Genomic DNA, 115,343 nt, shown 5'->3' with positions numbered 1-115,343 from the left:
CGGAGCCCATTCTAGCCCTAGTTCGCCATTCCGTTATATGATCGAAGAAAGGTCTGACCTTAGCATAAAGCTCCTCGTGCTCGGGACTAGGTTGCCGTTTACAGAAAGCCATTAAAGCCTCGTAAAAAGTTCCTTTTTTATCCGCAATACGAATAACAGCTAGTTCTTCTTCATTCAAACCGACAATAGGCGAACGCAGGACAGCTGCAAGTGGAATGTCCTGGAACGGATTATCGATTACCTTTAACAAAGAAAGCATGATGGCTACTTCCGTTGCTTCAAAATATCCTGTTGAGAGATTGGCATAAATAGGAATTCCCTGTTGCTTAAATTCTTCCATAAACTGGGGAGCCCAAGTCATTGAACGGAGAAGAATGACCATATCACGGTACTTTGCTGGACTTTCCGTTTTCGTCTTCGGGTTATAGACCCCTTTACGATTCTCTATCAGTTCTTTGATTTGCTTTGCAATCAATCTTGCTTCAAGCTGCGATTGTTCAAGGTCCACAAGGTCATATCCCTCAGACGCTGAATCTTCATTGTTAGCCTCTTCTGAAGATGATTCTTCTGAATCGACCAGTAAAAGCTCCACAGGATACGGGATTTCCTCCGGATAAGCCGCACCTTTTTTCAGCTCCGCACTTTCATCGTAATGGATTTCTCCAACCTGGACGCCCATAATTTGTTTAAATAGAAAATTCGTCCCGTCGAGTACTTCTGCTCTGCTCCGGAAATTCCTCGCAAGGTCAATCTTCAATCCCGTCGTATCACCGTCTGTCGTAAACCGATTATATTTACTTAAAAATAAATTTGGTTCCGCTAGGCGAAAACGATAAATTGATTGTTTCACATCTCCTACCATGAACAAGTTCCCCATGTTCTCACCATCGGCTGTAACAAGATGAAGAATCGCTTCTTGAACCATATTTGTATCCTGGTATTCATCGACTAGTACTTCTTTAAACCTTTTTCTATATGCGTTCCCTGCGTCAGAAGGGATTAGACGTTGGTCCGCTTCACTGCCCATAGACAGAATATCGAGCGTATAATGCTCTAAGTCCGAGAAGTCTACAAGCCCTTTTTCCTGTTTTACTTTTGCAAACCGTTCGTTAAATTCTTTAACAAGCTCCGTTAATGTAAGGATGACTGTCTTCATCTCGAGCATGTCATTTAGGAAACTCTCAGGTCTACGTGAAAACAGCTCCGCTCGCAAATCAAGCACCACTTTCTTCGCCTTATCACGAAGCTTACTCGCTTTATCAATTAAATCTTTATCATATTGTTTTGGGCTACATGGCTTTGCCCGTTTAAAATCAACCAGTTGGATGGCCTCATAAAGAGAATTCCATGAATCTTTTTGTGCAGCCATTAGCGTTTCGACCAAATGAATATCTTGAATGAAATTTTCCGCTCTAGGAGCAGGACCAGCTGGTTGCTTCGTAATCTCTAACCCCTGTTCAAGCATTCTTTTTGCCCCTTGCAGTTGCAACTCGACGTCAAACATTAGGGAACGAGTAAATGGTAATTCTTCAATCGCCATGTCATGCTGAATATCATACATGTCTACAATCGAGTCTAAATACTCTTCGGGAGAAGGATTTGACTTGGCAAAATCATATAGGTCAAGAATGATATCCTTTAATGCCTCATCACTACGATCATTCGTAAACGTATCGACTAACTTAAAAAACGGATGGTTATTAGGTTTACCGTATTCCTCTTCAAATAATTCATCAATGACTTCGTCTTTTAATAACTGGCCCTCTGTTTGATCAGCAATCCGAAAGCCAGGATCTACATCAATCAAATAATAGTACTTTCGAATGACTTCAAGACAAAACGAATGGAGGGTTGAGATTGAGGCCCTGTTTAATAAACTTAATTGTTTTCGTAAATGCGAAGAATTCGCATCTTCATCAATCGCTTTTTCTAGTGCCTCTCCGATTCGATGCCTCATTTCAGCAGCTGAAGCATTCGTAAATGTAACAACTAGTAATTCATCAACGTCTATCGGGTTAGAGCTCGATGTAATCTTTTTTATAATACGCTCAACTAGTACTGCCGTCTTTCCGGAACCTGCAGCCGCTGCAACGAGGATGTCTTGACCTGATGCCATAATCGCTTTCCATTGATCGTCTGTCCATGTTGCCCCTTCTGGTTTTGGTGGAATACTCACTTTAGCCAAGATTCATCCCCTCCCTTTTTATGACCTCTAAGATATCTTCTTTGGTTTTCGGAACTAGCTTTCTAAATTCATTTGAATCTAACGAACGATCAAACTGGCAGACTGATTTAAAGGAACAAAATGTACACGGCAATCGGTCCTTTAACTTAAATGGATCAATATCAACAACACCACTGGTGATGTCATTGCCTGTTTCAATATACTTATTACGGATAAACTGTCTAAGATTTTCAAAGTCTTCCTGGCTAGCTACTTTGGATGCCTTTGTTAAACTTCCATCCTTTTTAAGACCCGCGGAGATAATTTGCGAATTGACTCCGCCCTCGATTGACTGATCCATTAATTGAATAACATTTTCATCTGATAACAATAAGCCGTTCATTTTAAATTGCTTCATAATCTCTTCTTCTATTTCCTCAAGTGAAAGTACTTTTGAAGCATTAATCATTGGATTGTGAACATGAAAATACAATACCCCCGCAGGATTTGCTTGCTTTCCAACAAGTTGCTGCGAGTGGGTAATGATGATATCTAAATACGTAAGCATTTGCAGGGCTAGACCGTAATACACTTCTGTTAGATTAAGGTCCTTTTCACTCGATTTGTAATCAAGCACCCTTAGGTATAAGCCACTAGAATCCTCGGCTTTGTCAACCCTATCAATTCTCCCCATCAGTTCCATCTTAGTTCCGTTCTTTAGCGTAAAACCAAGCGGCGGGAGTGTCCCTTTTTTGCCAAAACCTAATTCGAGTCCAATTGGAGCAAACCCGCTAACCTTTGCATGTTCACTCATAATCAATGAAGCTCTACTGATGATATACTGCAGCTTTTGCTTTATATACTGATGCCTGTTGGAGCTGAGCAGAATCTCGTTCTGCAACCTAGGTGCAAGCATATCTACAGCTTCCTTAGCTAGTTGTTGAGTTTGAGCATGAGTAAGACTTGCCCATGAGATGTTTTCCTTCATAATTGTTTCGGCAATATGCTTTAATGCAGCATGAAATAAGTCACCAATGTCTGGGGCCTCAAGACGGAAAACTTGTCGGTCACGAAGCTTTAAACCATGTTGCACAAAATGGGAAAAGGCACAGCTATTAAAGAGCTCCATCCTAGAAACACTTGCCTCGATCTCCTCGCCGTACAGTTCCTTACTAATATCTTCAGACAGCTGCTTAGTTCGGTTTTCATAAAAGAGGCTAGATAGGACCTTTCGAGCAATTCCCCGCCATTGTGGGCTTTCCATGTAATAATCATAAACATCCCACCAAAAATCATAGACAGGGTAATTTCTTTGTTTTAACTGTAGTTGTCCTGTTAAATAACTAAGGGCTGTGTATTCCCCTGAAGCGAACGATAACTGCTCCATTTCGGTTAGTTCAGATGGATCAGCTGAAAAGTTATGTTTAAGATGATAAGGGAAAAGATCGGTTAATCGTTTTATATAGGTCGATGCAATCAGTGCTTTCCCTTCTTCATTGGCAATCGGGTAGCTTACATAAAGTAACTCTGAGGGAGTTGTAAACGCCTTATACGCAAAGAAATTCTCATCCAAAAGGCGCTGTCTACTTGGTGGAGCAAGTTTCATTCCCTCCTGTAATAGTGCATCCCGGTCGTCGTCTCCAAAAATCCCCTCATCGGTCAATTTCGCAGGAAAGACTCCTTCGTTTGCACCAATAACAAATGTTGCCTTTATATCTGCAAGCCGCGATTTTTCGAGATTAGCAACGACCACTTGATCAATTGCAGGTGGAATCAAGGAAAATTGTAACGACTCAAAGCCAGAATCAAGAATCGCGATAAATTGCTTGGGAGTCACTTCTTGTTCTCCAAGGATTTCAACGAATTGATCAAATAGGTCAATCACAGCATTCCAAGCCTGATCATGTTCCCTCGCCTCAACAAGGCGCCCTTTTCCTTCCGCATCAAGGCGCCATTCCTCTAATTTCGTCGGAATATTAAGCTCTTCAATATATAAATAGACTGCTTCACATAGCTTTCTACCACTATCGGCCCTTTTTAAGCGTCTCGCTAACCGCTGAAGTGGAGTAACTACCATCACCTTTAAATCATTTAAAAGTTGCTCTGTTTCTTTTTCTGCATCAGTCTGAACCGCTGATGAAAATTCCAAACCTCGAATCCGACGGTAACTCCAACGGTCTTTTCTTGTCCATTTATCCCCCTGGATTCCATAGGCCAGCACATAGTTTTCCAGTAAATCCATTTGTTCTCGAGCCTTGTTTAGATTCACTCCCGTTGGAAATAACAAGTCTGTTTTTATTGCTCTAAAAATTGGTTCATAACGCCAGTTACCTAGAACCGTTTCAAGGCTAGAACGAATGAATTCAATCAGTGGATGATTAAGCATTGTCCTTTTCTGATCTATAAAGAACGGGATCCTATAATCTGTAAACACCGTCTCTAAAATATCCCGGTAATCATTTTCGTTTCGCATTAAAACAGCAATATCCCGGTACCTCAACCCCTTGTCCCTAGCGAGGCTACGAATTTCCCTAGCCACTCCCTCAACTTCAGCCCTACGGTTCGCTGCTTCGGCAATATGGATCTCAGTAGTTCCCAAGAACTTCTTAGTTGGTCTAGAGTCAAATTCAGCTTCTAGATGCTTTAACGAGTCATTTGTCCAGCGGTGCTGGTCAGTAAGGATGATTTCCTCTTCGAGTTCAATTCCTGAATTCTGAATGATTTCATAAAGGCTGCGACTTGTTTCTCCTGTAAGCCTAAATAAGTCGAGTTCATCTGGAACTGTATGTTTATAAGATTGGTTTAATGGCAAGCTAATGGTAACTCGTTTGCAAGTTTTCATCAGTTGCTCAATGATTAACAATTCAAGAGGCGTAAAGGAATAAAATCCATCAATATAAACCTCTGCATTTTTCAAATCATTTGATAGCGCAATTTTCTCGGCAAGCAACCGGAAATAATCTTCAGAATCAATATATTTACCAAATAACTCATCTTCAAACTGTTGATACACAATTTCAAGATCATGAAGTTTTTCTTGAAGAGCCTTCTCCCCCATTGCCTCTTCTTGCTTCAAGGCTAAATCCTCTGGTTTTACCATATATCTTTTAAATTCAATCAGCATTTGTTCCAACTGTTGAACGAAACCGTTTTTATCGGCTGTTCGCCGAAAGATTTTCAACTGATCTTTCTTGTCTTCAATGATTTTCCGAATCATCATGCTAATTCCAACACTAGTAAGGTGGTAGCGGGTAAACCCTCCGGTTTCTTGGAGTACTCTCCATGCAAGGCGAGGAAAGCTATATACCTGGGCCCTTATCATTCCCCCTAAGCCCGGTGTCGTAGAAAGACGATATTCCGATAAAAATGACATTTGCTCAGGAACTAAATATAGAATTGGATTTCCATCAGGGTCATCCATCAGTCTATTCCTTATTTCGCTCATGCAGAGTTCTGTTTTGCCGCTTCCCGACCGTCCTAGTACTAAACGAACAGACATCGATACTCCCCCCATCAAAAACCTAAGTTATCTTTATTTGATGATAACATAATGACTTCTATTTATTGCTGAATAATTATTGGCAATACAACTTTCAAAACTTCATGTAAGTGCATAAAGTGTTTTAGGTGATTTCATGAACTCATTCTTACTGATTAGGACTGTCGCTACCCTACTTACTGTGATATCAATTCTTGTAGCCAGTAATATTTATACGTTAATTCCTATTTATGATGTGGTTGCTAAAGGGCTTGGGATATCATCAGCTGATGTTGTCATAGCTGGTAGCTTATTTACACTATTCTATGCAGTTGGCCTTCTTTCCTTTGGGCCAATTTCCGATTACACCGGACGGAAGAAGATACTTGTCTTTGGTCTACTAGCATCCTCCTTCACAACTTTAGCCGTCGGATTTGCAACGGACACTTTCAGCCTATGGCTTACTCGCTCAATCCAAGGATTTACACTTGCCTCTTTCGCTTCGGTCGTATTTTCTTATTCCTTTGAATTGTTTCCAACTAAACAACGAACACTATTAGTTGTCCTAATTAATACGGGATTTTTAATCGCGGGTATCTTTGGTCAGTTAATAAGTTCCATTCTTTCACATCTAGTTTCTTGGAACAGCGTATTTATCTTTTTTTCAATATGCTATTTACTCTTATTTGGTGTAGCCTTTTTTCTTCTCGCGGATTCACCTGCTCAAAAAACTGACCGAGAGCCGATTTGGATCTCCTTCCTCATTCTGCTTAAAGATTCAAGATTAGTTACATGCTACTTAATTGCATTCACCTTGTTATTCTCAGTAATTGCGTTTTATGACACTCTCGGCAGATTTTTTTCTGGTACGGACGGGGATTTATTTAAAATCCGATCAGCTGGATTAATCGGGGCTACCGTGTCACTATTCACCGGAAAACTTATCGACCTGATGGGTGAAATAAAAATATTATCAGCAGGCTTACTGTTAGGCGTATTTGGACTGTTATCAATGGTTGTGTTTTACTCGACAGTAGGACTGATTACTTTTTCTACTCTATTCATAGCATCGATTTCAATCGTTATTCCAACAGTTATTACTCTGGTTGGTTCATACAGTGGACAAAAACGGTCAAAAGCGCTTTCTCTTTATTCGTTTATCCTTTTAACAGGCGCGAGCCTTGCCCCATCAGTTGCAACAGTCTTTTCCTTTTTCGAGATGCTGATATTACTAGCCTCGCTTTTCATCATTAATATTGGATTATGTTATCAACTAAAAAAGGGCTCTGTTAAACAAGGCTGTTGATTTCTGCTCTAGACAGACGCTCAGAGAACAGCTAGTCGGGAGGATAGCGAGGCTCTATGTGCCCAGGGTGAGTGGAAGTTTGGTCGGACGGGAAGAGATAGAGAGGCTGTTAACACTTCAACAGTGTTAAAAAAAGTGGGAAACAGCTTCTATAGCCGCTTCCCACTTATTGGTCTAATAATTTTTAGTTTAAAATGTAACTTCCATTTCGTCTAAAGGCCAGTAGCGTAAATTCACTTTTCCAACTACTTGTTCAATGGAAATCAGACCAAAATGTCGGCTATCCCAGCTTCCTCGACGGTTGTCACCCAATACAAATAATTGGCCTTCAGGGATTTGTCCCTTCCCTGTTATTTCCTCAAGGGTAAAGTCACCTGTTAATGCTCCCCCAAACACTTTTGCCCGATATTTCTCTAAAAAGGGCTCCACTATTTTCTTTCCATTAATATAAAGTTCATCATCGCGGTAATCGATTTCGTCTCCAGGGAGTCCAATAATTCTTTTCACGTAATCTTCTTTTTCATTTGCATGAAAGACAATGACATCAAACCGCTGTAAATCGGTTGCCTCAAAACCTACTTTATTTACAACCAGTTTATTTCCCTCTTCGAGAGTTGGAAGCATCGATTCCCCTTCGACTACATAATTCGAAAAAAAGAACGTACGGACAAAAACAAAGATAATAATTCCGATGGCTATTGCCTTAATCCATTCAAACCCCTCATTTTTCCATTCCACTTTCATTAGAATCTCCCACCACTTTCCCCAGAGCTTTTCCGTTCAGGAGACATGCCCGACATGTCATTGTTATCCAGTATGTTCGTTTTTTGTGCTCATATTCATTCTTACTTCAATAATCTTACCGACATACCAGAGAATAAAAATAACCACTAAAACAATGGCAGTCCTTAACGGCTGTGTAAAAAGAGAACGAATGTCGTGGCCAACAAAGCTTATGATAAAGATCATCACCATTTTCCCCGCCATTACAGCTAGCATATATTGAGCAAAACTAATTTTTGATAGTCCAGCAACAATATTGACAATTGCTGACGGTGTAAATGGAAAACACAGTAATAAGAAAAGTGGACCAAATCCATGCCTTTCGACCCAACTCATTCCTTTTCTTACTTGTTTATGCTTTTGCAAGAAGCGTAATATTCTTTTTTGACCATATTTCCGAATAAGGATAAAAACAAGCAAAGCTCCAGCACATGCTCCTATCCAAGAATAAAGGAAACCCAGCCAAAGCCCGAAAGCATTTGCGTTAGCCATGACGAATAATACTAGCGGCAGAAATGGAAGGAAAGCCTCAATCATTGGCAGGAGTATACCCGGAATCGGTCCAAGTGCACGATACTCGCCAATTAACTCCATGATTTTATCTAATGTGAACCATTCCTTTATAATTTCAAACTCCATTTAATTCTCCTTTATCTCTGACTAACTAACATGTTTTTTGAGTTACCTTATCAACTAATCTTTATCCCCATTTTACACCTTTGGGGTTTTAATTGAAAAACAAACAAGCTTATTTTACTAAAAATTCATTCAATGCTTGTCTGTTAGTTTCTACATCAATTGCAAGTACTGCACCTACCCCACTAATTCGTTGATTTTGAAAGCTGTTTTCGACTGGAATTCTAAGGGTTTGTACACTTCTACCTTCTTCAGAAATAAATCCTCTTGCCATATATAAAATATCTCCTGTATCCATATTCGTATTGACAAAAGGAGTAACCACTCCTATCAATTTGGGTAGCTTCGGCAAAGTCTGGACACTGGCTAGTTGTTTCCCGAGCTCTTTCATTACTTTTTGCTGTCGTTCAACCCTTCCAAAGTCCCCGACCGCATCTTGCCGAAACCTAACATAACCAAGTAAATGCTCCCCATCTAGTTTCTGAATACCCGGTTCTAGTTTGACCCCAATGTTTTTGGACATACTTTTTTCAACGTCCACTTCGACCCCGTGAGGAAAGGCAGTATCAATTAATCGAACAAACCCTTGAAAGTCAACGATCCCATAATATTGAAGGTCAACATCAAAGTTCTCTTTAATTGTTTGTCTGAGTAGATCTGGCCCACCAAATGCTAGAGCTGTGTTAATTTTATTTTCCCCATGACCCGGGATACTAACATACGTGTCTCTCATAATCGAGGCTAGCTTATAAGTCCCTTTACCTGGGTTATAGCTAGCGATCATTATCGTGTCTGCTCGGGAATTTTCTTCCCCTCTTGCGTCACTCCCTAAAAGAAGAATATTCGTGTGTCCATTCTTATCCCGGTCCCCATTGAAAGTATACTCAACCTTTGGCTGTCCAGACTCTTCTTGGGAATCTTTGAGCCCTGCCTGATACTGAAAATAACTATAAAGTGATAATGCTCCAATCAGAAGGAATAACATGATTAAACCGACGGACCAGAGCCGCCTTCTATGCTTCTTTTTTATATGACGATCAGACCTCATCAAATCCCCCTGACATTAATTAATCTTACAAAACGACTGTACTCGCAAGCTATTTTCTACGTAGGAAAGTGAACAGTGGATTCTCTTCATCAAGTTTCTCGCTTCTTTCCGTGGAGTTCCTATGCAATGAACATTCTTATATAACAGAAACGCGAAAAAACACAGCTTACAAAATCATTCGCTTCTTTAATTAATATTCCTGCTTTCTATAATCTCTTCGTTATATATCTGTTTAGTTTTTTACAAATCATATAAAAAAATCCGCAAAGAATCCTACTTTGCGGTTAATGTTTAAATTAATCTATTTTAAATACTCTTCAAACCATGCCATTATGTGTTCTAGACGTTGTATGCGAAACTTTGGCTTTCCACTTCTAGATAATTCATGATTTGAATCCGGAAACCGTATCATTCTTGTTTCTTTTCCTTGGCGCTTAAGAGTAATATACAATTGCTCCGCTTGTTCGATCGGACAACGATAATCCTTCTCGCTATGTAGAATTAATAGTGGTGTCGTCACATTCTTAGAATAGGCTAACGGGGAATGTTTCCACAATGTGTTAACATCATTCATATCCGCTTTTATTTGCCACTCTGTAAAGTAGTAACCAATGTCACTAACTCCATAAAAACTAACCCAGTTTGAGATAGATCTCTGTGTAACTGCTGCCTTAAAACGATCTGTATGGCCAACAATCCAATTCGTCATGAAACCACCGTAGCTACCTCCAGTGACTCCTAATTTTTCATCATCAATAAAATCAAAGGTAGTTACGGCAAAGTTGACGGCAGCCATAATATCCTCGTAGTCTCCTTGACCATAGTCGCCTCGAACCATATTGACAAATTCCTGTCCATATCCATGGCTTCCCCTTGGGTTCACATACAAAACAACATACCCTTTAGCTGCAAGAGTCTGAAATTCATGTAAGTATGTGTTTGCATACATCGCATGCGGTCCCCCATGAATTTCTAGTATAAGGGGATATTTTTCATCCTCCTGAAATCCCGCCGGCTTCATCAACCATCCATTAACAGATAATCCATCACTTGATGGGAATTGGATCATTTCAGGTTTAGAGAGAGGTACTTGTTTCAATAATGATTCATTTGTTCTTGTGAGTTGAACTAGTTTTCCAGTAGTTACTTCTAACAGAAATAATTCACCGGGAAGTGTAGGTCTACTGATTGCAACAACAATCTGTTGGCTTAGAGGGTGAAGCGACATTCCATATATGTGCTGTTGGTCGAGAAGAGCTGGATAGATCTCGCCATGTACAGTTCCATAGTATAGAACCGTATTTCCATTTTCCGAAGCCAGGAAATAATAGCTCTCACTATCTGCCCCCCAGAGAATCCCTGGAACATGTGCTCCCTGCTGAAAGTCTCCAACAACAGCATCACCAACCATCATATCTAACTCATCTGTCATACAAGTGAGTGCCTTCGTTTCCAAATGATAAACCCATAGTTTGCTAAGCGTTGCATTTTGATATTCACGTTTATGCCCAACAAACCCAAGGTATTTACCATCTGGCGAAAAAATAGCCTCATTAAAATAACCTTCTTGATTTGTGATATTATGGACTTCCCTAGTCTCGATATTTAAGAGTAATATGTCGCTAATAAAAGAAAAGTCCTGCTCCTCCACAGGGTTCCCTGAGATAACTAGCCATTTTCCATCAGGGGACCAACTCTCCAAACGATAATCTGTTTCACCTGATGTAACAATTCTCACTTTACTCGTTTCAAGTTCAAAAATAGCTACCTGTTCATACCTTCCATCCCAAAAACCACGGTTATCGGATTTATATTTCATCTTATCTACAACAATCGGCTCAGGTTCTTTTTCTTCCTTATCATCAGCGATTATAGATTCACTTGGTTTAAGAGATACTGAAAATGCAATAGACTTACTATCCGGGGACCAAATAGGTCGTTTGGCACCATTAGGACAAGAAGTAATTCTTCGGGCCTCTCCACCTGAGGTATCCAATACATAGATTTGTTCTTTCTCTTCTCGATTTGAAACGAAGGCTATTTTCGTTCCATCTGGTGACCACCTGGGTGAATGGTTACGAGTGTCACCAAAGGTCCACTGATGCGCCTGTTTGTTCTCATTTAACTCTAAATAATGTAAATGGGAGAAGTATTCATTCTTTTCCTCGTTCATTTCCGTTTGAACAAAGACACAACGTTCTCCTTCAGGTGAAACTTGAGGGTCCGTTACTGATTTTAATTCAAATAAATCCTCCGCCTTTAAAAACCTTACCTCTTCCATCTCGATTCATCCTTCCACAATAGGTATTAGTCAATTATATCCAAAATAATTCTCATACCTTTCCATTTCAATTTATTTGCTTCAGTTTTTTTGCTAAGGCTGTTTTCGCAAACTTTGGTGCTATTGAACAGGAGAGGTTTTCAACAGCCACGTTTACAAACCCAAAAGTGAAGCAAAAGATTAAAATACTAAAATCTAATCTAAAACCACTTGAAAACATACTTGTCCATCGGGTAACATATAAACAGGAACAAACGTTCTGTATAAAAGGAGCGATAAGATCATGACTAGAATCCCCGAGAAGGATCGCGATATCCTCGAGCAAGCTATTTACCTTCCTATGATTTTGACTGTTTTAGAGCGTGATATGCAAGTAATTGAAAAAAGCCTGCTTAAACTGAAGAAACCCTATCTAGAACTTGTTGAAGAAACGATAAAGGTGGTTCAACGTGAGTTTTCAGAGGTGAAGCGTTATATGAATCAAAATAATCTTAAGGTGGAGAAACTCAAGCAGGATGATGCCTTTACTATGTATTTATTTTTATACAAAGGGTATGAGGAACAACATAATTATTTCAACCCCCGCATAAGGAACAAGGTTCAAGAGTTAATGACCTATTATTTATTCAAAAGACATTTAAATCGGAACTAGTACAAATGGAAAGACCCTGAATATTCAGGGCCTCGGAAAAAATTTAACCATCAAATCGATACCTTTCACTGACCATCGAAGGCATTCTTTCTTCTGAGAACCTTCGACCATAAATAATATATTCAGCTTTTCGTTCATTCTCTCTCATTCTTTGGAGTATTTTCGTTCTAAGTTCCGCTGTTCTTAATAATTGCTTATCAAATGATATATAGGAGAGCGGGAGAATATAAGTTTGTTTATTTCTTAAAGTAACTTTAGTACTAAAAGCATCGTTGCGCTTATGGTCAAGGACATGTTCATGGGAAACCCAAATACAGCTCGACTTGTTTGGCGACTTGGTAGGTAGCAGAAACACCGAGTTTGAGGGGTCTATGGCGATGGGGGCTTTATGTGTGACTCTAGTTAGTCTGCGTGTTACCTTTTTGCTTGCATTATAGTCTGAAAGATTATATTCACATCCTCTCTTAACTAATTCAGTAGGCTTTAAACTCGAGTAATATTCGTTTTCATATTCAACAATCTTCGAATAAATCTTATTTCCTTTTTCAACCGGGAAAATAATCATTGTGAAGGGATTAATTTCATAATCATCTACAAGTGCTTTCTCATCAATAACCATGCTATATCATCTCCTATTCTGGGCAGTTTACCCAAGATAAATCATATCATTGTTTTTTTCTAATAAAATAGCAAACTTACAAAGTTCTAAATTTATACATAATTACGGGTATAAAATTTTCTAAAAATTTAAACAATTTAGTTGATTATCTCTTTAGAAATCCATATAATAAAAAAAAGGTCAAAGAGGTGAAATCAGTGAAGGAGAAATCGTATTCTGAAATCATGAAGGCCAGTGTAATGAAACGCATAAAGGCAAAGGAATCATTTGTACAGGATTTATATGTTGAGATGCTCATTTCTGAAATTCAGCTCAAGAACCAAAAAGAAAAGTTACTCATAAGAATCGACAAAGCGATTGATGATCGCAATCGCACTTTATTTTTTTCATTAACCGAAGAATTAAAAGCTTTGGATAAACAATTTGGAACTTAAATCTAACACAGAAAAAATCCCCCACCGCCTGTGGGGGATTCTTCTTTTATAAAGCTCGTTTCTCAAAGCTTGTTACTTTCGAAGCCTAAACGGAACTTCTTTCATTGAACAGCTTTATTCTTTGAAAGAAAAGCTTGAGAACTTAATGAAATCGCACCAAACCACTTTTCTCGTTAAAATCGACTTTAGGATTTTAACAACTATCTTATGATAAAACAGACTTTAGTAAAGGCAAATCCCTTACTAAGGGCTCATCCCTTCTTCATTTCGCTTTTGTATTTCATAGTCCTCAATCCGCGAAATTCTCTCGAGCATTGTTGGGTGACCATACCTGAATAGTTTCACAAGCAAAGGAGGATTTACCTGACTTAATCCAGCTTTTGTTAACTCCTGAAAAGCCGTAATGGCTGCCTCCGGATTATCAGTCATCTCAATCGCATAGCTGTCTGCTCTTGCTTCTTGGTATCTAGAAACAAAATTAGAAAATGGACTTGCGGCAAAGGCTAACATTGATAATAATATGAAAAACAATGGCAGGGAGCGAATATCACCCATACCACTGACCTTGAACTCTTTTCCCCAGCGGCTAATTGCCCAGTTCATTATTTTATGGATTAAATACAATCCTATAAGCGATAACAGCAAGTAACCTGCTATCCCGATATATAAATGCTTTTCCACGTAATGTGCCATTTCGTGAGCCATAATGAATAAGATTTGATTATCATTCAACCTGTTAAGGGTTGTATCCCACAAAACAATTCTAGAATTAGAGCCAATTCCTGTAACATAAGCATTCAATGCATTGGTTTTTTCAGCCATATCAACTTCAAACACATGCTCAGCAGGGATTTCTGCTTGAGCAGCAAGATCTAATATTTTTGCTTCCAATTCCTTATTCTTTAGTGGATAAAAGTCATTATACAAAGGGTCAATGACAACAGGTTGTACGAACATGATAAACAAGGTAAAAGGTATGGAAAGCATCCAGGCGAAAAGCCACCAGAATCTCCTACTCCTATTGATTAGCCAGTACAGAACACCAACAATTACAACCATCATTCCAAAGTTAACCCAAAAATCAATTAGTTCATCTTTCATCCAGGAAGCAAAGGTCTGCGTTGAGATATTATATGTTTTCGATAAATGATAGCTTATATAGCTAAGCGGAAAGGTAGCCATATAGGCAAATAATGATAGCCAGAAAACATAAATGCCAACCCGACCATATTTATTTTTAGTCGTTTCATCGGACCAGTTTTTAAAAGCTTTAGACAAACCGGTAAGTAAAATCAAGAAATAAATTAGCCACTCTAACGGAGTTGCTAGGAAGAACAATAAATTCCGGATTTGTGAATATTCTTCACTTAACATGAGTTCCCTACTATTTAAGAAGGTAGCCGGATCTGCACTCGAACCTTGAAATTCAAACGGCAGGGTCGAATCAGCTATATAAAATAAATACCAATATACAAGAAATCCAAATAAAACGTAGGCAAGTATTGCAAAAAAGCCCATTTTTCTTGCCACAGTCATCCCTCCTTTTCGTACAACCTCTACATAACTAGTTTAGTCTTTTAGGGATAAAATAGAACAAGCTTTTGTTAGTTAATATTAACACAACCTATAAACTCCGTTTTTGAAGGAGTTTTGATTACATCAGGTTTTAGTATTGAAAGGTATCATAGATGTACACTCTTGTAAGATTCGTATTTAGCATGCAAAACTTAACCCTTATAGGGTGAGAGGATCTCTTCAATGACCATACTCATGTACAAAAAAGAGACACCTAGAATAAATTCTAGATGCCTTTTCAACTATTACCAATTCATTACTTACTTGCTGTCTTTTGGCTATTAATAAATTGCTTATCAATTAAGTTAGTGAAGTCTGGCTGTTCTTTTAAAAACTTTAACGCGTAGGACGAATCTGCGAAGGCTTGAACGGCATCTTGGTCGACTTCATAAGTAAAGCCAATTCGCTCCCAAGCAAGATCGACTACTTTCTTTTCTAGCCCCTGACCTGTCGTCTCTTCAATATCTTTAAGCGTGATTGCTTTTGCTTCCTCTGGATTGTCTTCTATGAATTGTACAGCCTCTTTATGAGCATCAATGATTTTTTGAACCAATTCAGGATTTTCGCTTGCTAGCTTCCCAGAAGTAACCATTACGGAAGCCGGTAAAGTTTCACCAAAGCTAACCTCGTTCCAAGGAATGACGACTTCTGCACCTGTTTCATATTCAATAACAGCCGCCCAAGGCTCTGGTGCTACAGCGATATCGATTTTACCTGATTGTAACAACGCAGAATAGGTAGCTGGATTTCCTGGCAAGTGCTTCATCGTACCCCCGATTCGCTCAGAAGTAATACCACTTTCTTGAAGGTAGGTTTCATATTGAACATCATGTGTGCAGCCAACTGCTGGTGTAGCAAACACTTTCCCAGCAAAATCCTCTGGCGAGTTAATTTCAACACCTTCTCTAGCCAAAACAACCGTTCCACCAGTAGATGCACCAGCAATAATTTTAACATCCGCTCCAGTTGTGTAGTTATTCATAGCCGGTCCTGGACCAACTAAGCCCGCATCAACGTCACCTGTCTTCAAAGCTGTCATAAAGGCCCCGCCATCCGCAAATGTACGATATTCAACTGTTGTTCCATCACCAAGTTGTTCTTCGTATAGCGCTTGATCTTTCGCTACCATTGCCGGAACATGGTTGATATTAGGAAAATAACCTATTACAATCTTTTCTTTGTTACCAGTTGCACTTTCATCGTTTGCGGCTCCACATCCAGCAAGTAATCCGGCGAATAATATCAGGAAAGCGAAGCTTAATAATCCTTTTTTCATGTTTTTTCTCTCCCTTTTAAGAAAAATTTAAGATTCTAATCCCCAGCGTTTCAATACGGTCTTTTCTACTCGCTGGAAGATAAGCTGATCAACAATATAACCGATGACCCCAATGATAATCATGACACCAATAACAAGGGCCATATCTCCAAAGTCAGAAGCAAACCGAAGAGTATAACCAAGTCCTGGACCGGTGCTCAATAATTCCCCGGCCATTAACGCCCGCCAACAGAAAGCCCAAGCGAGTCTTGCCCCCGTCACAACGTGGGGAATTGACGCTGGGAAAATGACACGAACAAATAAATCCCAACCTTTGGAGCCCATTGTCTGTGCTGCTTTAATATAAAGAGGATGAACATTCTTTATTCCTGAGCGCATATTGAGCGTCATCACAAAGGTTCCCCCTAAAACGACCACGAAGATAACCGATGTTTCATTCATTCCGAACCACATAATAGCAAGCGGGAGCCAAACAATGCTCGGTACAGCCTGCAATGCAAGAATAACCGTTCCAATCGTCTCATCAGCACTTTTCGATTTTGCTAATAGAACACCTAAAGCGGACCCAATCAACAAAGATAAAGCGAGACCTATTGCAAGCCTTTTAAAACTGGCTACTAAATCATAAATCAATGTTTTGTCTTCAAATCCTGTTACTAAAGCATTCAGAACCATCGTTGGTGAAGGAAGTATAATCGGCATCCAAAGTTCTAGCCGTGAACCAATTTCCCAAAAGGCGATAATTGAAGTGAAAAATATAATTCTTTTAAGTGTTGGATGCATTAGCCAATTCCTCGCTTACAACTTTATCGATTTCTTTCTTCAAATAGCCCATGATGTGCTCTTCAATTTCGAGCATTTCCTTTTTGTACTGCTCCCTTGGGCGAGGAAGATCGACCTTAATATCCTGAAGAATCGTACCTGGTTTGGTACCCATGACGATAATCCGATCCGATAGTTTAATGGATTCTGAGATACTATGGGTAACAAACAAGATGGTTTTCTTAGTTTCAGTCCAAATTGTCTCAAGCTGGCCATGGAGTCGTGACCGTGTTTGTTCATCGAGTGCCCCAAAGGGTTCATCCATCAACAATGTATCTGGGTTCATTGCCAGTGCCCTTGCTATGGCAACACGCTGTTGCATTCCACCTGAGAGCTCATGCGGATAATGATGTAAATAATTGCTTAGTTGCACCATCTGTAAGTACTTTTTCGCTTGATTTTCTGCTTCTTTTTTGGACATCTCTTTTTTTAGGGGAAAAGTAACATTCTCCAATACATTCAGCCATGGAAATAAAGCTGCCTGTTGAAAAACCATGCCTCTGTCTTTTCCAGGTTTGGTTACCTTTGATTGGTTAACAATGATTTCTCCACTAGTTGCCTTTGTAAGACCTGCTACAATGGAGAGTAACGTTGATTTCCCACAACCTGAAGGACCTAGGATTGAAACAAATTCTCCTTTTTCAACTTTTAAGTCAATATTAGTTAAGACATTAATGGCTTTGTTATCTTTATCTAAAAATTGTTTTTGGATATCATTAATTTCTATAAACATATCGAATCCATCCTATCCTTATAAATCATATTAGATTACTCGGAAATATACTCTCAATTATACTGTATTCTTCTTGCTTGTCAACATTTCTATTTTTTATTTTCTATAATTATAGGGATTAAAAAAACAGGTCCCTTATTAGGAAGCCTGCGATTAAAAAAATAATGAATATGCACTTAAGACGGCAATTGAACCCATAACGACGACTATGACATTTGCCCCTAGAAAAGCGACGACAAACGCTGCTAATGCCCCAATAACTCCGTACCAAATATCCTCTTGTATGTATAACACAGCTGGGAATATCAAAGCTCCTAGGGTAGCGTAGGGCACGTTTTTAAGTACTCCTTGGAGGAACGGTGGAAGTTCTTTCCCTCTAAACATGATAAAGGGCAACATCCTAGGAATAAAGGTGACAATCCCCATGCCTATAATCATAATCACAATCTCCTTACTCAACACCGGACACCTTCCCTTTCTTCTTCATTATTTCAATCAACTCCACCAATACAGCTGATAGAAGCGTCGCTGCCACTATGGCCCATCCAGTCGATAACCATTCTGTCATTGTAAAAACTGAATTAAAGCAAGCTGCTAACGCAGCAAGGAAGATAACTTTAACCCCCTGTTTCATTGAAGGAACTAACAAACCAATAAACATTGCATAGAGAGCAATTGACATACTTTGTTGCAATGTTGCAGGGAGACCAGCTCCTATTGCAAAGCCAATTCCCGAGCCCATCACCCAGCTAGCGTAGGCAATCAAGTTCAATCCAAACATATAACCAGTAGAGAGCTTCCCAGGTTGAGTAGCAGCTACTGAAAAAGTTTCATCTGTAATCCCAAAAGAGTAGACAATCCGATTAATCACCCGATCGAATTCCACCTTTTCATTTAAAGAAGCAGCCATTAGGAAATGACGAATGTTTACAATAAAGGTGGTGAGGATAATTTCAACGATTCCGGTCCCTAACGCAATTAGACTTAATGACATATACTGAGAAGCCCCAGCAAACACAATCATGCTCATCATTACAGTCTCACCGATACTCAACCCCGTGGTTTTTGCCAGTAATCCAAATGTTAGCGCAACAGGAACATAACCAATTGCAATGCTTATTCCGGCATGAAGCCCTTTCTTAAACTCGCTCCCTTGATTAATAGACATTACATTTTCCAACTAGATCCCACCTTCCTAAAAAAAATCCATTATCTATTATACAAAGAATTACAAGTTTTATATATTAAAAATTTGCAAGGATCTAACTTAACACCATAAATAGGCAAAACAAAAGTACATGGGCACCCCATGTACTTTGTTAAATCAAAACTGCCCGGTCATTGTTCATCTTTTCGCCGCGAATTCTTTGGAACTCATTTAAAAGCTTTTCGACCGTTAACTCCTGTTTGGCTTCTTGGTCAGCTTCAAAGATGATTTGTCCCTTATCCATCATGATAAGTCTATTCCCTAATTCTAATGCCTGCTGCATATTATGGGTAACCATAAGTGTCGTTAAACCGTACTGACTAACAATTTCCTTTGTCAGTTGGGTAACAAGTTCTGCTCTTGACGGATCCAGTGCTGCTGTATGCTCATCAAGAAGCAGGATTTTCGGTTCAGTAAAGGTTGCCATCAAGAGAGATAGTGCCTGCCTTTCACCACCAGAAAGGAGACCAACCTTCGCTTGTAAACGATTCTCAAGGCCAAGATGAAGACTCTCCAGTTTTTCCTTAAAGAAATCTCTTCGTTTCCGATTTACACCTAATCCAAATCCTCTATTCTTTACTCGAGAATAGGCAATGGCTAAATTTTCTTCAATCGTCATTGAAGGGGCCGTTCCAGCCATAGGGTCTTGAAATACTCTTCCTATAAAGGAAGAGCGTTTATGCTCTGACATTTCAGTCAGATTCTTACCATCAATGTTAACACTTCCTAAATCAGGAGATAACTTACCGGAGATCACACTCATCACCGTTGATTTCCCAGCACCATTACTCCCAATCACAGTAACAAAATCACCGGGGGCCATATGGAGATTTATATGGTTAATGGCGACTTTTTCATCAGGTGTTCCTTCATTAAAAACCTTATAAATCTGATTTAACTGCAGCAAGGTTCTGCCCCCTTCCTTCAGATTCGGCTTGTTTCATCGCTTTAAGCCGTTTCCGTTTTCTCTGCTTTTCTTTTTGGCGGTCAATCACTTTTGGCAGAACCAATGCACAAATAACAATTAAAGCAGTGATCAGCTTCATATCTCCGGTTTCAAGGAATTCAACTCTCAGGGCCATCGTCACAATAATCCGGTATAGAATCGCGCCACCAATTACCGCTGCTGTTGCACGGATAATATTTTTTGCCCCAAATATCGCTTCACCAATAATGACGGATGCAAGACCAATGACAATCATCCCAATTCCCATTCCGACATCACTGAAGCCGTTATATTGGGCGACCAGTGCTCCAGAAAAGGCAACAAGTGCATTCGACAAACCTAAACCAAAGATTTTATAAAAATCTGTGTCTACGGAAAAGCTGCGCACCATTGTTTCATTATCTCCAGTCGCACGTAAAGCAAGACCTAATTCAGTTTTTAAGAACCAGTCCATTCCAGCCTTCACAATAAAAGCTAGGATAACCATGAGAAATAAAATCGCCCATGTTTTAGGAACGAAACCGCTAATACCGATTGCGGATAATCCTCCTTGGATTGCATCATCAATCTTTAATCCCTTCCAGAACTCTGTAAGTTTCGTAATCACCGTCTCTTCAGACAGCATGGAAATATTTGATTTCCCCATAATTCGTAGATTAATTGAATATAAGGCGATCATCATCAGGATACCGGATAATAGCGCGTTAATTTTCCCCTTTGTATGGAGAAGTCCTGTAAAACACCCGGCTAAGAATCCCGCTATTATAGCAGCGATTGTTGCAATAAAAGGATTAAAGCCGTTGACAATCATGATTGCAGCTACGGCACCACCTGTTACAAAACTCCCGTCAACAGTTAAGTCTGGAAAATCAAGGATCCGAAAAGACAAGTATACGCCCAATGCCATAAGGGCGTATAATGCACCAGCCTCTAAAGACCCAAAAATAGCAATAGGCATAGTCAACTTCCTTTCTTAGATGCTTAAAAACGGTCCGGTTATATATGTTCTTCCTGGCTGTAAACCGGACTGTTCAGATTGGCATCACTCTTAGTCAAGGTATTCAGCCAGGCTATCCCACTCTTCTTTCAATTCAATGTTCATTTCTTCTGCTGCTTTTTTGTTGATTACTAACTTCAAGTTTTGTGGATATTGAACTGGGAGTTCGGAAGGTTGTTTTTCACCTTTCAATATTTGCGCAGCCATAACCCCTGCCTCATAACCAATATCAGCATAATCAAAGCCATAAGCCGCAAATCCACCCTTAGCAACTGAATCTAGTTCTCCAACAAACAACGGAATATCATTTTCGTTTGCTACCATAATGACAGCGTCAAGACCTGAAACCACAGTATTATCGGTGATAATATAGATCACATCTGCTTTGCCTACTAGAGATTCTGTCGCTTGCTTTACTTCAGCAGTAGTTGAAACAGTCGCCTCGACAAATTCAAGGTCCGTTTCTTTCCCTGCTTCTTTTACCATCTCAATTTGGGCAATGGAGTTCTGTTCGCCAGAGTTGTAAACTAAACCAACTGTCTTTCCTTCAAATTGCTCGTCGATAAACTTCACCGTGTTCGGGATCCCTTCGGGGTGATTATCAAGTGTTCCTGTTACATTTCCTTCTGTATTTTCCATTGAGTTAACTAGTTCAGCTCCAACTGCATCGGTAACAGAAGTAAACACAATTGGAATATCCTTTGTAGCATTTAATGCGCTTTGAGCACTAGGAGTTGAATTTGCAAAGATTAAATCGACACCATCTCCTACAAAGTTTTGAGCGATGGATGTGTTATTGTTTGCATCCCCTTGCGCAATTTGCAAATCATAATCTACTTCAAGTCCCTCATCCGCTAAGGCCTTTTTAAAACCGTCATAAGCGGCATCAAGAGAAGGGTGTTCAGCAATTTGAGTTACACCTACTTTATAAGTAGTAGCTCCTTGTTCTTTCTCCCCGCCATTAGACGAATCCGAGCCCGCTTCATCACTACCACAGGCTGCAAGCAACAAAGCACTGGTCATACCTACTGCAGCCATCCATTTCATTTTCTTTAACATTTTATTTCCCCCTATTATTAATATTCTCTTTACCGCTTTTATGCTTTTATTTGTTAAATTATAATATTATCTTAATCTAGTTTTCAAGTAATTTTCAATAATTTTAGAAAATTTAAAAATCCAGATAACACAAACAGGCAGACTTTCTAAGTCTGCCTGCATCATAACTGTTTATTTTGTTTGAAGAACTTGATCTTTTAATGATCTACGCAAAATTTTACCAGTTGTGTTCTTTGGTAGTTCTTCGAGGAATCCAATTGAACTAGGAACTTTGTATTTTGCCAAATGCTCCCTGCAATACTCAAGTAACTGATCTTCGGTTAGCTCAGGATTTTTACTAACAACGAACGCTCGAACGGCCTCTCCAAAGTTTGGGTCGGGTACACCTAGAACAGCAACCTCAACGACTTCAGGGTGAGCATATAGCACTTCTTCTACTTCACGTGGATAGACATTATAGCCTCCAACGATAACAAGGTCTTTCTTACGATCGACAATATAGAAATAGCCATCCTCATCCATTCTCGCAAGGTCGCCAGTATACAACCAGCCATCCTTAATGGTTGCCGCTGTTTCTTCTGGCATCTTATAATAGCCTTTCATTACATTCGGTCCTTTAACAGCAAGCTCTCCAACTTCGCCCGGACGAACTTCTTCTCCCAGTTCGTTAACTACCTTGTTCTCGACATTAACAATTGACTGGCCAATCGAACCTGCCTTACGCGGGCGGTCTAATGGATTAAAGCAAGTAACAGGGGATGCTTCGGATAAACCATAGCCTTCAGATACAGCCACATTAAACTTTCTTTCAAAGTTTTCAAGCAGAGCTACTGGCATAGCTGCCCCACCTGAAATGCACAAACGTAATGATTTCATATCTTCCGGATTTCCTTCAGGGTACTGTAGCAAGAAGTTATACATTGTTGGTACGCCTGCGAACACAGTTGCATCATACTTCTTAGAAACTTCGAAAATCTCCCCAGGTGAGAACCTTGGTACGATTAATAAAGTTGCCCCATTCATCAACGGTGCATTTAAGGCGACTGTTAAACAAAACACATGGAACATTGGTAATGTTGTAATTACTTTATCATCTTCGTTAATCTTCAAATAATCGCTTACATCAGTTGCGTTGCTGTACAGGTTGCGATGGGTAAGCATAGCACCTTTTGGCTTACCTGTTGTTCCAGAAGTATATAGTATAAGTGCAACTTCATCGTCAGAAAGTTGAGGACCCTCAAAATCAAGCAAACCCGCTCCCAAGACTTCAGTAAACGGTTTCAATTTTGGGTAAACAGAAAGCTGGGATACATCAAGATTGGCTGCATCACTTTGCCCAGATTCGCAAGTAATGTAATGTTCAACCGTTGGCAACTGCTCATGCATTTTTTCTGCCAAAGGTATCATTAGATCAAGACCTACGACTGTTTTAACGTCACCATTCCGAAGTATGTAACCAATTTCATCAGCGGTATAAATTGGATTAACTGGAATAACCGTTGCCCCTAAACGAAGAGCTCCATATAAGCCAATCACAAAATGTGGTGAATTTCCTAATAGTAGTGCAACATGATCCCCTTTTTTTACCCCTAACTGCGAAAGACCTGATGCAAATTTTGTAACAGCAGCATCTAATTCAGCGTATGAAGTTCCTTTATCCATAAAGTAATACGCAGATTTTCCCCCAAGTCGTTTCGCCGTTTGATGAAGTTGTGTAGATAAGTTCATTTTTCCATCCCCTTTTTTAGAAAATAAAAACAGAAAGCGCTATCAATTTTCTAAATATATTATATTGAAAGAAAATTACACATTCAAGAGAAAACTCTTAAAATTCACTAAAATAAATAAAAAAACACGATGCAACCTAGGCATCGTGCTTTTTTCATTAGTAAATTAATTGAAGGAAATCCTCTTTGGAAATATTTCCAAAATAATGTTCAATCTTAACTTCTGCAAGTGCTGACTCTAATGCCGCTCTTTCATACTTCACACCTGTTAACAGGTTTTCAATGTCAGTTACATCACCAACACCGAAAAAGTCACCATATATTTTACAATTTCCGACGATTCCTTTGTCGACTTCAAGTCTCACATCAACTTGTCCGACTGAGAAACGATGAGAGTGCTGAATATTGAAACGTGGGGAGCGACCGTAATTCCATTCCCAAGCTTGATATTTTTCCTTAGACAGTTGGTGGATCTTTTCCCAATCCTCCTCTGTCAATTGATACTGAGGAATTTTATCTTCGCCAGAGAAAATATTTTTTAACAGCAGATTTCTAAACTCATCAATCGTAATTTTCTCAGATATGAACTCTGAAATATTCGCTACGCGACTTCGAATTGACTTTATGCCCTTTGACTCAATTTTATCTTTTCTTACTTTAAGTGCGGACACAACGTGATCAATCTCTGAATCAAACATCAGCGTCCCATGACTGAACATTCTTCCTTTAGTAGAGTATTGTGCATTACCTGATATCTTTTTTCCTTCTGCGATTAAATCATTTCGACCACTAAGTTCTGCATTAACCCCTATCTTCCTTAAGGCATCAACCACTGGTTCAGTAAACTTTTTAAAATTATGGAAGCTATCTCCATCATCTTTCGTGATAAAACTGAAATTCAAATTTCCCAAGTCATGGTATACAGCGCCCCCGCCAGATACCCTTCTTACAACATGTATGCCATTATTTTCTACATACTCTGTATTAATTTCCTCAATTGTATTTTGGTTTTTACCGATAATAATAGACGGCTCATTTATATAAAATAGTAAATAGGTTTCATTAATGTCCAAATTCTTAACTGCATATTCCTCGATAGCCAGATTAATATGAGGATCAGTAATCCCCTTATTGTCAATAAATAACATCTTCAAGTCTCCTTTTTAAAGCGATATTGATAAACCTTCCTCTGCTAATTGAGTCGGGCCACTATAGTTTTGTCTTGCTTCCTTTACTAACTGATCGATTTCCCCATAATGAGGCAAATGAGTCAGTACAAGCTGTTGAACCTTTGCTGATTGTGCCAATTGTCCAGTTTCAAAACTAGTCATATGGCCCGCACCCTTCCCGTTTTGATGACCATAAAAATTACATTCACATAGTAGGACATCTGCTTCTCTAGAAAAATATACAAACTCTTCTTTATAAGCGGAATCCGCTGTATAGACAATTGCCTTTCCTCCTGCCTCAATCCTCATTGCAAAGCATGGAACAGGGTGTACTGTTCTCAGGAACGTAATCGTGAATGGACCAATTTCAATTGACTGTTCAGGGTCGTAAGCCACTCCCTTGGTCACATTTTTATATGTAAGCTTAGAAAACTCATGTTGATCTAAATTATGACCATAAATCGGAAGAACTGGAGGCTTCGTGCCTAGGAATCCCTTGATAAGACGGGCATGATAAAGCACACCAATATCAGCATTATGGTCGGGGTGGTAGTGAGAGAGCAAAACCGCATCTAATTGTTCAGGCTGAATATAATTTTGCATTCGAGAGAGTACACCACTCCCACAATCAATTAGTAAATTAAACCCATTATGTTCAACAAGATATCCTGAACTTGCTTCATTTTTATTTGGATAGCCACCCCAGCACCCAATAACAGTTAACTTCATTTCATCCCTCCTAGGTATTTGTCCATATTAATTATCCCCTCGTTAGCCTATTTTACTTTGTTATAAAACAACCATTGACAATTGAGCATCTGTTATAATACAATGAAGTCAATTAAATATAACTGCAAGAAAATTTAAACAAATGGGGGTAACAACATGCTTGAGAATGTCGTTGAATTTTTTCGGAATCTACCTGCAAAGAATTGTACAGAATGTGGTGAAACCATAAACGAACAACATGAGTGCTATGGCAGCAAGTGTGATAGTTGTATGGACCCAGCAAAACACTAAGAATAGTATACAAAAGAGCCTTTTATGAATGAGTATTATATAACAGATGATTCTATATATCTGAAGCCAGCCGTACAGAACGGCTGGCTTCTTTTTGTTGAAAAAATGTGGTTAAGTTGTGCCTTTTCCAGAAAGGCTAAACTGTTTATTTGATTACCCTTAGTCCTTAGCTAGCACTAATTTAATTTCTTTAAAACAATTGCAGCAAGCGCATCTATAAATTCTGGTTGGGCATTTGGCATTTCCGGCCTATAGTAGGTGGCACCTACTTCATCTGTAACCACTTTACACTCATAGTCATTGTCGTATAGCACCTCTAGATGCTCGGCAACAAAGCCAGCCGGTACATAAACAAATGCCTTATAGCCGTGCTCATTGTATAGATCTCTTGTTAAATCTTGTACATCAGGTCCAAGCCAAGGCTCTGGTGTATTTCCAGCACTTTGCCATCCTACAGCGAAATTCTTAATTCCTGCTCCACTTGCAATAAGCTCAGCAGTTTGTTGTAGTTGATCTGGGTATGGATCACCAGACTGAAGGATTTTCTCTGGCAAGCTGTGAGCCGAGACAATTAGTACGGAGTTTTCTTGCTCATCTGCAGGCATACCTGCAAATGTTTCCTTCACTCTATCTACCCAATATTGGATAAACTTAGGTTCATCGTACCAGCTTTCCACAGATGTAATAGATGGTCCACCGAGTCTTTCTGCCTCAGCAAGCGCCCGTCCATTATAGGACTTAACACTAAACGTGGAGAAATGAGGAGCGAGAACAATGCTAACAGCCTGTTCAATTCCATCTTCATGCATTTGTTTAACAGCATCCTCGACAAATGGCTCGATATGCTTTAATCCAAGATACATCTTAAACTCATATTTATCTTGAATTTGATTAAGATGTTGCTCAAGCTTTTCAGCTTGATCTTGCGTAATCTGTGCAAGTGGAGAAATACCGCCAATCGCTTCATACCTCATCTTTAAATCTTCAAGTAACTCTTCAGACGGCTTGCGTCCATGCCGAATATGAGTGTAATATCTTTCAATATCCTCTTCTTTATATGGGGTTCCGTAAGCCATTACAAGTAAACCCATTTTCTTTTTTGCCATGATTGCACCTCTTTTTACAGTCGATATACTAAAAAGCATAAGCACCTGGAGAAGAATATAATAAGACTGTGACCTACATAACATCCTTAGGTAGTTGTCTTATTTTGTCGAATCCAGGTGCTACATTAGTTCAAATCTATTTTGCCAAAATATCGGCTAATTTACCAATATCCTAACTCGGAGGTCGAAAAAGATGTTATCTTCCTAATTTCTCAGCGGAGTATTCATGGATAAAACTTGTCAATCTCTTTAATGTGGCTGGGTCAACGGATGGGAATACTCCATGTCCAAGATTAAAGATATATCCAGGTTGCTCCATGCCTTGATCAAGAATGGCTTTAGCTCTTTCCTCAATTACCTCCCAAGGTGATAGAAGAATAGCTGGATCTAGGTTCCCCTGAACGGGTTTTTGAATACCCATATCACGTGCCTCTTTAATTTGAAGACGCCAGTCAAGGCCGACTACATCTAGCGGCAAATCATGCCACTCCATTGCTAGGTGACTTGCGCCAACACCAAACATAATTAATGGTACATTTTCCTCTTTTAGCTCTGAGAAGATCCGATGCATGATTGGCTTGATATAATAACGGTAATCTTGAACATTCAAGGCACCTACCCATGAGTCAAAAATCTGAATTGCTTTTGCCCCTGCCTTGATTTGTGATTTAACATAGGTGATAACGACTTCTGCTAGCTTGTCCATTAACGCAAACCAAGCTTTAGGCTCAGAATACATGAAGGCTTTCGTTTTGTTGTAGTTTTTCGAAGGGCCACCTTCAATCATGTAGCTAGCGAGTGTAAATGGTGCACCTGAGAACCCAATCAATGGCACTGATAGCTGCTCTTGGGTGAGCAGTTTAATCGTTTCCATTACATAGGGAACATCTTCTTCAGGGTGAATTTCTCCAAGCCTTTCGACATCCGCTAGGGATGTAATTGGATTCGAGATAACCGGCCCAATTCCAGACTTAATTTCAACATCCACACCAATTGCCGGTAGGGGAGTCATGATATCTTTATAAAGAATCGCTGCATCCACATTGTATTGCTCTACAGGTAATCTAGTTACGTACGCACAGAGTTCTGGCTGATGTGTGATTTCAAATAAAGAATATTTTTCCTTAATTGCTCTGTATTCAGGTTGGGAACGACCTGCTTGGCGCATGTACCATACAGGGACATGATCCGTTTTTTCTCCTCTAGCTGCTCTTAAAAATGTGTCGTTGATTGTTCTCGTCATTAAAGTGATCCACCTTTCACGTAACTCTATATACTTAGTTTTTAACATATTAAAATTTATAAACACTCATTTATGGCTATATACACTATATCGTTTTTGACTAGGAGATGGATAGTTTTAAGCCAAATGTCATAAAACTGACGCTTTTGTACCCTCTTTCGATTTCATTTGGGGTCAAACCAAACAACGGTATATAATATAAAGTAACAAAAGAATCAATTGAGGTGATCTCTTGAACATTTTTATTACATCCGGGACCACGGATTATTTGCAAAAAGTAAAAAAGAAGTATTCAAATGAGAACATGATACTAATGGGGGATGATGAAACATCCGTTATTCTCCACGAGACAAACGGGAAAACCCTCTTCAATCACCCACGGAAATATGAAGTCATTGACTCTTTTGGAACCTTTGAACAAGCCAAGTATGTAGTAATGAACAATATCCCTGTCACAGATGAAGGTAGACCTCTTTTTGAGTATCGCTTCAAAAATCGCAAACGAAATATTGAAAACCAAGATGGTTTTGTCGCCATTCGTGTCTTGCGTCCGCTTTTATCCAACACCTATGTTATTTTGACCCTTTGGGAGAGTCAAAGTGCTTTTAATAAATGGAAGGAATCTGAATCCTTTCAAAAGGCTCATAATAAGCCTAATGCAAGCACTGGCGCTCCACCATCGGACATTTTCTCCGGGCCATCATATATCACCACGTATAGTATAGCTGAAGAAGAATAGTCTTTCAAAGAGAAGGCCACTTGCCTTCTTTTTTTGTGACTGATATTGTATCCTTCCTTAACCAATTGAAGCATATTCACAAATACCTCAGTAGCCTGGAGGCACGTTTTATGAAGATGGGTTCTCGTCGGATTCCTCCTTGTGTTCATCTTCATCCTATGCCAAGAAGGTCCCCGGCAGGCCTGATGTTCGCTGAGTGCTATAGTCAATCAACATAGTGCTTTAATAAAGCCATTGAAAAAAGCTTGCCCACGGCAAGCCTTTTTATATTTTCTTTGCCTTCCTCGAGAATAGTTCATAAATATGGATCCAGATCATCACCCAAGCCACCCCAATACCATAACCGGCAGCAATGTCTGATGGGTAATGGACGTTTAAAGCCACCCTGCTTAAACCATAAATAAAAATAATCCCGATGGTAACAGCAAACGTTAGTAGCCTCTTTTGCTTAGACTTTAATCCTTTCAAGATAAAATAAGCTGTAAGTGAATACAAAATCAACCCAATCATTGCATTTCCACTTGGGAAGCTTAACGAACTAACTTCTACAAGATGATCTGAAGCTGGCCTCGGTCGACCATGCCAATTTTTTAAGACGGTATTCAGAAGATATCCTGACAATAATGCGAAAATCAATACACCTAATGCCAAAAAGTCTTTCTTGCGGAGTCCAAGCCAAAGAATGACAACCATTGCAATGATGACAAAACCTTCTGTTGCGCCTACAGCAGAAAATACTCCTAGCAATAGATCTTGTGAATTTGCCAGTATCCTTCCTAGTCCAACACTGATCTTTTCATCAAACTGAATTGTGTTCCCACTAGAAATGGCAATAGCAAAGTAGATATAAGTCAATAAGCCCAATAATCCAAATGATAGCCTTTTTATATGTAATGCCTCCATGTCAACCTCCTACATTCCTAAGAAACTATTTAATATTACTAGCCTATATTACTTAATTCTTCAAAATTATTAAAGTTGAATGATATAATTATTTCAATTGACAGACAACTCGAAAGGAGAGGTTCATTTTTGAAAGAGATCTTATTCAGCAAAATAGATAATTACTATGATGAAATGGTTGAAATTAGAAGATATTTACATCAACACCCAGAGTTGTCTTTTCAGGAAATTCAAACTGCTCATTATATAAAATCCTACTATGAAAAATTAGGGATTGAAGTGAGGGGAAATGTTGGTGGAAACGGTGTAGTCGCCAAAATTTATGGAACAAAGCCAGGAAAAACAATCGCTCTCCGCGCTGACTTTGATGCCCTTCCGATTCAGGAGGAGAATGATGTCTCATATAAATCGCTCGTTCCAGGAGTTATGCACGCTTGCGGCCATGATGGTCATACGGCTACACTTCTTGTTTTAGCGAAGATCCTCCATGAAATGAGAGAAAGTCTCTCTGGTACATTTGTGATGATTCACCAACATGCTGAAGAGTACGCCCCCGGGGGAGCACTTGCGATGGTTGAAGACGGGTGTCTTGAGGGTGTCGAGGTTATTTATGGCACTCATTTATGGGCTACAGTTCCTACGGGAACAGTCCAATATCGTCCAGGAGCTTTTATGGCTGCCGCTGATCGGTTTGAAGTAACCATCCAAGGGAAAGGCGGTCACGGTGCACAGCCTCATAACACAAAGGATGCCATTGTTGCGGCTTCCCAGCTTGTTATCAATCTACAGCAAATTGTCAGCCGGAGGGTTAAACCAGTGGACCCCGCCGTCGTAAGTGTTGGTTCTTTTGTTGCGGAGAATGCCTTTAATGTCATCGCCGATAAAGTAAAGCTCGTCGGTACGGCTAGAACTTTTACTGAGGAAAGCCGGGATTTAATTGAAGCAGAGCTAGAGAAGGTAATCAAAGGTACATGCTATGCAAATGATTGTACTTATGACTATACGTTTTTCCGTGGATATCCGGCAGTGTGGAACCACCCTGCCGAAACAGAGCTGCTGATGGAAAGCGCGGCTAAAGTTGCTGAAGTAACAAACGTGGAAGAGGCCGAACCTGATATGGCTGGCGAAGACTTCGCCTATTATCTAAAGCATGTAAAAGGAAGCTTCTTCTTCACAGGCGCATGCCCAGAAGGGATAACCACCCCTTATCCACACCATCATCCAAAGTTTAATATCAATGAAAGTGCAATGCTGATTGCTGCCAAAACCCTCGGCATGATTGCTCTAGATTCCGTAGCAGAATAAACTCAACCAAGTTTTGTTGGGTGTTGGAACCGAACCAAAAAGCCCCTAGCCATTATGAAATAGCTGGGGGTGTTTTTAAAATTCTTAATCGATAGGCATTCATCGCCGTTTCACCTAACTGATCCAGAAGATTATAATTTGCATAAGCACCGACAATTGCCCCGACTCCCGGAATAAGCTGTGCCATTTTTATCAAATCAATATAATCCCTATATTCTTGCTGGAAATCCTTCCAATTCATATTTAATAGTTCCTGTTTTCGACTGTCCCAATTGTCGATAATCGCTAGAGTGTCTTGCCGTTTGTGGTCACTTGAAAACGCAAGCTGAAAAACTTGAAGAATAAAAAGCCTCTCTTCATAGTCGGACGGATCATAACCATAAATCGAAGCGGCTTCAAAAAGGAATTTCATCTTAATGGATAGTAGTAAGGGGAAATCTGCAAGCCCCAAAAATATACCTCCTGCCCCGGTTCCTGCGCCCTCAACCATTGCGGTCTTTCGATAAGCAGCAAGTTTCTCCTTGAGCAATTTATCCCTTTCCAGTAAGCTTAACCCGGCCCCCTGATGCCTTTTTGTTGTATAATCTGATCCGGTTAACGTGGCGTTGACCATGTTCTTTATCCCATCCGTTATTACCTGATGCACCTTCTCAGGAATCATATCATTCACTCTTGCCTGTACCTTCTTAGATGCCCTTGTCAGCATATTAGAGCGTTTCTTCATCTTTCGTTTCCAATCTGTGATTTCATCAAATACCTGAAGTTCATACTCATTCATGTTTTTCCCTCCATATATATCCATACGTTCTTACGTTTTATTTCGTTTCAAAAAAAATCCCCTTCAGCGACTACAAGGAGTGCTAAAAAGGGATTCGTTTATGCTTGTCTTCTTTTTTTACTATAAAAATGGACAAAAAACAGAGTAAAGAGAACACCCAGGAGAATGGTCAAAGCCGCCGTTATCCAATCCTGCTTGACTAATATAACCATTCCAAACAGAGCCGTCTGAATAAACAAAATCATGGATAGCAACTTCGTAAAAGCTTTTTCCTTCACCTTTTCACCAAGTGGATATAAATCCAACCACAATTTATTCTGATGATGATTCCACAATGGGAGCAATTGAAAACCTGTTAAATACATGAACAAAAGGGCAAGTATGATTTGACCCGTTCCATAAGTAAGGAAATATAATCCTAATGACCCAATGACCGTGAGTCTAAGAAAGAGACCAAAATAATCTCCGGAACGGAAAAACGTTCTAGTGTAAATGTGAGAGTATGTATGGTCTTGACCATATGCCATTCCCCTCAAGAATCCATCAAGCCACTTTCTCCGTTTCACTTGATCCTTCAGCTTGGGTACATCCGTGAATAGGTTAGCAATCCGATAAAAAGCCCCCATCCTTTTCTCTTCTTGCTCAATTAAATATTCCCACTTCAATCCCTTTTCTTTCGTTTGAGATTGATAATAAATAAATAACAACACCAATACAATGGCTAAGATGGCGATGAAAATTAAATTTGCTCCATCAAACAGTAAATACAAGAGGACTGCGTTGGCAAAAAAACGAACTATGGAGTCAACTTTATGAGTATTCTTTTCAATATAGTATTGTACTTTCCATCTTATGAGTAAATTAAAGCCTTTAAGGACCAGAAGAATCAGTAGAAATGGAATGAAAGTACGGAAGCTTGTCTCCGTTACTTTCACATACATTGGCATAACCAATGCCAAGAGAATCAGCAACACGTATGACTGCAGAAACAAACTTAACAAAATGCCTCGTTTAAAATAGACCTCAAGTTTCGTTTCTAGTGGCAATAAAAAGACTTTATCGGCCTCGGAAAGAAAGGTTAAAATCGGACTATATGTAAGAGCAAATGCTATCAATAAAGACATAAGGAGAGCAGCTGGAAAATTAGCGTCAAGTGTCTTAATCCACTCTTGGTAATAAAAACCGGCTGTACCAATTAGAAAAAGAAAGACAATGACAAGATGGCCATTAAAAATGTAACGAAGGTAACGGCTTGTCTCTTTTACAAATAATCCAAACCTCTCGTTCCACAGAGTCTGTGCATTAAACATAATCTTCTTCCTTTGTTAGCTGGATATATAAATCATCGAGAGTCGCTCCTGGCATTCCAAATTGCGACTGCAATTCCTTTAATGTCCCTTTTGCACGGACAGCCCCCTCATGAAGAATAACGAATCGATCACAATACCGCTCCGCAGTTGCAAGGATATGGGTGGACATGAGAATTCCCGCACCGTTATCCTTCATTTTATCCATTAAGTCAAGCAAGGATTGGATACCAAGTGGATCTAATCCGACAAATGGTTCATCCACTATATAAAGGGAAGGCTGCACTAAAAAGGCACACATAATCATGACCTTTTGTCTCATCCCTTTGGAGAAGTGAGCTGGGAACCACTTTAGTCTTTTTTCCATCCGAAACTCTTTAAGTAGCTCGCCAATTCGGGCTTTATATACAGTTTCTTCAATTCCATAAGCCATCGCCGTTATATTCAGATGTTCCTCTAGAGTTAATTCGTCATAAAGAATTGGTGTTTCCGGAATAAAAGTAAATTGTCTTCGGTATTCTTCTCGGCCTTCATTTATGGTATGCCCGTTGATTTGGATTTCTCCCTTATGAGGCTCCATTAGACCAATAACATGCTTGATGGTGGTACTCTTTCCTGCTCCATTCAAGCCAATCAACCCTACAATCTCATTAGCCCCTACCTCAAAGCTTACATCCTTTAGCACAGGATTCCTCGTATACCCACCAGTAACATTTTTTATCTCTAATAAAGCCATCGGCAACGTCCTTTCACTCATTCCTTTATCACATTTTAACAAATCCAAGGTCATAAAAACAGAAGCAGCCCTCTCTTCGGCATGATTTAAAAATTTTTTTAGAAAATGATTATATTTTTATCAAAACCGGGCATCATAATATTTGTAGGGGAAAACAGTTAATCATTCGAAATGAGGTGTCTGTTAAAGACAATTTATTCGATGTTTAAAACGCTTCATAAAATCCTTCAAGGGGCTGGTAGCATTGGACAAAGTTCTTGCTTAGCCTAGCTAAAAACACACTTTAAAATGAGGTGTTTGCCGAAGACACAGATCCGCTTTATACGTTGTAAATCAACTATAAAGAACAGGGGATGGTTCGATTGAACACAGATCGATTGAACACAGGGCCGTTTTATTGACACATCACATTAAAAATGAGGTGTTTATCAAAGGCATTCCTGCTGAAGGCATATAATTTTGAAGGCATAATGTAAGAAGCAAGATTTCCCCTACAGGGACAGGATTCCTCGGAATCCTGTCCTTTTTTATGACAATTACCCCTATCTTTATATTTATTAGATTATTGTGATAAAATGACTAAAAAGCACAAATTAGAAAGGTTGGTTTAAATGTCAGATTGTATTTTTTGTAAAATTATCAATGGGGAGATTCCTAGCGCAAAGGTATTTGAAAATGAGCATGTATACGCCTTTTTGGATATTGGCCAAGTAACGAAAGGTCATACCTTAGTTATCCCAAAAGTACATAAAGAGAATGTGTATGAATTAACGGAAGAAATTTCTACAACCCTCTTTAAAGAAGTCCCTAAAATTGCAAATGCAATTAAAGAGGCCTATGACCCTATTGGTTTAAATGTATTAAACAATAATGGTGAGCTTGCAGGACAGTCGGTCTTTCACTTTCATATGCACCTCATTCCAAGATACGGCGAGGGCGATGGATTTGGAGCGGTGTGGAAGACCCATAATAGTGAATATAATCAGGAAGAATTACAAACCATCGCTTCGGATATCAATAAGAAACTCTAACTTCTGCTATTGCGGAAGTTTTTTTAGTTTTTTTATTCCGAAAAATAGAAATTTTTATGGATTTCTGGTAGCATTGACTTAAAATTTTACCTCTTTACTGTATTAAAATAAATTTCCCGGGGGGATTATGATGAAGCGTGCCTTAAATTTTAATGCTGGACCCACTGCCTTACCAGAAGCTGTTCTAAAAATAGCAGAGAAAGAATGGCTTAACTATAAAGGTACAGGTATGAATGTGATGGAAATGAGTCATCGAAGCAAGCCTTACGAAGAAATCAACACTCAAGCTCAAGCCTTGTTGCGTAAGCTCCTTAACATATCTGACGATTATGAAATCCTCTTCTTACAAGGAGGAGCAAGCCTGCAATTTACGATGTTGCCAATGAATCTCCTTGAAGAAGGAAAAAAAGGATACTATGCCTTAACGGGATCGTGGTCAGAAAAAGCACTGAAGGAAGCAAAAAAAATTGGTGATGCTGAAGTAGTGGCTTCTGGTAAAGACAACAACTATACAACGATTCCTAAATTAACCGATTTAGATTCCCTTGAAAATGGCTCCTACCTCCATATCACTTCTAACAATACGATTTATGGGACCCAATGGAATGACATTCCAAGCAACCTCAATCTACCACTTGTTGCCGACATGTCTAGTGACATTTTATGCAGGCCAATTGATGTCAATTCTTACGGGTTAATTTATGCCGGCGCTCAGAAGAACCTTGGTCCGTCTGGTGTAACTGTGGTCATCTTAAAGAAGGACCTACTAGAACGATCTAAAGATTCCTTGCCAAGTATGTTGGATTACCGAACGCATGCTAAGAATGATTCACTTTATAATACGCCGCCGACCCTTGCAGTGTATTTGCTGAAGCTTGTCCTAGAATGGGCTGACTCAATTGGTGGCGCTGAAGCCTTAGAAACGATGAACAAGCAAAAAGCCGCACTTCTCTACAATGAAATTGATGAAAGTAACGGTTTCTACAGCGGACATGCTGAAGTAAGTAGCCGTTCTTTAATGAATGTAACCTTTACACTAAACAGTAAGGAGCTAACAGATGCGTTCCTTTCTGAGGCAAAAGAACTTGGGTTTACAGGCTTAAATGGTCATCGTTCTGTAGGAGGTTGCCGTGCCTCTATTTATAACGCTGTCCCACTTGAACATGTTGAAAAACTAGCACAATTCATGAAGGACTTCAGAACTCGTTAACTGAAAATTAACACTTTACCCTTGAAATTTATATGATATAATGGTAGCAAGCTTTTCGCTGTAGGCTATAGAGCACTATAGGAGAAGCAATAGTTAGCTAGAATAGCAGAGGAGAGTTGAGAAATGAATACAAAGAATCTTGTTGCACTTGCACTTTTGATGGGAATGGGTGTCGTTCTGCATGCGGCTGTACCTGGTTTTATCCTAGGAATGAAACCAGACATGATGCTGACAATGATGTTTTTAGGAATTATCCTCTTTCCGGATAAAAAAAGCGTCTTACTCGTAGGCCTAGTCACAGGAATTTTATCAGCGTTGACAACGGGCTTTCCTGGAGGACAAATCCCAAATATCATTGATAAACTTTTAACAGCCTTCATCTTTTATGGATTAGTGTTGGCCTTTAAAAAGTTTCATGGATCTGTCATCAATGCGGCTGTTTTAACAGCAGTTGGTACAATTGTTTCCGGAACCATCTTCTTAACCTCAGCCTACTTTATTGTAGGACTGCCAGGTGCATTTGTCGGCATGTTTGCAGGAGCCGTTCTACCGGCTGTTGCATTTAACACTGTATTTATGGCCATCATTCTGCCAGTAGCTTTGAATATTGTTAAAAGAACAAAGCTCGCAGTAGCAAATTAATAGGCCCATGTAGAACCCGCTATTTACGGGTTCTTTTTTTGTCTTCCGATTGTCGAGTTACCTTGTTCAAGGCTATTTTTTCAAACAATGCCGCTTTTCTATATAAGCTCTGTTTCACTACAAAGTCATTAATGATAAGAAGTGGAAGCGAATTTTGAATTAGCTACAAAACATCTTACCCTGCGTTAAAATCTGCTTTAGGATGATAACAAAGGTTTATTCGAAAACAGCTTTTTATAATGACGATTAAAATAAGGATAAAACCACCCCAAACAGTAAAAGCACCGCTCCCGATGTAGCGAAGAAACCGGCTCTTTTCTTTAACAACTTCTTGGGTGGATAGATGCCTGGCCTTTGCATGGCAAATAAATTTTGGAACATGGCTAGGAAGGATGCTAAACTACAAGTGTATAGGACAAAGGTTATCATTTGCATTTACTCCTCCTTCTATCGATGCGATCCTTTTTTAATCAGCATCTATGAACTCCCGTTATAACATGTATATTGAAGAACTAATTAAGGTATACAGGTCTATTTATTCAATCGGGAAGGAATTTCTCTCAACCCTATTGAATTGATTATTATATTGAAAATAGAGGTGTTAACTATGGTACCAAAATCATTGTTACTGGGATTTCTAACCGGTGGAACAGTCGTCGGGTTAATTACCCTGCTCTGGGCCCCAACTTCCGGGAAAGAAACACGTAAGAAGCTGCTTGAGAACAAAAACCTTGTAGTAGAAGAACTGAATGAATTAAAACAAAACTTACTGGAAATCAAGGATTCTGCCACAATTGTCTCCACTGAAGGGAAGAGTGCGGTTATTGAGTTCGTACAAGATGTAAAGGTAGCCCTTCAGGGGTGGAAAGCAGATACTAGCGAAATTAAAGATGAGCTTGCAAAGGAACTTAAAGAGTTAGGGCAAACTATTGAAGACTTAGAAAAGCAACTTTCACCTTCTCTAGAAAAATAATGAAAATGGTGGTCCTTCTCATAATTGAGAAGGATTTTTAAGTTAGGAAGAAGAATTATAGATTTAAGTGAAGTTTGTCACTGACAACAAAACGACTATATAAGAGACCTTAGTAAAAAAATATTGCAAAAATTTAGAAATTTATCTTTATTATTTATTGTTTTATTGGCATAATGTTAATAGAATCATTTAAAGTAGGTGAGTATTGGGATGACAGAGAAAACGTATTCAATGAAAGAAGCTTTAATTTTCAGCCAACGGATCGCACAACTCAGTAAAGCCCTTTGGAAGTCAATTGAGAAGGATTGGCAACAATGGATTAAACCTTATGATTTGAACATCAACGAACATCATATTTTATGGATTGCCTATCATCTGAATGGTGCTTCAATTTCAGATGTAGCCAAGTTTGGTGTAATGCACGTATCAACAGCGTTCAATTTCTCTAAGAAGCTAGAAGAAAGAGGCTTATTACAATTTTCTAAGAAAGAGAATGACAAAAGAAATACTTATGTCCAGCTTACGGAGGAGGGAGAAAGTATATTACTAAGCTTAATGGATAGTTTTGAGCCTGATAATAATGTCGTTTTTTCCGGAACTCTTCCCTTAAAAGAGCTTTACGGTAAGTTTCCTGACATTATAGAAATCATGGCAATTGTTCGGAATATTTACGGCGATGATTTTATGGAAATATTCGAGAAATCCTTTTCGAATATAGAAACGCAATTTGTTGAAGAGGAAGGGAAACTTCGTAAAAAAGAAGGGAAAAACGAAAAAGAATTCGTTTAAAGTTTCGTGTACTTCTTAAGTTCCTGCATTAAGGGGACAAAAAGACCTTGTTCCAAACAGGCAAAAATGACTTCCTCAGCATCCATTTTAGGCTGCAAGAACAATTGAAATTCATCGAAAAGCGGATGAAAATAAACAAACCCTTCCGCTTTCTGTTTTTTAAATTCCACGGTCAGGTTCTCACAATATTGCAGAAATTCCGTTACTTCTACCTCAGTAAGTGATCGATCAATGATTAGATAATAAAATTTCAAGCTGGAGCCTTCGACCATTTTTAGTAGCAATTTTTGGTGGAACTCCAGCATTTTTATTTTTTCTGCTATCTCTTCGTTTTTCATTTCTTCCTTTTCCCCTTTTAACATATACTTTACTGTACATATGTTACCATTTAATTCTCCTTAAAGGGCAGTAAAAACTCTTTATCTCCATTTTCTTTCAGTATAAAAAACTATCTTTTTTAAAAAAGATTTGATATTGTAATTAACATACTAAGAATGAAAAAAGGAGGGATTCTTGGATGATCTCCGTTTTTATTGTGTTCCCTATATTTGCTGGCTTTATCCTATTTTTCATTAACAAATTAACTGATTCCCTCTGTACCCAGAAAGAAATTCCAGAAGAACGACAAGGTAATGTCTTCCAAACCATTAATATTCTTGTGACGATTCTTTTGATTTCGTCATATGTGGATATTCTATTCACTTAAAAAAAGCGATGAGGAAACTTCCTCATCGCTTTTTACGCTCTTTTCTGTTAGCTCATAGGTTGCTTATATTATAGCCAAGCAGCACCTACAATGATCAACAGAATGAATAGTACTACGATTAACGCAAAACCTGCACCGTATCCTGCACCCATACTGACACCTCCTTCCAGTGTGTTCTGAGATATCCTATTCAGCTCATCCTTCGTTCGCATGGGCCTTTATCCTGATAAAACCCAATTTCTATTCAATTAGACGAATGCGGAGCCTACAATAATCAATAAGATAAACAGCACTACAATCAACGCGAAACCTGAATTATAGTGACCCATTTAACATTACCTCCTTTATCTCTTTACACGATTATCCTATGTCGCCATCCTCCTTATGGTTGGACATATGCCTAATTAACGAATGGTAAATTTTAAAAATAAATTTTTTGTCACACTAGCACTTTGTGGTATAGTAAAACTTGTGGATTGGAAAAGCCCATTAGAATTTTCTTAGGAGATGTTTAAATTGAAAAAGTGGATCTTACCTTTAACCCTTGCAGCTGGGGTTTTAACATTATCAGCTTGCAACGGCAGTGATAACTCCGAGGTTATCGTCGAATCAAGTGCCGGAAATATTACAAAAGATGAGCTTTACGAGGAAATGAAGGCACAAGTAGGAGAAACTGCACTTCAACAGCTTCTGTACAGAAAAGTTTTATCAGAAAAGTATGAAGTAACTGATGCAGAGCTTGATAAAGCAGTTAATGAAATGAAAGAAGAATATGGGGACAACTTCGAATTAGTTCTTCAACAAAATCAACTAGCAGATGAAGAGGCATTAAGAGACCTCTTAAGAGACCAGCTTCTTATCGAAAAGGCTGCTTTAAGTGATGTTGAAGCGACGGAAGAGGAAGTTCAAGAAAAATACGAAGCCTACAAGCCAGAAATCAGGGCTAGCCATATCCTTGTTGCAGATGAAGAAACAGCAAAGGAAGTACAGACTAAACTAGCGGCTGGTGATGATTTTGCAGAGCTTGCAAAAGAATACTCAACAGACCCGGGATCCGCTGAAAAAGGCGGCGACCTCGATTTCTTTGGTACCGGACAGATGGTACCAGAATTTGAAGAAGCTGCTTATGCGCTTGACGTGAATGAAGTAAGTGAACCAGTTCAATCCCAACATGGTTGGCATATCATTAAGGTAACAGAAAAACAGGAAAAACCAGCTTTTGAAGAAATGAAAGAAGATCTTGAGCATGAAGTGAAGTTAACGAAGATTGATGCAGCAGCCTTACAAGAAAAGCTCCAACAAGAGCTAAAAGATGCTAAAGTCGATATTAAAGACGAAGATCTTAAGGGAGTCATTCCTGCTCAATCCTAAAGAACAAAAGCGCAAGCGCCTTGATCAGCCCCGACAGGCATAAGACGAGCCGTCAAGAAGGTTGTTTTTTTAACCTTCTTGACGGATTGGCTTATGACCCGAGGGGCTAGGCGCTGGAGCTGGATACAAATAACAGCACAATTATCCACACCCTTAAACTTTTATAAATGCCTTAACAATTTGAAGAAGGGTTCCGCTATGGAACCCTTTTTTTATACTCCTAATGAACCTTGTCGTTTTTCCTTCTCCTTTTCTAGCCGATCCATATATACTTCCCCTTCCCGCTCAATGATGTCCATTTCTTGCTTCCGTTCCTCTTTACCACTTTTAATAGCCATATAAGCACTAATAATAATTCCGAATGCTACTGCGAATACCCAGATTGGAACAGTCATATTTTCTCCTCCTGCCATAATGGTTGTCCTAGTTTGTATTATGTCTATGAAGCTCTCTGACAAAGTATGCGCAAAAAAAAGAAGGCCATTCAAAAATCGGCCTTCCTTGAAACTTTATAGTTAACTATTATTGCATAATTTGTGGATATTGAGCTAATTGTACCTCTTATTTATGGAAACTCGGTTTATAAAATGAGCGGTTATCAAGGGCGAATATCCTTTCGGTATACTCCCCAGGTTCCACTCGGTTTAAGGCCCGATCAAGCATGTTCATTTTAGCATCCAAATTATCAATATAATGAAGAATTTCAGCTTCCTTCACCATCGGTGGCTTAGGACTTCCCCATTCTGCTTTTCCATGATGACTCAATACCAAGTGCTGAAGAATCATAACTTCTTCACCGGATATCCCTAATTCATTGGCGGCTTTCCCAATCTCATTAACCATTATGGAAATATGCCCAAGAAGGTTTCCTTCGATTGTGTAGGAAGCAGCTACAGAACCTGATAGCTCATAAACCTTGCCGAGATCATGAAGAATTACCCCTGCATAAAGCAAATCCTTATCTAAGCTTGGGTAAAGGCTAGAAATATTTTTTGCAAGGTCAAGCATTGATACTACGTGGTAGGCCAGACCTGAGACAAATTCATGGTGGTTTTTCGTCGCCGCTGGAAAATCGAAAAATTCATTTTGATGTTTTTTTAATAAATGCCTTGTAATCCTTTGAATATTTGGATTCGTCATTTCAAAAATATATTGAGTAATTTTCGATGACATCTCATCTTTGCCAATAGGAGCTGTTTCCAAAAAATCACTTACTTTAACGGAATCCGTTTCTAATGCAACACGTATTTGCCTGATCTTAAGTTGCATTCTACCCCTGTAATTATGAATATCACCTAACACTTTGAAAATACTTCCAGGACTATAATTGCTTTCATCCGAATCGGAAACATCCCAAAGTTTTGCCTCAATCTCTCCACTTTGATCTTGAAAAATTAAAGTTAAAAAAGGCTTTCCATTACTGGCTATTCCTTTTGTTGAATTTTTTATTAACAGGAATTTATCCACCTGTTCACCGACACCATAATCAAGAATTCCTTTGCTCATAAATTACTCCCCCTTTCCCTTTGAAAATTATATCATACCAATCTATCTCCAGAATTCAACCCTATTAAAGAGGCCCTACGCTAACTATTAACTCACCTGTTGAGGAATGTTATCCTTAAGCATAAGGATTTCTTCAGTCTGAAATTCATTAAGGATATACTGATGGCAAGTGAAAAATAATATTTGATTCTCGGAAAATGTCCGAAGCAAGGATATCATACGTTGTGCTCTATTTTTATCAAAATTAACAAAGCTATCATCGATGATGATTGGAAACGGAAACCGGGAAAATAATGTAACCGTTAAGGCAAGCCTTAATGAGACATACACCTGCTCAGCTGTAGCTTGACTAAGTTCTTCGGCTACAAACAGGGTATGGTCCTTCCGTTCAAGTATAAAACCAGTTCCTGTTCCTTGCGGAAGGATGCGGATATATTCATCATCCGTTAATAGTTTGAAAAACTCCCCTGCTTTATCCAGGAGTTTAGGTAGCCGCTCTGTCTTATAGCTTTCCACCGTATTAGATAGAATTTCCTTAGCAACTGCATATCTAGCCCATTCTTTCGATTCTTCCTCAAATTCATACTTCATTTGGCGATACCTATGTAATAAATCAGCATACAATCCACCTTCCTCAAGCAAGCCCATTCTATGCTTGATTTCTGCGAAAGCATCATGTAGGCGGCTTTGCTCACTTTTACACTCCTCTATGAATTTCAATTGCATCTGAAGTTCCTCGTCTGGCTTTTTCCCTTGGGCTATAGCTTCACGATCTTCCCTCGTAATACCTGCTGTTTCTAACTGCAATAAAACAGCAGCGAGCCTATTTTCCAATTCTTTGAGCTGATCTGCTCGATATCCCATTTGTCTGAATGTTTCTTCGTCATCGACATGAGCAAGCTCGTATAGCCCTTCTTCTTCAACTTGAAATTGCAAAAGTTCTTGCTTTAGCTGGGAAGACTCTTCGCTCATTTCTTGTAGCTTTAAAGAGATTTCTCGAAACTTTCCTTGTTTATCAATTTCCTCACGAAGTTTCTTTCTTAGTAAAACAGCTACTTCTTGAATATTTGCTGTACGATTAAGTAGAAACCTTTCACTTAGTTCCTGAAAATTCTCGGTAATCGCTTGCTTCTTTTTCTCTAGATCTAGAAGCTGTTTTTCTAGCCGAGCTTTTTCTCTGAATCGTTGTTTCAGTCCCTCTACTAGCAAAAAGGCATCGTAAACCTTTCCCCTCGCTAACTCTTTCGGTATCATCAGGTTTTGCGCTAGCTCCTCTTGCCTATCGTATAATTGTCTCGTTTCCTTTTCCCACTTTTCAAAAGCTTGAATAATACGCTCATAACGATTATTTTGCTGGTCAATCCTTGCGGCTAATTCAGCCAATTTCCTGCGATTTGCCTCATCTTTTTCAATCGCCAGTCTAATAGATGTCCCATTTAAGCCACCTGCATCTTTTAGCTGTTCCTTTAACTCCTTTGCGCGCTTGTTCAGAGATGCTATTCCTTCATCATCAAGATCAACGTTATAACTCGATACCGATGCTTTAGAGCGAAAATACATGACAATAAGGATAACAAGCCCAGCAACCCCTGAAGTAGTCAATACCCACTGATTATTCAAGAAACCACTTATTACAAGGGTTAGAAAGATAAAACTAAGCATCAGTACAAAAGCACCCTGTCTTTTTTGCTCAGTTCTTTTCCGCTCTTGTTCAGATGTCTGTTTTGACTGAAAACCCTTGACCCGTTCTTCGATTGTACGGAGATCTGCTTCCAACCTCTCCTGATGTTCGATGGTATCGAGCTGTTGGTTAAGCCTTGCCCTTGTATGCTTATCAAGAATCTCTCGTTTTTTTGCTTCAGAAGCCTGTTCAAGCTCCTCCATAGCCGTTTTTTCTTCAAGAAAGCTGACATCAAGAGAGTGTTTCCGTTCCTTTAACTGTTGTTGCTTTAGTTGAATGTCCTCAGCGTTATCCTTCATTAAAACGCTAGTATTAACCATTGAGATGCTTTCCTGTGTATACCGGGTATCTAGCTGATCATTGATTTGATTGATTTCTTCGTTTATTTCATCAACCCTACGATTCAATTTCTCTTGTTCTTGCACGATTTGATTATATAGAGGAATCTTCTCTAATTCATTGCTAACTTCAGACTCATGTTTAAGCAAGTCCAAATCAGGTTTAAACTTTTCCGCCTCCCCTTTTAATGACTCGCTTTTTTCAGCAAGCCAAGAAAGTCGGGCTTGAATAGGCTTTTTCTGTTCAATCAACCGGTCGAGTCGAGAAATCCCATCTGTTGGAAACGAAAGTTTTTCATATTCAGTTAATTGGGTCTTTAGTTGTTTTTCCTCAATCATTAACGGCCAGACTCGTTCTAATTCTTTTAGTTTATAAACTTGGCTCTCGCTATTTGCTAACTGAACAGAAAGATCTTTCAGCTTTCTTTCTGTTTCTTCTCTATCGGTATTTAGTTGTTGGTAATCTTTATTTTCGCTTTCAGCTTTTTTTAAAGCCTCATAGACTTCTCTAAGTTCTTTAAGCTTCTCATTTAGATGGGGCCTTTTTCCCCCTGGCTTAAATCGCTGCTCCATTTCCTTCTGTAACAGCTTTTCAGCATTTAGCAGCCTTTCTGTGCCAAGGGCCCCTGCCGAAAATAAATACCTCCCGAGGTCTTCTCCTTTTAACTGATGAATATTTTGCAGGCCCTGAAGATTAAAGGAAAAAATCGATTGAAACGTACCTTTATCCATTCCATTTAGTAAATCATGCAAAAGCCCTTCTCCACCAACCGTGCCATCCTCTAATGTTACTGATACATCCCCCGTTGCCTTTCCTGCAACCCTTTCAATCACCGCTATTCCTTTTCCGGTAAACTTCGCCTTAATCAGGCCTCCATATTTAGAATGCCTCTTCGGTTCGTAACGGAGCTCTGCCTGTTGCTTTGTAGGGAAACCAAATAAGATACTATGAATAAATGACATGATTGTTGATTTGCCTGCTTCATTTTCACCATAGAAAACTTGAATGTTATTTAGGTTGGTTAGTTTTACATTTTCAAGCTTGCCATAGCCATAAATATGTATCTCAATTAAATGCATAATCTGCTAGCTCCCTCCCTCATTCTTGGCGCTAAGAAGTTGGAGTAATTTATTTTCTGCATCTTCTAGAATATCTTTTTTCTCCACTTCCGTTAGCTCAGTAAGATGCTTTCTAGCAATATGATGACTATATAATGGGGATAACGTTTCTTCCCAGGTTTTAAATCGGTCAACAGACGTAAAAAGCTCTTTGAAAAACTCGCCCTGTATCGCTAATTGGGAGCGATTATAACTATTGGTTACTGAAACCTCTATGTTACGTATCCAGACAAAGTCTTCCGTCTCCCCTTCATCCTCCCGAAGGGTATCCATTATCTCTTCAAGAGCCTCCGAATCATAGCGGTCTTCTTCTGTTTGTTTGAGATTCGCGATTATAAGGTTCAGGATAACTCCCTTACCTCCAAGGCGGCTATCATGAATTGCTTTACGGCATAAATCAAATAAGCTCCCCAAATTAGTGACGAGCGACCCATCCAAGGTTCTCTCCATCCACACGACATCACTTGTTTCTTGAAAATTCAGGTGTGTGCTATGTTCAGTTAATGAAACAACATAACAACCCTTAACACCAGTTTCCTTACGGTTTCTCCCTTGAGGATTGCCAGGGTATACGATAGGCGGCTCAGTCGCTAATACTTCCCGTTTATGGATATGACCAAGAGCCCAATAATCAAATTGCTTTTGAAGCAAGTCCGTAAGACGAAAAGGAGCATATTTAGCATGATCACTCGAACCTTCAAAATGGCCGTGCAACATACCAATATGAAAATCAGCGCCGCTAGATTTAACATATCTATTAATCCAGGGTTCGGAAACATGCCTTTCTGGATAACTGAACCCATATAAATGCACAGCTGTTCCATTCTGCTTAATAAATCGTTTCACTTCGACTTTATCTCCAAAAACATGGACATTTTCCGGCCAGGTTAGTTGTGTCCAAGTTCCACCTAGATGATCATGATTTCCATGAATCACATAGACATTGATCCCTTTTTCATGAAGTCTTGTCATCTCTTTGCGAAACCCTGCCTGTGCTCGAAGACTACGGTCCTCTCCATCAAAGATATCACCTGATATCACAACAAAATCAACCTCATGAAACAGGGCTAATTCAGTTATCTTAGATAATGCCTTAAATGTGCTTTTTTGAAGTCTATTAAAAATTCCTTCAGGCAGGTATTTTAACCCACTCATTGGACTATCCAAATGAAGATCTGCACAGTGTAAAAATTTTACGGTTTTCATTATGAATCCTTTCCTATCCTTTTTTTCTATTTTACCACTCCACAAATACGAATGCACGTTCTGATAGGATTTTAAAAATAGCGATGCTTCTTTCGAGTAACACAGAAAAGAGTCAGGCCCCAAAGCCTGACTCTTTTTGAATAAATTTTCTACTTTTTTGTTAATTGTAATGCCTTTTTTATATCCTTAAAGGAATTTGATTTGCCATACATTAAGACGCCGCCTCTATATACACGGCCACCGAAAATCGCAAGAATAGTAATCGTTCCAACGAGGATGGCAATCGATAAGCTTATTTCCCATAAAGGGATATTCAGCATTCCGACTCTTAGAAACATGATCATTGGAGTAAAAAATGGAATAAAAGACGTAACGGTTATAAATCCAGCTTCTGGTTGACTTAACCCAACCATCGCAATCATAAAGCCTGCCACGACTAATAGTGTCATCGGAGTAATCATTTGCTGAACGTCCTCAATTCTACTAACTAGGGAACCGAGGAAAGCCGCAAGTGTTGCATATAAGAAATAACCTAGGATAAAAAAGGTTACACCATAAACAATGGTTGCAACAGGGACATTTCCAAATCCGAAGAAATCAAAAAATCCACCCTCCATAGAATCAAGGTTTTGTTTAACCGAGATATATCCAACAATTAAGAACACAGCTAGCTGTGTAAGTGATAATAAGCCAACCCCGATAATCTTCGCAAACATTTGCTTGACAGGCGAGACACTGGAGATAAGTATTTCCATTACTCTTGATGATTTTTCAGTTGCCACTTCTGTCGCAATCATACTTGCATACATAATTACAGCAAAATAAATGATAAAGAGGAGAACATAAACAAGACCTCTTGCTTGGTTTAATTCTTCCTCTGTTTTCGCATCTTCCTCTAACGCCAATCTTTCAAAAGGTACTGGTTCATACAATTGAGCCAGTTGTTCCTGAGTCAGGTTTAACTGTGACGAAGCCATCACAGTTTTGATCTGCTGAAGGGCCGTTTGTAGCTCTGTAACTACGACCGAATCAGCCATGCTCATTGACTTATAATTGGCAGCGGGTAATTGTTCCGAAGTCATCGTTAACTGAAGGACTCCGGTATATTCTCCTTCCTCCACCTTATTCTCAACAGCTTTAATACTTTCTGAAACAAGGATGAGTTCAAAGTCTTGGTCAGTTATTTTCACCTGTTCCTCTAATGGTTGAAAAAGCTGACCACTAGTATCAATAACGGCTACCTTCTCAACATCCCCATCTCTTTCAAAGAACTCAATAATCCTTGGGATATTAGTCAAGGTAATAAGAATGACCGCGGTTAGTATGGTGGTTACTAAGAAGGACTTCGTCTTTAATTTTGAAAGATATGTATGAAATAAGATGATAAAGAAATTATTCATAAGAAGCACCCGCCTTTTCAATAAAGATATCGTTTAGAGAAGGTTCTTCAAGGACAAATTTCCGAATAAAACCTTTTCCAACAATGTCCTGTAGGATATTTCCCGCAATTTCCTCTCCTGTAATCTGCAAGTGTATTCCCTCAGGTGTCTGCTTCGATTTTGTTACCCCGCGATATTCTTGAAGAAAACGTAGGTCAAAATCAGCATGAATCACCAAATTCTTTTTCCCAAATGATCGTTTAATATCCTTCAATGATCCATGTACGACTGGTTTGCCATTTTGCATAATGCATAGATGTTCGCACATTTCCTCCACATGCTCCATCCTATGACTAGAAAAGACAATCGTAGTTCCTGCTTCCTTTAGATCAAGAACAGCCTTCTTTAACAGCTCAACGTTTACAGGGTCGAGACCACTAAATGGCTCATCGAGAATCAAAAGCTTTGGCCGATGAATAACAGCCGCTAGAAATTGAATTTTTTGCTGATTTCCTTTTGACAGCTCTTCTACTTTTTTATCTAGATACTCTGGTACTTTGAACCGCTCTAGCCAATAATCAAGTTCTTTTAGTGCATCTTGCTTTTTCATCCCTCTTAATCTAGCTAGATAGACAATCTGGTCCTTCACCTTTAATTTAGGATACAACCCCCTCTCTTCAGGTAAATATCCGATAATCGGACTAGTAGAATAATCGACTCTTTTTCCATCAAGAGTAATTCGGCCTTCGGTAGGGTCTAGTAACCCGAGGATCATTCTGAAAGTCGTTGTCTTTCCCGCTCCATTCGCTCCTAAAAAACCGAAGATTTCCCCTTCTGGTATGGCGAGTGAAAGATGATCTACGGCTGTAAATTTCCCGAATTTCTTTGTTACCTTTTCTAATTGAAGTGCCATATGTTTCTCCTCCTTTTCGTCATCTATTACGATTATCACGGAAAAAAGTTCCATTTAACAGTTTTTTTATCTTTGCACTTTTTTAAAAATTATGTAAAAATAACACTAACAAACTACTACTTATAAAGGGGATTCAATATGGAAACGTATAAACTAACAGCGTTTAAACCTGATGGAGAGAAATTATTAGATGAGTCCTTCCAAGCTGGCAGTGAGGAAGAAGCGAAAACAATGGGTGAGAAAATCCTTTCAGAAAAAAACCTACAAGATAACACCTATCGTTGCATTTCTCCTCAAGGCAAATTGATCCTTTTCCACCCTTAAAACAGAGTTGGATTGTCTACGCATTTGGAATGCGTACATGAAAAAAGCAAAGAGTCGCTACTCTTTGCTTTTCCTTGTTGTATGGACTATACCTTATTTCCCAATAAAATTAGGCTTTCTTTTCTCAAGAAAGGCTTGAATGCCCTCTTTATGGTCTTCTGTCTGTCTCATTTTGGTTTGGGCAATTTTTTCAAGTTCAAGGAATTTTAACAAGGACACACGGTTTTCTTCTGCATAGATTTTCTTTGTTTTAATCATTGCTTGTAGCGGTTTTTGTTCCCATTCTTTTACTTTGTTATCTATACTTTCATTAAGATTATTCTGTGCAACCTCGTCAATCAGTCCAAGCTCAAGTGCCTGAGCTGCTGACATCGGCTTCCCTTCCCAAATTAAATGCTTAGCCTTTGTCTCACCAACCCTTGTTTTCATGAAGAAATGGCCACCCCCATCAGGGATTAAGCCAATTCCAATAAAGTTCATTGCTAGCTTACTAGCTGGATCAGCTATGATATAGTCTGTTGCCAATGCCAGACTGAACCCTAGTCCTGCCGCGGCACCTGTAATGGCGCTGATTGTTACCTTAGGCATACTATACAGCGTGATAATCAGCTCACTAATACTATCCATAATCCCAAGGAAATCGCTTTCATTCCCCTCCGCAAGCATCGTCTTAATGTCTCCTCCAGCGGAAAATGCTCGTCCTGACCCCTTCAAAACGACAATTTCAACGTCATCTGAATTACATAATTCCTTTAAATTCCAAGCTAGACCTCTAATCATTTCCAAGTCTAATGCATTCATTGATTCAGGCCTATTTAATTCGACCGTAGCTACTCTTCCTTCTATGTTGACCTTTACTGTGTCCGTTTTAAAATCAAGATTAAAATCGGTTGTCAAACGTAATCCCCCCTTTGGCTTCATCTACATTATAAATGGAAAAGACCTTTTTAAAAACCATTTATCAGAATTTTTATGCACTTATTATGGTTCAGGCTATTTCAATGATACATAGTAACCAAGCAACCTGCACTAAGAAGCGAAGAAAGCCCTCCTAATTATAGTGGAGGGCTTTCTTTTTGGAATAATTCATTTAATATCTCAATCTTTTGTTTGGTGTATTCGGTAAAGCTTTCATTATAAGTTTTCGGGTCTTTCGGATTAGCGAACTGAGTAATCTTTCCTGTAACAGGATGAATGAACTTACTAGCTGCTCCGCACCCGAGACCAATGATGGTTTGCTGCTCTTCCATAATGATAATATTATAAAGACTTTCCTGACCTGGGACCGAGTAGCCTACATTTTCGAGATTACCAAGAATATTCTTTTGTCTGTAAAGGTAGTATGGAACATATCCGTTAGCTTCTGTCCATTCCTCGGCTAGTCCCATCATTGCTTCTATCTCATCCCTGCCGGCAACTTTGTATTTCTCTTTGTTTTTCGTCATTTCAGATGCACGTTTAAAGGATAGTGTATGAACAGTCAATGACTCTGGCATCAGCTTTTCTGTCTCGCTAAGTGTATGGGTGAATTCTTTTGTCCCCTCTCCAGGAAGGCCAATAATCAAATCCATATTTATATTGTTCATACCCATTTCTTTGGCTAACTTATATTTCTCAATTGTCTCTTCAACTGTATGGTGACGCCCGATTGCCTTAAGAGTTTCTTGAATATACGATTGTGGATTGATTGAGATACGATCAATATTCCATTTGTTTAAGACATCTAGCTTTTCTGGTGTAATCGTATCAGGCCGTCCTGCTTCAACCGTAATTTCACGGATATCCTTAACATTAGGGAATGAAGTGTACATCTCTTCATAAAGCATGTCCATTTCTTCTGCCGTGATGGATGTTGGAGTCCCACCTCCATAGTATACAGTCGTAATGTTGATCCCCTGGTCTTTTAACCATTGACCAATTTCTCTCATCTCATAATGAAGACCGCCGAGAAAGCTGTTGACTGAGCCTTGTCGCCCATTTATTGCGTAGGCTGGGAAGGTACAATAGGCACATTTCGTCGGACAGAATGGAATTCCGATATAAATGCTTACTTCTTTTCTCAAGTCATATAAGTCAGGGATGACAGTGAGTTGCCGATCAACAATATGTTGCATCAGATTAATTTTTTCTGGTGTAATCATATATTCTTCAGCCAATTCACGATGGGCCGTTTCTCGATTTGTTCCCTCATGTAGTTTTTTATGAAGAAGCTTAGTCGGACGAACCCCTGTCAAGAATCCCCAGTTTTGGACCATTCCAGTCCAATCTTGAAGGATAGATAAGTAAGCATGGGACACTGTATTTTTTATCAGACGAAAACTTTCTTTTTCTGTTAGCGTATTGGGTATTTGCCTCTCATATGAGGCTGAAAAACGTTCTCCATTTTCATCTATCAATTGAAGATTAGCCTTAACTGATGATGCCGTTTCTAAATCAAAAATAAGCGTAGCATCGACTTTTTGATTTGATTCAGAAAATAGAATTTCTGGCTCCTCAGAAAACAAGTTTGCAATCAACTGTAGAGGCCGATGGAACCGTTCATCAGTTAAACCTTTTATATGAATGTACAATACAATCACCTTTCCAAATTTGCTTTCTTTAGTTTACTGGTTCCCCTAAGTAAGGTCAATAAGAGAAGAGCCTGCTAAATGTTAGCAGGCTCTTTTCGTCATCACTTCTTTATAATGTTCATTTTCCGTAAAAACTCAATTGGTTGTTGCTTACGGAAGTGTTCCTTAACCATATAGGCTACACCATGTTGATTATTCGACCTCGTTACCCAGTCTGAGGCTTTTTTTAGTTCATTTGAGGAATTCCCCATGGCGACCCCTAATCCTGCCGCTTTAATTATATCCATATCGTCCATACCATCACCGATTGCAACCATTTCCTTTAACGCAATCCCTAGATGATCTCCTAGGGCAACTAGGCCATTTAGTTTAGAAACACCATGTGGCAAGATATCTAATCGGAAATCATTTAATTTTGTCATGTTGGTCTCTGTATAAATAGAGGAAAGAGCTTCTTGCGCATCCTTTAAGTCTTCCTCATATTCAAAATACACCTCAATTTTAGGCGCTTTTATCGGATCATCACTTAATGTATCACTAATTGAATCAACGAATTGCTGAGAATAGAACATTGGATCCCCTGTAGTAAATACTGTTTTAGCTAACAAGTTATGATTTAATTTGTATTTATTCGCCAGGGAAAACTCATCCTGGACAATTCGAATTTGGCATGGAAATCCTTCTAGGAATCGAATAATTTCATAAGTAATCTCTTCAGGAATATTCTTCTGTACAATTGGATTTCCCTGTTCAGAGGCAATATAGGCTCCCTGATGAGTAACAAGGTGTGAATTTATTTTAAGTGCTTTTGCAATTTTTTTAGCAGCAGGGAAACTTCTTGAAGTGACAAGTGTGACATAGATGCCTTTTTGTTGAACATAGGCAATTGCTTCTTTCGTTGATTTATGAATTCTTCCATTTGGTTGGAGAATCGTTCCATCCACATTTAAGGCTAAAAGACGATAAATCATAAATTATGCCCCCATTTCTGTGATGTTCATGTCTTCACTGATTTTTATGAAATGAAAGGACAAATTAGAACATAACGTATTTTATAAAAACGCTGTGTTAAAGGTCCGAACGAATTTTCATCCACCACGGGCACATAGAGCCTTTCTATGTTAAATTATTCAATTAGTCTCCGCTTCAATCACGGTATGTAATTAAAAATATACTTAAAACCCAAACAAAACAAAAAAACTCCCGAATCTAGTTTCCGGGAGCAAGTTGCTTATTGATTTTCTTGTACACCATATAAATCTTCAAGAGGCTTCATAATAATTTTGTTGATTTCTGTGATGACCGTGCTCATTTGTTGTTCAGCTTGCATTAATTGCGAAATTTTCTCGTGTTGCTGAACAATTGCAACCGTCTTTTGAGCTTGTTCAACTTCCTCTTGAGAAATCTCCTCACCCATCATTTGCTTTTGCTGAAGCTGCATTTGGATGTTGCGGAAGTTTTCAAACATTGTTCTTGCGGAATCATCCTGGTTCACATCATCATACAACTTTTTTAAATTCGCGTATTCCTGACTCCCGCGAATTGCCTTTTCCATTTCATATGCAGAATCATAAATATTAACTGCCAAATGTATCCACTCCTTTTCCTTTTCGGAATCCCCTACACTATAACAAACTATGACTTCAAATGCGAGAAGTTCACCTGATGACCTCTTAAAGTGCTTCACTTCGCACAATGTTACCGGTTGTTTCATACGATACTTTATCAGCTATCGCCTATACCATTGTTCCATCCATATAAAAGGAACAAATGAGGTGAATGAATGGAACACTCAATGATGATATCAAACAAAAGAATTATTGCCGTTTTAACAGAAATATCGGAGGGTGAAGGAGTTGAACCATCCTTCAGGACAATCCACTCCTTTTGCGAGGAACTTAATCAGCTTGTAACGGAAAGTGGTGGATTCTTCTATGTCTTCTCACTAAAAGACATTTCCGAAGAAACCATTTCAGGTTTTTACTTTAATGGAGAAAGATGGCGTAAAGCCAAACTCCCCTTTCCCGACATGATCTATAATCGCATTCATTCCCGTTGGGCCGAAAGTAGTAAAAACTTTAAAGCTCTTATGGAAAAAGCCGAAGAGGCTAACATACAAGTTTGTAACCACCGCTTCCTATCTAAGTGGGAAGTCCATAGCTGGCTAATACAGCGGAAAAATCTCCACACATTTTTACCAGCGACCGAACTATTTACAAAAACCACTTTCTTAAAATTACTTGAAGTCTATGATGATTTGTATATAAAACCACTAGCTGGAAGTCAAGGACGCGGCATTTACTGGCTAACAAATGAAGGGGATCGTTTCAAACTTTCCTTCTCTGATAAGGAAGGGATGAATCAACTCCTTTTCCCATCCAGCAAAGAAATCCTAACAAAACTGACAGGGAAACTTGGCAGTAAGGCCCATTTAATTCAACAAGGTATTCCGCTTCTTCAATGGGAAGGCAAAAGACTTGATTTTAGAGTCCTTTGCCATCGAACAGGATTAGATAAGTGGGACGTAACATCTGTAGTAGCGAGATTATCGGCAGAAAATCAATTCGCATCAAATCTTGCTCTTGGCGGGGAGCAATTACGCCCTCAGAAAATTCTATCCCTTATCTTCGGGAAGGACACGGCACGTTCTAAGCTATCTCTAATGAAGGAACTTGCCCTCGAAGCAGCTGATTGTATTAGCGAAAATATGAACGGCTTAATGGTGGAGTTAGGCGTTGATATTGGAATTGATTCTGAAGGGAATTTGTGGATCATTGAAGTAAACTCAAAACCTTCAAAAAACCTTGGAGAACCAACGCGTGGTATCCGCCCGTCAGCAAAGGCTATCATTGCATATTTTAATACCTCGTTAGATGAACGCTCGGAGGGAGATTTCTAATGTATCGATTTGGTTTTATCACCTTAAACCCTGAGTTAGAACACAACTATTTTACAAAGATTGCAGAGCGTGCACAAAAGTATAAGATCGAGTGTTTCCGGTTTGCACCAACAAATATAAATCCTATTACTCACCACGTCTCCGGAGAGAAGTATCTCGCTACAGAGAAAAAATGGCATAAAGCAGAGTTTCCAATGCCCGAGATTCTCTATGATCGTTGTTTCTATGGAGAGCAACCTATAGCTAAAACTTCCCTTGCCATTATGAAGTGGCTAAAAAAACGAGAAGATTTATTGTTTCTAGGTTCAGGTCTCCCAAATAAATGGAGCATATATGAAACTTTATCGAATTCTTCTCTATCACCATACATTGTTAGAACAACAAAGGCTGCGGACCCCAAACAAATCCTTGCATTATTAAATGAAGAAAGGAAGATTATCTTAAAACCAGCTTTTGGCTCTGGTGGTATGGGGATTGTAAAGATGGAAATTGAAAATGAGAAGATATCCATATGTATTGATAAGTCGCAAGAGGTAATCCATTCAACCTTCCCAAATACACATAGCGCCCACATTTGGTTAGAAAGGTTACTAAACCAAAAGGATTATCTCATCCAGCCTTTTCTTCAGCTAGTTGATCGCCAAGAGTGCCCATTTGACCTTAGAGTCTTGATGCAAAAAGATGAGGATGGTTATTGGGTTGAAAGAGGGAGAGGGATTCGGACAGGAAAAAGAAAGGGAATTTTATCCAATCTTAGTGCAGGAGCTATCACAAAACCATTTCGAGATTGGATTGACACATTTGACCGTTCAACAAGTGAATTTCTCAACAATGAGCTAAGTGAAGTTCTAACACAGCTTCCGAAAATCATTGAACAAGAATACCCTCCCTTATTCGAACTAGGTATTGACATTGGGATTTCAAAGGACCTTGGGATATGGATTCTCGATGTGAACTCTAAACCTGGACGTAAAGTAGTCCTAGAAACAAATCCCACAGCTGAAGATTCCCTGTATGAAGCACCCCTTGTATACGGGAGGAAACTAGTCTTGAATCACGAGAAAGTGAGGCAGAGCAATGAAAAAACGTTATCGAATCGAAATAAATAAAAAAAGTCATGATTATAAGGTTTATTTACCAAAAGAACTAATTGAATATCCGATTACAAGAATTGCATTTGGCAATAAGATTGTCGTTGTCCAATGTCTCCCCCATAATAAGGGGAAAATTATAATCAGTCATTCTTTACGCAAAGAACTACATTTACCAGAGCTCGAAATCTCTCTCCATGTATTTGTAGATAAAGATACAATGTTTGTTGGGCCATTAATTGGAATTTTGACATCAGGATTTACCTCTTACCCCTTAAGGCCACTTGGTAAAAGAACTAGTTTTTTTTCCAAGCTACTATCTGTAAATAAAATGGTCGGTGCACTCCCTTTCCTTTTTGGCGAAGAACATATTAATTGGGAACAAGGTCTAATCAAAGGATATTTCTATGAAGATTCTTCCTGGAAAGTCATTGAGGTCCCCTTTCCAAATGTAGTGTATGATCGCTTACCTAATCGTAGGACAGAAAAAAGGGCAGCAAACAAACATTTAAAGGAGCGACTTCAGTCGGATTATCTGATTCCTTGGTATAACCCAGGTTTTTTTAGCAAAATGGATATTTTCGAGAGGTTACAGCAGGATGATCAGGCAAATGATTATTTACCTGAAACTCATTCATTCACCTCTTTCTCTATAATTGAAAGAATGTTATCAGACTATGGACATATATACCTTAAACCAGAAAATGGCAGTCTCGGATTAGGTATACATCAGATCCTATTTGACCGTCTTGACGGGAAATATTATTGTCGATATCGGGATGTAGAAGGGCATAAAAAACTAACAAAATTTAATAGCCTAGAAACCTTATTTAAGAAGGTGTTTTTTAAGCGAAACCTTTCGAGGATGATTGTCCAACAAGGTATTAATTTGCTGAGGGTTGACGGGCGTATTATTGATTTTCGAGTCCATACAAATAAAGATGATCAGGGCGAATGGCAATTAGCCGCGATTGCCGCAAAAGTGGGTGGTCAGGGTAGTGCCACAACTCATATAAATAACGGTGGCGAAGTAATGACTGTGGAAGAAATTTTCCCCACAACTGAGGAACAGCAAATGTATAAAGATAAATTAACCAGTGCCGCCCTATATTTAAGCAAAGTTCTTGAAACGCAAATTGAAGGGATTATCGGGGAAATTGGTTTTGACCTTGGAATTGATAGAAATGGGAAGGTTTGGTTGTTTGAGGCTAACTCAAAACCCGGACGTTCGATATTCAAACATCCTCAACTAAAAGATTTTGAACTTTTAAGCAGGAAGCTTTCAATTGAATTTGGAATTTTCCTAGCCGAAAAGGCCATCACAAAGCCAGAGGAACTATTTAAATGAAGCTTAGTTACGATTATTGGCACGAATTATGGTATCAAAAGGGAACTTCGAAAAGAATCTATTTCGGTGCAAATAAGGTCCCTATCCCTTCATTCGAAGGAAAAGATTTGCTCACCTTTGACTTGACTATAAAGGATGATCATGTTGGGCCATTAATTGGCATAATGGCCTCCTTATCAAAAGATGGGACTGTACTTGGAAATATACCCCTATTTAAGGCAATTCAGCGGGAGGCCATTAATAATGGAGGTTTTTCCATTGTTTTTACTCCGGAAGATTTAAATCATAAAAATGTTTCTGGGTTTATTTTCAACCCTGAAAAAGACTCCTGGCACCAAGCAGTCACTCCGTTGCCCCAGGTTGTCTACAACAGGGTCCCTTTAAGAAAAACCGAAGATTCTCCTGCATTCTTGCAGGCAACCCGTTTGTTCGAAGAATGGAATATCCCCTTTTTTAATCCTTCGTTTATTGATAAAGCAACATTATACGAACTAGTAAGGGACCATCCATTCTTCAACCCCCTTATGCCGAAGACTATTTTGGTGACTACTAAGGATGAATTGGAAGAGTTCTTAAAAGAACATAAAGGGATCTATTTAAAACCCTCACTTTCCTCACGAGGCCACGGGATCTTTTCCGTCAAATATCACGATGATGGGAGCATTGAATTTAAGAGCCATCACCAAGTGAAAGTCTACCCGAGCTTTGTAGATTTTTGGAGAGAAAAATCCCGTATATTAGAAAAACGCCGTTATATAGCCCAAGTAGAGGTTATTCCTGCCCAGCTTGATGGGAGACGGTTTGATTTTCGAGTTCATGCACATGATAGTCAAGAAGGATATAAAATCACAGGCATTGGGGTTCGTCAATCTCAAAAACAGAGCTTGACTACTCACCTACCAAATGGTGGAATTCTAATTCCTTATGAACGGGTTCAGACAAAGCAACATGACAAGTTTTTTTCTACCCTTGTCAAACAGGTTGGTGAACTATTGACCAAAGAGCTCGGTTACTTTGGAGAATTTTCAATAGATGCTGGGATTACGATTGCTGGTGATTACGTCTTGTATGAAGTAAACTCAAAGCCAATGGCTTTCGATGAAAAGAAAATTGAGAATGAACGAATCCGTCGTATTGTCGAGCTTCTTTATCATAAAGCAGGATTTTAAATAGGATTGCCGTCCTCTCTAAAAAAAAGTTACAATAGAATTAGGGGGGAACGGACATGTTAACACATTTTCAATATAAACCTTTATACGAGAACACAGAGATTCCAGGTTGGCATATCTCTTTTTACTACCTAAAGAAGAGGTATAATGGCATTTATCAACAGAGCGGAAAAATTGAATGGAAAGATAACAAACCTGACCCGGAAGTTCAGCAAAAGCTCGAGAGCCAAATTCATGAACTGATGTTGTATCATGTATACGATAAATAGGTAGACGGAATAAACAAAGCTTTCTTTTCATTTTTCACAGCTTCATACCAGAACTCAGACACCATAACAAAGTTGGTGTCTGAGTTGTTTTCACCGTATACTCCATCCTTCCCCAGCCATACTTAGAGCTAGATTCACACTATAATTCTAAATTAGAGGTTATTTAACAATGCTAAATAAACTACAAACACACTTTCCAACTTCCATTTTAATCAATACCCCTCCCCAATCATCTTTCAATGAGTTTGTTTGGGTCAAGGATAACTCTGAAGACCCCAGTTGGCTCGGTATTCCTAAGGAAGTAATAACCGAAGACCAACTTACCCTTCTTGGAACCTTATTTGAAATTGTCGACACTGAAGAATCTCACCGTTTATCTGGGATTGAAAAGAAGTGGCACGATTACCTTTTTCATGAAGGAAGCATCCCACCGCTATCTGATCGCGGTGTTCGGATAGTTCAATTTCACGTAAAGAATACCGATACCGACATAGCTGACTGGGATAAAGCATTAAAGGAATTTTTCACTGATGCATCCTTTATCTGGTTAAATGAACAAAAAGGACTAATAATCCAGGATCAGTCGGCTGAGCTTAGCTATGATGAAAATGACTTTTCCTCCATTAGCACCACTCTGGAAAATGACTTTTTTATCAAAACATACTTCTATATTGGGAAAACACGAATGAATCAAGGGAACATTCGTGAGGCTTTCTTATTAGAAAGGAAGGTGTTTACTGAAGGTATGGCCCTTCTCACAAAGGAGCGAATTTTTACCTATGAAAAGGTTTTCCCTGCACTAACTTCAATCAGTCTTGCCTCCCCTTTAAAAGGCCTGCTTGAAACAGATATCGTTGATTTACTCCGTGGTGATGAGGAGTTACTCGAAACAATGAAGGTCTTTCTTGAGAACGGTTCGAATGCTACTCTCGCTGCGAAAAAACTTTATATTCACCGGAATACTCTGCAATATCGCCTTGACAAGTTTACAGAACAATCAAGTATTAATGTCAAGGTCTTTAGCAATGCTTTAACTGTATATCTTGCCTGCCTGATTGCCGAGTTAACGGATTGATACTTTGCACATTGCATAAAAGGAGTTGGACAATTTTGTGCACTCCGCCGATGATAAAAGCGCTTTCAGTTGGTAGAATTACGTTGTAATCACATCAACGAGGAGGCTCCATAATGGCCGAGTTAAAATTAGATAATATATATAAAATTTATGATAATAACGTAACTGCCGTAAGCGATTTTAATCTTCACATCCAAGACAAAGAGTTCATCGTTTTCGTTGGACCATCTGGATGTGGAAAATCAACGACCCTACGGATGATTGCTGGACTTGAAGATATTTCAAAAGGTGACTTTTATATTGATGGAAAGCTTGTAAACGATGTTCCTCCTAAAGATCGTGATATTGCGATGGTATTCCAAAACTATGCCCTTTACCCACATATGACTGTTTATGATAATATGGCATTTGGCTTAAAATTACGTAAGTTCTCTAAAGAAGAAATCGATCGCCGTGTAACCGAGGCGGCAAAAATTCTCGGACTTGAAGTTTACTTAAAGCGTAAGCCTGCGGCACTTTCTGGTGGTCAAAGACAGCGTGTTGCATTGGGACGAGCGATTGTTCGTGATGCGAAAGTTTTCTTGATGGACGAGCCTTTATCGAATCTAGATGCAAAGCTACGTGTCCAAATGCGTGCAGAAATCGCTAAGCTACACCGCCGTCTAGAAACGACAACTATTTATGTAACCCATGACCAAACAGAGGCAATGACGATGGCTACGCGTTTAGTAGTTATGAAGGATGGTATCATCCAACAGGTTGGTGCACCAAAAGATGTATACGAAAAACCAGAAAATGTCTTTGTAGGCGGCTTTATCGGGTCTCCATCCATGAACTTCTTTAACGGAAAAATTGAAGATGGTAAGTTTGTAACTGGTAAAACTGCTGTCTCTATTCCGGAAGGAAAAATGAAGGTCCTACGTGACCAAGGTTATGTAGGAAAAGACATTATCCTTGGTATCAGACCAGAAGATCTTCATGATGAGCAATTATTCATTGATGCTGCTCAAGGTGCAACTATTAAGGCTAATGTTGAGGTTTCAGAATTACATGGGGCAGAAACAATGATTTATTCTAACTTAGAAGGTCAAGACTTTGTAGCCCGAGTTGATTCACGCACAGATATAAAAGCTGGCGAAACACTTGAACTTGCATTTGATATGAACAAAGTCCATTTCTTTGATAAAGAAAGTGAATTAAGAATTCGTTAACTCTTAAGCACAAAAAATCCCCCCAGAAGCTGGAGGGATTTTTTGCTATTCTTCTACCTGAATGACTTGTTCAATCCCACAATTAGGACAGACGAAGAGATGTGGGCATTCTCCATTTTTGAAGTCTGTCGGGTAACCATCTTCAAGCTTCATCATATCAATCGGCATGTATGGACTATAATCATCATAATACTCGGCTTCGCGTCCCTTGTTCTCCAACTGGCTACCACAATTTTGGCATTGGGCACGAACCTGATCAAAGCCATTACATAGTGGGCACATCCCCATATTTCTTCCTCCTACTCTTTGTACATATCTTTAGTTTGCAACTTTGAATATAGACTTATGTAAAGGTAGTGACTTCGCGGCCGCTGAATCTGATTTTAGTTTGGCTGATTCGTTCTAGTGATTTAATATGATTAAACCGGTAACCTCAACAAGTTTAAATGCGAAAAAAAACTTTTAAAAAAAGTTGAATAAAGATGTGTTAAACGACTCATAATACAATTAACAACATAAACAAAACAAAATAAACAACACACACAACAAGGCGCAACAACGATTATCGAACAAAGCAAGTTTCGAAAAAAGAAAACAAAAAAAAATAAAAAAAAGTGAATAAAAAAATAAAAGCTGGTTAAGCTACAAGAACAAACGGTTTACTCCAAAATTCTCATCGAGGGTTAGGCAGGTTGCTATGACGAACAAGTCATCATTGGTTCAAATCCAAACTAACCCAAATACAACTAGTGAAAACACAAAGGAGGAAACATTAATGGCAAGTAACAATTCTAATCAATTATTGGTTCCTGGTGTTGAACAAGCTCTTGATCAAATGAAGTATGAGATTGCTTCTGAATTTGGTGTAAACCTTGGAGCAGAAACTACTTCTCGCGCTAACGGATCTGTTGGTGGCGAAATTACAAAGCGCCTTGTAAGCATGGCTCAACAACAAATGAGCGGTACACAGCGCTAATCAAGCAAGATTAAGTAAAAATTAAATTATAATATGGCTAGCCCCCTTCATCCAATGAAGGGGGCTTTTCATATGTTATACCATCTTTTCCGGCTTAACCCATTGATCATATTGACTTTCGGTTAAGTAACCAGTTTTAATTGCAGCCTCTTTTAGAGTTAAATTTTCCTTAAAGGCGAGCTTTGCAATCTCAGCTGCTTTTTCGTAACCAATATGGGGATTAAGTGCGGTAACAAGCATTAAGGAATTTTCTACATTTGCCTTGATGGTTTCTATATTGGCTTCAATGCCTACGGCACATTTTTCATCAAAGCTCTTCATCCCATCACTTAAAAGCCTAGTGCTTTGGAGAAAATTATAAATAATCACCGGTTTAAATACATTTAACTCAAAATTGCCTTGACTTGCGGCGAATCCTATCGAGGCATCATTTCCAAATACTTGCGTTGATATCATCGTTAAAGCTTCACTTTGTGTAGGGTTCACTTTCCCAGGCATAATCGAACTCCCCGGCTCATTTGCAGGAATGGATAATTCACCAATTCCACTCCTTGGACCACTTGCTAACCATCTCACATCATTCGCGATTTTCATTAAATCAGCAGCTAAAGCTTTTAGTGCTCCATGCATATAAACAAGTTCATCATGGGATGTAAGGGCTTGAAATTTATTTTCAGACGATCGAAAAGTTCTATTCGTTTGCTTAGAAATTTCAATAGCCATTAAATCCCCGAACGTCTTATCCGCGTTAATTCCTGTTCCTACAGCCGTCCCTCCAATTGCCAAATCATATATATAGTCAAGAGCTGCCTCAATCATCTTTTGACACTTTTCGAGCATGGCACGCCAACCACTAATTTCTTGCCCTAAGGTTAGCGGCGTTGCATCTTGAAGATGAGTTCTTCCAATTTTAATAATTTCTGCAAATTGACTCTCCTTCCTGCTTAGCGTTGTTTTCAACTGATTTAGGGCGGGAAGTAAGTCATTTGTGATTGAAAGTACGGCAGCAATATGCATTGCAGTTGGAAAGGTGTCATTTGAACTTTGCGACATATTCACATCATCATTCGGATGAATTCGTTCTTCAGATCCGAGTTCTTCTAATAGCTCATTTCCTCTCCTTGCAACAACTTCATTAACATTCATATTGGTTTGAGTCCCACTTCCTGTCTGCCAAACAACAAGTGGAAAATGATCGTCAAACTTACCATTAAGAATTTCAGTACACGCACTTACTATTGCTTCCTTTTTCGTCTCTGTCATGTTTCCAAGCGAGCAGTTTACTTTAGCTGCAGCTTTCTTAATATGAGCGAAGGAATAAATCAACTCTAGCGGCATGGTTTCTGAACCTATCTTAAAGTTTTGCCTGCTCCTTTGTGTCTGGGCACCCCAATACTTTTCTGCCGGCACCTCGATTTCACCGAGTGTATCCTTTTCAATCCTGAACTCTGCCAAACTGAAGTCCCCCTCTATTAATTATTCACATTAATAAGCATAACCAGTTTTTTCAGAAAATTACAGTGAGACGAATTCAAAGTATATAAACAACTCGTTTTTGAGTCCAAAAAATCCAAAGAAAAAAGCTGAAACCAGATTTGGCTTCAACTTAATGGAATTCAGGCTTTATTCGCAACAGCACATCCAATAAAATAAATAAGGACCATGATGCTGGCAATGCTAAGAGTGATAGAAAATATCTCCATTTTTACGAAGCCCCCCTATTTCATTATTTTCTTGCCTTAAAATTAACATATTTAGGTTGATTCTAATGGAAAAAATAGGTCGATTTTGTGACAGTTAAATCACTAGAAGTGACTATTCTCATTTTTTTCTCCAATCCTAATCCTAACCTTTGGTGTTAGTTTTCAAATGTCCCTTTAACAATTGCCTCCCCATTTTCCACCATCATTTGGCCTTTAGCGATTACATTCTTAATTTCTAAAGTTTCCTTGTCCAACAAGACTAGATCTGCATCCTTCATGGGTTCGATAGTACCTTTTTGGCTGAGTTTCAAAATTTTAGCCGGATTTTGAGTAACAACGGGCAAGGCCTGTTCAATAGGGATTTTCTCCTTCAAAATACTATCTTTAACCTCTTGATATAAGGAGGAAATTTGACCAATTTTTAAACCAACTAACTCTCCAGATGAATCAAAGTCCGGCAGACTTCCTTGGGCATCAGAAGTAAAGGTGATTCGGGAGATATCAACCCCCTCTTTAAGCATTTCCCGCAATGCTCTGCTCGCCTTAACTTCTCCGTCCATTAAAAATTTAGGGATTGAGCTCGTCGTAAAGTCTACAAACCCTCCTTTTTTCGCATATTTAATTCCAGCTTGAAAGAGATGTGAATTTCGATTGATATGTGTTGGGTAAAACTGGGTAATTGGTATATCTGTCTCGTCTACCACTTTTTCAATTAACTTCAAATGATTCAAACTATCACCTACATGTATGTTTACCACTCCAGACTTCCCAGATAGTATTCCACCAATCCTAGCCGCTGAAGCTATTTTGGCTAATTCCTCATATGTAGGTTGTGATGAACGATGATCGGCAATTGCAATCTCACCCACACCAATAATCTTATCAATTAATATTAAATCATCTTCAATTTTCCCTGTTAAAGTCTTAACTGGAACCTGATAAGACCCAGTTTGGACATAACAGGTTATCCCTTCCTCCTCAAGTCCTCTCGCTTTGGCAATAAGGGAAGCCATCGTTCGGGTGGTTCCGTCCGTTCCAATGACTCCAATAATGGTCGTAACACCCGCCAACGTTGCACTTGTTAATTGGAGCTCAGGGGTTCTGGTTTTATAGCTGCCTTCACCACCTCCACCAATAATATGGACATGGGAATCAATAAAGCCTGGGACCACCAAACTTCCAGTTGCATCAATTACTTTAACGTCCACAAATCCCGAGGGTTTATCAATTTTATCTTCTAGAAATCCTATTTTAGTATCTACAATCAAGAGGTCTTTTCTTCCTAAATATTCGGGTGCATATACCTCACCATTTTTTATAATTGTTAACATTTCCTCACTCCTTTGTAGCATTTTTTTATGTTGGCTTTCATTCTAAACCCTTTGCACATGTTAGTGCGGCGACTAGAGTTCCGCGCCTTCCAATTAAATTAACAAAGAAGATATTAACCATAAACTTTGCTGCCTATCTTAAGGTTGGTTAAAGGGTATCGCAACTATTCCTCACTCACAAAAAACAAAATAATGACCATAGGCCTAGTTTGTTTTTTAATAATTCGGGTAAATAAAAATACATTGATATAAAAGGAGCTAAAGATTATGAATGGGATTATCTCATCCAGTGTAGTTGTCCGTAATCGGTTTTCATTCAGAAAAATGCTTGAAATTCACCAAGCCGTGAAAAAATATAACGGAACACTATATTTATCTAGTCAGCAGAAGGTCGTTGATGCCTCTTCTCTAACAAAGCTCGTTTCATTTTTACTAACAGTAGAACAACAGACTTCATTAAAGATAATACTTGAAGGAAATGATACAGAAACTCACCTCGAGCAATTCAGAAGGATGTTAGCAAACGAAACGTCTATAGTGAACCGTAACCTGATCGAATCATCCGACTCCTTCCAAATGTAAGTATTTCCTAATTTTCTATTGATTAAGGCATGATTTTAATAAACACCGAGAAGGCAGCTGAGCCTTCTTTTTTTGTGTTAATGTTGAACGTTAGTAGATAAATCATATAAAAAGACTATTAAGGGTATTAATAAAAGTTATAGGGTGAAAAATAAACCCAATTCTCAAAATAAATGCACCGTAAAGGGGCTTCACCATCAAGACTGCTTCCACCCTTTAGCGATGTTTCTATAGAACTATTTGACCATGAACTCATCGATATAATGTACACGAAAGATGGAGGAATTCGCCATGGACAGGAATGAACAAATAAAGTTTGGTGAAAGAGGCGCTTGGGTCAGTATTTTTGCCTATCTTATTCTTGCTGCCGTTAAACTCACCGCAGGCACCATTTGGCATTCAGATGGACTTTTGGCAGATGGACTCAACAACAGTACAGATATTATTGCCTCGATAGCTGTTTTAATTGGACTTAGAATTTCTCGAAAACCAGCTGATCAAAATCATCTTTATGGGCATTACCGTGCCGAATCTATCGCATCCCTTGTTGCCTCCTTTATCATGGTTACAGTTGGTATTCAAGTCATCATTGATGGCATTCAATCCATTTTCAATCGACAAACCGAAACTCCAGATCTTGTAGCTGCCTGGGTTGCTATTGCCTGTGCGGGAGCCATGTTTGGGATATACCGATATAACTTAAACTTAAGCAGGAAAATCAACAGCTCTAGTATAAAAGCAATTGCTTATGATAATCGATCAGACGCACTCGTAAGCGTCGGTGCTTTTATTGGAATTATGGGTTCGCAGTTCGGCGTCCCTTTTATTGATACTGTTGCCGGAATCCTAGTTGGTGTCATTATATGTAGAACAGCTTGGTCTATTTTTTTCGAAGCGACTCATACGTTAACAGATGGATTCGATGTTCACTCACTAGATACAATTAAACACACCATCCTCACAACCCAAGGTGTGAACGAGGTGACCGATATTAAAGCCAGGATGCATGGAAATCAGGTTTTAGTCGAGGCAACCATAGTAGTCAATCCGGAATTAAATGTAATTGAAAGCCACACTATTACAGAAAATGTTGAGAAGAAATTAGAAACGGAATGCAATGTACAAAGTGCAACCATTCATATTGAACCATTTTCAGCAAACAATTCCTGAGATACCGCCAAACTACTGGCGGTATTATTTTTTTTCATCGATATATTTTTTGAATTTTCCAAAGGGTTTTTCATACTTAGAAAGAAATTAATAAAATACGCACCAACATAGTGTTTATTTAGGCTGTTGTCACGGTCTATGTTGTTATTAAGTAAAGCGAGGGAAGATGCCATGCATACAGTCACTCAGAAAAAGCTAACAGATTTTCTTGAGATAAAAAAAGAGGCCTTAATTAATGAGTGGAATCATAAAATGATTGTCGCTGAAGATGACCTATATAGAGATAACGCAAAAGAGATGATTCGAATATTGTTAGAGATGTTTTCAAAAAGTGATGAAGAGCTCGAACCGTATATTGAACATCTTGCGATTGAAATCGGGAGCGCTCGGTTAAAATCAAACAACAATATTGGCGATTTCGTTTACAATGTAAACTTAGGTCGGTCTCTTATATATTCCTACTTAACTAAGATTCCCCTCGAGGGGACAGAACTGCAGGACTCCATAAACAGGATAAACTACTGCTTTGACCATTTCCTTTATCGAGCAGTTAGCTATTATTCAGAGCATAAAAATAAAATAATTGAGGAAAAAACAGAGTTTATCAACTCGACTCATAAAGATCGTTTGACGCTATTGGGTCAAATGACATCTAGCTTTATCCATGAATTCCGCAATCCACTCACTTCTATTCAAGGCTTTGTTCAATTACTGAGGGCGGATTATCCCGAAATGAAGTATTTGGATATCATCAAAAGTGAGTTAGACCAATTAAACTTTAGAATTTCGCAATTTCTTCTTTTATCCAAAAAGGAATTAATCGGGAAGGAGAAAACAACTTTTTCAATCAACCAGATGATTGAAGAGGTATTAGCCTTCTTATATCCTAGTATCCTCGATTCAAAGGTAAAGATTGTAAAAGAAACCCCCGAGGAAATGGAGCTAAATGGGTATGCAGATGAAATTCGACAAGTTTTAATTAACATTGTGTTTAATGCCATAGATGTGTTAAGTCAATATCGTGATGATCCAAAGATTGAAATTAGAGCCTACACCATTAATAACTCTCATATAAAGTTAGAAATAGCTAATAATGGACCAGCCATACCTGGGAACATGCTCAAATCAATATTTGAGCCCTTTGTGACAACGAAAAAGCTTGGAACAGGTTTGGGCTTATTTGTCTCAAGGGAAATTATTGAGAAACATAAAGGTTTTCTGGCTTGCTCTTCCGTACAAGATCGAACAGAGTTTATTATTCTTCTCCCCCTCGCAAGGGATAAAGAGCGTATTTTTTTAGCAGATAGGAATTAACTAGAGAAACCAGTGATGATTATGTTTTCTATAACAAAATGGATATTGGAGGACCTTAGTGATGTTTACCTTGAAAGTGGATAACGAAATTGAACTCCAACTTTTTGAGCTCCATCATGCTGTTGAGTTGTATTGGCTTGTTGATACAAACCGGTTATATTTACGGGAATGGCTCCCTTGGGTTGACAGCATGACCTCCCCTTCTTCCTACCATGCCATTATTCCGATGTGGTTAAAACAATTCGCAGAAAATAATGGTTTTAATGCCGGTATCCGTTACAAGGGGCAACTGGTTGGAAGCATCGGTTTACATCAGATTGATTGGCTGAATTCGCAAACCAGCTTCGGTTATTATTTGGCACACCACGCTCAAGGAAAAGGAATTATAACACGGGCGGTAAAGGGGCTACTTGATTATTGTTTCTTTCAGCTAGGGTTAAACCGCGTAGAAATTAGGTGCGGAGTCGGAAACTACAGAAGCCGTGCGATTCCAGAACGACTTAGTTTTACCCAAGAGGGGGTTATTCGTGACGGTGAAAACCTCTACGGCAAATTCCATGATTTAGTCATATATAGCATGCTTTCTAAGGATTGGGCCAACCGATATAAACAAACGTAATTTTATGTTATGAAAATTTTTCCATACAATTCATCTAGAGACTTCATATCCCATCCCCTCACTACATACAATATTATAATTAAGCGGGGTTACTCGCTATATGATATAATAATAGGTAAAATGAAAAGCTGAGGTGATAGGATGGGGTATTCTGTCATATCGTTGTCCTAAGGAATAAAGCTTCGGTATTGGGACGGAACGAACCAAACACATTATCTGCCGAAGATGATATTAGGCACAATGGCTAGAGTTATATTGCAAACTAACACTCTATAAGAATTTCATTTGCATGGATTACAGGCGTTAATTTTAGTTTATTGGGAGGTGACTCCTTACCTGTAAATCCTTACAGGCTAAGGGATCTATTTGGACATATTTAACTTGGTTTGGATAGCCATTTTAATTGCTTTTACAGCATTTTTTGTTGTATCAGAATTTGCGATTGTGAAAGTGAGAAGTTCCAGGATTGATCAGTTAATTGAAGAGGGAAAGAGGAGTGCAGTAACAGCTAAAAAGGTGATTTCTAATTTGGATGAATACTTGTTAGCATGCCAGCTCGGAATTACAGTTACAACATTAGCCATTGGTTGGCTTGGGGAAACGACAGTTTCTCGGATTTTAGAGAACGTCTTTCGTAATGTTGAGGTTCTATCTGGTGCTAGCCATGTCCTATCTATTGGAGGCGCTTTTTTATTAATTACCTTCGTACATGTTGTAGTAGGTGAACTTGCGCCAAAAACATTGGCCGTTCAAAAGGCAGAGAAGGTAACTCTTGTTACAGCCCGCCCCCTTACATGGTTCTATAAAATCATGTACCCATTTATTTGGATCTTAAAACGTTCCGCGAAAATTTTAACTCGTTCACTAGGGTTGAAAAATGCTTCGGAACAAGAACTTGCTCACTCTGAAGAGGAACTTCGCATTATTCTGTCTGAAAGCTTTAAAAGTGGAGAGATAAACCAATCAGAGTTTAAGTATGTAAATAAAATATTTGAATTTGATAATCGGATTGCCAAGGAAATCATGGTTCCGAGAACCGAGATTGTTTCAATGGAGCAGAACGCTACATTAGAGAACTTTCTTAATGTCATTAAAGAAGAAAAATTTACCCGTTACCCCGTTGTCGATGGGGATAAAGACCATGTGATAGGATTAGTAAACAGCAAAGAAGTAATGACCGATTTAATTGCTAACCCTGATACTCGTCGTAGAACAGTTGCAGAGTATAGCCGCCCAGTTATTTGTGTGATTGATACTATTCCAATCCATGATTTGCTGGTTAAGATGCAAAGGGACCGAATTCATATGGCCATTCTAATGGATGAATATGGGGGTACTTCTGGGCTAGTAACTGTTGAGGATATTCTTGAGGAAATCGTCGGGGAAATCCAAGATGAGTTCGATATGGATGAAATTCCAATGGTCCAAAAGGTTAACGAGAATCAATTTATTCTTGATGCAAAATTATTAGTATCAGAGCTTAATGAACTACTCGGAATTGAGATCGAAGAAGGAGATTTCGATACAGTGGGCGGCTGGATGCTAACGGAGAACTTTAACGTAAAGCAAGGCGATTCGTTACGTTTTGGTCCATATGCATTCAAAATCCTTGAAATGGAAGAGCATCATATAAAATATATTGAAGCTACCAAACAAGAGCAGCTGTTACAGACTGAATCAACCCAAAAATCGATTGATGTTGAAAGCAGAGACCCTTTCCATATTTCAAATTCTGAAGTTCTATCATAATAACAAATACAAACAGTTTTTAAACTGTTTGTATTTGTGTCACATAGGTAAAAAAAAATCGCCAGTTGGCGATTTTTTTTTATGTTCTACTTGTCTTCTCTTTTAAGCCAACTAACCATTGAACAGATTCCTTATAGCGTTGTTTGAGATTGATCACTTTGTCCGCAATAAGTAATTCCAATCCTATAACAGTCAAGGAAAAAACATTCGCATAATTCTTTTTCACTTCCCACTTCAGTTCATGCTTCCCGCAGATACTGTACTCATTTACATCTTCCATTTCTTGTTTTAGCTTGGCCAGTTCAATTTCTTTCTCTGCTTCTGGCAACTCCATGATATCATCAATTTTTTTGATATAAACGAGTGATTTTGCCATATTTTCATTTACCTCAAGATAGGTTTTCTGATCAATGAGATTATATTTAAGTTTAAAGTCATTTAACAACTTAGCAGAGTCATAGGTGGAGCGAACGATTTCATCCCTCGTCATATAATCAGTTTCAAAGCTTAACATATATTTCCATGATGGCTGAGTAATTTGCTTCCGATGATCCTCTATCGTGTGGCAGAATTTCTTATAGCCAAACTTCTCCGGATTTTCAAATGCTGGACTTGCCGGATCTAAAAACGGCGCAAGTGGTGCAACAAAGTAAGAAAGTCGTTTATCTTCCCCACAGGCCAGATGAATTTGTTCACAGAAATCAACATTCTTCAGTACACTGTTGTAGTCTTGATGGGGAATTCCTGACATAAAGAAGATATCGATTTTTGCGCATTTATGTTTTAAAGCCGATTTAAGTGTTTGGACAACTTTTTCATTTGTACAGCTGAATTTCCCATTATACCGACGAATCTTTTCATCATGAGTCTCGAGTGTCAACTCAACACTGTATTTAGGTACTACTTTTGCGATTTTCTCGAAGTATTCCTCGTTGGCATATTGAAACAATTCAAATACTAGTTCATTTTTAAGCTTGATCTGGCTGAGCCGCTCAAAAAATTCATCTACGTATTCTTTGCCTGCTTGTCGAATATCATGAAGAATAAAAATCGGTGCACGGCTGAACCTTTGTATAAATTGTATGTCTTCAATCAGTTTTTTGGGAGATCTTTTTGCAAGTACTTTTCTATTGCAATTATCCTTATAAGATTGTTTGGATCCCCCACAGATTAAACATGCCTGGGTGCAACCTTTAGCAGTCAGAATAGCTGTGTTTGGATACTGAAGCCACCCATTATATGGAAGGGGGTCTAGAAAATTTCTGTATTTAAAAACAGATTTTATCGCATATCGGTAGCCAGGAATGTCAAATTCATCTAAGTCCTCAGGTACATGCGTCAGTGGATTATAGATTGATTTACCTTCTTCATTCTTCCAGGTCAGATTAGGAATACCGCCAAACTGGTGCACTCCAGCCTTGATATGATTCATTAACTGCAGCATTAACTTTTCGGTGGCATCTCCCCTCATAACAAAGTCAATTTCTGGATACTCTATTAATTCTTCGTGATAATAGGTCGCTGATAATCCTCCAAACACCATTGGAGTTTCCGGGTGCAATTTCTTTACTATCCTTGCAAGTTCGATGCTACCATGAGCATGAGGAAGCCAATGAAGGTCAATTCCAAATGCTTTTGTTTTGATTTTCTTCAGCTTCTTTTCAACATCAAATTTTTCATCCATCAACATTCGATTTGCAATATTAATTATTTTCACACGCAACCCATTGCGCTCAAGATATTCCGCAATGCTTGTTAGTCCAATGGGATACATTTCAAAAACTGGTGAAGACGGAACCACGTCGCTAATCGGTCCGGCTAAGAGGGCATTTTTACGGAAGTCATAAACACTAGGAGCATGTAAAAGCACTAAGTCGAATTTCATATCGGTATCACCTCTAAAAAGTTTCTAAGCAAAGACTAATAATAACTAATATTTGTAAGTTAGTTCACTATAAATATACCTTTTTTTACAAATCATTTATCCCTACATTGGCAACGATTTTGTGAACTACTTCATAGACATAGAACATAATGGTAGCAAATCCTATGAAATCAAGGCTAATCCGCCCTGTGAAAACTTTGTGAAATGCGGCCCGCTCTACTTTGACGAATTCTCCAATCATTGCTTTCCAAAATAAATATTATTATAAACTGCTGCTAGGTAGGCTCATGGAGTAGTAGTTTGAGCGTGATAATAAAAAAAACTGCGCCAAGAAAGCCTCTTGGCGCAGTTTTTAGTAGATGAAACCTATATTACTGCGCCAAGGAAAGCTCTTGGTGCAGTTTTTAGTAGATAAAACCTATATTACTGCGCCAAGGAAAGCTCTTGGTGCAGTTATTAGTAGATGAGACCTATATTACTGCGTCAAGGAAAGCTCTTGGTGAAGTAACTAGTAGATGAAACCTATATTACTGCGCCAAGGAAAGCTCTTGGTGCAGTAACTAGTGGATAAAACCTATATTACTGCACCAAGGAAAGCTCTTGGTGCAAGAATATGAGAATAATATAAAAAAACTACAGATTAACCAGAAAAACAACAGACCAAATCATATGCGATTTGGTCTGCTAATTAGTATGCTATTTCGTATATTTCTTCACCGAAACGGAACTACTTAAGGTTAACCGCAGTCTTTTCTAAAATATTTAGCCTCTATCTTCCTTAAGCATGAGGATATCCTCTTCCACTCTACCTAATTTCAAAAGATGAGAATCCAGTCGTTTATGAATGGTACTGAACTCTCTAGAATTCTTTTGACTAAAGCTTTGAATAACCTCTTTTAACATTGCCTCAACTTTTTCACTTTGAATTTCTTCCATCCGTTCAAGCGCCTCTTTAATATCGGTTATATCAATCTGATTTGATGTTACTCTATGTTCAATGCTGTCCACTTTCCCTAATCCGTTAAGTCGAGTTTCTAAGGTTTCTACCTTATTCGCTAATAGATCAATCTTCCCTTTTACCTCTACGAGTGTTTCAATTAGTTGATCAAGTTTTTTCTCCATAGTTAACACCCCATTTGTAAGTTAGCCTTATTTTAACATCATTGATTGTTTCCTTATGTTACAAATCAAGTAATTTTGCTTCATACATAGCTCTATATAACTAAGTGTCATCAATCTTTCAAAAAATATAAGAAAACTTTTTATTAAATGGGGCAATAACGATTAACGGTAAAAAGTAATAATCACTATTATATTGAGAATAATTGACACCTATCTAAAAAAAATCATTATAATATAGGTAAGGAATACGCTAATTCAACCTTCCCCCATTCCAGTTATTCTGTTTAATTTAATTTAAAAGGGGGAATTACTATGCATAACAATCAAATTTCTAACCTAATGGGTTGCCTCTCCTATTGTCTTCATTCCTCCATATAGCTTACCTCTCTTTTACATCATGTTTATTTGTACTAAAAATCACAGAAAAACACCTAGAATGACTCATGAGGTTGGTTGAAAACACCCATCATTATTAGACATAGAGCAAAGAAAGACATTTTAATTTGTAAGAAAACTAATGGTCGTAACTCTAGCTATACATCTATAGCCTAAAAGGGGGGAGCATATTGGAGCAACTACTTGGAGTCTATCCTGCATCCACGGTTATAGGAGTTTTGCTTGCTTTAGTAATTGTGGGAGTAATCAGTTTTTTAATCTTGTATAAGGATAAACCTTCACCTAACGTGAAGAAAAGTGGAAAAAAGGATAACGCTGAATGGCCGATTATTGATGTAACGCTTGAGGAAGTGATAAAAGCAGTCAGAAGCTTCTCTGAGGGTCTTCCTAAAGGAGTCTATCGGACAATTCTGGTTAAAGATGACTTTAGTATTGACTTTAATCAGCTCACTTCCATTTTGCATGGCATTCCTTCAAAACCGTTTTATATGTCCAAGGAAACATATGACATTTTTGAAGAGCGTGAAAAAGACATCCCCCCGATTATTGATCGGGTTCAAAAAGCAGTAGACCAATATGTAAAGGATCAGAATAAATATCCTATGCTACCGTACGATCCTCTTAGGCGAGTAAATTATTACCTGTTGATTCAGGAACATTACCTTGATACTATGCCGGAAGTTGAGTTGTATATCACTGACTACGATGGGTTAATCAGTCATCATAAACCAAAGAAAAAACAAGCTGGTGATTAAACCACCTGAAAAAATCATGGGCAACCATGATTTTTTTCATTCCCAATTTTATGAATGTATATTTTTGTCCTTTTTTGGCATCCTAACCATGAAAAAGCTGGAAAAAGGATGATTACATGATAAAGAAAGTGATAATTGCGGGGACTTTGCTTTTTACATTAACAGGTTGTTCTGTGAGTACGGAGGAAGAAGTTGATCCAAAAACATTGGATTTCACAGGTAGAGAATCAGTTGGACAAGATACTGCGTTTGACCATACTAACGGTGTTGAAATTAACAGTGACCAAACAGGTGACCGCCTAGATGACAAAAGAATGCAAATAACTAGTACAGAACAGGATCAGAAGGTAAGAAATAGTCGAACAAATATATCGATTGAAGAGGTTACAGCTGATCAAGTTGCCCTAATTGAGGATGTTTCAGAAGCCATTATTCTCGAAACAGATAATAATGCTTTTGTGGCAGTTAAATTAAAGCCGGGATCAGATTCGATATCCCTTGACCTCCGAAATAAAATCAAGCAAGTTGTTACATCTAACGTTGAACATGCAGACGCTGTGCACACCTCAAATAATCCTGCATTCTATCAACGGATGGAAAGGTACGCAAGTTATGTAAAGAACCAAAAGCCCACAGACGAATACATTCACGAATTTTCCGAGACGATTCGCAGGGTGTTTCCTGATGCTAGATAATAGAGCTTATATAAAGCACTATTATTTAATTTCTTTGAGATAACGGGCAAATAACAAAAAAGCAGCAAGGGGTATAGATTAATCACCCTCGCTGCTTTTTTACTAGTTCGTCAATCCTTAGCAACAATCACTTTCGTTACCAAGTAGAACTAAACCGTTTTGCTGTTTATCAAAATCAAGTGTTAATATTTCTGTATTGTCCTCTATCTGCGGATCAATTGCCACTTGAATTTCGTTTATAGTTATTACCTTATCCTCTGCTTCCGGCTCATCCAGAGCCAGTCCAATTTGTGGACCCCCTCAGCCAAAGCCCGCAAAGTAGACACGGATGCCAGCTGCATTTTGTTCTTTCAGCACTTCTTTTAACACTTCTCGTGCATCATTTGTAATTTGCATTTATTTTCACCCTTTCGTTTGTACCATTTCTTTAAGCTGCTTTTGTCCGATTATATCATCCTTTGTCCACGGAATTACAGCAAAATGCTTAGCCAGGTTAGCCCCCACCATATCAATCCAAGATGTTTCTGACAGGGCTCTTCCCCTTAAAACCGGATCGGTTGTTTCAGTTGCGAAAAAGCTCTGATTGATTACCCACCAGTTTGGGTTAATTTCCGCCCGTATTAAATCCTCTTGTAGTCTCTTCGCCTCGAACACTGGTGTTGCCTCAGGAAGCGTCACAATTACCACTTCCGTTTCTTGTGGGTTCCGCAATCTTGGAAGTAACTCTTTGACACTTTCAGGAATCTCTCCAGTTGATCGTTCCAATTCTTTATGATAGGTATTCGTTGCATCTAACAGCAACAAGGTATGCCCGGTGGGAGCTGTGTCAATCACGACAATTTCTTCTTTAGCTCTAGAAACAACTTCAGCAAAAGCACGGAAAATGGCTATTTCCTCAGTACAAGGAGATTCTAAATCCTCCTTGATATAAGCAATTGCATTCTCATCTAATTCGTTCGAAACCTTTGATATTACTTCCTCTCGGTAAGCCTCCACTTCCACCTTTGGGTCAATTCGACTCAATGTTAAGTTCTCAACAGTTTCTTTTCCAAGGACATTTGTTATATGGGCCGCAGGGTCAGTGGTCGTTAAGTGCACCCGATGTCCGCGTTCTGCTAATCCAACAGCTATCGCAGAAGCAATTGTAGTTTTCCCAACTCCACCTTTTCCCATCGTGAATATAACTTTTATCTTCCTTGCTTCTAAATCGTTGATAACCTTGTTGAACTGTGGAAGTTCAATACTTTTTATTTCGTTGCTGAAGGCTATACCCTTTGTCTCTTCTGCCGAGAAAAAAGCCCTAAGGGATTGTATTCCCGTTAATGAGTAAGGAACCAATTGAGTTTCAAAAATAGACCTATTCTTCAAACCCTTTGGAATTCGTGATAATGCCTTATGCTGTTTCTCCCAGAATGCCTCTGAAACTGTATCACCTTGAATATGTGTTCGTAACACACCATTAATTAACAAGCACTGATTAATTATCCCAACACTAGAAAGCTCTTCAGAAGCTCTTGATGCTTCCTTTAAACTTGATTCATCTGGCCGTGCCACCAGGAACAGAGTCGTTTCATCCGGTGCTGAAAGCGAGTCAACTGTATTGGCATATAATTCTTTTTTCCCTTCAAGACCCGCAAGCGGTCCTAGACAGCTCGCACCATGTGTGCTCTCATTTAAGAATTCCGTCCAAGCACTCGGTAATTGAAGCAATCGAAGAGTGTGGCCGGTAGGTGCGGTGTCAAAAAGGACGTGATCGTATTCCTTCTTAATCGAAGGATTCGCCAATAAATTGGTGAATTCATCAAAGGCTGCAATTTCCACGGTACAAGCCCCGGATAATTGCTCTTCCATCGAGGTAATCACACTTTCTGGTAACTTGCCCTTATAGGGACCTACAACCCTTTCACGATACTTCCTTGCAGCTTCTTCCGGATTGATATTACAAGCGTAAAGTCCATTAACCTGTGGAATAGGTTTGATCTCGTTGGAAAGTTCTACCTCGAAAACATCCTGGAGATTGGATGCAGGGTCGGTCGAGACGATTAAAACCTTTTTCCCCTTATCAGCCAGGTGAATGGCTAATGCACTGGCTGTTGATGTTTTTCCTACTCCTCCCTTACCTGTAAAAAATAGATAAGGGGTAAATACCATATTTAATGGTTCAAACTTAGGAAACATTTTAACTACCCCTTTTAAAGTAAACTTTTACTTGAAGGTTTTGCAACGAGTTCATCAGGATTAATATCAAACCATTCGGCCAACGCTTTATTCTCAGGGTAGCTTCCTGTCATGATGACTTCATTATCTAATAGGATAATTGGCAATATATCCGGCCCTTTTTCATTTAGTAACTGATTGACCTTTGTATTCGTTACAAAGGCGCTTGGTTCACTACTTAGATTATATCGATCAATGGAAAATCCCTTTCCTTCTAAAAGAAAGAGCGCAGATGCAATCCTAATCAACTCAGGATCTACACTAGGCCCACACACGCCCGTTGGACAGCATAACGCAGGGTCAAAAACCTCTAATCTTTTCACTGTTATCCACTCCCCTATTTTAAAAAACTAATTACTCCCCAGTTTTTGAAAACCGTTCAATACGGTCTCCTATCTCGTCACGGACTCGTTGGAAAAATGCCCATTTCTCCTCTTCAGTTCCTTCCGCCTTTGCAGGGTCATCAAATCCCCAATGAACTCTTTTTACATGTGGGGGTGTGACTGGACAATGGTCAGCTGCATGTCCACATAAAGTTACAACAAGCTCTGCGTTGTTTAAAATTTCATTATCAATGACATCCGAAGTCTGTCCAGCAATGTCAATCCCGGCTTCTTCCATTGCTTTTACTGCATTCGGATTTAGACCATGCGCTTCAAGACCAGCACTTTTAACTTCCCACTCATCTCCAAGATGTTTCTTTGCCCAACCTTCTGCCATTTGGCTTCGGCAAGAGTTTCCAGTACATAGAAAATAAATCGTTTTTTTAGTCATGTTGTAATCTCCTTTTTTATGAAATGAACAAGTACGTTGATTTCCGCTCCAATCAACGGTTAGCAAAATCAACAATGTCCTTTAACACAGCAACTAAGTCTATGAAATAATGAGTAACCATAGATAAAGTCCTACCAAGGTTATAAATAAGGTTGGTATGGTCAGTATAATCCCCGTTTTAAAGTAAGTACCCCAGGAAATTTTAACTCCTTTTAAACTTAATACATGTAACCATAAAAGCGTTGCTAAAGACCCAATCGGTGTAATTTTCGGTCCTAAGTCGGAGCCAATCACATTCGCGTAAATTAATGCTTCTCGAACAACACCAGTGGTATTAGTATCCGCAATTGCCAATGCATCTATCATGACAGTAGGCATGTTATTCATAACCGAAGAAAGAATCGCTGCAATAAATCCCATTCCAATTGTAGCTGCAAATAACCCATGATCTGCTGTCCACTGTATAAAATCAGATAGCACATTGGTGAGGCCTGCATTTCTTAGCCCATAAACGACAACATACATACCAATAGAGAAAAAGACGATACTCCACGGTGCTCCTTTTATGACAGTCCGAGTATCTACTGCATGGCTTTTTCTAGCCATAAGTAAGAAAAAGATTGCAATAATTCCTGCAATAACTGAGACTGGAATTCCAAGGAATTCGCTGGTAAGATAACCAATCAAGAGAATCCCTAGTACAACCCAGGATAGACGAAACATCTTTTCATCCCGAATCGCTTCATTTGGTTGCTTTAAATGAGCAAGATTATATTTTTTGGGAATGCTTTTTCGGAAAAATAAATATAAAACCAAAATACTAGCGCCTAAGGAAAAGAAATTTGGAACAATCATTCTTGAAGCATACTCGACAAACCCGATGTTAAAGAAATCTGCTGAAACAATATTAACAAGATTACTTACAATTAGCGGTAAGGAAGTTGTATCAGCGATAAATCCACTTGCGATAATAAACGGAAATACCATCTTTTCATCAAACTTCAATGCCCTCACCATCGCAAGAACAATCGGAGTTAAAATAAGTGCTGCACCGTCGTTAGCGAAGAACGCTGCCACAAGGGCTCCCAATATCGATACATAAATAAACATCTTTAATCCATTTCCGTTAGCTACTCTGGCCATATGTAACGCTGCCCATTCGAAAAGGCCAATTTCATCGAGGATTAACGAAATAAGAATAATCGCTACAAACGCTAGTGTTGCATTCCAGACAATACTCGTAACATCCCATACATCTTGTAGGTTGACTACCCCTAGCAATAAAGCCACTATCGCCCCACCACAAGCAGACCAGCCAATGGACAAGTTTTTCGGTTGCCAAATGACCAAGATAAGTGTCGCCAAAAAAATGGTTAAGGCTAAAACAATCTGTATCAAATAAATCACGCCTCCAGTTTAATCACATGAAATTCTTAAACCTTGCTTCTCTAACCATACTAATTTTTCTCCTTGGTCAGGAATATGATTTAAGACATCCCTCACTAGAGGGTAAAATACATTTTGATGATTGAGGGAATAGATAATCCATTGGCCACTTCGTCTTTCTGTGACTAGCCCTGCATCCTTTAATTTGCGCAGATGCTGACTTATAGCAGGCTGGGACATCTTGAAGATTTCAACAAACTCACATACACAACAATCATTTTTAGACAATAAACCCACCATTGAAAGCCTAGTTTTATCGCTAAGTAATTTCAGTATCAGTGATGCCTCTTCCAATGAAGTTTCTCTCATTTTCATCCCTCCATCCATATATAAGAATTTACTTATATAATAACTTACTTATATATTCTTAACAACCTAAAAGATATAAGTTATCTAGGGTAAACTAGCGTTGCTGAATATAAAATTGCACTAGAACCCGTCATGGCGCAAAAATTCTGGATGACCCAACAAAAATACGCCATGAACATGTCATGGCGTACTAATTGAGAGGGACCTATCTAAACTGCCTTATAAAGTTCCCCGAAAAGTTATTAAAGGTATTTTCTGTGGATACCTTTCCCGTCATAGGTAAATAACATATCCCGATCCTCAACAATTGTTTCCAAGTGAATCTTTCTTCCCCAGAGTTGGTGAACATACGGTAGCACTTTTTCAAGGTATTTGATATCCAATTCAATACCTTCGTACCCATGTTTTAGATAGAGTTCACCATTTCTATCATAATCGCCATCAACAACGGTTAAGTAAGGAAAGCCCCCGTTCACTCTCATACTAACTAATTGATCCCTAACTTGTTCCCATTCCTTATCAACAATTTTATAATCCTTCCCTTGTTTTTGGAACAAATACATATCTTCCCGCATAACAAGGTCTTTCGTTAAATAATTTCTCAAGAAGGAGATATCGGATTCAATCTCCCGAACTTCGAATATTTTTTCACGACCAGATCCCGGCTTTACTCCACGTTCCAACATTTCCTTAGTCGGATTGTCATATCGGTCTTCAATATCCTCGATAATTTTTAAACCGAGGTAATAAGGATTTATGCTCGTCTTAGAAGGCTGTACGACTCCCGCATTCAATTTCGCAAATTCAATCGCTTCGCCTGGGGTCAAATCTAATTCCCTAAGAATTCTTTGATGCCAATAAGATGCCCAGCCTTCATTCATAATCTTCGTTTCTAACTGGGGCCAAAAATACAGCATTTCTTCTCTCATCATTGTTAGAATATCCCGTTGCCAATCCGTCAGTTCCCGGCTATAACTTTCAATAAAGAGGAGCAAATCTTTTTCAGGTTGAGGAGGTAGCTTTCTACGTTTTTTAACCTTTTTATTCACCGGATTTTTTTTGTCTTCCAGACTCCAAAGATCATCATATGGGGTCTCGATTATGCTTTCTTCTTCCATATCAGCATCATCTAACGTCCAACTTAATTTGGGTCTCATTAAGGATGGATCAATATGTTCCTCGATTGCAAGCACAGCATCTAAAAAATCTTCCACTTCTTGTTTCCCATGCTCAATTTCATAGCTCCTGATTCTCTCTGCCGTAGCGGCCATGCTTTCAACCATGTCCCGTTTTGTATTTTGAAAACGGACATTGTTTTTAAAGAAGTCACAATGAGCCAGCACGTGTGCAACAATCAACTTATTTTGGATGAGTGAGTTTGAATCAAGTAAAAAGGCGTAACATGGATCTGAATTGATAACTAATTCATAAATTTTTGACAACCCTAAGTCATAATGAAGCTTCATTTTATGGTATTGCTTCCCAAAACTCCAGTGCGAAAAACGTGTCGGCATCCCGTATGCACCAAAAGTATAAATGATATCAGCCGGACAAACCTCATATCTCATCGGGTAAAAATCTAAACCGAAACCACGGGCGATCTCAGTGATCTCAGATATGGCATACTCCAAAGATTTATTGTCATCTGACACCCGACTCTCCCCCTTTCACTTCTTATATTCAATGTATGAATAAAAAGTCTGAAAGATGAGCGAGCATCAAAGTCTATATAAAGAAAGTTCTGAAAAATCACCCGAAAAGGTGACTTTTCAACAGTTGGAAACATTATTTCCTATAAATTGTCCCCTAGCTTCCTTAAAATTTATACAGGCAGATATTGAAAAGCCCCATTTATCAACAAGACCAAGTTTTTCTCTGTGGATTTTTCAATTGACTCCATATAATAAAATCAAGTCCTCGTAAGGAGGAATGTTCAAATGAATAAAGTGGATTATGACCGTGCACTTTACTATACACACCGTTCGGAGTGGGACAATTTACTAATCCTTATGGTTAGAACGCAGGATCAGTTCCTTTCTAAAAAGATTGAGCATTTTCTACATGCTTATAATTTTGAAAAGGACTATACCGTCATAGAGCAACATCTATACTCACTGCTTCGTTATATCGACCATGCTAATGAGATAACCGAGCCTGAAATAGAAGAACTAACCTTGAACAGCAAATAATGAAAAAGAAATTGAATTCCACCAACCCAAAACGGCACCTCTTATCTAGAGGTGCCGTTCATTAAATTTCAATTGTGTTCTAATTATTTTTAGCCAGTTCCATTTTTTCATTTACAATGGACATAAAGTTATTTTCCAGTTCCTCTAGCTTTTGTTTGCTTGCAGAGAGGCTAGAACTGCTAACTCCAAAGTAAAACTTTATTTTCGGTTCAGTGCCTGATGGGCGAAGACACACCCAGGACCCGTCCCCAAGGAAGTATTTTATCACATTAGATTTAGGTAAATCGATGGTTTCATCTGAACCGTCAGCCTTTGTTCTTACACCTGTTAAATAATCTTCCACGACAGTTACTTTCAAGCCGTCTATACTCTTTAATGGTTCATTCCGGAAAGCTGCTAGGGTTTTTTGAATCAACTCTGCTCCTTCTTTCCCTTTTAATGTTAATGAACGCAGTCCCTCTTGATAATACCCATATTCCGCATAAATATTTAACAATGCGTCATAGATAGATATTCCTTTATCCTTATAAAAGGCACATACTTCTACTGCTAGAACTGCTGCTTGAACGGCATCTTTATCTCGAGCAAAGTCTCCAATTAGATAACCGTAACTTTCCTCATATCCGAATAAAAATTTATATTCATTCGTTTGTTCGTATTGATTAATTTTTTCCGCAATGAATTTAAACCCGGTCAGTACATCCATTGTATCTAGGTTAAAGGAGGTAGCAATACTTCTACCTAATTCGGAGGTAACAATGGTTTTCAACACCAGTCCATTCGCTGGAAGTGTTCCCTTTTTTTGCTTTTCGGTCAAAATATAATGAAGGAGAAGGGCTCCTGTCTGGTTTCCAGTAAGTACGGTATATTCTCCTTCTTCATTCTTAACAGCAATCCCAAGACGATCTGCATCGGGATCTGTACCTATTAAGATATCGGCATTTACTTCTTTCCCGTCCCTAATCGCAAGTTCAAAAGCAGCATGTTCCTCTGGATTCGGGCTTTTTACCGTTGAAAATTCGGGGTCAGGATGCTCCTGCTCCTTTACTACGGTTACATTTTTATAGTTCATGGCAGCCAATCCTTTTCGGACTGGTAGATTTGCTGTTCCATGAAGCGGCGTAAAGACAATCTTCACATCCGTTTTATCAGCCAGGGTCGGATTTTCTGAAATGGATAAAAGCATCTCGAGGTAGGCATTATCTACTTTTTCACCAACCATCTGAATCAAGCCCTGCTCTTTTAATCCTTCTTCATCTGCCACTTCTAAATTCAATTCATTTTCGATTTCGTTTACTCGAGCAATAATTTTATCAGCAACGTCTGGTGTTAATTGACCCCCATCCAATCCATATACCTTAAAACCATTGTACTCAGGTGGGTTATGACTGGCTGTAATAACAATCCCTGCATAAGCCTGAAGGTGCCGCACGGCAAAACTTAAAACCGGTGTAGGGCGTAGCTCTTCAAAAACGTATGTATGTATTCCCCTTGAGGCTAAAGTTTTTGCTGCTTCCATTGCAAACTCTGGAGATTTATGTCTGGAATCATATGCAATAACAACCCCGCGTTTCATTGCTTCGCTACCACTTTCCTCAATATACGATGCCAACCCCGCAGTAGCTTTTCTAATTGTGTACATATTCATTCGGTTTGTACCAACACCAATTTCTCCCCGCATACCCCCTGTACCGAATTCCAAGTCTTTATAAAATGCCTCTTCAAGGCCCTTTTCATTATCTAATAATTTGTCCAGCTCATTTTTAAGTTCCTCATCGAGCCCACTAAATTGAAACCATTTTTCAGCTTTCGCTTTCCACTCTTGTATCATTTCTTGCCCTCCAATAAAATTGACATCATTGTTCTATTATATTATATTCTCTAAATTAACCAAAACCGTTTTCTTTTGACAAAATCCGAGTCTGTGAAAGGACATTAAAACCGACAACAAAAAACACGACTTCTATAATGTCGTGTTTAGGTGTTGTAATAATAATTGTTTAGTTCAAAAATAAGCCTGTTTGTATAAACACTTCTTTAAACTAACAGACTGTTAGCTGCTTTTGAGTACATACTAATATAATCTACTTGTTGTTGATCAGGGAATCCATCATGAAATTGATTGAATTGGAATGGAAAGTAAATTCCGAACTCACTTAAAATCTTCGCATTTTTATGAAACAAAGGTGAATACCGCTCTGAAAGGTTACGGGATTCTAATATCGAAATAATCGTCTGTAAACTAGTAATGACACGGAATGCGTCCCCAAGAGTATCAAATTTTTCAAATTGTTCTTTTGTCGTGCGTAAGACCTTATACTTTTCAAATTCCATAATGTCCTCATCAGTAAAATACAATGGCAAAACATTCGAGTAAAAATATTGGACAAGTTCTTCGACTTTCTCAACTTGACCTGGAGTTGATGCAAATACAATCTTCAATGATGAACCCACCTTTAAAACTGCTTTTTCTCTGTTAAGATACAATAAGAATAACATAGAACCAAGTTATGATAGGGTGGTAATTATGACCATAGCAACGGTAAAAGTTGACAAGGAAACCCATGTCTGGCAAAGGTTGAGGGAACAAAGGCTTATATCATAAAAAGTAACCAAAATTGGAAAAAGGAAAGGGAAAACTTGTATGATCAAAACAAGCAAAAAAGGACAATGGTACGAAATTATAGTCCCTGACAGCTGGTCGGCTTTCACGATCGATGATTTGCTGAGGAATGTATGGAAGGCTCCAAAAAAACTAATTCATACCATAAGAATGGAGAAAAAATTACTCATCAATGGGGAAATCCCTAATTGGGACCGATTACTGGTTGCGGGGGAAAAATTACAGCTAAATATCTTTCAACATGAGAAATTTGAAGGTATCCCGTTCTATCAGGATGTTGACGTTTTATTTGAGGATGAACATATCCTAGTCTTGAATAAGCCTGCCGGCATGGATACACATCCTAACGAATTACAACAGGAGAATACACTCTTAAATGCGGCTGCCTTTCACTTACAAGCAAACGGGGAAAATTTGAAGCCAAGACATATTCACAGACTTGATCGAGACACTACAGGTGCTGTTCTCTTTGCTAAAACGCCCCTAGCTGCCGCAATTTTGGACAGACTGCTTGAAGAACGAAAAATCAAACGCACGTACCTTGCAATCACCGACGGGATCATCGCTAAGAAAAAAGGAACCATAAATAAACCAATTGGTAAAGACCGTCACCATCCAGTAAGACGAAGAGTCTCCAACACTGGGCAACCTGCAATCACTCATTATGAAGTAATAAAATATTTAAAAAATGAAAATAAAACCCTAATCAAATGTAATCTTGATACTGGCCGGACACATCAAATCCGTGTTCATTTAAGTGATATCAACCATCCTTTGTCAGGCGATTTGCTATACGGTGGAAGTGATGCCTTTTCACGTCAAGCTCTTCATGCTGTCAAAATGGATATCCCTCACCCCTTTACTGGAGAAATTGTGACATGTCATGCCCCCTTTCTCGATAGCCCCCCGGTATTTAAACAGATTGACCCGTTCAATATGTAGGAAGAACAAAAGCGAAAGCGCCTTGAACAGCCCCGACAGTCATAAAATGAAAAAATCCTTCCGTTTCCGGAAGGATTTATCCATTTTATTAAGCTAAAAGCGCTAAACATACCATCCGCGCTGAAAGGTTAGATAATTAAGGTTACTCTTTGCTGGTCCTTCTCATACCTCTTAGTACAAGACTGACAATGAATACAATGGCTATTGCCCCAATTAAAGCTGGAACAATGGCAAAGCCGCCAACTATTGGTCCCCAAGCGCCTAGAATAGCCTGTCCAAGCCAAGCACCAATGAAACCAGCGATAATATTACCTATGACCCCACCTGGGATGTCTCTCCCCATGATAAGTCCAGCTAACCAACCGATAATACCTCCAATGATTAATGACCACAGAAAACTAAGCATCAATGATCCTCCTTTTTGTATTGAAGTTATCTTAATCGATGGCATGTCTGTACCTTTACCACCTGCTACAGGATATAAACATCCCTTAACCAAAAGTATGTGAAAGATAAACCCATTTTACTCATTTTAATAACAAGAAAAACTTACTAATTCTTGTTATAAATTTATAAAGCGATTGCCCTAATAGGCAATCGCTCAATCTATATGAACGGTATTCCACCGGTATTTTAAAGTTTATAATCCTTTTTTTGTTCTGTGCTTTTTTTCTTCCCCCATAAAATTTGTCCTAAACTTCCCCGCTGTACTTTTTTAAAAATGGGCTTGTTCATCTACTAAAGAATCATTTTTAACGTGTAAAGTCTGATAAGTTTCTGCACCCCTTTACAATCCAATCAACATTCGAACTGCAAAAAAATTATAAAAAAACCGATAATCCTCTTGAAAAAATCCGTAAAAGCGAATAATATATAACTTGCGTTAAATAATGTTCGTATTTTGGAGGCCTTTATGTTTAAACTTTTAGAGCACAATACAACTGTGAAGACGGAGATTTTAGCTGGTATTACAACTTTTTTTACAATGGTCTATATTGTCGTCGTGAATCCGGTCATACTTGCCGATGCAGGGGTACCTTTTGATCAAGTTTTTACAGCTACCATTATTGCAGCTGTTATCGGAACTTTATGGATGGCTTTATTTGCTAACTACCCTATTGCTATCGCACCTGGAATGGGGCTGAATGCTTACTTTGCCTATTCCGTTGTCGGGGGGAATAATATATCTTACGAAACGGCATTTGCAGCTGTTTTTATCGCGGGACTTTTGTTTATTATTTTGAGCTTAACAACGTTTCGTGAAAAATTAATCGAAGCAATCCCAGACACTCTAAAACATGGAATTACTGCCGGCATTGGACTTTTTATTGCTTTTATCGGGTTACGTTTAACTGGAATCGTTACTTCTCACCCAACAAATCTTGTTGCACTTGGAGATTTACATTCACCTTCAGCTGTCCTTGCGTTAGTGGGCCTTGCCATAACTCTTATTCTAATGGTCTTAAATGTTAATGGAGCATTATTTCTAGGAATGATTGCTACGGGATTCATTGCCTTTTTTACAGGACATCTTTCTTTTGAACAGGGTTTTGTATCCCTCCCTACTCTACCTGAGGGGCTAATTGTCTTTAATCCCTTTACCGCCTTTGGAGAGGTCATTTCGCATAGCTTGTATGCTGTTGTGTTTTCATTTATTCTTGTTACCATTTTTGATACAACGGGAACGATGATTGGTGTTGCTCACCAAGCCGGGTTGATGAAAGGGAAGACCCTCCCACGTGCTAAACATGCATTACTTTCAGACTCAATTGCGACTGGTGTAGGGGCCATGTTTGGTACTAGTCCCACAACTGCCTATATTGAATCCTCTTCCGGGGTTGCAGCAGGTGGCCGCACAGGGTTAACAGCACTTACAGTAGCTGTTTTGTTCATCTTATCTGCATTCTTTGGTCCTCTTGTTGGAGCGGTTTCTGGATTATCAGCTATCACTGCACCAGCTTTAATCATTGTAGGGAGTTTGATGATGGGGAGTATTGCAGAAGTCCGTTGGAATGAATTAGAAGAAGCCTTTCCCGCTTTTCTTATCGTTCTTAGTATGCCACTTACATCAAGCATCGCAACGGGTATTGCCCTCGGTTTTATTTCATATCCTTTGTTAAAACTAGTTAAGGGAAAAGGGCGCCAAGTTCATCCGTTGCTCTATATATTTGCTGTTCTATTCTTTTATCAGCTTGCATTTTTACCACACTAACGATAATTAACTTCCCCCTTTCAAAGGGCCTTGTAAAAACCGCCAATGGCGGTTTTTTTGTTGATTGGATGAGGGACTATTTACAGATTTTAAATCGTTCCATAATAAAAAAACGGTGAGTAACGACATAATACTCCTATGAGACAAGAAGCTTATCTCCTTTTATTCAATACAAACGAAGGAGCGAAGGATGAATCTCACACCATTGGACCAATCTTTTTTCGAACAACCAACCCTTTCCCTTGCCAGGTCTCTCCTCGGTTGTCTATTAGTCAAAGAAACATTTGATGGGGTTACAGCTGGCTATATTGTTGAAACGGAGGCTTATATTGGTCCCTATGATCAAGCTGCTCACAGTTACAATAATCGCAGAACGAACAGAACGGAAATTATGTTTCACCACTCTGCTTTAGCTTACACTTACTTGATGCATACTCATTGCCTCTTTAATGTAGTTAGTGGAGGGGAAGGAAATCCTGAAGCCGTCTTAATTAGGGCTTTAGAACCTGTCATCGGGACTGAACTGATGCAAATTCGAAGGCCCAAACAGCATGGGGTACACCTCACGAATGGCCCTGGAAAACTGACAAAAGCCATGGACATCACAATGGAGGACTATGGGCATACACTTACTCAACCACCACTTTATATCGCCTCGGGTTTTAAAATTAACAGCCTCTCTGTCGGCAAAAGGATTGGTATAGACAACTCGGGTGACGCCGTAGACCTGCCTTGGCGGTTTTGGATTACCGGAAACAAATATGTTTCTAGACATCAGAAAGCTGAGAAAGTAGAAGGTCCTAACGAATTTACTGACTCCAATTAATATCGTTAAATAAAAGTTATCATGTTAAAAAGCTTACCCTCGAAAGGAGAGTCATTATGAACAAAGCCATATTTCTTGATCGAGATGGAGTTTTAAATGAAGTACTTACTTCCAGAGTGAAATTTGTCAATCAACCTGGTGACCTTTACTTATTAGAGGGTGCCGCAGAGGCTGTAGCAGAACTAAGTCATTCTGGGTTTGACATATATGTAGTGACAAACCAAGGTGGCGTAGGTCTTGGCTTCTTAAAAGAAAAGGACTTAAAAAAAATTCATGACCATTTGATAAAAATCGTCAAACGTCACGGAGGCCATATTAAGGAGGTAGCATATTGTCCACATAAACCTAAAGCAGGTTGTGAGTGCCGAAAGCCAAATGCAGGAATGTTATTAGAGCTTGCGGAAAAACATGATATATCCCTTAAAGACAGTGTCATGGTAGGCGATCACGAGCGAGATATTGAAGCAGGGAAAAAGGCTGGATGTAAAACGGTTTTTATTGGTGACGAAGATACAGCTGCTGACCGAAAAGCGCCTAGCCTACAATCAGCCGTCCCATCAATATTAGAACTGCTAACCGAAGAAACCTAATCAACCCTCGGAAAGAGAAAAAAACGCTGGAACCTCCTTTAATTGTTGGGGCCAGCGTTTTTTTAGGGTACAAAGAAAAAACCGAATTAAAAGACTTTTTAAAATAGAATTGACCTTTATATTAAACCCTGATACTATTTCTAGTATTATTCTAAAATACTTAGTACCTTGTATATGTTCAAGAATATGGCTTGAACGTTTCTACCATGCTTCCGTAAAATGCATGACTACAGGGAAAGAAACTCGTCTATTTACATGACGTTATTTTTCCCTATGTAGCCCTGGAAGCAATTGCTTCCAGGGCTTTTTGTATATGAGATAGCGGCTACAAAATGAAAGAATCCAATATTAACGGAGGTTATCATGAAGTACTTTTTCCAATTTGAACAGCGCAACACAAACTATCGCACAGAAACGATGGCAGGAATCACCACCTTTCTCTCAATTGCCTATATTTTAGTTGTAAATCCCATGATTCTTAGCCAAGCGGGAATGGACAGGGGCGCTGTCTTTACTGCCACTGCTATCTCCGCCATTATTGGTTCATTATTAATCGGACTTCTCGCAAACTTTCCAATCGGTATCGCCCCAAGCATGGGACTGAATTCATTTTTCACATTTTCCGTCTGTATTGGCATGGGCATAAAATGGGAGATTGCACTCACTGGAGTATTTGTTGCAGGCATCCTTTTTATGATCCTCAGCCTTTTAAAGATTCGCGAAAAAATAATTAATATTATTCCCTCTGATTTAAAATACGCTATTGCAGCTGGAATTGGCTTTTTCGTTGCTTTCATTGGTTTCAAAAATGCCGGAATTATTGTTCAAAGTGATGCAACCTTTGTTTCAATTGGGGATTTGACTTCTCCGGGGACTGTTTTGGCTTTATTTGGGTTTACCTTAGCAGTTATTTTAATGGTCCGTAATGTTTCAGGAGGGATTTTCTACTCAATGGTCATAACCACTATTGTTGGAATCCTAGCTGGACAAATCGACAAGCCTGAGGCAATTATTGGGGAAGTACCAAGCTTGGCGCCAACATTTGGGGTGGTTTTCACCCATATTGGTGATATCTTTTCACTAGAAATCTTGGCTGTCATTTTTACCTTCCTGTTTGTAGCTCTTTTTGATACTGCCGGTGCTTTAATTGCAATTGCTAGTCAGGCTGGTTTAATGAAAAACAATGAAATTCCGAATGCTGGACGGGCATTGCTAGCAGATGCCACAGCCGCAGTCGCTGGGGGTGTAATGGGAACTTCGACAACTGCATGTGTAGTCGAGTCTTCCGCAGGAATCTCTGTCGGCGGACGTACAGGATTCACCTCTGTGGTAATAGCAGGTTGTTTTGCAGTCGCATTATTTTTCTCGCCAATCCTGTCAGTTGTCACCCCCGAGGTTACAGCTCCGGCATTGATTATCGTCGGTGCATTGATGGCATCAGAAATCAGCAAAATTAGCTGGAGTAACTTCACGGTCATCATCTCTTCATTCATTACAATTATCATGATGCCCCTAACATACAGCATTGCAACGGGTATCGCTTTAGCTTTTATCTTATATCCACTGGGAATGACCGCATCAGGCAAATGGAAGGAAGTTCATCCTATAATTTATGTACTAGGTTTAATCTTTATTGGTTATTTTATTTTTTTATAGGCTCTGTTAAACAAGGATGTTGATATGCGCTCCAGGCGCTTGCTTTCCGCGGGGCGGGAGGTGAGCCTCCTCGTCGCTGCGCTCCTGTGGGGTCTCACCTGTCCCGCTGCTCCTGCAGGAGTCAAGCGCCTTCCACTCCAATCAACAGTTTGTAAAATAAACGTATACTTTAACACAGCCAAATAATAAAGGCAGCACTCATTCATAGTGCTGCCTTTGCCTATTGCCTATAGTGATGATTTATTTATTTATCCAAGCAAATCCAATGGTTCCTTGGCCTGTATGTGTTCCTGGAACAGGGCTGAACATTGTAGTCGTGAATTGAATCTGCGGATATCTACCCTGAAGCTCTGTTACCCATTCATCTGCCGTTTCCTGAATATTTGCATGAATAACGCTTGCTTCCTCAATCAAATGGGAGGCTTCATCAAAGATCTGGAATAATCTTTCCTTAACCTTCCGCTCTGTTCTAATCTTGTCAAAAAGGACAACCTTCCCATCATCAAACTGGACGATTAACTTCAACTTAATTAGGCTTCCTATAAACGCTTGAGTCGTGGAGAGTCGTCCCCCCTTATGAAGTTGTTCGAGGCTTCCTGGTGACATAATTAACCTCGCCTTATCTGGTAAGGTACGCAGATAATCAACAATTTCATTATAAGACTTGCCTTGTTTTTGCATATTGACGCCATCAATAATCATTTTCCCTAACGGATAGGACCCAATTTTAGAATCAATAACATCAACCTCATACTCAACCATACTTGAAGCAGCAACTGAGGCCTGATACGTTCCAGTTAAAGCACTAGAAGCATGAACCGCAATGGCATGTTTATAATTCTGTTTTAGCTTTTCATATAGCTCAACAAATTCCCCGATAGCAGGCTGGGAGGTCTTAGGTAAGACTTTAGAAGCTGCTAGCTTCTGATAGAAACTTTCAGCCGTTATATCAACTCCTTCGAGAAAGGATTCTTCCCCAAAAAGGATGCTCAAAGGAACCACATAAACATGGTTATTTTTCACAAATTCTTCCGGAAGTGTAGCCGTACTGTCTGTTACCCATGCAATTTCATTTTTTTGTGTCATAATGCCTCCTGTTATAGACGATTAAAGAGTTCATTCTATTTTTAACCATTGCTAAATTTCATTTGACTCTTCCGCTACAAACATCATATCTGAAATATCCACCTAAAACTATGAATATTTTCACTAATATTATAAATGATAATACAATATTTTACCCTATTCATAAAATCTTATCCTTTCCTTTAGGGCTTTTGTATATTATGAGAAAATAGAATAGAAATTATTATAAATAGGAGGAATAAAGGATGCCTAAAAATCTTCAAGATACTACCATCTTACATAATGGAGTGAAAATGCCTTGGTTTGGACTTGGGGTGTACAAAGCCGAGGAAGGACAAGAGGTAATCAATGCTGTCAAATCCGCCCTACACCATGGATATAGAAGTGTCGACACGGCTTCACTCTATCAGAATGAAGAAGGCGTTGGAAAGGCTATAAGAGAGTCTGAAGTTCCCCGTGAAGATCTTTTTATTACAACAAAGGTCTGGAATAATGATCAAGGATACGCTTCCACAATCCAAGCTTTTGAAACCAGTATCGAGAAGCTTGGGCTTGACTACGTCGATCTATATCTTATTCACTGGCCTGTAGCTGGAAAATATAAAGACACATGGAAAGCACTTGAAAAGCTTTATAAAGACGGGAGAATTCGTGCAATTGGCGTAAGTAATTTTCAAATCCACCATTTGCAAGATTTAATCAGCACAGCCGAAATTAAACCTATGGTCAACCAGGTCGAATATCACCCAAGTCTTACTCAAGAAGAACTTAATACTTTTTGTAAACAAGAAGGAATTCAACTTGAAGCCTGGGCACCTCTGAAAAGAGGACAGCTACAAGATAATTCAACAATTGTGGCACTTGCCGATAAACACAAAAAAACTCCAGCACAAATCATCTTACGTTGGGATTTACAAAATGGCGTTGTCACGATCCCAAAATCAGTTAAAGAGGAACGAATCATTGAAAACGCTGATATCTTTGATTTTGAACTTTCAACGGAAGATATGAACCAAATAAGTGCTTTAAATCAAAATGAACGTACTGGAGCAGATCCAGATAATTTTAACTTTTAAAAACTTTTGTAAACGCGAGGGACTTTTCCCCTCGCGTTTTGTTTATCCTAACTTAGTAATTGGTTTTATTATAAAGTTTTATGACCAGGTAACAAAAGTCACATCCATTTCCCCTCTTGAGTGGTAAACTTCAAATGTATATCGAAAGTTACTAATGAAACGGGGGATGTAAATTAATGTTTCCACAACTAAAAATAGCCAATATGATTGCAGAATATCCGATTATTCAGGGAGGAATGGGAGTCGGGATCTCGCTGAGTAACCTTGCCTCAGCCGTTGCGAATGCAGGTGGGATTGGCATTATCTCAGGTACTGGTATTTCTGTTGACGAGATGCGGAGCCAGATTAGACGAGCAAGAGAACTGACCAATGAAACGGGATACATTGGTGTGAATGTCTTATTTGCGATGAATGATTTTGCCGAGAAAATGAAAGCAGCTCTAGAAGAGAAAATTGATTTTATTATTTCAGGTGCTGGCATTTCAAGAGATATGTATGCATGGGGAAAACAGGCCGGTATTCCCGTTCTTTCAATCGTCTCATCCGCAAAATTAGCAAGAATTTCCGAACGGCTTGGCGCTGCAGCTGTTGTCGTCGAAGGATTTGAGGCGGGAGGGCATCTTGGTACAGACAGGCCTCTATTTGACATCTTGCCGGAAGTTGTCGAGGCTGTTAAAATCCCAGTAATCGCTGCAGGAGGAATCCTCCATGGAGCTGACATTGCTAAAGCTATTGAAATGGGGGCATCGGGAGTACAGATGGGGACGAGATTTGTTGCCAGCGAAGAGTGTGATGCTCCTCTAGCATTTAAACAAAAATACGTTGATGCATGTGAAGAGGATATGCAGCTAATCAAGACAACTGTAGGTTTAAGTGGAAGGGCTATTTCCAACCAGTTTACAGACTTACTTTTAAACTCAGATAAATTAAGGATTACAAAATGCCAAGATTGCTTAAAAAATTGTTCCTACCGCTTCTGTACATTGGACTCGCTCCTTAAATCTATGAACGGTGATGTTGAAAATGGGCTCGTATTTGCTGGAGCTCGCGTAAGTGAAATTAAAGAAATTCTGCCAGTGAGGACCATCTTTAAAAATTTAACTGCGGAATACTCCGAGGCGCTTAGTCATAGAGCCATCTAGACAAAAGCTTTTTCCACTCATCTTATAAAAGCTGTTTTCTCAAACTCGTTGCTATTTAAGGTAATACTAAAGTCACCGTTATTAATATATAGAAAACAGCCACCAATTATGAAACAAGAGATATGGGACCGTGAGAGTTGGTTCTTATCGGTTTGCCGAACAAGTTAGGCACTTTGATTTGATAAATAAGGGGAGAATTTCCCCTTATTTTTCAAATGGCATTGAAAATAGCATAAATAGAGGGAGATATTCCGCTTATTTGACCCAAAAAACGTGAAAACAGGAATTTTTCTTTGTATAAGCGGAAAAACTCCCCTTATTTACCCCCAAACGAGCTCTAATCTGCATTTAACGGGAAATTTTCCCCTTATTTTATATAGCTGATTACTCAATAAAGGGGCATCTTACGAAAACAACTTAACCTAAAGCTTAATTGTATAATTTCGATCACTAATCCCACTATCAAAATATGTTCTTTCTGCGTAATAAAGTTCATTACTTCCCGCCAAACATACAGTAGAGCATCTTGTACCGTAGCCATCACTCTTAATAAACATCGGGGAAAGCATTCTCTCAAGGTCCAGACCTACACCAGTATTCGGCAATTGTTCATCAGGTGCGGGGTCAGAGGTTTGGAGGAGATCAAAAAGCTGCTTTACAATTTTTTCTTTCCCATCATTTGCTTGGGTGTCTTTTCTTACAATCCTTTCCAGCCCAGTCTTCCCTACTTTTACCTTTGGCCAATCAGTATTTAATAAATGATTACTTAATCCATAGATACCAGGCTGTAACATTTGAACCTCTTTTCCGATATTTGAGTAATAGTAGAGTTCATTCGAAGTACCTGTTAATAGGTTATACCCTGGGTATAAATTCCCATCATCAGCCACTCTTTTCATAAACTCCTCGGGAGGTTCATCCCCGTTTAGAAAATCTGCTACCAAGTTTCCACGAGAACGCTTCCCCTTAGTACTTTCCATAGGGTCTCTATAGTTTGTCAGAGCGGCAAAACGCCCCGAAGTCGTTATCCCCATCCATGTCCCCATCTTTTCCAAATCCCGACCGGCGAGTGTATTTGGGGCATCCTTCCAGAACTCTGCCGCTGCAGTTGGTCTTGAATAAGATTCATCTCGATTCGCAGCAACGATAAGCTTATGAGTAGGATGCACTTTAAAAGCAAATAGGATTAAACACACGACCATCCCAGCTTTCATTGGTTTTATAGTCTTCCATTCCATATTTTAGCTTAATTCTTGTCTTGATTACCAATGAATCAGCTCATTGGATTGAATTCATTATCTTTATCTTTGTTTGGATAAAATGGTATTCTATAGCTTATACAACATTTTATCTATCTTTTCTATTATGTTAAATCGTTTTTATCAATGGGGGTTTACGTTAGTGGATTTACATCAATTATATGTTTTTACAAAAGTAGTAGAGAATAAAAGTTTTTCTAAAGCGGCTGAAGAGGTGTTTCTCAGTCAATCGACAGTGAGTTCCCATATTAATGCATTAGAGAAAAGCCTAAGTGTTAAACTATTTGATCGGGTCGGGAGAGAAAGCCAACTTACCCCCCATGGCGAGAGACTTTATGATTGGGCACAACAATTACTCTTACTCAAAGACCAAGCATTACTTGACTTAAGTGAAGGGATGACAGAGTTTCGAGGTGTTATCCGGGTTGGGGCTAGTTCTGTCCCAGGCCAGTTTATCATTCCCCAGATGATTAAACAGTTCAGAGAGGAATATCCATTAGTGACCTTCCATATCAGCGAAGCGTCTTCTAAGGTTACTGCTGAAAAAGTATTAAACGGAACAGTCGATGTTGGGATCCTCGGAGAGAAATATGAAAATGACAAACTTCATTACATCCCACTTTTAAAAGAACATCTCGTTCTCATCACATCTAATGACATTGTCTTAGAAGAACCTGTAAGCATTCATGAGCTCTTGAATTATCCCTTTGTAATGCGAAATTCGGATTCTGGGACCAACGCCCTTTTAGAGAGACTTTTGAAGAAAAATAATATACCAAAGGATCAACTAAATATCATTGCCTATACAGACTCAGGTCAAAGCCTCACACAATTCGTTAAAGAGGGCATTGGGATTGCGATAATTTCAGAAATTGCAGCGGATGAATATAGTACAAATCAGCTCATAAAAAAATATCGAATTGAAGGATTTAATGAAGAGCGCTATTTTTATCTTGTCTATAATAAAAATAAAACTCTTTCGCTCATATCAAAGCTATTTATTAATTATTGGGAGTCCTGAAAAACAGGCCTGCTCAGCAAATTTAACAATATCCTTTAAAAGAGTTCCGAAAAAAATCGACAGGCGACCTGTCGATTTTTTTCGGATTGACTCTCTCTAACCTAAATGCTTACGTTGAAAGTCTGCAATGCTTGCATACTCTTTTTGGTAAAGGCTCGATAGTCGACTATAAATTGGCAGCAACTCTTGGTAAACTAGTGCGTTTACCTCATTTGGCTGGTGGCTATAGGTAGCACCGACCATTTCGGATACGACTGATAAATCATCCACTTCTCCAAGCGCGTATAGTCCTAAAATAACTGCCCCTAAACACGAGCTTTCATAGCTTTCTGGTACAATCACTTCTTGGTTAAATATATCCGCCATCAGCTGTCTCCACAACTCAGAACGAGCAAATCCACCAGTTGCTTGAATTCGCTTTGGTTCACCGGTTAATTCTGACAGTGCTTGTAAAACAGTGTATAAATTATAGTTAATTCCTTCAAGGACAGCACGAACCATATGCTCTTTCTTATGGTGCATCCCTAGACCAAAGAACGACCCACGGGCATTTGCATCCCATAACGGTGCCCTTTCTCCAGCCATATATGGATGAAAGATCAACCCATCTGCCCCAGGATTTACTTTCGAAGCAATTTTTGTTAAAACATCGTATGCATCGATCCCAAGACGTTTTGCTGTTTCTACTTCTGAGGCAGCAAGCTCATCACGTACCCAGCGAAAAATCATCCCACCATTATTCACCGGTCCACCTAGAACCCAATGTTTTTCTGTTAAAGCATAGCAGAAGAGTCTTCCCTTTGGATCAGTAACTGGTTTATCCGTAACCGCTCTAATGGCTCCACTAGTCCCAATCGTTACCGCAACAACACCTGGTTCAATCGCATTCACACCTAGGTTAGAAAGCACGCCGTCACTTGCGCCAATGACAAATGGAATATCCCCATCAAGACCAGTTTGCCTGTGGTACTCATTTTTTAATCCTTTGAGGATATATGTTGTCGGCACAGGTTTGGAGAGTTTATCTCCACTTACACCAGCAATCTCAAGCGCCTGTTCATCCCAAGTAAGATCAACAAGGTTAAACATCCCCGTCGCTGAGGCAATGGAGTAGTCAATAACAAACTCACCAAATAACTTATAGAAAATGTATTCTTTTATAGAGATGAATTTTGCCGCCTGATGAAACAATTCCTGATGTTCATTCTTTAGCCAGACAAGTTTGGAAAGCGGTGACATAGGGTGAATCGGGGTGCCCGTCCGTAAGTAAATCTCGTGTCCGCCCCACTCATCCTTAATCTTCTCTGCCCACTTGGAACTGCGGTTATCAGCCCAGGTAATGCTGTTAGTCAAAAGATTCCCTTCCCCATCAACAGCAATAACGCTATGCATGGCCGAGCTAAATGAAACGCAGATAATCTCTGAAGCGTTCACTTCACTCTTCATCATACAACCCTTAATTGAATTTAATACGGCTTTAAATATCTCCTCCGGACTTTGTTCAGCCGTCGAGGGATTTGGTGTATGTAAAGGATACCCTTCAGAGTGGTGAGCAACAACATCACCTTTTCTTGTAAACAAGACTGCTTTTGTACTAGTAGTCCCGATGTCCACGCCAATCATGTATTTGCGCTGCCCCATTTTATACCTCCTGATAGTAACGAGAAAGGAAGTGGCAAATTCGTGGCCGCTTCCTCGGTTTTATTATTTGTTCATCCATTAGAACCAACAAAATTAATCTATTCTTTAATATCATTATAGAACTGTTTAGTTGGATTAGTTTTTCTCTACAGCATGTCCGCCAAATTCATTTCTTAATGCTGCAACCACTTTACCAGAGAAAGTATCTTCCTCTAAAGAGCGATAACGCATTAATAATGACATTGTAATGACAGGTGCTGCAGCTTGCAGATCAAGAGCCGTTTCGACCGTCCATTTCCCTTCTCCGGAAGAATGCATAACCCCTTTTAAACCGGATAGATTAGCATCTTTTGAAAATGCATTTTCAATTAGCTCCATTAACCAAGAACGAATGACAGAACCGTTATTCCACACCTTGGCAACTTTTTCATAGTCATAATCAAACTGACTCTTATCCAGGATTTCAAAACCTTCGGCGATTGCTTGCATCATTCCGTACTCAATTCCATTATGAACCATTTTTAGGAAATGACCGCTTCCGCTCTTACCTGAATATAAATAGCCGTTTTCTACTGCAATATCTTTAAAAAATGGCTCGATGGATTTAAATACTTCCGCGTCTCCACCAATCATTATGCAAACACCGTGACGTGCCCCTTCCGTACCACCACTTGTTCCGCAATCAAAGAAATAAATTCCCTTTTCGGCCAATTGTTCAGCACGACGAACCGAATCTTTATAATTGGAATTTCCTCCATCAATTAAAATATCTCCGGCTTCTAGAGATTTAGATGCTTCTTCAATAACCATTTCTGTGATATTACCTGCGGGAACCATCAACCAAACGACACGCGGTTTAGGCAGATTTTGAACGAGCTCCTCAATTGACGCAACACCCGTGATGCCTTCCCCTTTTATTCTTTCAACTGCATCAAGATCTTTATCAAAAGCTGTTACTTCATGATTATGGTCCTTAAGATTAAGGGCTAAGTTATATCCCATTTTTCCCAGACCGATGATACCAATATTCATAAGTTCCTCCTTGAAGAAAAAAATTTTCCGATATGACTAATTATACAAAAAAAATTTTCATGTGCAATGTTTAAATGAAAAAAAATTTCATTTATAATATGTCTTATCAAATGATTAATTATAAGGAGATTCAACATGAATCACGATAACCAATATTGTTTAGCACGTATCAAGACCCATTATGCGAAATTTAGTGATAAAGAAAAAATGATTGCCGATTATATATTGAAGCATCCAAAAAAAATCGTGCACACCTCTATTAATCAGTTAGCAGAGGATCTAGGAATTGCCGATTCGACCGTTTTTCGCTTCTGCAAAAGAATTGGATTTAAAGGTTACCAGGCAATGAAAATCGCTCTTGCTTCCGAAATTGTTACACCGATAAAAGACCTTCATGAGACCATTAACGAAGGAGATGACATTCGAACCGTTTCTGAGAAGGTATTTCGCTCCAATATTAAAACTCTAGAAGATACCTTACAGCTTTTAGGAGGCGGTGGTTTTGAGCTCGCGGTCGATGCACTCGTAAATGCCAACAGGGTTGAATTTTTCGGCAGCGGTGGTTCAAGTGTCATTGCTATGGATGCGTATCACAAGTTTATCCGTAGCGGAATTCCCGTCCATGCAAATAGTGATTCCCACATACAGCTCATGTCTGCATCCCAACTTACGGAAAACGATGTTGCTGTCCTTATTTCACATACAGGAACGACTAAGGACATTATTCAAGTACTCCATGTATTAAAGCAAAATCGTGTTAAAACGATTGGGATTTCTAACTTTGCCAAATCCCCTTTAAGTGAGAAGGTAGATATTGCTCTATACACTGTTGCTGAGGAAACTGATTACCGATCAGAAGCCCTCTCTTCTAGGATTGCTCAACTTAGCATCCTCGATTCCCTATATATAAATGTAATGATTGCTAGGGATGAGGACGGCCAAGAAAGTTTGAAAAAGATGCGAAACGCCATTTCAATCAAGAGAATCTAATATGAGGTCATTTAGTTGGAATAGTTTGGTTGCTAGGATATAATTGCTCCAAACAATTCAAAGGGAGTGGTATAATTGGTGAAAATCAATCATTTTATGGATAGCTGGATGAGTCATCGCAAAGCACTACTAGAATTAATCGATACATTTGAAAACGAGCATCTCAACTATAGGCCTTGGGATAAGGCAATGACGCTTTCAGAACTAGTTCTTCATATCTCCTCTTCAACAGGGATGTTTGTAGAATCGGTTAAAAATGGGGTATTCGCCCCACCTTCAACACCAAAGATGCCTGAAACGACCGAAGAACTGAAGCAACTTGTGGAAAAGGAAACTCAACAGACAAAGAGGAATCTTGAAGAACTCACCGAAAGTCAGTTGAACCAAATTGTCGAGTTTAGTGGAATGAAAATGCCGGGAATGGCCCTCTTAGAAAGCGCCAAGGACCATGAAATCCACCATAAAGGCCAAGTTTTTACTTACGCTCGGTTAATTGGGATTGAAAATCTTCCATTTTTCATTAGTCGTTAAAAATCTGAAATTTTCTACCTTGCTTGAAATAAAAATTGACAGGCTCCTCGGCCTGTCAATTTTTGTTTAAGCATATATTTTTCCTTCTTCTTCTTTCCTAAAGAAGCTCTTCATCGCATGGAATACGTCTGCTTTTTGCTTGAGGATAAAGTGACGGAATTTTTCATCCTTCATGTTTTTATAGGCGGACATTAACGTTGAGTGGCGGTTATACTGATTGACTTCTCCATATCCAAACATATTAGAGACCTTCATTAATTCTTCAACCAACTTAACACAACGGGCGTTGTCGGAAGTTAAATTATCACCATCAGAAAAATGGAACGGATAGATATTGAATTTTTGAGGATCATATTTTGTGTCAATTAGCTCCAGTGATTTTCGGTAGGCAGAAGAACAAATCGTTCCACCGCTCTCCCCTTTGGAGAAAAAGTCTTCTTCTGTTACCACTTTCGCTTCTGTATGATGGGCGATAAACTCAATTTCAACGGTCTCGTACTTTGAACGTAAAAACCTTGTCATCCAGAAGAAAAAACTTCTGGCCATATACTTTTCCCATAGACCCATCGATCCACTAGTGTCCATCATCGCAAGAACAACCGCTTTAGAATCAGGTTTTATAACCTCATTCCACGTTTTAAATTTCAGGTCTTCCTGATAAATTGGATGGAAGGATGGTTTTCCTTGCATCGCATTGCGCTTATACGCCGTCATCATCGTTCGTTTTTTATCAATATTGCCCATTAAACCAGTCTTACGAATATCATTAAATTCAATGTCTTCAATCGTATCCTCTTGATTTTGTTTCCGCTGTAAATTAGGGAGCTCCAACTGCTTAAATAACGCTGCTTCCAACTCCATAATGGATACTTCTGCTTCATAGTAGTCTTCTCCAGCCTGATCGCCTGCTCCTTGACCCTTGCCTGGTGCTGGCTTCCCTGATCCATCACGCGCTACGACATCTCCTACCTGGCTGTCTCCAGTTCCCTGGCCAACATGTTTATTTTTATCATAATTATAGCGAATCTTATATTCATCCAGAGAACGGATAGGAATCTTGACTACCTCCCTGCCGTTTGACATCACGATGCTCTCTTCAGTAATAAGATCAGGTAGATTATTCTTAATAGCATCCTGAACCTTATCCTGATGACGCTGCTGGTCGTCATAGCCTTTGCGGTGGAGGGACCAATCTTCCTGGGAAATTACAAACTGGCCGTTGTTTTCTTCGGTCATTTTCGAACCCCTCCTGTTCATTTTTTAATCACACATTTTCCTAAACTGTCATACAATAATTCGGATGCAAAAACCATTTCTGAGAATGGTGATTACTCTATCATATGCAGAGGACAAAAATAATTTACAAATAATTTAGACAATTTACCTTCTGACTATAGGAATGGACAGGCCCGTTTTTCGTAAAGCTCTTTTATCAAACTTTATTGCTTTTTATTTAAAATCTGATGGATTACGTTATGTCCACTGTAAAATAGACTTTATTCACAAGAAAAGAGCTTACAACCCTAATGTTCAATGCACCAATTAACTTACCTTGCGTTAAAATCGAATATAGGATCTTAACATTCATTTTTCCGAAAACAGCCTTCGTAAAAATAAAAGGAACCTGCAAAGGAAATGCAGATTCCAACGAAATCATTTATCGATTCAGTAAGCTGCCTACATACCGAAGCAATTCATTTGCTGACGTTGAGTTATAGCCATGCTCGTCAATAAGTCTAGCAACTACCTCATTTACCTTTTTAAGCTGAGTTTCATCTGGCGTTTTCGTTGAGGTAGTAATTTTAACAACATCTTTTAAATCGGCAAATAATTTCTTTTGAATAGCTTCTCTTAATCTGTCATGCGAGTTATAATCAAATCTCTTTCCTTTTCGTGCATAGGCAGAGATTCGAATAAGAATTTCTTCTCGGAATGCTTTCTTTGCATTCTCTGAAATTCCAATTTGCTCTTCAATAGAGCGCATCAGTTTTTCATCCGGATTAATTTCTTCTCCTGTCAATGGATCACGAAGCTTCGCCTTATTACAGTAAGCTTCGACGTTATCCAAGTAGTTTTCCATGAGTGTCTTGGCAGACTCCTCATAGGAATATACAAATGCCTTTTGAACTTCCTTTTTAGCAATATCATCATACTCTTTTCTGGCTACAGAAATAAAGTTCAAATACCTTTCTCTCTGTTCTTGTGTGATAGAAGGATGTTGATCAAGTCCCTCTTTCAAAGAGCGCAGAACATCAAGTGCATTAATTGTTTGAATATTCTTTCTTATAATTGTAGAAGAAATCCTATTTATTACGTACCGTGGATCAATCCCACTCATACCCTCATCCTGATATTCCTTTTTTAGTTCAGCCACATCAGCAGAGTTATAACCTTCGACACTTTCACCGTCGTAAAGACGCATTTTCTTTACAAGGTCGATATCCCCTTTTTTCGGCTCTTTTAAGCGGGTAAGAATGGTGAACATAGAGGCAACCTTTAAGGTGTGTGGAGCAATATGCACATCGCCAACATCACTTTCTCGAATCATTTTATCATAAATTTTTTCCTCATCCGAAACCTTGAGATTATATGGAATCGGCATGACGATAATCCTTGAATGAAGAGCTTCATTCTTTTTATTCGAAATAAATGACCGGTACTCGGTTTCATTGGTATGGGCAACGATGAGTTCATCAGCTGAGATTAATGCAAATCGACCAGCTTTGAAGTTCCCTTCCTGTGTTAATGACAATAGATGCCAGAGAAACTTCTCATCACATTTTAACATTTCCTGGAATTCCATCATCCCACGGTTTGCCTTGTTTAATTCACCGTCAAAACGATAGGCTCTTGGGTCTGACTCTGATCCATATTCAGCAATCGTTGAAAAATCAATGCTTCCAGTCAAATCTGCAATATCCTGAGACTTAGGGTCAGATGGACTAAATGTCCCAATCCCCGTCCGTTTGTCCTCAGAGAAGAAAATTCTTTCAATCCTCACATCTTCAATTCGACCACCATACTCTTTTTCAAGTCTCATCATGTTGAGCGGGGAAAGGTTCCCTTCAATTCGAATTCCATATTCATCATAAAAGTCTTTCCGTAAATGATGAGGAATCAAATGCAGCGGATCCTCATGCATTGGGCAGCCCTTAATCGCATAAATGGCACCTCTGTCTGTAAGCGAGTATGCTTCGAGCCCTCTTTTAAGAATTGTGACAAGTGTTGACTTCCCGCCACTGACAGGCCCCATTAACAGCAATATCCGTTTACGGACATCTAAGCGTTTTGCTGCAGGGTGAAAATATTCTTCTACTAGGCGCTCAAGGGGTTCTTCAAGTCCAAATAACTGGCTGCCGAAAAAGGAATACTTCTTCTTCCCCTTTTCTTCTTCAATCCCCGCGTCCTTAATCATATTATAAACCCGTGAATGTGCCGATTGAGCTACCCATGGCTGTTCCTTCACAATCTCCAGATACTCCCCGAACGTCCCTTCCCATCTAAGGTTCTCTTCTTCCTCACGATACTTCTCAATTTTTCTTAATATCTCCATAAGGACCTCCCTGTCTAGCGATTATCGAGAGACGATTAATATACTTTATGCACGGATGAAATTGAACATGCCAACATCCTACAAACTCTCCCTAAAGAAAAGTCTAAAAATTATCGCCCATTCTTCACAGTTCGGTCCCTTTAGGCTATAATAAAAACAGATATCGGAAAAACGGACAAAGGGGGCTTACATAAATGAATCTATTGTTGATTATTGGGGTTTCAGTCGTATTCCTTGCGGCCATTTTCACATCTGGCTATGAAGATAAGCCAGGAGTAAGCAAGAAATAAATTAGCAACATCTAAACGAAAAGGCTGCCAATAATTGGCAGCCTTTTTTCTTATCGTAAATCCATTTTCCGATTTTGAACAAAATCCTTCATATACATTCGTGATTTTTTTTCAAGCATTTGTCCTATTTGTTCGGTCCAAGTATCTTCGCGTTTCCCATCCGTTCTTTCTCTGTAATAGGCGGAAATGACTTGATTATAGTCTTCTAATTGCTTAATAAAGGTAGCTGTATCCTGCTGATACTCATTTTCCATATATACATGTTCAAGTGGAAGGCGTGGCTTTTTGTCATTTACCTTTGCAGGATAACCAATCGCCATACCAAATAAAGGTACCACGTAATCAGGCGTTTTAAGTAAACTTTGGACCGCTTCAAGATTGTTTCGAATTCCGCCTATATAGCAGATACCCAAACCCATTGATTCAGCAGCAATTGCAGCGTTCTGTGCTGCAAGCGCAGCGTCGATTACGCTAACCATAAATTTCTCTGTACTTTCAATTGATGGTATAACATCTATGTTCTCCATCTCAGCGATCTGTGCATGACGGTTGAGGTCTGCGCAAAATACTAAGAAATGTCCATTTTTTGCTACATAAGGTTGATTTCCAACGACCTCAGCGAGTTGATCCTTCTTGTTCTGATCAGACACCCCGATAATCGAATATGCTTGGATGAAACTTGATGTTGAAGCTGCCTGGGCAGTCGTTATAATGGTTTCAATCTGCTCTCTAGTTAAAGGCTTGTCCTGAAAACTTCTTATAGATCGGTGATCCAAAATAGTCTCAATTGTTTTATTCATATTATTATCCTTCCCTTCATCAAAAAGTTTTCTATGTATTAAATATTGAAAGAGGACCAATACCTATAGGTCCTCTTCATTTTAGAAGGCTCTTGTCTCAAACCTTAATGCTTTTGGATAAAAAAAGAATCGATTGAGCTTCGTTACATAAAAAACAGCTCTATAAATATGAGAAAAGGGCTTGCAAACATACTATTAACGTACAAAGTAGCTTATCCCGCGTGACAAATCGGCTTTAAGCTTTTAACAACACCCTACGAAAACAGCCTTCTAGAATAAGTTCGGAAAATTCCGTTGACGAAGCCCCTCATATATGAGGACTGCAGCACTATTTGATAAATTTAACGATTGAACATTATCGTTCATCGGTATTCTTAGGCAGCGGTCCTTATTTTTATTAAGTAATTCTGATGGTAGCCCTGTTGTTTCTTTGCCAAAGATAAAATAGTAGTCTTTATCTTTCTGGCTATAATCAACTGTAGAATGGGGCTTAGTACCATGTTTTGTTAAATAATAATATTCCCCATCTTTGTTGCTAGCAAAGAAGTCATCCAAAGAATCATGATAAACCATTTTTACAAACTCCCAATAATCTAATCCTGCTCTTCTTAACATCTTATCATCTGTTGAGAATCCTAAAGGGCGAATTAAGTGGAGAACGGTCCCCGTCGCTGCACAAGTTCTCGCAATGTTTCCTGTATTAGCAGGTAGTTCTGGTTGGTATAATACAACATGTAATGCCACATATTTCACCTCAACATTAATCTAGTTGTTATTATACCACTAACCCTCCTTTCAAGCCTGCTTATTGATCATCAACAACCGTGAAGAACTTATATTTAATATCAGGAGTATAAGCCGTTGAATCTTCATAAGCCCAGTAACGCTTTCTACTGTTTGTCGTATGCGCATTAACAAGTGGCATCCCATCTGCATCTTTTGCTGTTACAATTGTCGTATGATCAAATCTCCCGTCTCCCTGAAAGTCATAACAAATGACATCGCCCGGTGAAAGCTGACTTGGATTGCTAACTTCTTTTGCTTTCAAACCTACATTAGAACCCGGCAAATACCAACGCATTGAATTGGCAACAGACCAACTGTAACTCCAGTTGTTATTTCTCATCCACCAACCTTTAGCCCGGTCAGAATAGCCTTGCATTGGCGCTCCACCTGCATGCAGGCACTGGGAGATATAATTTGTACAGTCCACCTCAAATTTTTTGTATGCTGGATTATAATCATTCCACCATCGTTCCGCATATTGAACGGCCTTGAGGCGGTCATACTGGAAAGAAGTTCGTTGCTCACTTTCATCTGCCGTTCGTTCAAAAATGTCAGTTACTCTTTCGCCGAGAGATTCTGCTTCAGGAGTTCTAAGAATTTCTATATCAAATTCTTCATCATCTACGAGTACTCCTTTATAAAACTCAGCTTTTCTTTCTTCGACCCGCTCCTCGATGATAAATTCGTGTTTTTGTTTAATCAAATATTTAAAATGAACAGTATAAAATACTTCAGTTCCCTCATTATTTTCTTTTTCCCCAGTAATTTTCCCTTCAGCCGTCGTTCGAACAATTTCAGCCCCTCTACGAGCACAGCTTTCCTTTGTTTTTTCGATTAATGGGCAATCATGTAGCTCGCTTCTTGTTTGTGAAACATATTGTCGAACACGCTGTTGCAATAAATTCTGTAATTGTTCTCTCACAAGACACCACTCCTCTCCTCACATATGTATGAACAAATTGATGCTTGTAGGTATAGTAAACAATGGAATTTTAAGACAAAAAAACACAGTTGTAATAACTGTGTCGGGTTTGGATGATGAAGATGAAAACGAGCGTCGAATAAACGAGAAATCAACTTCATCGACTCGATGAAGTTGGAAACCAGCATGGGGTCAGCAAGAAACCATCTTCATCAACTGGATGAAGATGAAAACGTGCAAGAAATCAGCGGGAAACCATTTTCATTAGCTGGTAGAAATACTGTGGTCTTGAAAAAGAGTTAACTACCTAAATAAACTCAAGCCTGTTCTTATCTCAGACAATACCTCATCATCCTTTTCTACCTCTGCTGACTTTTCTAATGCCGTAATTGCCTCAGCTCCACCGATTTTAGCTAAAGACCAGGCAGCTGTCCCGCGTAATACAGGGCGTGGGTCTTCAGTCAATACCTTTATTAAATCAGGTACAGCAGTTTCATCTTTAAAATGACCTAAAGCAATGACTGCATTCCTTTGGATGGGCTTCTTCCCCCTCCATGAGCCAGAAACAGGACCAAATTTTTCTTTGAACTCTCGGTTGCTAATGTGGAGTATTGGTTTTAATAATGGCTTCGCTAGCTCTGCGTCCGGTTCAGTTTCAGCATGGAAGTGGAAATCCTTCCCCTTATTCACGGGACATGCTGTTTGGCAAGAATCACAGCCATAAAGGCGATTGCCAATCTTTTCTCGAAATTCCTCAGGTAAGAAGCCTTTTGTTTGTGTCAAAAAAGCAATACATCGCTGACTGTTAAGCTGTCCCCCTTGGACAAGAGCACCGGTTGGACATGCATCAAGACATTTTGTACAGCTCCCGCACTGATCCTCCATCGGTGAATCTGGTTTAAAAGGCAGGTTTGTAATCATTTCCCCTAGGTACACATACGATCCAAACTCAGGCGTGATAATAGAACAGTTCTTGCCACTCCAGCCAATTCCAGCCCTTTCTGCCACAGCTCTATCTACTAATTCTCCCGTATCGACCATTGACTTAAATTTGGCCTCTGGGACCTTTGCAGCAATGTATTCCTCCAGAAGTTTTAATTTTCTCCTTAAAATATGATGATAATCTTCTCCCCAGGAGGCTCGGCAAAAAATCCCTCGTCTTTCTCCCTTTTTACTAACAACTCTAACCTTCATTTTTGAAGGATAGGCTACCGCAATGGCAATTATTGATTGCGGATGATCAAATATTAAATCCGGCCGTACCCGTTTTTCAATATCTTGCTCCTCAAACCCAGATTGGTATTGAAGTTCTTGTTGGTGAATAAGCCTGCTCTTCATTTCAGAAAATGGTGAAGGTGACGCAAAGCCAATTTTATCGATGCCTATTTCTTTACTGTAGTCAATAATGTCTTGTTGCAACTGTAGAATATCCACTTTGCTCTCCCTCCCTTCGAATAAGATATATCTATTTATGTCGTCAATTGTAAAAGTGCATAACTAATATGATAAACTATTTTATAGAAATTTTGGAGGTGGAATCGTTGGAAATTATGGTTTCAAGTGAGTTATGTAGGATGGTTCCAGGCTTTACTGCTGGATTCATCCGTTATCGAGATATAGAGGTTGGTCCATCACCTCAAATGCTTAAGGGCAGGCTGCAATTATTTCAGGAGTCGCTTTATTTTGATCTTGAGAGCAAAAGCCCAACTGAGTTTGAAGGAATAGAGGAATGGCGCCAAGTATTCAAACAAACGGGGAAAGATCCTAATCGCTATAGGCACTCTGCAGAAGCCCTTTACCGAAGGATTAAAAAGCAAAACTACCTCCAATCAGTACATAGTGCTATAGATGTGAATAACTTTTTCTCCCTTGAGTATGAAGTTCCAATTGGCATTTATGATACCGATAAGCTTAATGGAGATATCGAGATAAAGGTTGGAGCAGAACAAGAAGAATATAACGGATTGAACGGCAGGTTGAACTCATTGCATAACTTAATTGTTTCAAGTGATAGTTCCGGACCATTTGGTAGTCCCTTTGTCGATTCAGAACGGACTGCTGTTACAACCGATACTAAAAATGCCCTGCAAATTGTCTATCTCCGTCCATCTTTTGGAGGTGAGGAAAACATGAAGCTTACCGAATCACTCATGAAAATGTTTCTCCAAATTCATGGTGGCGAAGGACATTATACAATCATCGGTTGCGAATAAAGGACAGCCTCGGCTGCGGAAGCAAGAGAAAAATAATGATCATCTCAAATAATAAAGGTCTTGGGGCAGTTTTTCGGTAGAGTTGCTAATAACTGCTCCATGTACGGGGCCTAGGCGCAGTTTTTCAGCGCTTTTCCTTTAAACTGCTCCATCAACAACCCTCGCGTAGCTTTTCGGCTTATAAACTGCTCCAGAAGTGATTATCGAGTAGTCCAAAAGGCAACCCATATTCATAAATCAAAATAAAAAACGCAACACTTCGTTTCTAACAAACGAAATACTGCGTTATATATGTACATTGGAGCGGGTGATGGGAATCGAACCCACTACATCAGCTTGGAAGGCTGAGGTTTTACCAGTAAACTACACCCGCAAATTTATAAAGGTTGAGAAAAACCGTTTGACTCTTAAAATGATACATAAGACTTTATGATCTGTCAATATCTATTTATGTACTTTTTCGAAAATCCCCCTATTAAATAGAAGAACCGCCCATTTTTAGGTTTGGACGGTTTCCTCTTCTTTAACAGGCTTTTTAGCCAACAGCGAACAAAAGATCCCAATGACTGGAAAAATAATCGTAAGAATTAGAATTTCCTTGTATCCACCGAATAAATCATAAGAGAATCCAAATGGGAGTGGCCCCAGTGCTGACCCTAGTACCGTAATTGTCATGGCACTACCTTTTATACTACCAAGTGACATTCTCCCAAAATAAGACGGCCAAACATAATTTAACGCAATTCGCTCAAAACCATTGCTGAATCCCCAGAGGACTCCGAAAAATAGTGCCATTCCTATTGAGTTGGTAAAATGAAGCAACCCCAGAAAAATAATCTCTCCAACAAAAATTCCAGCTAGAATTACATTCACTTTAACTCGATCTAGTATGACTCCAGCCACTATCGAAATTGGAAAACCTACGATGGCCATCAGGCTTAGGACCAATGCTGCTGTCCCATTAGAAAGCCCGTTTTCCTTAAAGATAGAGATCAAATGAAACGTCAAACCTGTATTCACCATGGAAGGGATACCAACAACAACTAGGAGCAACCAGTAAGCTCTCGTTTTCTTAGCCTCTTGCAAAGTCCAATTGACCTCAAGTTTTTTCGGTTTGTCATTCGTATCCTTTCCACTGGGGTGGACTACTTCTCCATCTGGGAGGAGACCTACATCTTCAGGTTTATTACGGATGAGGAAATAAGCTAATGGAACAAAAAGGAATAACAACAATACTCCCCATAACTTCCAGGAGAAACTCCATCCCCATTCAGCAACAAGCCAAGCGTTTAATGGGGGTAAAGCTGCAGAGCTTGTGAATCCTCCAATGGCCATCAGGCTTAATGCTTTACCTCTCTTTTCAATGAACCATTGCGGAATCAATGTATTCGGTAATAACGTCATTGAACCTTGCCCTAACAGTCTTATAAAGAAAAAACCAATAAATAGCATTGCCATATTTACTACAATACTGTTCCAAAAACAGGCAAGACCCAGTCCTATCCCGACGATGACAGACATTTTCCTTTGGCCAAATCTATCAATATATTTCCCTATAAATAAGATACATAACCCAGCCGCTAATGTAGCTCCCGAATAAATACCTGATACCTGCGATCGACTCCACCCAAAATCATTTATATACGAGTCAATAAATACAGATACAGAATAGGTTTGACCTGGGCCGGAAAAAAACACTCCCATTGCGCCGATGAAGACAATCATCCAGCCGTAATAAAAGGGGGTATTAACTGGTGGTGCGGTACTTGTTCGTACTCTCATTGTAAAAACCTCCCTGCTCATCATAGCAAAAGAAGTTTTTAATTGTCTATTCTAAATCCTTTGATACCAAAAGAATCCCCTATTCCGATGTGGAATAGGAGACCCTCGTTATTTATTTCTTTTTCACCCAGAATTTAATAAGTGAACCATCTTGCTCAGTATTTAAGATAGTATGTCCTGCATTCCTAGCCCATGCTGGCAGATCATTGAGCGCTCCCTTGTCAGTCGCTTGAAGTTCAATCACTTGGCCGCTTTCTAAAGAATCAATTCCTTTTTTGAGCTTAATAATTGGCATTGGGCAAGTCAAGCCAGCAACATCCACAATAGAATCGGGTTTTACCTCAGCTATACTAGCCTTTGTTTCCTCTTTTACTTCTACCTCACCACGGTCGTTGGTGTTAAACTCCTTTTTTATATTACTACCAAAAACAGAAGAATATGTTTTCCAACCACCATCTACGTTTTTCACATCATAACCCTGGTTTTTTAGAATACGTGTTGCTAAATATCCACGTAACCCTACCTGACAGCTAACATAAATCGTCTTGTCTTTTGGAAGCTCTTCTAATCTATTTCTTAAATCATTTAAAGGAATATTAATAGACCCCTCGATAAATCCAAATTCACGTTCAACTGGTTCACGAACATCGACTAAAAGGCCACCCTCTGCAACGATTTCATCAATTTCATGCCATTGAACCTGCTCCAATACCCCATCTAAAATATTGGTTGCAACATAGCCAGCCATGTTTACTGGATCTTTTGCAGATGAAAATGGCGGCGCATAAGATAATTCTAAGTTTGTTAAATCTTCGACTGTCAAGCCACCTTTAATAGCTGTAGCAATGACGTCAATTCGCTTATCTGCTCCATCAGCACCAACTGCCTGAGCTCCGAAGATTTTTCCGGTTTCTTTGTCAAATACTAATTTTAGTGCAATTGGGGCAGCACCAGGATAATATCCTGCATGTGAGTTTGGATGAATATGTGCCACTTCATACGATACTCCTAGGCGTTTAAGAGTTTTTTCATTGCTTCCAGTAGCAGCAACAGTTAAATCAAACACTTTCGCAATGGAAGTACCTAATGTCCCTTGGTATTTCTCTCGTTTGCCCATCATATTATTTGCAGCGATACGACCTTGTCGGTTTGCTGGTCCTGCAAGTGGAATCATTGCCTTTGTTCCATTAATATAATCAACAACCTCTATCGCATCACCAACAGCGTAAACATCCGGATTTGAAGTCTGCAGATATTCATTCACAATAATTCCGCCGCGCTCTCCCAGCTCTAATCCTGCCGTTTTAGCTAATTCATTTTCAGGTCTAACACCAATAGAAAGAATCGTCATATCCGTATCAATTTCGGTTCCATCAGAAAGGATGATTTTCTTGCCTTCGTTAGCGAAAGATTGAACTCCATTTTCTAAAATAAGTTTTACACCTTTTTCTTTCATATGATTGTGCAATATACTTGCCATCTCAAAGTCAATTGGAGCCATTATTTGATTTGCCATTTCAACAATCGTTACTTCTATTCCTCTATCAGCAAGGTTTTCAGCCATCTCGATTCCAATAAATCCTCCACCTACAACAACTGCTTTCTTAGGGCCTTTATGGTCGACATAGTCTTTAATTTTATCTGTATCTGGAATATTTCTTAATGTAAATAAAGCTTTATTTTCCTTAAGCCCTGGAATAGGCGGTACAATTGGTCTTGCTCCAGGTGATAATAATAATTTGTCATAGCTTTCTTCATAAACTTCTTCCGTTTGAAGATTTTTAATCATGACCTTCTTTAGATCCGGGTCAATGCTCATCACTTCACTTAAATTTCGAATATCAAGCTTAAAACGTTCTGACATACCTTCAACCGTTTGAACTAATAATTTACTTCTGTCTTTGATTGTCTCACCGATATAATAAGGTAAACCACAATTAGCAAAGGAGATATGTTCTCCACGTTCAACCATAATTACTTCAACATCTTCACTAATTCTTCTAAGTCTAGCTGCCGCTGTCGCTCCACCAGCTACTCCACCTACGATAATAATTTTTTGTGTCATTTATATATCCTCCTAATGAGTAAGTTTTAAATTAAATTGGAAACTTAATTCCTGTAACTAATATACCATTAGGGGTATAGTTTGTGTCAGAGTAAATTTGTCAATTCAGTTACAATTACTTCTATTACTATGAGAAATATAGGTAGAACTCACTTCACCTTCGAGTTGCTTATCCTATATATAAATGAAAAATTGTTAACCAAAGTATGAGTAAACGGAAAAATAAGAATAAAAAAAAGACTTCCTATAGTTAGGAAATCCTTTTTTTATTCTTATAGATACCGGTGGTCGGGGTCGAACCGACACTCCAGAGGAACACGATTTTGAGTCGTGCGCGTCTGCCAATTCCGCCACACCGGCAAATTACAATGGAGGCGGCAACCGGATTCGAACCGGTGAATAAAGGTTTTGCAGACCTTGGCCTTACCACTTGGCTATGCCGCCATAGATGTTTTGGAGCGGAAGACGGGATTCGAACCCGCGACCCCAACCTTGGCAAGGTTGTATTCTACCACTGAACTACTTCCGCATAAATGGCTGGGCTAGCAGGATTCGAACCTACGAATGACGGAGTCAAAGTCCGTTGCCTTACCGCTTGGCTATAGCCCATTAATATACTATTCAATTCAAGAAATAATGTGAATATAAAATGGGGCGACCGATGGGAAACGAACCCACGAATGTCGGAACCACAATCCGATGCGTTAACCACTTCGCCACGATCGCCATAATAAGTTGGCAGGGGTAGTAGGAATCGAACCCACACTGGAGGTTTTGGAGACCTCTGTTCTACCTTTAAACTATACCCCTAAAATTAAAAATATGAAAGCAATTTTACTCTGCTACACTTCGCGAATAAACTATGGTGGAGGGGGACGGATTCGAACCGCCGAACCCGAAGGAGCGGATTTACAGTCCGCCGCGTTTAGCCACTTCGCTACCCCTCCGTATTATAGTATAAATAGAAAAATCTTAAATCAAAGGTGGCTCAGGACGGAATCGAACCGCCGACACATGGATTTTCAGTCCATTGCTCTACCGACTGAGCTACTGAGCCATAATAATATATTGACCCGCTTAATTATTTGTACGAGTCCATTGCTCAAAAGACCTCCGGTCTTCCTCGCAAGTTGCCGCAGAAGCTTTTCATAGAAGGTAGCAACTTGCTCTACCGACTGAGCTACTGAGCCATAATAATATATTGACCCGCTTAATTATTTGTACGAGTCCATTGCTCAAAAGACCTCCGGTCTTCCTCGCAAGTTGCCGCAGAAGCTTTTCATAGAAGGTAGCAACTTGCTCTACCGACTGAGCTACTGAGCCATATCATTGTGATTAAAAAATAAATGGCGGTCCGGACGGGACTCGAACCCGCGACCTCCTGCGTGACAGGCAGGCATTCTAACCAACTGAACTACCGGACCAAAGTATTCCAAGCAAAGCTTGAAGATAACTTCATTAATTGCGGGGGCAGGATTTGAACCTGCGACCTTCGGGTTATGAGCCCGACGAGCTACCGAACTGCTCCACCCCGCGGCAATATTATTATACATAGATTTGGATATGCTCTATGTTAGCACTTACTGTCCCGACCTCAGAAAGCCTATTCAAGATGCGGCTCGATCGGTACAACTCGCAGTTTATTCAATGGAGTAACGCTCGTTGCTCCACCCCGCGGCAATATTATTGATAATAATGGTGGAGGATGACGGGATCGAACCGCCGACCCTCTGCTTGTAAGGCAGATGCTCTCCCAGCTGAGCTAATCCTCCGTTAATCTAAGTGTAATTGCTTTTCTTATATGAAAAGAGATGGTGACCCCTACGGGATTCGAACCCGTGTTACCGCCGTGAAAGGGCGGTGTCTTAACCGCTTGACCAAGGGGCCAGTTGTAATGGCGGAGAGCAAGGGATTTGAACCCTTGATACGCGGTTAGCGTATACACGATTTCCAATCGTGCTCCTTCGGCCACTCGGACAGCTCTCCATAAATGGCTCCGCAGGTAGGACTCGAACCTACGACCGTTCGGTTAACAGCCGAATGCTCTACCAACTGAGCTACTGCGGATCAATAAGTAATATATGAAAAATATTACTGCCTGGCAACGTCCTACTCTCACAGGGGGAAACCCCCAACTACCATCGGCGCTGAGAAGCTTAACTTCCGTGTTCGGCATGGGAACGGGTGTGACCTTCTCGCTATCG

At 39.1% G+C, this 115,343-nt stretch carries 106 protein-coding genes, 15 tRNA genes, 1 rRNA gene, 1 pseudogene and 1 riboswitch (1 of these 124 running past the window's edge); of the genes and pseudogenes, 41 read left to right on the top strand and 82 right to left on the bottom strand.

Annotated elements, in window-relative coordinates:
- On the bottom strand, positions 1-2,185 hold the 5' portion of the coding sequence (gene addA, locus BMX30_RS13680; protein WP_090746588.1) for a helicase-exonuclease AddAB subunit AddA. Its footprint begins 1,595 nt before the window's first position; only the first 2,185 of its 3,780 coding nucleotides appear in the window; it begins with the start codon at positions 2,183-2,185; its stop codon lies off the left edge, out of view.
- Positions 2,178-5,663, bottom strand: a complete 3,486-nt coding sequence (gene addB, locus BMX30_RS13675) for a helicase-exonuclease AddAB subunit AddB (protein WP_090746586.1) — start codon at positions 5,661-5,663, stop codon at positions 2,178-2,180. Before addB ends, addA begins: the two co-directional genes overlap by 8 nt.
- Before the next feature lie 136 nt (positions 5,664-5,799).
- Between addB and BMX30_RS13670 the strand changes: the two genes are divergently transcribed.
- The gene (locus tag BMX30_RS13670) at positions 5,800-6,948 is read left to right on the top strand and encodes an MFS transporter (RefSeq protein WP_090746583.1); all 1,149 of its coding nucleotides are present in this window, start codon (positions 5,800-5,802) and stop codon (positions 6,946-6,948) included.
- Positions 6,949-7,137: 189 nt separating this feature from the next.
- Here the strand turns inward: BMX30_RS13670 and lepB are convergent, their stop codons facing one another.
- From lepB to BMX30_RS13650, 4 genes are all read right to left on the bottom strand, one after another.
- Positions 7,138-7,692, bottom strand: coding sequence for a signal peptidase I (gene lepB, locus BMX30_RS13665; RefSeq protein ID WP_090746579.1), 555 nt, complete (start codon positions 7,690-7,692; stop codon positions 7,138-7,140).
- 63 nt (positions 7,693-7,755) lie between these two features.
- Positions 7,756-8,370: a TVP38/TMEM64 family protein gene (locus BMX30_RS13660; protein WP_090746575.1), complete on the bottom strand. Its 615-nt coding sequence runs from the start codon at positions 8,368-8,370 to the stop codon at positions 7,756-7,758.
- Between the two features lie 109 nt (positions 8,371-8,479).
- Positions 8,480-9,415, bottom strand: a complete 936-nt coding sequence (locus BMX30_RS13655; RefSeq protein WP_090746572.1) for an LCP family protein — start codon at positions 9,413-9,415, stop codon at positions 8,480-8,482.
- Between the two features lie 301 nt (positions 9,416-9,716).
- Positions 9,717-11,696, bottom strand: a complete 1,980-nt coding sequence (locus BMX30_RS13650) for a S9 family peptidase (RefSeq protein WP_090746570.1) — start codon at positions 11,694-11,696, stop codon at positions 9,717-9,719.
- Between the two features lie 283 nt (positions 11,697-11,979).
- Between BMX30_RS13650 and BMX30_RS13645 the strand changes: the two genes are divergently transcribed.
- The gene (locus BMX30_RS13645; RefSeq protein ID WP_090746567.1) at positions 11,980-12,348 is read left to right on the top strand and encodes a YhjD family protein; all 369 of its coding nucleotides are present in this window, start codon (positions 11,980-11,982) and stop codon (positions 12,346-12,348) included.
- A gap of 43 nt (positions 12,349-12,391) precedes the next feature.
- On the opposite strand, the gene BMX30_RS13640 is transcribed toward BMX30_RS13645, so the two are convergent.
- Entirely contained in the window at positions 12,392-12,967 is a 576-nt protein-coding gene (locus BMX30_RS13640; RefSeq protein WP_090746564.1) for a competence protein ComK, read from the bottom strand.
- Between the two features lie 197 nt (positions 12,968-13,164).
- Here BMX30_RS13640 and BMX30_RS13635 point away from each other — a divergent pair, with 197 nt between their 5' ends.
- Positions 13,165-13,401, top strand: coding sequence for an IDEAL domain-containing protein (locus BMX30_RS13635; RefSeq protein ID WP_090746561.1), 237 nt, complete (start codon positions 13,165-13,167; stop codon positions 13,399-13,401).
- Between the two features lie 243 nt (positions 13,402-13,644).
- Here BMX30_RS13635 and BMX30_RS13630 read toward each other — a convergent pair whose 3' ends face one another.
- From BMX30_RS13630 to BMX30_RS13575, 12 genes are all read right to left on the bottom strand, one after another.
- Positions 13,645-14,931 (bottom strand): M48 family metallopeptidase, encoded by a 1,287-nt coding sequence (locus BMX30_RS13630; RefSeq protein WP_090746558.1) that lies wholly within the window; start codon positions 14,929-14,931, stop codon positions 13,645-13,647.
- Between the two features lie 301 nt (positions 14,932-15,232).
- Entirely contained in the window at positions 15,233-16,252 is a 1,020-nt protein-coding gene (locus tag BMX30_RS13625; RefSeq protein WP_090746556.1) for an aliphatic sulfonate ABC transporter substrate-binding protein, read from the bottom strand.
- A gap of 27 nt (positions 16,253-16,279) precedes the next feature.
- A complete protein-coding gene (locus tag BMX30_RS13620; protein WP_090746554.1) occupies positions 16,280-17,035 on the bottom strand; it encodes an ABC transporter permease in 756 nt (251 codons plus the stop codon).
- Positions 17,019-17,807 (bottom strand): ABC transporter ATP-binding protein, encoded by a 789-nt coding sequence (locus tag BMX30_RS13615; protein ID WP_090746551.1) that lies wholly within the window; start codon positions 17,805-17,807, stop codon positions 17,019-17,021. The genes BMX30_RS13620 and BMX30_RS13615 overlap by 17 nt, the downstream gene beginning before the upstream one ends.
- A 153-nt stretch (positions 17,808-17,960) precedes the next feature.
- Positions 17,961-18,245 carry an AzlD domain-containing protein gene (locus BMX30_RS13610; protein ID WP_425283764.1) on the bottom strand — a complete coding sequence of 95 codons (285 nt, stop codon included), beginning with the start codon at positions 18,243-18,245 and terminating at the stop codon, positions 17,961-17,963.
- A 13-nt stretch (positions 18,246-18,258) separates the two neighbouring features.
- The gene (locus BMX30_RS13605; protein ID WP_090746879.1) at positions 18,259-18,975 is read right to left on the bottom strand and encodes an AzlC family ABC transporter permease; all 717 of its coding nucleotides are present in this window, start codon (positions 18,973-18,975) and stop codon (positions 18,259-18,261) included.
- 151 nt (positions 18,976-19,126) lie between these two features.
- A complete protein-coding gene (locus BMX30_RS13600) occupies positions 19,127-19,921 on the bottom strand; it encodes an ABC transporter ATP-binding protein (RefSeq protein ID WP_090746545.1) in 795 nt (264 codons plus the stop codon).
- Positions 19,896-20,918, bottom strand: coding sequence for an ABC transporter permease (locus BMX30_RS13595; protein ID WP_090746542.1), 1,023 nt, complete (start codon positions 20,916-20,918; stop codon positions 19,896-19,898). Before BMX30_RS13595 ends, BMX30_RS13600 begins: the two co-directional genes overlap by 26 nt.
- Before the next feature lie 90 nt (positions 20,919-21,008).
- A complete protein-coding gene (locus BMX30_RS13590; RefSeq protein WP_090746540.1) occupies positions 21,009-22,016 on the bottom strand; it encodes an ABC transporter substrate-binding protein in 1,008 nt (335 codons plus the stop codon).
- Between the two features lie 171 nt (positions 22,017-22,187).
- Positions 22,188-23,744 (bottom strand): fatty acid--CoA ligase family protein, encoded by a 1,557-nt coding sequence (locus BMX30_RS13585; protein ID WP_090746537.1) that lies wholly within the window; start codon positions 23,742-23,744, stop codon positions 22,188-22,190.
- Between the two features lie 157 nt (positions 23,745-23,901).
- Complete coding sequence (gene lplA / locus BMX30_RS13580; RefSeq protein ID WP_090746534.1) at positions 23,902-24,891, bottom strand: lipoate--protein ligase; 990 nt, start codon at positions 24,889-24,891, stop codon at positions 23,902-23,904.
- A 15-nt stretch (positions 24,892-24,906) separates the two neighbouring features.
- Positions 24,907-25,641 (bottom strand): MBL fold metallo-hydrolase, encoded by a 735-nt coding sequence (locus BMX30_RS13575; protein WP_090746531.1) that lies wholly within the window; start codon positions 25,639-25,641, stop codon positions 24,907-24,909.
- Positions 25,642-25,797: 156 nt separating this feature from the next.
- Between BMX30_RS13575 and yhfH the strand changes: the two genes are divergently transcribed.
- Positions 25,798-25,932 carry a protein YhfH gene (gene yhfH / locus BMX30_RS13570; protein WP_090746528.1) on the top strand — a complete coding sequence of 45 codons (135 nt, stop codon included), beginning with the start codon at positions 25,798-25,800 and terminating at the stop codon, positions 25,930-25,932.
- Between the two features lie 176 nt (positions 25,933-26,108).
- Here the strand turns inward: yhfH and hemH are convergent, their stop codons facing one another.
- Positions 26,109-27,038 carry a ferrochelatase gene (hemH, locus tag BMX30_RS13565; protein ID WP_090746525.1) on the bottom strand — a complete coding sequence of 310 codons (930 nt, stop codon included), beginning with the start codon at positions 27,036-27,038 and terminating at the stop codon, positions 26,109-26,111.
- Positions 27,039-27,234: 196 nt separating this feature from the next.
- The gene (gene hemE / locus BMX30_RS13560) at positions 27,235-28,281 is read right to left on the bottom strand and encodes a uroporphyrinogen decarboxylase (RefSeq protein ID WP_090746521.1); all 1,047 of its coding nucleotides are present in this window, start codon (positions 28,279-28,281) and stop codon (positions 27,235-27,237) included.
- Between the two features lie 232 nt (positions 28,282-28,513).
- On the opposite strand from hemE, the gene BMX30_RS13555 reads away from it, so the two are divergent.
- A complete protein-coding gene (locus BMX30_RS13555; RefSeq protein WP_170843885.1) occupies positions 28,514-29,020 on the top strand; it encodes an antibiotic biosynthesis monooxygenase family protein in 507 nt (168 codons plus the stop codon).
- A gap of 264 nt (positions 29,021-29,284) precedes the next feature.
- On the opposite strand, the gene BMX30_RS13550 is transcribed toward BMX30_RS13555, so the two are convergent.
- On the bottom strand, positions 29,285-29,923 hold the full coding sequence (locus BMX30_RS13550) for a phosphatase PAP2 family protein (protein ID WP_090746518.1): 639 nt from the start codon (positions 29,921-29,923) through the stop codon (positions 29,285-29,287).
- 129 nt (positions 29,924-30,052) lie between these two features.
- Between BMX30_RS13550 and BMX30_RS13545 the strand changes: the two genes are divergently transcribed.
- Positions 30,053-31,228, top strand: coding sequence for a M20 family metallopeptidase (locus BMX30_RS13545; protein ID WP_090746515.1), 1,176 nt, complete (start codon positions 30,053-30,055; stop codon positions 31,226-31,228).
- A 52-nt stretch (positions 31,229-31,280) separates the two neighbouring features.
- On the opposite strand, the gene BMX30_RS13540 is transcribed toward BMX30_RS13545, so the two are convergent.
- The 3 genes from BMX30_RS13540 to BMX30_RS13530 form a co-directional block, all read right to left on the bottom strand.
- Positions 31,281-32,006 carry an EcsC family protein gene (locus BMX30_RS13540; RefSeq protein WP_090746512.1) on the bottom strand — a complete coding sequence of 242 codons (726 nt, stop codon included), beginning with the start codon at positions 32,004-32,006 and terminating at the stop codon, positions 31,281-31,283.
- 98 nt (positions 32,007-32,104) lie between these two features.
- A complete protein-coding gene (locus BMX30_RS13535) occupies positions 32,105-33,316 on the bottom strand; it encodes an ABC transporter permease (RefSeq protein WP_090746509.1) in 1,212 nt (403 codons plus the stop codon).
- A complete protein-coding gene (locus BMX30_RS13530) occupies positions 33,309-34,049 on the bottom strand; it encodes an ABC transporter ATP-binding protein (protein WP_090746873.1) in 741 nt (246 codons plus the stop codon). Before BMX30_RS13530 ends, BMX30_RS13535 begins: the two co-directional genes overlap by 8 nt.
- Positions 34,050-34,660: 611 nt before the next feature.
- Here BMX30_RS13530 and BMX30_RS13525 point away from each other — a divergent pair.
- The 3 genes from BMX30_RS13525 to BMX30_RS13515 all read left to right on the top strand — a co-directional run bounded on the left by BMX30_RS13525 (position 34,661) and on the right by BMX30_RS13515 (position 36,932).
- Complete coding sequence (locus BMX30_RS13525; protein ID WP_090746507.1) at positions 34,661-35,080, top strand: HIT family protein; 420 nt, start codon at positions 34,661-34,663, stop codon at positions 35,078-35,080.
- Between the two features lie 130 nt (positions 35,081-35,210).
- Positions 35,211-36,290, top strand: a complete 1,080-nt coding sequence (gene serC, locus BMX30_RS13520; protein ID WP_090746504.1) for a 3-phosphoserine/phosphohydroxythreonine transaminase — start codon at positions 35,211-35,213, stop codon at positions 36,288-36,290.
- 123 nt (positions 36,291-36,413) lie between these two features.
- Complete coding sequence (locus BMX30_RS13515) at positions 36,414-36,932, top strand: tryptophan transporter (protein WP_090746501.1); 519 nt, start codon at positions 36,414-36,416, stop codon at positions 36,930-36,932.
- Positions 36,933-37,178: 246 nt separating this feature from the next.
- Here BMX30_RS13515 and yhzF read toward each other — a convergent pair whose 3' ends face one another.
- Complete coding sequence (yhzF, locus tag BMX30_RS13510) at positions 37,179-37,367, bottom strand: membrane protein YhzF (RefSeq protein WP_090746498.1); 189 nt, start codon at positions 37,365-37,367, stop codon at positions 37,179-37,181.
- 172 nt (positions 37,368-37,539) lie between these two features.
- Between yhzF and BMX30_RS13505 the strand changes: the two genes are divergently transcribed.
- Both BMX30_RS13505 and BMX30_RS13500 read left to right on the top strand, forming a co-directional pair.
- Positions 37,540-37,905 carry a YtxH domain-containing protein gene (locus BMX30_RS13505; protein WP_090746494.1) on the top strand — a complete coding sequence of 122 codons (366 nt, stop codon included), beginning with the start codon at positions 37,540-37,542 and terminating at the stop codon, positions 37,903-37,905.
- A gap of 210 nt (positions 37,906-38,115) precedes the next feature.
- Complete coding sequence (locus tag BMX30_RS13500) at positions 38,116-38,694, top strand: HTH-type transcriptional regulator Hpr (RefSeq protein ID WP_090746491.1); 579 nt, start codon at positions 38,116-38,118, stop codon at positions 38,692-38,694.
- On the opposite strand, the gene BMX30_RS13495 is transcribed toward BMX30_RS13500, so the two are convergent.
- Positions 38,691-39,032 carry a DUF1878 family protein gene (locus BMX30_RS13495; protein WP_090746870.1) on the bottom strand — a complete coding sequence of 114 codons (342 nt, stop codon included), beginning with the start codon at positions 39,030-39,032 and terminating at the stop codon, positions 38,691-38,693. The genes BMX30_RS13500 and BMX30_RS13495 overlap by 4 nt on opposite strands.
- Before the next feature lie 179 nt (positions 39,033-39,211).
- On the opposite strand from BMX30_RS13495, the gene BMX30_RS13490 reads away from it, so the two are divergent.
- A complete protein-coding gene (locus BMX30_RS13490; RefSeq protein WP_090746488.1) occupies positions 39,212-39,400 on the top strand; it encodes a hypothetical protein in 189 nt (62 codons plus the stop codon).
- 68 nt (positions 39,401-39,468) lie between these two features.
- Here BMX30_RS13490 and BMX30_RS13485 read toward each other — a convergent pair whose 3' ends face one another.
- Together BMX30_RS13485 and BMX30_RS13480 are read right to left on the bottom strand one after the other, a co-directional pair.
- Positions 39,469-39,552, bottom strand: coding sequence for a YjcZ family sporulation protein (locus BMX30_RS13485; protein WP_090746485.1), 84 nt, complete (start codon positions 39,550-39,552; stop codon positions 39,469-39,471).
- Positions 39,553-39,648: 96 nt separating this feature from the next.
- On the bottom strand, positions 39,649-39,729 hold the full coding sequence (locus BMX30_RS13480) for a YjcZ family sporulation protein (RefSeq protein ID WP_090746482.1): 81 nt from the start codon (positions 39,727-39,729) through the stop codon (positions 39,649-39,651).
- Between the two features lie 187 nt (positions 39,730-39,916).
- Between BMX30_RS13480 and BMX30_RS13475 the strand changes: the two genes are divergently transcribed.
- Complete coding sequence (locus BMX30_RS13475) at positions 39,917-40,771, top strand: peptidylprolyl isomerase (RefSeq protein WP_090746478.1); 855 nt, start codon at positions 39,917-39,919, stop codon at positions 40,769-40,771.
- A gap of 212 nt (positions 40,772-40,983) precedes the next feature.
- Here BMX30_RS13475 and BMX30_RS13470 read toward each other — a convergent pair whose 3' ends face one another.
- From BMX30_RS13470 to BMX30_RS13445, 6 genes are all read right to left on the bottom strand, one after another.
- The gene (locus BMX30_RS13470; RefSeq protein WP_090746475.1) at positions 40,984-41,166 is read right to left on the bottom strand and encodes a sporulation YhaL family protein; all 183 of its coding nucleotides are present in this window, start codon (positions 41,164-41,166) and stop codon (positions 40,984-40,986) included.
- A gap of 166 nt (positions 41,167-41,332) precedes the next feature.
- Entirely contained in the window at positions 41,333-42,277 is a 945-nt protein-coding gene (gene yhaM, locus BMX30_RS13465) for a 3'-5' exoribonuclease YhaM (RefSeq protein ID WP_090746472.1), read from the bottom strand.
- A gap of 87 nt (positions 42,278-42,364) precedes the next feature.
- Positions 42,365-45,376, bottom strand: a complete 3,012-nt coding sequence (locus tag BMX30_RS13460) for an ATP-binding protein (protein WP_090746469.1) — start codon at positions 45,374-45,376, stop codon at positions 42,365-42,367.
- Positions 45,377-45,382: 6 nt separating this feature from the next.
- On the bottom strand, positions 45,383-46,621 hold the full coding sequence (locus BMX30_RS13455) for a metallophosphoesterase family protein (protein WP_090746466.1): 1,239 nt from the start codon (positions 46,619-46,621) through the stop codon (positions 45,383-45,385).
- 149 nt (positions 46,622-46,770) lie between these two features.
- The gene (locus BMX30_RS13450; protein WP_090746463.1) at positions 46,771-48,021 is read right to left on the bottom strand and encodes an ABC transporter permease; all 1,251 of its coding nucleotides are present in this window, start codon (positions 48,019-48,021) and stop codon (positions 46,771-46,773) included.
- Positions 48,014-48,913 (bottom strand): ABC transporter ATP-binding protein, encoded by a 900-nt coding sequence (locus tag BMX30_RS13445; RefSeq protein ID WP_090746460.1) that lies wholly within the window; start codon positions 48,911-48,913, stop codon positions 48,014-48,016. The genes BMX30_RS13450 and BMX30_RS13445 overlap by 8 nt, the downstream gene beginning before the upstream one ends.
- Before the next feature lie 138 nt (positions 48,914-49,051).
- On the opposite strand from BMX30_RS13445, the gene BMX30_RS13440 reads away from it, so the two are divergent.
- The gene (locus BMX30_RS13440; RefSeq protein WP_090746456.1) at positions 49,052-49,237 is read left to right on the top strand and encodes a YhzD family protein; all 186 of its coding nucleotides are present in this window, start codon (positions 49,052-49,054) and stop codon (positions 49,235-49,237) included.
- A gap of 93 nt (positions 49,238-49,330) precedes the next feature.
- Here the strand turns inward: BMX30_RS13440 and BMX30_RS13435 are convergent, their stop codons facing one another.
- From BMX30_RS13435 to BMX30_RS13420, 4 genes are all read right to left on the bottom strand, one after another.
- Positions 49,331-50,134, bottom strand: coding sequence for an enoyl-CoA hydratase (locus tag BMX30_RS13435; protein WP_244532599.1), 804 nt, complete (start codon positions 50,132-50,134; stop codon positions 49,331-49,333).
- A 158-nt stretch (positions 50,135-50,292) separates the two neighbouring features.
- Complete coding sequence (locus BMX30_RS13430) at positions 50,293-51,807, bottom strand: coproporphyrinogen III oxidase (protein WP_090746450.1); 1,515 nt, start codon at positions 51,805-51,807, stop codon at positions 50,293-50,295.
- Between the two features lie 101 nt (positions 51,808-51,908).
- Positions 51,909-52,778 carry a Cof-type HAD-IIB family hydrolase gene (locus BMX30_RS13425; RefSeq protein WP_090746447.1) on the bottom strand — a complete coding sequence of 290 codons (870 nt, stop codon included), beginning with the start codon at positions 52,776-52,778 and terminating at the stop codon, positions 51,909-51,911.
- A gap of 260 nt (positions 52,779-53,038) precedes the next feature.
- Complete coding sequence (locus BMX30_RS13420) at positions 53,039-53,395, bottom strand: YlbF/YmcA family competence regulator (RefSeq protein WP_090746444.1); 357 nt, start codon at positions 53,393-53,395, stop codon at positions 53,039-53,041.
- Between the two features lie 195 nt (positions 53,396-53,590).
- Here BMX30_RS13420 and BMX30_RS13415 point away from each other — a divergent pair, with 195 nt between their 5' ends.
- The 7 genes from BMX30_RS13415 (at position 53,591) to BMX30_RS13385 (ending at position 60,869) form a co-directional block, all read left to right on the top strand.
- Complete coding sequence (locus BMX30_RS13415; protein WP_090746441.1) at positions 53,591-54,706, top strand: YheC/YheD family endospore coat-associated protein; 1,116 nt, start codon at positions 53,591-53,593, stop codon at positions 54,704-54,706.
- Positions 54,706-55,815, top strand: coding sequence for a YheC/YheD family endospore coat-associated protein (locus BMX30_RS13410; protein ID WP_090746438.1), 1,110 nt, complete (start codon positions 54,706-54,708; stop codon positions 55,813-55,815). The genes BMX30_RS13415 and BMX30_RS13410 overlap by 1 nt, the downstream gene beginning before the upstream one ends.
- Positions 55,784-57,145 (top strand): YheC/YheD family endospore coat-associated protein, encoded by a 1,362-nt coding sequence (locus BMX30_RS13405; protein WP_090746435.1) that lies wholly within the window; start codon positions 55,784-55,786, stop codon positions 57,143-57,145. The genes BMX30_RS13410 and BMX30_RS13405 overlap by 32 nt, the downstream gene beginning before the upstream one ends.
- Positions 57,142-58,314 carry a YheC/YheD family endospore coat-associated protein gene (locus tag BMX30_RS13400; protein ID WP_090746432.1) on the top strand — a complete coding sequence of 391 codons (1,173 nt, stop codon included), beginning with the start codon at positions 57,142-57,144 and terminating at the stop codon, positions 58,312-58,314. The genes BMX30_RS13405 and BMX30_RS13400 overlap by 4 nt, the downstream gene beginning before the upstream one ends.
- A gap of 56 nt (positions 58,315-58,370) precedes the next feature.
- Positions 58,371-58,583 carry a YheE family protein gene (locus BMX30_RS13395; RefSeq protein WP_090746429.1) on the top strand — a complete coding sequence of 71 codons (213 nt, stop codon included), beginning with the start codon at positions 58,371-58,373 and terminating at the stop codon, positions 58,581-58,583.
- Positions 58,584-58,752: 169 nt separating this feature from the next.
- Positions 58,753-59,658 carry a PucR family transcriptional regulator gene (locus BMX30_RS13390; RefSeq protein ID WP_090746427.1) on the top strand — a complete coding sequence of 302 codons (906 nt, stop codon included), beginning with the start codon at positions 58,753-58,755 and terminating at the stop codon, positions 59,656-59,658.
- A gap of 113 nt (positions 59,659-59,771) precedes the next feature.
- Complete coding sequence (locus tag BMX30_RS13385) at positions 59,772-60,869, top strand: ABC transporter ATP-binding protein (protein WP_090746424.1); 1,098 nt, start codon at positions 59,772-59,774, stop codon at positions 60,867-60,869.
- Positions 60,870-60,914: 45 nt separating this feature from the next.
- On the opposite strand, the gene BMX30_RS13380 is transcribed toward BMX30_RS13385, so the two are convergent.
- Positions 60,915-61,157, bottom strand: coding sequence for a hypothetical protein (locus BMX30_RS13380; RefSeq protein ID WP_090746421.1), 243 nt, complete (start codon positions 61,155-61,157; stop codon positions 60,915-60,917).
- 487 nt (positions 61,158-61,644) lie between these two features.
- Here BMX30_RS13380 and BMX30_RS13375 point away from each other — a divergent pair, with 487 nt between their 5' ends.
- Positions 61,645-61,845, top strand: coding sequence for an alpha/beta-type small acid-soluble spore protein (locus tag BMX30_RS13375; RefSeq protein ID WP_090746418.1), 201 nt, complete (start codon positions 61,645-61,647; stop codon positions 61,843-61,845).
- 75 nt (positions 61,846-61,920) lie between these two features.
- Here the strand turns inward: BMX30_RS13375 and fumC are convergent, their stop codons facing one another.
- Both fumC and iadA read right to left on the bottom strand, forming a co-directional pair.
- Positions 61,921-63,300 carry a class II fumarate hydratase gene (gene fumC, locus BMX30_RS13370; protein ID WP_090746415.1) on the bottom strand — a complete coding sequence of 460 codons (1,380 nt, stop codon included), beginning with the start codon at positions 63,298-63,300 and terminating at the stop codon, positions 61,921-61,923.
- Positions 63,301-63,703: 403 nt separating this feature from the next.
- Positions 63,704-64,879, bottom strand: a complete 1,176-nt coding sequence (gene iadA / locus BMX30_RS13365; RefSeq protein WP_090746412.1) for a beta-aspartyl-peptidase — start codon at positions 64,877-64,879, stop codon at positions 63,704-63,706.
- A 267-nt stretch (positions 64,880-65,146) separates the two neighbouring features.
- Here iadA and BMX30_RS13360 point away from each other — a divergent pair, with 267 nt between their 5' ends.
- From BMX30_RS13360 to BMX30_RS13340, 5 genes are all read left to right on the top strand, one after another.
- Positions 65,147-65,461: an HPr family phosphocarrier protein gene (locus BMX30_RS13360; protein ID WP_090746409.1), complete on the top strand. Its 315-nt coding sequence runs from the start codon at positions 65,147-65,149 to the stop codon at positions 65,459-65,461.
- A 291-nt stretch (positions 65,462-65,752) separates the two neighbouring features.
- Complete coding sequence (locus tag BMX30_RS13355) at positions 65,753-66,631, top strand: cation diffusion facilitator family transporter (RefSeq protein WP_090746406.1); 879 nt, start codon at positions 65,753-65,755, stop codon at positions 66,629-66,631.
- A gap of 171 nt (positions 66,632-66,802) precedes the next feature.
- The gene (locus BMX30_RS13350) at positions 66,803-67,945 is read left to right on the top strand and encodes a histidine kinase N-terminal domain-containing protein (RefSeq protein WP_090746403.1); all 1,143 of its coding nucleotides are present in this window, start codon (positions 66,803-66,805) and stop codon (positions 67,943-67,945) included.
- Between the two features lie 61 nt (positions 67,946-68,006).
- Complete coding sequence (locus tag BMX30_RS13345) at positions 68,007-68,564, top strand: GNAT family N-acetyltransferase (protein ID WP_090746401.1); 558 nt, start codon at positions 68,007-68,009, stop codon at positions 68,562-68,564.
- Positions 68,565-68,930: 366 nt separating this feature from the next.
- Complete coding sequence (locus tag BMX30_RS13340) at positions 68,931-70,313, top strand: hemolysin family protein (protein WP_090746398.1); 1,383 nt, start codon at positions 68,931-68,933, stop codon at positions 70,311-70,313.
- Between the two features lie 79 nt (positions 70,314-70,392).
- Here BMX30_RS13340 and BMX30_RS13335 read toward each other — a convergent pair whose 3' ends face one another.
- Together BMX30_RS13335 and BMX30_RS13330 are read right to left on the bottom strand one after the other, a co-directional pair.
- Positions 70,393-72,198 carry a TIGR04190 family B12-binding domain/radical SAM domain protein gene (locus BMX30_RS13335; RefSeq protein ID WP_090746395.1) on the bottom strand — a complete coding sequence of 602 codons (1,806 nt, stop codon included), beginning with the start codon at positions 72,196-72,198 and terminating at the stop codon, positions 70,393-70,395.
- Positions 72,199-72,960: 762 nt separating this feature from the next.
- Positions 72,961-73,320 carry a hypothetical protein gene (locus BMX30_RS13330; RefSeq protein ID WP_090746392.1) on the bottom strand — a complete coding sequence of 120 codons (360 nt, stop codon included), beginning with the start codon at positions 73,318-73,320 and terminating at the stop codon, positions 72,961-72,963.
- 566 nt (positions 73,321-73,886) lie between these two features.
- Between BMX30_RS13330 and BMX30_RS13325 the strand changes: the two genes are divergently transcribed.
- Positions 73,887-74,471 carry a DUF3939 domain-containing protein gene (locus BMX30_RS13325; RefSeq protein ID WP_170843884.1) on the top strand — a complete coding sequence of 195 codons (585 nt, stop codon included), beginning with the start codon at positions 73,887-73,889 and terminating at the stop codon, positions 74,469-74,471.
- Positions 74,472-74,587: 116 nt separating this feature from the next.
- A complete protein-coding gene (locus BMX30_RS13320) occupies positions 74,588-75,166 on the top strand; it encodes a YhcN/YlaJ family sporulation lipoprotein (protein WP_090746386.1) in 579 nt (192 codons plus the stop codon).
- Between the two features lie 203 nt (positions 75,167-75,369).
- Here the strand turns inward: BMX30_RS13320 and BMX30_RS24290 are convergent.
- From BMX30_RS24290 to BMX30_RS13290, 7 genes and pseudogenes are all read right to left on the bottom strand, one after another.
- Positions 75,370-75,493: pseudogene (locus tag BMX30_RS24290) on the bottom strand (iron-sulfur cluster assembly accessory protein); the annotation flags it as partial.
- Positions 75,494-75,568: 75 nt separating this feature from the next.
- Positions 75,569-77,344, bottom strand: coding sequence for an arsenical pump-driving ATPase (arsA, locus tag BMX30_RS13315; protein WP_090746383.1), 1,776 nt, complete (start codon positions 77,342-77,344; stop codon positions 75,569-75,571).
- Positions 77,345-77,358: 14 nt separating this feature from the next.
- The gene (gene arsD / locus BMX30_RS13310) at positions 77,359-77,706 is read right to left on the bottom strand and encodes an arsenite efflux transporter metallochaperone ArsD (protein WP_090746382.1); all 348 of its coding nucleotides are present in this window, start codon (positions 77,704-77,706) and stop codon (positions 77,359-77,361) included.
- Positions 77,707-77,737: 31 nt separating this feature from the next.
- The gene (gene arsC / locus BMX30_RS13305; RefSeq protein WP_090746379.1) at positions 77,738-78,157 is read right to left on the bottom strand and encodes an arsenate reductase (thioredoxin); all 420 of its coding nucleotides are present in this window, start codon (positions 78,155-78,157) and stop codon (positions 77,738-77,740) included.
- Between the two features lie 99 nt (positions 78,158-78,256).
- Entirely contained in the window at positions 78,257-79,555 is a 1,299-nt protein-coding gene (locus BMX30_RS13300; protein ID WP_090746376.1) for an arsenic transporter, read from the bottom strand.
- A gap of 18 nt (positions 79,556-79,573) precedes the next feature.
- On the bottom strand, positions 79,574-79,918 hold the full coding sequence (locus BMX30_RS13295; RefSeq protein WP_090746373.1) for an ArsR/SmtB family transcription factor: 345 nt from the start codon (positions 79,916-79,918) through the stop codon (positions 79,574-79,576).
- 236 nt (positions 79,919-80,154) lie between these two features.
- Positions 80,155-81,564, bottom strand: coding sequence for a SpoVR family protein (locus BMX30_RS13290; protein ID WP_090746370.1), 1,410 nt, complete (start codon positions 81,562-81,564; stop codon positions 80,155-80,157).
- Positions 81,565-81,849: 285 nt separating this feature from the next.
- On the opposite strand from BMX30_RS13290, the gene BMX30_RS13285 reads away from it, so the two are divergent.
- A complete protein-coding gene (locus BMX30_RS13285; protein WP_090746368.1) occupies positions 81,850-82,101 on the top strand; it encodes a YhdB family protein in 252 nt (83 codons plus the stop codon).
- A 79-nt stretch (positions 82,102-82,180) separates the two neighbouring features.
- On the opposite strand, the gene BMX30_RS13280 is transcribed toward BMX30_RS13285, so the two are convergent.
- Both BMX30_RS13280 and BMX30_RS13275 read right to left on the bottom strand, forming a co-directional pair.
- Positions 82,181-83,932, bottom strand: coding sequence for a phospho-sugar mutase (locus tag BMX30_RS13280; protein WP_090746365.1), 1,752 nt, complete (start codon positions 83,930-83,932; stop codon positions 82,181-82,183).
- Between the two features lie 206 nt (positions 83,933-84,138).
- Positions 84,139-84,543 (bottom strand): YhcU family protein, encoded by a 405-nt coding sequence (locus BMX30_RS13275; RefSeq protein ID WP_090746362.1) that lies wholly within the window; start codon positions 84,541-84,543, stop codon positions 84,139-84,141.
- A 202-nt stretch (positions 84,544-84,745) separates the two neighbouring features.
- Here BMX30_RS13275 and BMX30_RS13270 point away from each other — a divergent pair, with 202 nt between their 5' ends.
- Positions 84,746-85,666 (top strand): RluA family pseudouridine synthase, encoded by a 921-nt coding sequence (locus tag BMX30_RS13270; protein WP_090746359.1) that lies wholly within the window; start codon positions 84,746-84,748, stop codon positions 85,664-85,666.
- Positions 85,667-85,808: 142 nt separating this feature from the next.
- Here BMX30_RS13270 and BMX30_RS13265 read toward each other — a convergent pair whose 3' ends face one another.
- The gene (locus BMX30_RS13265; protein ID WP_090746356.1) at positions 85,809-86,072 is read right to left on the bottom strand and encodes a GlsB/YeaQ/YmgE family stress response membrane protein; all 264 of its coding nucleotides are present in this window, start codon (positions 86,070-86,072) and stop codon (positions 85,809-85,811) included.
- Positions 86,073-86,579: 507 nt separating this feature from the next.
- On the opposite strand from BMX30_RS13265, the gene BMX30_RS13260 reads away from it, so the two are divergent.
- The 4 genes from BMX30_RS13260 (at position 86,580) to BMX30_RS13245 (ending at position 90,950) form a co-directional block, all read left to right on the top strand.
- Positions 86,580-87,878 (top strand): NCS2 family permease, encoded by a 1,299-nt coding sequence (locus tag BMX30_RS13260; protein ID WP_090746354.1) that lies wholly within the window; start codon positions 86,580-86,582, stop codon positions 87,876-87,878.
- A gap of 190 nt (positions 87,879-88,068) precedes the next feature.
- Positions 88,069-88,704: a DNA-3-methyladenine glycosylase gene (locus BMX30_RS13255; protein WP_090746351.1), complete on the top strand. Its 636-nt coding sequence runs from the start codon at positions 88,069-88,071 to the stop codon at positions 88,702-88,704.
- 56 nt (positions 88,705-88,760) lie between these two features.
- The gene (locus BMX30_RS13250) at positions 88,761-89,294 is read left to right on the top strand and encodes a D-glycero-alpha-D-manno-heptose-1,7-bisphosphate 7-phosphatase (RefSeq protein ID WP_090746348.1); all 534 of its coding nucleotides are present in this window, start codon (positions 88,761-88,763) and stop codon (positions 89,292-89,294) included.
- A gap of 148 nt (positions 89,295-89,442) precedes the next feature.
- Positions 89,443-89,544: riboswitch (purine riboswitch) on the top strand.
- A 113-nt stretch (positions 89,545-89,657) separates the two neighbouring features.
- Positions 89,658-90,950 (top strand): NCS2 family permease, encoded by a 1,293-nt coding sequence (locus BMX30_RS13245; RefSeq protein WP_090746345.1) that lies wholly within the window; start codon positions 89,658-89,660, stop codon positions 90,948-90,950.
- A 240-nt stretch (positions 90,951-91,190) separates the two neighbouring features.
- On the opposite strand, the gene BMX30_RS13240 is transcribed toward BMX30_RS13245, so the two are convergent.
- Positions 91,191-92,036, bottom strand: coding sequence for a DegV family protein (locus tag BMX30_RS13240; RefSeq protein WP_090746342.1), 846 nt, complete (start codon positions 92,034-92,036; stop codon positions 91,191-91,193).
- Positions 92,037-92,281: 245 nt separating this feature from the next.
- Here BMX30_RS13240 and BMX30_RS13235 point away from each other — a divergent pair, with 245 nt between their 5' ends.
- Entirely contained in the window at positions 92,282-93,112 is an 831-nt protein-coding gene (locus BMX30_RS13235) for an aldo/keto reductase (RefSeq protein WP_090746339.1), read from the top strand.
- A 176-nt stretch (positions 93,113-93,288) separates the two neighbouring features.
- Positions 93,289-94,254: an NAD(P)H-dependent flavin oxidoreductase gene (locus BMX30_RS13230; RefSeq protein ID WP_090746336.1), complete on the top strand. Its 966-nt coding sequence runs from the start codon at positions 93,289-93,291 to the stop codon at positions 94,252-94,254.
- A 422-nt stretch (positions 94,255-94,676) separates the two neighbouring features.
- On the opposite strand, the gene BMX30_RS13225 is transcribed toward BMX30_RS13230, so the two are convergent.
- Entirely contained in the window at positions 94,677-95,468 is a 792-nt protein-coding gene (locus BMX30_RS13225; protein WP_342028074.1) for an NRDE family protein, read from the bottom strand.
- A gap of 187 nt (positions 95,469-95,655) precedes the next feature.
- Between BMX30_RS13225 and BMX30_RS13220 the strand changes: the two genes are divergently transcribed.
- Entirely contained in the window at positions 95,656-96,534 is an 879-nt protein-coding gene (locus tag BMX30_RS13220) for a selenium metabolism-associated LysR family transcriptional regulator (protein WP_090746333.1), read from the top strand.
- A 96-nt stretch (positions 96,535-96,630) separates the two neighbouring features.
- Here BMX30_RS13220 and gntK read toward each other — a convergent pair whose 3' ends face one another.
- Both gntK and gnd read right to left on the bottom strand, forming a co-directional pair.
- Positions 96,631-98,175: a gluconokinase gene (gntK, locus tag BMX30_RS13215; protein WP_090746330.1), complete on the bottom strand. Its 1,545-nt coding sequence runs from the start codon at positions 98,173-98,175 to the stop codon at positions 96,631-96,633.
- A 135-nt stretch (positions 98,176-98,310) separates the two neighbouring features.
- Complete coding sequence (gnd, locus tag BMX30_RS13210; RefSeq protein ID WP_090746327.1) at positions 98,311-99,207, bottom strand: phosphogluconate dehydrogenase (NAD(+)-dependent, decarboxylating); 897 nt, start codon at positions 99,205-99,207, stop codon at positions 98,311-98,313.
- A 135-nt stretch (positions 99,208-99,342) separates the two neighbouring features.
- On the opposite strand from gnd, the gene BMX30_RS13205 reads away from it, so the two are divergent.
- Positions 99,343-100,197 carry a MurR/RpiR family transcriptional regulator gene (locus BMX30_RS13205; protein ID WP_090746324.1) on the top strand — a complete coding sequence of 285 codons (855 nt, stop codon included), beginning with the start codon at positions 99,343-99,345 and terminating at the stop codon, positions 100,195-100,197.
- A 78-nt stretch (positions 100,198-100,275) separates the two neighbouring features.
- Positions 100,276-100,728, top strand: a complete 453-nt coding sequence (locus BMX30_RS13200; RefSeq protein WP_244532602.1) for a DinB family protein — start codon at positions 100,276-100,278, stop codon at positions 100,726-100,728.
- 66 nt (positions 100,729-100,794) lie between these two features.
- Here the strand turns inward: BMX30_RS13200 and yhbH are convergent, their stop codons facing one another.
- The 6 genes from yhbH to queG form a co-directional block, all read right to left on the bottom strand.
- Positions 100,795-101,964 carry a sporulation protein YhbH gene (gene yhbH, locus BMX30_RS13195; protein WP_090746318.1) on the bottom strand — a complete coding sequence of 390 codons (1,170 nt, stop codon included), beginning with the start codon at positions 101,962-101,964 and terminating at the stop codon, positions 100,795-100,797.
- A 421-nt stretch (positions 101,965-102,385) separates the two neighbouring features.
- Positions 102,386-104,281, bottom strand: coding sequence for a PrkA family serine protein kinase (locus BMX30_RS13185; RefSeq protein WP_090746312.1), 1,896 nt, complete (start codon positions 104,279-104,281; stop codon positions 102,386-102,388).
- Between the two features lie 340 nt (positions 104,282-104,621).
- The gene (gene nfsA, locus BMX30_RS13180; protein ID WP_090746864.1) at positions 104,622-105,371 is read right to left on the bottom strand and encodes an oxygen-insensitive NADPH nitroreductase; all 750 of its coding nucleotides are present in this window, start codon (positions 105,369-105,371) and stop codon (positions 104,622-104,624) included.
- A gap of 270 nt (positions 105,372-105,641) precedes the next feature.
- Positions 105,642-106,115 (bottom strand): tRNA (uridine(34)/cytosine(34)/5-carboxymethylaminomethyluridine(34)-2'-O)-methyltransferase TrmL, encoded by a 474-nt coding sequence (trmL, locus tag BMX30_RS13175; RefSeq protein WP_090746308.1) that lies wholly within the window; start codon positions 106,113-106,115, stop codon positions 105,642-105,644.
- A gap of 61 nt (positions 106,116-106,176) precedes the next feature.
- The gene (locus BMX30_RS13170) at positions 106,177-107,079 is read right to left on the bottom strand and encodes an amidase domain-containing protein (RefSeq protein ID WP_090746305.1); all 903 of its coding nucleotides are present in this window, start codon (positions 107,077-107,079) and stop codon (positions 106,177-106,179) included.
- A gap of 303 nt (positions 107,080-107,382) precedes the next feature.
- The gene (queG, locus tag BMX30_RS13165; protein ID WP_090746302.1) at positions 107,383-108,513 is read right to left on the bottom strand and encodes a tRNA epoxyqueuosine(34) reductase QueG; all 1,131 of its coding nucleotides are present in this window, start codon (positions 108,511-108,513) and stop codon (positions 107,383-107,385) included.
- A 107-nt stretch (positions 108,514-108,620) separates the two neighbouring features.
- Between queG and BMX30_RS13160 the strand changes: the two genes are divergently transcribed.
- Positions 108,621-109,292, top strand: a complete 672-nt coding sequence (locus BMX30_RS13160; RefSeq protein WP_090746297.1) for a B3/B4 domain-containing protein — start codon at positions 108,621-108,623, stop codon at positions 109,290-109,292.
- Positions 109,293-109,591: 299 nt separating this feature from the next.
- On the opposite strand, the gene BMX30_RS13155 is transcribed toward BMX30_RS13160, so the two are convergent.
- The 18 genes from BMX30_RS13155 to rrf form a co-directional block, all read right to left on the bottom strand.
- Positions 109,592-109,665 (bottom strand) — tRNA-Gly (locus BMX30_RS13155).
- 125 nt (positions 109,666-109,790) lie between these two features.
- Positions 109,791-111,074, bottom strand: a complete 1,284-nt coding sequence (locus BMX30_RS13150; RefSeq protein WP_090746294.1) for an MFS transporter — start codon at positions 111,072-111,074, stop codon at positions 109,791-109,793.
- Between the two features lie 112 nt (positions 111,075-111,186).
- Positions 111,187-113,139 (bottom strand): CoA-disulfide reductase, encoded by a 1,953-nt coding sequence (locus BMX30_RS13145; protein WP_090746291.1) that lies wholly within the window; start codon positions 113,137-113,139, stop codon positions 111,187-111,189.
- Between the two features lie 279 nt (positions 113,140-113,418).
- Positions 113,419-113,499 (bottom strand) — tRNA-Leu (locus tag BMX30_RS13140).
- A gap of 9 nt (positions 113,500-113,508) precedes the next feature.
- A tRNA-Cys gene (locus BMX30_RS13135) sits at positions 113,509-113,583 on the bottom strand.
- A 10-nt stretch (positions 113,584-113,593) separates the two neighbouring features.
- Positions 113,594-113,668, bottom strand: a tRNA-Gly gene (locus BMX30_RS13130).
- Between the two features lie 5 nt (positions 113,669-113,673).
- Positions 113,674-113,748, bottom strand: a tRNA-Gln gene (locus BMX30_RS13125).
- Between the two features lie 41 nt (positions 113,749-113,789).
- Positions 113,790-113,865 (bottom strand) — tRNA-His (locus BMX30_RS13120).
- 10 nt (positions 113,866-113,875) lie between these two features.
- Positions 113,876-113,949, bottom strand: a tRNA-Trp gene (locus tag BMX30_RS13115).
- 53 nt (positions 113,950-114,002) lie between these two features.
- Positions 114,003-114,086, bottom strand: a tRNA-Tyr gene (locus tag BMX30_RS13110).
- Positions 114,087-114,123: 37 nt separating this feature from the next.
- Positions 114,124-114,196, bottom strand: a tRNA-Phe gene (locus BMX30_RS13105).
- A 290-nt stretch (positions 114,197-114,486) separates the two neighbouring features.
- Positions 114,487-114,563 (bottom strand) — tRNA-Asp (locus BMX30_RS13100).
- Positions 114,564-114,601: 38 nt separating this feature from the next.
- Positions 114,602-114,675 (bottom strand) — tRNA-Met (locus BMX30_RS13095).
- Between the two features lie 160 nt (positions 114,676-114,835).
- A tRNA-Val gene (locus BMX30_RS13090) sits at positions 114,836-114,911 on the bottom strand.
- Between the two features lie 40 nt (positions 114,912-114,951).
- A tRNA-Glu gene (locus BMX30_RS13085) sits at positions 114,952-115,026 on the bottom strand.
- Positions 115,027-115,034: 8 nt separating this feature from the next.
- A tRNA-Ser gene (locus tag BMX30_RS13080) sits at positions 115,035-115,125 on the bottom strand.
- Between the two features lie 5 nt (positions 115,126-115,130).
- Positions 115,131-115,206, bottom strand: a tRNA-Asn gene (locus BMX30_RS13075).
- A gap of 29 nt (positions 115,207-115,235) precedes the next feature.
- A 5S ribosomal RNA gene (gene rrf / locus BMX30_RS13070) occupies positions 115,236-115,343 on the bottom strand; the annotation flags it as partial.

The sequence above is a fragment of the Mesobacillus persicus genome (assembly GCF_900109925.1).
Classification (GTDB): Bacteria; Bacillota; Bacilli; order Bacillales; family Cytobacillaceae; genus Mesobacillus_B; species Mesobacillus_B persicus.
Note: the sequence above shows the minus strand (reverse complement) of the source record. Positions and strands in the feature narration are given on the sequence as shown.

Bases quoted from the DNA above. Each gene is read 5' to 3' on its own strand.
- BMX30_RS13480 (WP_090746482.1), bottom strand. From the start codon at position 39,729: ATGGGTCACTATAATTCAGGTTTCGCGTTGATTGTAGTGCTGTTTATC.
- serC (WP_090746504.1), top strand. From the start codon at position 35,211: ATGAAGCGTGCCTTAAATTTTAATGCTGGACCCACTGCCTTACCAGAA.
- BMX30_RS13375 (WP_090746418.1), top strand. From the start codon at position 61,645: ATGGCAAGTAACAATTCTAATCAATTATTGGTTCCTGGTGTTGAACAA.
- BMX30_RS13585 (WP_090746537.1), bottom strand. From the start codon at position 23,744: ATGAACTTATCTACACAACTTCATCAAACGGCGAAACGACTTGGGGGA.
- BMX30_RS13345 (WP_090746401.1), top strand. From the start codon at position 68,007: ATGTTTACCTTGAAAGTGGATAACGAAATTGAACTCCAACTTTTTGAG.
- yhfH (WP_090746528.1), top strand. From the start codon at position 25,798: ATGCTTGAGAATGTCGTTGAATTTTTTCGGAATCTACCTGCAAAGAAT.
- hemH (WP_090746525.1), bottom strand. From the start codon at position 27,038: ATGGCAAAAAAGAAAATGGGTTTACTTGTAATGGCTTACGGAACCCCA.
- BMX30_RS13445 (WP_090746460.1), bottom strand. From the start codon at position 48,913: ATGGCACTTCAATTAGAAAAGGTAACAAAGAAATTCGGGAAATTTACA.
- BMX30_RS13460 (WP_090746469.1), bottom strand. From the start codon at position 45,376: ATGCATTTAATTGAGATACATATTTATGGCTATGGCAAGCTTGAAAAT.
- BMX30_RS13295 (WP_090746373.1), bottom strand. From the start codon at position 79,918: ATGAAAATGAGAGAAACTTCATTGGAAGAGGCATCACTGATACTGAAA.
- BMX30_RS13505 (WP_090746494.1), top strand. From the start codon at position 37,540: ATGGTACCAAAATCATTGTTACTGGGATTTCTAACCGGTGGAACAGTC.
- lplA (WP_090746534.1), bottom strand. From the start codon at position 24,891: ATGTTATTTATTGACAATAAGGGGATTACTGATCCTCATATTAATCTG.
- BMX30_RS13670 (WP_090746583.1), top strand. From the start codon at position 5,800: ATGAACTCATTCTTACTGATTAGGACTGTCGCTACCCTACTTACTGTG.
- BMX30_RS13405 (WP_090746435.1), top strand. From the start codon at position 55,784: ATGAAAAAACGTTATCGAATCGAAATAAATAAAAAAAGTCATGATTAT.
- gntK (WP_090746330.1), bottom strand. From the start codon at position 98,175: ATGGGGCAGCGCAAATACATGATTGGCGTGGACATCGGGACTACTAGT.
- iadA (WP_090746412.1), bottom strand. From the start codon at position 64,879: ATGTTAACAATTATAAAAAATGGTGAGGTATATGCACCCGAATATTTA.
- BMX30_RS13660 (WP_090746575.1), bottom strand. From the start codon at position 8,370: ATGGAGTTTGAAATTATAAAGGAATGGTTCACATTAGATAAAATCATG.
- BMX30_RS13185 (WP_090746312.1), bottom strand. From the start codon at position 104,281: ATGGAGATATTAAGAAAAATTGAGAAGTATCGTGAGGAAGAAGAGAAC.
- BMX30_RS13620 (WP_090746554.1), bottom strand. From the start codon at position 17,035: ATGCATCCAACACTTAAAAGAATTATATTTTTCACTTCAATTATCGCC.
- arsA (WP_090746383.1), bottom strand. From the start codon at position 77,344: ATGTTTCCTAAGTTTGAACCATTAAATATGGTATTTACCCCTTATCTA.
- BMX30_RS13395 (WP_090746429.1), top strand. From the start codon at position 58,371: ATGTTAACACATTTTCAATATAAACCTTTATACGAGAACACAGAGATT.
- BMX30_RS13230 (WP_090746336.1), top strand. From the start codon at position 93,289: ATGTTTCCACAACTAAAAATAGCCAATATGATTGCAGAATATCCGATT.
- BMX30_RS13525 (WP_090746507.1), top strand. From the start codon at position 34,661: ATGTCAGATTGTATTTTTTGTAAAATTATCAATGGGGAGATTCCTAGC.
- BMX30_RS13280 (WP_090746365.1), bottom strand. From the start codon at position 83,932: ATGATACAAGAGTGGAAAGCGAAAGCTGAAAAATGGTTTCAATTTAGT.
- gnd (WP_090746327.1), bottom strand. From the start codon at position 99,207: ATGAATATTGGTATCATCGGTCTGGGAAAAATGGGATATAACTTAGCC.
- BMX30_RS13500 (WP_090746491.1), top strand. From the start codon at position 38,116: ATGACAGAGAAAACGTATTCAATGAAAGAAGCTTTAATTTTCAGCCAA.
- BMX30_RS13530 (WP_090746873.1), bottom strand. From the start codon at position 34,049: ATGGCTTTATTAGAGATAAAAAATGTTACTGGTGGGTATACGAGGAAT.
- BMX30_RS13595 (WP_090746542.1), bottom strand. From the start codon at position 20,918: ATGCCTATTGCTATTTTTGGGTCTTTAGAGGCTGGTGCATTATACGCC.
- BMX30_RS13440 (WP_090746456.1), top strand. From the start codon at position 49,052: ATGGAAACGTATAAACTAACAGCGTTTAAACCTGATGGAGAGAAATTA.
- BMX30_RS13270 (WP_090746359.1), top strand. From the start codon at position 84,746: ATGATCAAAACAAGCAAAAAAGGACAATGGTACGAAATTATAGTCCCT.
- BMX30_RS13540 (WP_090746512.1), bottom strand. From the start codon at position 32,006: ATGAATGAGTATGAACTTCAGGTATTTGATGAAATCACAGATTGGAAA.
- BMX30_RS13535 (WP_090746509.1), bottom strand. From the start codon at position 33,316: ATGTTTAATGCACAGACTCTGTGGAACGAGAGGTTTGGATTATTTGTA.
- BMX30_RS13260 (WP_090746354.1), top strand. From the start codon at position 86,580: ATGTTTAAACTTTTAGAGCACAATACAACTGTGAAGACGGAGATTTTA.
- BMX30_RS13425 (WP_090746447.1), bottom strand. From the start codon at position 52,778: ATGATTTATCGTCTTTTAGCCTTAAATGTGGATGGAACGATTCTCCAA.
- BMX30_RS13415 (WP_090746441.1), top strand. From the start codon at position 53,591: ATGGAACACTCAATGATGATATCAAACAAAAGAATTATTGCCGTTTTA.
- BMX30_RS13240 (WP_090746342.1), bottom strand. From the start codon at position 92,036: ATGACACAAAAAAATGAAATTGCATGGGTAACAGACAGTACGGCTACA.
- BMX30_RS13550 (WP_090746518.1), bottom strand. From the start codon at position 29,923: ATGGAGGCATTACATATAAAAAGGCTATCATTTGGATTATTGGGCTTA.
- BMX30_RS13235 (WP_090746339.1), top strand. From the start codon at position 92,282: ATGCCTAAAAATCTTCAAGATACTACCATCTTACATAATGGAGTGAAA.
- BMX30_RS13380 (WP_090746421.1), bottom strand. From the start codon at position 61,157: ATGGGGATGTGCCCACTATGTAATGGCTTTGATCAGGTTCGTGCCCAA.
- BMX30_RS13650 (WP_090746570.1), bottom strand. From the start codon at position 11,696: ATGGAAGAGGTAAGGTTTTTAAAGGCGGAGGATTTATTTGAATTAAAA.
- BMX30_RS13640 (WP_090746564.1), bottom strand. From the start codon at position 12,967: ATGGTTATTGATGAGAAAGCACTTGTAGATGATTATGAAATTAATCCC.
- BMX30_RS13350 (WP_090746403.1), top strand. From the start codon at position 66,803: ATGCATACAGTCACTCAGAAAAAGCTAACAGATTTTCTTGAGATAAAA.
- BMX30_RS13150 (WP_090746294.1), bottom strand. From the start codon at position 111,074: ATGAGAGTACGAACAAGTACCGCACCACCAGTTAATACCCCCTTTTAT.
- BMX30_RS13455 (WP_090746466.1), bottom strand. From the start codon at position 46,621: ATGAAAACCGTAAAATTTTTACACTGTGCAGATCTTCATTTGGATAGT.
- BMX30_RS13285 (WP_090746368.1), top strand. From the start codon at position 81,850: ATGAATAAAGTGGATTATGACCGTGCACTTTACTATACACACCGTTCG.
- BMX30_RS13645 (WP_090746567.1), top strand. From the start codon at position 11,980: ATGACTAGAATCCCCGAGAAGGATCGCGATATCCTCGAGCAAGCTATT.
- BMX30_RS13205 (WP_090746324.1), top strand. From the start codon at position 99,343: ATGAATCACGATAACCAATATTGTTTAGCACGTATCAAGACCCATTAT.
- lepB (WP_090746579.1), bottom strand. From the start codon at position 7,692: ATGAAAGTGGAATGGAAAAATGAGGGGTTTGAATGGATTAAGGCAATA.
- BMX30_RS13390 (WP_090746427.1), top strand. From the start codon at position 58,753: ATGCTAAATAAACTACAAACACACTTTCCAACTTCCATTTTAATCAAT.
- BMX30_RS13575 (WP_090746531.1), bottom strand. From the start codon at position 25,641: ATGAAGTTAACTGTTATTGGGTGCTGGGGTGGCTATCCAAATAAAAAT.
- BMX30_RS13495 (WP_090746870.1), bottom strand. From the start codon at position 39,032: ATGAAAAACGAAGAGATAGCAGAAAAAATAAAAATGCTGGAGTTCCAC.
- BMX30_RS13490 (WP_090746488.1), top strand. From the start codon at position 39,212: ATGATCTCCGTTTTTATTGTGTTCCCTATATTTGCTGGCTTTATCCTA.
- BMX30_RS13360 (WP_090746409.1), top strand. From the start codon at position 65,147: ATGAATGGGATTATCTCATCCAGTGTAGTTGTCCGTAATCGGTTTTCA.
- BMX30_RS13410 (WP_090746438.1), top strand. From the start codon at position 54,706: ATGTATCGATTTGGTTTTATCACCTTAAACCCTGAGTTAGAACACAAC.
- yhzF (WP_090746498.1), bottom strand. From the start codon at position 37,367: ATGCAAATGATAACCTTTGTCCTATACACTTGTAGTTTAGCATCCTTC.
- BMX30_RS13225 (WP_342028074.1), bottom strand. From the start codon at position 95,468: ATGAAAGCTGGGATGGTCGTGTGTTTAATCCTATTTGCTTTTAAAGTG.
- BMX30_RS13250 (WP_090746348.1), top strand. From the start codon at position 88,761: ATGAACAAAGCCATATTTCTTGATCGAGATGGAGTTTTAAATGAAGTA.
- BMX30_RS13400 (WP_090746432.1), top strand. From the start codon at position 57,142: ATGAAGCTTAGTTACGATTATTGGCACGAATTATGGTATCAAAAGGGA.
- BMX30_RS13265 (WP_090746356.1), bottom strand. From the start codon at position 86,072: ATGCTTAGTTTTCTGTGGTCATTAATCATTGGAGGTATTATCGGTTGG.
- BMX30_RS13625 (WP_090746556.1), bottom strand. From the start codon at position 16,252: ATGAAAAAAGGATTATTAAGCTTCGCTTTCCTGATATTATTCGCCGGA.
- BMX30_RS13610 (WP_425283764.1), bottom strand. From the start codon at position 18,245: ATGATTATAGGCATGGGGATTGTCACCTTTATTCCTAGGATGTTGCCC.
- BMX30_RS13615 (WP_090746551.1), bottom strand. From the start codon at position 17,807: ATGTTTATAGAAATTAATGATATCCAAAAACAATTTTTAGATAAAGAT.
- nfsA (WP_090746864.1), bottom strand. From the start codon at position 105,371: ATGAATAAAACAATTGAGACTATTTTGGATCACCGATCTATAAGAAGT.
- BMX30_RS13590 (WP_090746540.1), bottom strand. From the start codon at position 22,016: ATGTTAAAGAAAATGAAATGGATGGCTGCAGTAGGTATGACCAGTGCT.
- addB (WP_090746586.1), bottom strand. From the start codon at position 5,663: ATGTCTGTTCGTTTAGTACTAGGACGGTCGGGAAGCGGCAAAACAGAA.
- BMX30_RS13485 (WP_090746485.1), bottom strand. From the start codon at position 39,552: ATGGGTGCAGGATACGGTGCAGGTTTTGCGTTAATCGTAGTACTATTC.
- yhaM (WP_090746472.1), bottom strand. From the start codon at position 42,277: ATGAGCAAAGGAATTCTTGATTATGGTGTCGGTGAACAGGTGGATAAA.
- hemE (WP_090746521.1), bottom strand. From the start codon at position 28,281: ATGACGAGAACAATCAACGACACATTTTTAAGAGCAGCTAGAGGAGAA.
- BMX30_RS13145 (WP_090746291.1), bottom strand. From the start codon at position 113,139: ATGACACAAAAAATTATTATCGTAGGTGGAGTAGCTGGTGGAGCGACA.
- BMX30_RS13515 (WP_090746501.1), top strand. From the start codon at position 36,414: ATGAATACAAAGAATCTTGTTGCACTTGCACTTTTGATGGGAATGGGT.
- BMX30_RS13320 (WP_090746386.1), top strand. From the start codon at position 74,588: ATGATAAAGAAAGTGATAATTGCGGGGACTTTGCTTTTTACATTAACA.
- BMX30_RS13355 (WP_090746406.1), top strand. From the start codon at position 65,753: ATGGACAGGAATGAACAAATAAAGTTTGGTGAAAGAGGCGCTTGGGTC.
- BMX30_RS13255 (WP_090746351.1), top strand. From the start codon at position 88,069: ATGAATCTCACACCATTGGACCAATCTTTTTTCGAACAACCAACCCTT.
- BMX30_RS13450 (WP_090746463.1), bottom strand. From the start codon at position 48,021: ATGAATAATTTCTTTATCATCTTATTTCATACATATCTTTCAAAATTA.
- BMX30_RS13335 (WP_090746395.1), bottom strand. From the start codon at position 72,198: ATGAAATTCGACTTAGTGCTTTTACATGCTCCTAGTGTTTATGACTTC.
- BMX30_RS13655 (WP_090746572.1), bottom strand. From the start codon at position 9,415: ATGAGGTCTGATCGTCATATAAAAAAGAAGCATAGAAGGCGGCTCTGG.
- BMX30_RS13385 (WP_090746424.1), top strand. From the start codon at position 59,772: ATGGCCGAGTTAAAATTAGATAATATATATAAAATTTATGATAATAAC.
- BMX30_RS13605 (WP_090746879.1), bottom strand. From the start codon at position 18,975: ATGTCTATTAATCAAGGGAGCGAGTTTAAGAAAGGGCTTCATGCCGGA.
- BMX30_RS13330 (WP_090746392.1), bottom strand. From the start codon at position 73,320: ATGGAGAAAAAACTTGATCAACTAATTGAAACACTCGTAGAGGTAAAA.
- arsC (WP_090746379.1), bottom strand. From the start codon at position 78,157: ATGACTAAAAAAACGATTTATTTTCTATGTACTGGAAACTCTTGCCGA.
- BMX30_RS13470 (WP_090746475.1), bottom strand. From the start codon at position 41,166: ATGACTGTTCCAATCTGGGTATTCGCAGTAGCATTCGGAATTATTATT.
- BMX30_RS13245 (WP_090746345.1), top strand. From the start codon at position 89,658: ATGAAGTACTTTTTCCAATTTGAACAGCGCAACACAAACTATCGCACA.
- yhbH (WP_090746318.1), bottom strand. From the start codon at position 101,964: ATGACCGAAGAAAACAACGGCCAGTTTGTAATTTCCCAGGAAGATTGG.